Origin of the sequence: Arthrobacter sp. CAN_A214, assembly GCF_015751955.1 — a bacterium.
Taxonomy (GTDB): Bacteria; Actinomycetota; Actinomycetes; order Actinomycetales; family Micrococcaceae; genus Arthrobacter_D.
In genome coordinates, this window is record NZ_JADOUU010000013.1 from 1 (window position 1) to 102267 (window position 102267).

At 66.4% G+C, this 102267-nt stretch carries 93 protein-coding genes, 1 tRNA gene and 1 pseudogene; 35 read left to right on the forward strand and 60 right to left on the reverse strand.

Going from position 1 to position 102267, the window contains the following annotated elements; all coding sequences use genetic code 11:
• The first annotated feature begins 415 nt into the window (after positions 1–415).
• Positions 416–1060: a peptide deformylase gene (locus IWX65_RS11700; protein ID WP_196883042.1), complete on the forward strand. Its 645-nt coding sequence runs from the start codon at positions 416–418 to the stop codon at positions 1058–1060.
• Positions 1061–1083: 23 nt separating this feature from the next.
• On the opposite strand, the gene IWX65_RS11705 is transcribed toward IWX65_RS11700, so the two are convergent.
• Positions 1084–3216, reverse strand: coding sequence for a S9 family peptidase (locus IWX65_RS11705; RefSeq protein ID WP_196883044.1), 2133 nt, complete (start codon positions 3214–3216; stop codon positions 1084–1086).
• Positions 3217–3306: 90 nt separating this feature from the next.
• Here IWX65_RS11705 and IWX65_RS11710 point away from each other — a divergent pair, with 90 nt between their 5' ends.
• Positions 3307–4143, forward strand: coding sequence for a putative RNA methyltransferase (locus tag IWX65_RS11710; protein WP_196883046.1), 837 nt, complete (start codon positions 3307–3309; stop codon positions 4141–4143).
• A gap of 227 nt (positions 4144–4370) precedes the next feature.
• Positions 4371–4718, forward strand: coding sequence for an RNA polymerase-binding protein RbpA (locus tag IWX65_RS11715; protein ID WP_026533428.1), 348 nt, complete (start codon positions 4371–4373; stop codon positions 4716–4718).
• Between the two features lie 108 nt (positions 4719–4826).
• Here IWX65_RS11715 and IWX65_RS11720 read toward each other — a convergent pair whose 3' ends face one another.
• From IWX65_RS11720 to IWX65_RS11805, 18 genes are all read right to left on the reverse strand, one after another.
• Positions 4827–5558 carry a polyprenol monophosphomannose synthase gene (locus IWX65_RS11720; protein WP_196883047.1) on the reverse strand — a complete coding sequence of 244 codons (732 nt, stop codon included), beginning with the start codon at positions 5556–5558 and terminating at the stop codon, positions 4827–4829.
• A gap of 474 nt (positions 5559–6032) precedes the next feature.
• Complete coding sequence (locus IWX65_RS11725) at positions 6033–7664, reverse strand: amidohydrolase (protein ID WP_196883048.1); 1632 nt, start codon at positions 7662–7664, stop codon at positions 6033–6035.
• Positions 7665–7724: 60 nt separating this feature from the next.
• A complete protein-coding gene (locus IWX65_RS11730; RefSeq protein ID WP_196883049.1) occupies positions 7725–10544 on the reverse strand; it encodes a DEAD/DEAH box helicase in 2820 nt (939 codons plus the stop codon).
• 52 nt (positions 10545–10596) lie between these two features.
• On the reverse strand, positions 10597–11382 hold the full coding sequence (tatC, locus tag IWX65_RS11735; protein WP_196883050.1) for a twin-arginine translocase subunit TatC: 786 nt from the start codon (positions 11380–11382) through the stop codon (positions 10597–10599).
• Positions 11383–11429: 47 nt separating this feature from the next.
• The gene (tatA, locus tag IWX65_RS11740; protein ID WP_196883051.1) at positions 11430–11732 is read right to left on the reverse strand and encodes a Sec-independent protein translocase subunit TatA; all 303 of its coding nucleotides are present in this window, start codon (positions 11730–11732) and stop codon (positions 11430–11432) included.
• Positions 11733–11769: 37 nt separating this feature from the next.
• On the reverse strand, positions 11770–12132 hold the full coding sequence (locus IWX65_RS11745; RefSeq protein WP_196883053.1) for a hypothetical protein: 363 nt from the start codon (positions 12130–12132) through the stop codon (positions 11770–11772).
• A gap of 14 nt (positions 12133–12146) precedes the next feature.
• Positions 12147–14168, reverse strand: coding sequence for a helix-turn-helix transcriptional regulator (locus tag IWX65_RS11750; RefSeq protein ID WP_196883055.1), 2022 nt, complete (start codon positions 14166–14168; stop codon positions 12147–12149).
• A gap of 10 nt (positions 14169–14178) precedes the next feature.
• Positions 14179–14574 (reverse strand): FKBP-type peptidyl-prolyl cis-trans isomerase, encoded by a 396-nt coding sequence (locus IWX65_RS11755; RefSeq protein ID WP_196883057.1) that lies wholly within the window; start codon positions 14572–14574, stop codon positions 14179–14181.
• Between the two features lie 32 nt (positions 14575–14606).
• Complete coding sequence (locus IWX65_RS11760; RefSeq protein ID WP_196883059.1) at positions 14607–15548, reverse strand: FKBP-type peptidyl-prolyl cis-trans isomerase; 942 nt, start codon at positions 15546–15548, stop codon at positions 14607–14609.
• Positions 15549–15665: 117 nt separating this feature from the next.
• Positions 15666–17027: a Pup--protein ligase gene (gene pafA / locus IWX65_RS11765; protein ID WP_196883060.1), complete on the reverse strand. Its 1362-nt coding sequence runs from the start codon at positions 17025–17027 to the stop codon at positions 15666–15668.
• Positions 17027–17752, reverse strand: coding sequence for a proteasome subunit alpha (gene prcA, locus IWX65_RS11770; RefSeq protein WP_196883061.1), 726 nt, complete (start codon positions 17750–17752; stop codon positions 17027–17029). Before prcA ends, pafA begins: the two co-directional genes overlap by 1 nt.
• Before the next feature lie 2 nt (positions 17753–17754).
• Positions 17755–18582, reverse strand: coding sequence for a proteasome subunit beta (gene prcB / locus IWX65_RS11775; RefSeq protein WP_442858988.1), 828 nt, complete (start codon positions 18580–18582; stop codon positions 17755–17757).
• Between the two features lie 6 nt (positions 18583–18588).
• Positions 18589–18792, reverse strand: coding sequence for a ubiquitin-like protein Pup (locus IWX65_RS11780; RefSeq protein ID WP_196822774.1), 204 nt, complete (start codon positions 18790–18792; stop codon positions 18589–18591).
• Between the two features lie 35 nt (positions 18793–18827).
• On the reverse strand, positions 18828–20387 hold the full coding sequence (dop, locus tag IWX65_RS11785; RefSeq protein WP_334683833.1) for a depupylase/deamidase Dop: 1560 nt from the start codon (positions 20385–20387) through the stop codon (positions 18828–18830).
• Positions 20388–20446: 59 nt separating this feature from the next.
• Entirely contained in the window at positions 20447–22132 is a 1686-nt protein-coding gene (gene arc / locus IWX65_RS11790) for a proteasome ATPase (RefSeq protein WP_442859193.1), read from the reverse strand.
• A gap of 177 nt (positions 22133–22309) precedes the next feature.
• Positions 22310–23407: a tRNA (adenine-N1)-methyltransferase gene (locus IWX65_RS11795; RefSeq protein ID WP_196883063.1), complete on the reverse strand. Its 1098-nt coding sequence runs from the start codon at positions 23405–23407 to the stop codon at positions 22310–22312.
• Between the two features lie 92 nt (positions 23408–23499).
• Positions 23500–24669, reverse strand: a complete 1170-nt coding sequence (locus IWX65_RS11800; protein ID WP_196883064.1) for a site-2 protease family protein — start codon at positions 24667–24669, stop codon at positions 23500–23502.
• Positions 24666–25421, reverse strand: coding sequence for an HAD family hydrolase (locus IWX65_RS11805; protein ID WP_196883065.1), 756 nt, complete (start codon positions 25419–25421; stop codon positions 24666–24668). The genes IWX65_RS11800 and IWX65_RS11805 overlap by 4 nt, the downstream gene beginning before the upstream one ends.
• Before the next feature lie 131 nt (positions 25422–25552).
• On the opposite strand from IWX65_RS11805, the gene IWX65_RS11810 reads away from it, so the two are divergent.
• Positions 25553–26440 carry a PAC2 family protein gene (locus IWX65_RS11810; protein ID WP_334683828.1) on the forward strand — a complete coding sequence of 296 codons (888 nt, stop codon included), beginning with the start codon at positions 25553–25555 and terminating at the stop codon, positions 26438–26440.
• Between the two features lie 16 nt (positions 26441–26456).
• Here the strand turns inward: IWX65_RS11810 and mshC are convergent, their stop codons facing one another.
• The gene (mshC, locus tag IWX65_RS11815; RefSeq protein ID WP_196883067.1) at positions 26457–27746 is read right to left on the reverse strand and encodes a cysteine--1-D-myo-inosityl 2-amino-2-deoxy-alpha-D-glucopyranoside ligase; all 1290 of its coding nucleotides are present in this window, start codon (positions 27744–27746) and stop codon (positions 26457–26459) included.
• A gap of 22 nt (positions 27747–27768) precedes the next feature.
• Positions 27769–28593, reverse strand: coding sequence for an undecaprenyl-diphosphate phosphatase (locus tag IWX65_RS11820; protein ID WP_196883068.1), 825 nt, complete (start codon positions 28591–28593; stop codon positions 27769–27771).
• 49 nt (positions 28594–28642) lie between these two features.
• On the opposite strand from IWX65_RS11820, the gene IWX65_RS11825 reads away from it, so the two are divergent.
• The gene (locus tag IWX65_RS11825; protein ID WP_196883069.1) at positions 28643–29578 is read left to right on the forward strand and encodes an aldo/keto reductase; all 936 of its coding nucleotides are present in this window, start codon (positions 28643–28645) and stop codon (positions 29576–29578) included.
• Here the strand turns inward: IWX65_RS11825 and IWX65_RS11830 are convergent.
• Complete coding sequence (locus tag IWX65_RS11830; protein WP_196883070.1) at positions 29568–29873, reverse strand: hypothetical protein; 306 nt, start codon at positions 29871–29873, stop codon at positions 29568–29570. The two genes, IWX65_RS11825 and IWX65_RS11830, sit on opposite strands and share 11 nt — an antisense overlap.
• Before the next feature lie 41 nt (positions 29874–29914).
• On the opposite strand from IWX65_RS11830, the gene IWX65_RS11835 reads away from it, so the two are divergent.
• On the forward strand, positions 29915–30157 hold the full coding sequence (locus IWX65_RS11835) for a DUF5703 family protein (RefSeq protein ID WP_196883071.1): 243 nt from the start codon (positions 29915–29917) through the stop codon (positions 30155–30157).
• Positions 30158–30161: 4 nt separating this feature from the next.
• On the opposite strand, the gene IWX65_RS11840 is transcribed toward IWX65_RS11835, so the two are convergent.
• Positions 30162–31463 (reverse strand): M20/M25/M40 family metallo-hydrolase, encoded by a 1302-nt coding sequence (locus IWX65_RS11840; protein ID WP_196883072.1) that lies wholly within the window; start codon positions 31461–31463, stop codon positions 30162–30164.
• A 186-nt stretch (positions 31464–31649) separates the two neighbouring features.
• Here IWX65_RS11840 and IWX65_RS11845 point away from each other — a divergent pair.
• Both IWX65_RS11845 and IWX65_RS11850 read left to right on the forward strand, forming a co-directional pair.
• A tRNA-Leu gene (locus IWX65_RS11845) sits at positions 31650–31732 on the forward strand.
• 61 nt (positions 31733–31793) lie between these two features.
• On the forward strand, positions 31794–32363 hold the full coding sequence (locus IWX65_RS11850) for a hypothetical protein (protein WP_196883073.1): 570 nt from the start codon (positions 31794–31796) through the stop codon (positions 32361–32363).
• 274 nt (positions 32364–32637) lie between these two features.
• On the opposite strand, the gene IWX65_RS11855 is transcribed toward IWX65_RS11850, so the two are convergent.
• Complete coding sequence (locus IWX65_RS11855; RefSeq protein WP_196883074.1) at positions 32638–33327, reverse strand: hypothetical protein; 690 nt, start codon at positions 33325–33327, stop codon at positions 32638–32640.
• Positions 33328–33545: 218 nt separating this feature from the next.
• On the opposite strand from IWX65_RS11855, the gene IWX65_RS11860 reads away from it, so the two are divergent.
• Together IWX65_RS11860 and IWX65_RS11865 are read left to right on the forward strand one after the other, a co-directional pair.
• Positions 33546–35306 carry an alkaline phosphatase D family protein gene (locus IWX65_RS11860; protein WP_196883076.1) on the forward strand — a complete coding sequence of 587 codons (1761 nt, stop codon included), beginning with the start codon at positions 33546–33548 and terminating at the stop codon, positions 35304–35306.
• Between the two features lie 5 nt (positions 35307–35311).
• The gene (locus tag IWX65_RS11865) at positions 35312–36439 is read left to right on the forward strand and encodes an ATP-dependent DNA ligase (RefSeq protein ID WP_196883078.1); all 1128 of its coding nucleotides are present in this window, start codon (positions 35312–35314) and stop codon (positions 36437–36439) included.
• Here the strand turns inward: IWX65_RS11865 and IWX65_RS11870 are convergent.
• The 6 genes from IWX65_RS11870 to IWX65_RS11895 are packed head-to-tail and all read right to left on the reverse strand — an operon-like array spanning position 36412 to position 42085.
• The gene (locus IWX65_RS11870) at positions 36412–36747 is read right to left on the reverse strand and encodes a M50 family metallopeptidase (RefSeq protein WP_334683829.1); all 336 of its coding nucleotides are present in this window, start codon (positions 36745–36747) and stop codon (positions 36412–36414) included. The two genes, IWX65_RS11865 and IWX65_RS11870, sit on opposite strands and share 28 nt — an antisense overlap.
• 35 nt (positions 36748–36782) lie before the next feature.
• The gene (locus IWX65_RS11875) at positions 36783–37154 is read right to left on the reverse strand and encodes a M50 family metallopeptidase (protein ID WP_196883079.1); all 372 of its coding nucleotides are present in this window, start codon (positions 37152–37154) and stop codon (positions 36783–36785) included.
• Between the two features lie 31 nt (positions 37155–37185).
• Complete coding sequence (locus IWX65_RS11880) at positions 37186–38409, reverse strand: kynureninase (protein WP_196883081.1); 1224 nt, start codon at positions 38407–38409, stop codon at positions 37186–37188.
• Positions 38410–38418: 9 nt separating this feature from the next.
• Positions 38419–39438, reverse strand: a complete 1020-nt coding sequence (locus IWX65_RS11885; RefSeq protein ID WP_196883083.1) for a MaoC family dehydratase — start codon at positions 39436–39438, stop codon at positions 38419–38421.
• Positions 39411–40772 carry a 3-oxoacyl-ACP reductase gene (locus tag IWX65_RS11890; protein ID WP_196883085.1) on the reverse strand — a complete coding sequence of 454 codons (1362 nt, stop codon included), beginning with the start codon at positions 40770–40772 and terminating at the stop codon, positions 39411–39413. The genes IWX65_RS11885 and IWX65_RS11890 overlap by 28 nt, the downstream gene beginning before the upstream one ends.
• Before the next feature lie 2 nt (positions 40773–40774).
• Positions 40775–42085, reverse strand: coding sequence for an acetyl-CoA C-acetyltransferase (locus IWX65_RS11895; RefSeq protein ID WP_196883087.1), 1311 nt, complete (start codon positions 42083–42085; stop codon positions 40775–40777).
• A 75-nt stretch (positions 42086–42160) separates the two neighbouring features.
• On the opposite strand from IWX65_RS11895, the gene IWX65_RS11900 reads away from it, so the two are divergent.
• On the forward strand, positions 42161–42922 hold the full coding sequence (locus IWX65_RS11900) for a TetR family transcriptional regulator (protein WP_196883089.1): 762 nt from the start codon (positions 42161–42163) through the stop codon (positions 42920–42922).
• Positions 42919–45030, forward strand: coding sequence for an acyl-CoA dehydrogenase family protein (locus tag IWX65_RS11905; protein ID WP_196883091.1), 2112 nt, complete (start codon positions 42919–42921; stop codon positions 45028–45030). Before IWX65_RS11900 ends, IWX65_RS11905 begins: the two co-directional genes overlap by 4 nt.
• Position 45031: 1 nt before the next feature.
• On the opposite strand, the gene glgA is transcribed toward IWX65_RS11905, so the two are convergent.
• On the reverse strand, positions 45032–46225 hold the full coding sequence (gene glgA, locus IWX65_RS11910) for a glycogen synthase (RefSeq protein ID WP_196883093.1): 1194 nt from the start codon (positions 46223–46225) through the stop codon (positions 45032–45034).
• A 112-nt stretch (positions 46226–46337) separates the two neighbouring features.
• Between glgA and glgC the strand changes: the two genes are divergently transcribed.
• A complete protein-coding gene (gene glgC, locus IWX65_RS11915; RefSeq protein WP_196883095.1) occupies positions 46338–47582 on the forward strand; it encodes a glucose-1-phosphate adenylyltransferase in 1245 nt (414 codons plus the stop codon).
• Between the two features lie 74 nt (positions 47583–47656).
• On the opposite strand, the gene IWX65_RS11920 is transcribed toward glgC, so the two are convergent.
• The gene (locus IWX65_RS11920; protein WP_196883096.1) at positions 47657–48454 is read right to left on the reverse strand and encodes a SurA N-terminal domain-containing protein; all 798 of its coding nucleotides are present in this window, start codon (positions 48452–48454) and stop codon (positions 47657–47659) included.
• Positions 48455–48637: 183 nt separating this feature from the next.
• Here IWX65_RS11920 and pepN point away from each other — a divergent pair, with 183 nt between their 5' ends.
• On the forward strand, positions 48638–51235 hold the full coding sequence (gene pepN, locus IWX65_RS11925; protein WP_196883097.1) for an aminopeptidase N: 2598 nt from the start codon (positions 48638–48640) through the stop codon (positions 51233–51235).
• A gap of 80 nt (positions 51236–51315) precedes the next feature.
• On the opposite strand, the gene IWX65_RS11930 is transcribed toward pepN, so the two are convergent.
• From IWX65_RS11930 to IWX65_RS11940, 3 genes are all read right to left on the reverse strand, one after another.
• Complete coding sequence (locus IWX65_RS11930; protein WP_196822801.1) at positions 51316–51573, reverse strand: type B 50S ribosomal protein L31; 258 nt, start codon at positions 51571–51573, stop codon at positions 51316–51318.
• A 140-nt stretch (positions 51574–51713) separates the two neighbouring features.
• Complete coding sequence (locus IWX65_RS11935) at positions 51714–52529, reverse strand: TrmH family RNA methyltransferase (RefSeq protein ID WP_196883098.1); 816 nt, start codon at positions 52527–52529, stop codon at positions 51714–51716.
• 26 nt (positions 52530–52555) lie between these two features.
• A complete protein-coding gene (locus IWX65_RS11940; protein WP_196883099.1) occupies positions 52556–53347 on the reverse strand; it encodes an ABC transporter ATP-binding protein in 792 nt (263 codons plus the stop codon).
• A 92-nt stretch (positions 53348–53439) separates the two neighbouring features.
• Here IWX65_RS11940 and serB point away from each other — a divergent pair, with 92 nt between their 5' ends.
• Entirely contained in the window at positions 53440–54417 is a 978-nt protein-coding gene (gene serB / locus IWX65_RS11945) for a phosphoserine phosphatase SerB (RefSeq protein WP_196883100.1), read from the forward strand.
• Between the two features lie 16 nt (positions 54418–54433).
• Here serB and IWX65_RS11950 read toward each other — a convergent pair whose 3' ends face one another.
• Both IWX65_RS11950 and fabG read right to left on the reverse strand, forming a co-directional pair.
• On the reverse strand, positions 54434–55183 hold the full coding sequence (locus tag IWX65_RS11950) for an SDR family oxidoreductase (RefSeq protein WP_196883101.1): 750 nt from the start codon (positions 55181–55183) through the stop codon (positions 54434–54436).
• Between the two features lie 74 nt (positions 55184–55257).
• The gene (gene fabG / locus IWX65_RS11955) at positions 55258–55995 is read right to left on the reverse strand and encodes a 3-oxoacyl-ACP reductase FabG (protein WP_334683834.1); all 738 of its coding nucleotides are present in this window, start codon (positions 55993–55995) and stop codon (positions 55258–55260) included.
• A gap of 136 nt (positions 55996–56131) precedes the next feature.
• On the opposite strand from fabG, the gene IWX65_RS11960 reads away from it, so the two are divergent.
• From IWX65_RS11960 to IWX65_RS11970, 3 genes are read left to right on the forward strand one after another with little or no spacing between them, the layout of a single operon-like run.
• The gene (locus tag IWX65_RS11960) at positions 56132–56518 is read left to right on the forward strand and encodes a DUF3099 domain-containing protein (RefSeq protein WP_196883102.1); all 387 of its coding nucleotides are present in this window, start codon (positions 56132–56134) and stop codon (positions 56516–56518) included.
• Positions 56511–56807 (forward strand): hypothetical protein, encoded by a 297-nt coding sequence (locus IWX65_RS11965; RefSeq protein ID WP_334683830.1) that lies wholly within the window; start codon positions 56511–56513, stop codon positions 56805–56807. The genes IWX65_RS11960 and IWX65_RS11965 overlap by 8 nt, the downstream gene beginning before the upstream one ends.
• Positions 56808–57704: an SURF1 family cytochrome oxidase biogenesis protein gene (locus IWX65_RS11970; protein WP_196883104.1), complete on the forward strand. Its 897-nt coding sequence runs from the start codon at positions 56808–56810 to the stop codon at positions 57702–57704.
• A gap of 36 nt (positions 57705–57740) precedes the next feature.
• On the opposite strand, the gene IWX65_RS11975 is transcribed toward IWX65_RS11970, so the two are convergent.
• On the reverse strand, positions 57741–59339 hold the full coding sequence (locus tag IWX65_RS11975; protein ID WP_196883174.1) for an ABC-F family ATP-binding cassette domain-containing protein: 1599 nt from the start codon (positions 59337–59339) through the stop codon (positions 57741–57743).
• A gap of 158 nt (positions 59340–59497) precedes the next feature.
• Here IWX65_RS11975 and IWX65_RS11980 point away from each other — a divergent pair, with 158 nt between their 5' ends.
• From IWX65_RS11980 to IWX65_RS11995, 4 genes and pseudogenes are all read left to right on the forward strand, one after another.
• Positions 59498–60145, forward strand: a complete 648-nt coding sequence (locus IWX65_RS11980; protein ID WP_196883106.1) for a biotin transporter BioY — start codon at positions 59498–59500, stop codon at positions 60143–60145.
• A 162-nt stretch (positions 60146–60307) separates the two neighbouring features.
• Positions 60308–60946: pseudogene (locus IWX65_RS11985) on the forward strand (energy-coupling factor ABC transporter ATP-binding protein); the annotation flags it as partial.
• Positions 60943–61608: an energy-coupling factor transporter transmembrane component T family protein gene (locus IWX65_RS11990; protein ID WP_196883110.1), complete on the forward strand. Its 666-nt coding sequence runs from the start codon at positions 60943–60945 to the stop codon at positions 61606–61608. The pseudogene IWX65_RS11985 and the gene IWX65_RS11990, both read left to right, overlap by 4 nt.
• Complete coding sequence (locus tag IWX65_RS11995; RefSeq protein ID WP_196883111.1) at positions 61608–61955, forward strand: hypothetical protein; 348 nt, start codon at positions 61608–61610, stop codon at positions 61953–61955. Before IWX65_RS11990 ends, IWX65_RS11995 begins: the two co-directional genes overlap by 1 nt.
• A 194-nt stretch (positions 61956–62149) precedes the next feature.
• On the opposite strand, the gene IWX65_RS12000 is transcribed toward IWX65_RS11995, so the two are convergent.
• From IWX65_RS12000 to IWX65_RS12030, 7 genes are all read right to left on the reverse strand, one after another.
• The gene (locus IWX65_RS12000) at positions 62150–63643 is read right to left on the reverse strand and encodes a glyceraldehyde-3-phosphate dehydrogenase (protein WP_334683831.1); all 1494 of its coding nucleotides are present in this window, start codon (positions 63641–63643) and stop codon (positions 62150–62152) included.
• Between the two features lie 207 nt (positions 63644–63850).
• Positions 63851–64180, reverse strand: a complete 330-nt coding sequence (locus IWX65_RS12005) for a metal-sulfur cluster assembly factor (RefSeq protein ID WP_196822814.1) — start codon at positions 64178–64180, stop codon at positions 63851–63853.
• Positions 64181–64209: 29 nt separating this feature from the next.
• The gene (gene sufC, locus IWX65_RS12010) at positions 64210–64983 is read right to left on the reverse strand and encodes a Fe-S cluster assembly ATPase SufC (protein WP_196883115.1); all 774 of its coding nucleotides are present in this window, start codon (positions 64981–64983) and stop codon (positions 64210–64212) included.
• Positions 64984–65044: 61 nt separating this feature from the next.
• Positions 65045–65446: a non-heme iron oxygenase ferredoxin subunit gene (locus IWX65_RS12015; protein ID WP_196883117.1), complete on the reverse strand. Its 402-nt coding sequence runs from the start codon at positions 65444–65446 to the stop codon at positions 65045–65047.
• On the reverse strand, positions 65446–66708 hold the full coding sequence (sufD, locus tag IWX65_RS12020; protein WP_196883119.1) for a Fe-S cluster assembly protein SufD: 1263 nt from the start codon (positions 66706–66708) through the stop codon (positions 65446–65448). The genes IWX65_RS12015 and sufD overlap by 1 nt, the downstream gene beginning before the upstream one ends.
• A gap of 2 nt (positions 66709–66710) precedes the next feature.
• A complete protein-coding gene (sufB, locus tag IWX65_RS12025) occupies positions 66711–68186 on the reverse strand; it encodes a Fe-S cluster assembly protein SufB (RefSeq protein ID WP_334683832.1) in 1476 nt (491 codons plus the stop codon).
• Positions 68186–69016, reverse strand: a complete 831-nt coding sequence (locus IWX65_RS12030; protein WP_196883121.1) for a helix-turn-helix transcriptional regulator — start codon at positions 69014–69016, stop codon at positions 68186–68188. Before IWX65_RS12030 ends, sufB begins: the two co-directional genes overlap by 1 nt.
• A 229-nt stretch (positions 69017–69245) precedes the next feature.
• Here IWX65_RS12030 and IWX65_RS12035 point away from each other — a divergent pair, with 229 nt between their 5' ends.
• The 3 genes from IWX65_RS12035 to IWX65_RS12045 are packed head-to-tail and all read left to right on the forward strand — an operon-like array spanning position 69246 to position 71837.
• Positions 69246–70118, forward strand: a complete 873-nt coding sequence (locus IWX65_RS12035; RefSeq protein WP_196883176.1) for an ABC transporter ATP-binding protein — start codon at positions 69246–69248, stop codon at positions 70116–70118.
• Complete coding sequence (locus tag IWX65_RS12040) at positions 70115–70858, forward strand: ABC transporter permease (protein WP_196883123.1); 744 nt, start codon at positions 70115–70117, stop codon at positions 70856–70858. The genes IWX65_RS12035 and IWX65_RS12040 overlap by 4 nt, the downstream gene beginning before the upstream one ends.
• Before the next feature lie 4 nt (positions 70859–70862).
• On the forward strand, positions 70863–71837 hold the full coding sequence (locus tag IWX65_RS12045) for a COX15/CtaA family protein (RefSeq protein ID WP_196883125.1): 975 nt from the start codon (positions 70863–70865) through the stop codon (positions 71835–71837).
• A 39-nt stretch (positions 71838–71876) separates the two neighbouring features.
• On the opposite strand, the gene IWX65_RS12050 is transcribed toward IWX65_RS12045, so the two are convergent.
• Together IWX65_RS12050 and IWX65_RS12055 are read right to left on the reverse strand one after the other, a co-directional pair.
• A complete protein-coding gene (locus tag IWX65_RS12050; RefSeq protein WP_196883127.1) occupies positions 71877–72773 on the reverse strand; it encodes a dihydrodipicolinate synthase family protein in 897 nt (298 codons plus the stop codon).
• 53 nt (positions 72774–72826) lie between these two features.
• Positions 72827–73768 (reverse strand): heme o synthase, encoded by a 942-nt coding sequence (locus IWX65_RS12055; protein WP_196883129.1) that lies wholly within the window; start codon positions 73766–73768, stop codon positions 72827–72829.
• Positions 73769–74010: 242 nt separating this feature from the next.
• On the opposite strand from IWX65_RS12055, the gene tkt reads away from it, so the two are divergent.
• The 6 genes from tkt to pgl all read left to right on the forward strand — a co-directional run bounded on the left by tkt (position 74011) and on the right by pgl (position 82458).
• Positions 74011–76311, forward strand: a complete 2301-nt coding sequence (gene tkt, locus IWX65_RS12060) for a transketolase (RefSeq protein WP_196883131.1) — start codon at positions 74011–74013, stop codon at positions 76309–76311.
• A gap of 66 nt (positions 76312–76377) precedes the next feature.
• Positions 76378–77490 carry a transaldolase gene (gene tal, locus IWX65_RS12065; protein ID WP_196883132.1) on the forward strand — a complete coding sequence of 371 codons (1113 nt, stop codon included), beginning with the start codon at positions 76378–76380 and terminating at the stop codon, positions 77488–77490.
• 7 nt (positions 77491–77497) lie between these two features.
• Positions 77498–79168 (forward strand): glucose-6-phosphate isomerase, encoded by a 1671-nt coding sequence (locus IWX65_RS12070; RefSeq protein WP_196883133.1) that lies wholly within the window; start codon positions 77498–77500, stop codon positions 79166–79168.
• A gap of 2 nt (positions 79169–79170) precedes the next feature.
• A complete protein-coding gene (zwf, locus tag IWX65_RS12075) occupies positions 79171–80715 on the forward strand; it encodes a glucose-6-phosphate dehydrogenase (protein WP_196883134.1) in 1545 nt (514 codons plus the stop codon).
• The gene (locus IWX65_RS12080) at positions 80712–81653 is read left to right on the forward strand and encodes a glucose-6-phosphate dehydrogenase assembly protein OpcA (protein ID WP_196883135.1); all 942 of its coding nucleotides are present in this window, start codon (positions 80712–80714) and stop codon (positions 81651–81653) included. Before zwf ends, IWX65_RS12080 begins: the two co-directional genes overlap by 4 nt.
• The gene (gene pgl / locus IWX65_RS12085) at positions 81643–82458 is read left to right on the forward strand and encodes a 6-phosphogluconolactonase (protein WP_196883136.1); all 816 of its coding nucleotides are present in this window, start codon (positions 81643–81645) and stop codon (positions 82456–82458) included. The genes IWX65_RS12080 and pgl overlap by 11 nt, the downstream gene beginning before the upstream one ends.
• A 131-nt stretch (positions 82459–82589) precedes the next feature.
• Here the strand turns inward: pgl and secG are convergent, their stop codons facing one another.
• The 12 genes from secG to IWX65_RS12145 all read right to left on the reverse strand — a co-directional run bounded on the left by secG (position 82590) and on the right by IWX65_RS12145 (position 96092).
• Positions 82590–82838, reverse strand: coding sequence for a preprotein translocase subunit SecG (secG, locus tag IWX65_RS12090; RefSeq protein WP_196883137.1), 249 nt, complete (start codon positions 82836–82838; stop codon positions 82590–82592).
• A gap of 48 nt (positions 82839–82886) precedes the next feature.
• Positions 82887–83702: a triose-phosphate isomerase gene (tpiA, locus tag IWX65_RS12095; protein ID WP_196883138.1), complete on the reverse strand. Its 816-nt coding sequence runs from the start codon at positions 83700–83702 to the stop codon at positions 82887–82889.
• Between the two features lie 114 nt (positions 83703–83816).
• Positions 83817–85067 (reverse strand): phosphoglycerate kinase, encoded by a 1251-nt coding sequence (locus IWX65_RS12100; RefSeq protein WP_196883139.1) that lies wholly within the window; start codon positions 85065–85067, stop codon positions 83817–83819.
• A gap of 11 nt (positions 85068–85078) precedes the next feature.
• Positions 85079–86089: a type I glyceraldehyde-3-phosphate dehydrogenase gene (gap, locus tag IWX65_RS12105; protein WP_196883141.1), complete on the reverse strand. Its 1011-nt coding sequence runs from the start codon at positions 86087–86089 to the stop codon at positions 85079–85081.
• A 118-nt stretch (positions 86090–86207) separates the two neighbouring features.
• Positions 86208–86837: a superoxide dismutase gene (locus tag IWX65_RS12110; protein WP_196883143.1), complete on the reverse strand. Its 630-nt coding sequence runs from the start codon at positions 86835–86837 to the stop codon at positions 86208–86210.
• Between the two features lie 55 nt (positions 86838–86892).
• Positions 86893–87873, reverse strand: coding sequence for a DNA-binding protein WhiA (gene whiA, locus IWX65_RS12115; protein ID WP_196883145.1), 981 nt, complete (start codon positions 87871–87873; stop codon positions 86893–86895).
• A gap of 4 nt (positions 87874–87877) precedes the next feature.
• Complete coding sequence (locus tag IWX65_RS12120) at positions 87878–88909, reverse strand: gluconeogenesis factor YvcK family protein (RefSeq protein ID WP_196883146.1); 1032 nt, start codon at positions 88907–88909, stop codon at positions 87878–87880.
• Positions 88909–89808: an RNase adapter RapZ gene (gene rapZ, locus IWX65_RS12125; RefSeq protein ID WP_196883147.1), complete on the reverse strand. Its 900-nt coding sequence runs from the start codon at positions 89806–89808 to the stop codon at positions 88909–88911. The genes IWX65_RS12120 and rapZ overlap by 1 nt, the downstream gene beginning before the upstream one ends.
• An 88-nt stretch (positions 89809–89896) precedes the next feature.
• On the reverse strand, positions 89897–91972 hold the full coding sequence (gene uvrC, locus IWX65_RS12130) for an excinuclease ABC subunit UvrC (protein WP_196883148.1): 2076 nt from the start codon (positions 91970–91972) through the stop codon (positions 89897–89899).
• 3 nt (positions 91973–91975) lie between these two features.
• On the reverse strand, positions 91976–92710 hold the full coding sequence (locus tag IWX65_RS12135) for an HAD hydrolase-like protein (protein ID WP_196883149.1): 735 nt from the start codon (positions 92708–92710) through the stop codon (positions 91976–91978).
• Positions 92711–92720: 10 nt separating this feature from the next.
• Positions 92721–95630 carry an excinuclease ABC subunit UvrA gene (gene uvrA / locus IWX65_RS12140; protein ID WP_196883150.1) on the reverse strand — a complete coding sequence of 970 codons (2910 nt, stop codon included), beginning with the start codon at positions 95628–95630 and terminating at the stop codon, positions 92721–92723.
• Positions 95631–95714: 84 nt separating this feature from the next.
• Positions 95715–96092: a GntR family transcriptional regulator gene (locus tag IWX65_RS12145; protein WP_196883151.1), complete on the reverse strand. Its 378-nt coding sequence runs from the start codon at positions 96090–96092 to the stop codon at positions 95715–95717.
• Between the two features lie 82 nt (positions 96093–96174).
• Here IWX65_RS12145 and IWX65_RS12150 point away from each other — a divergent pair, with 82 nt between their 5' ends.
• The gene (locus IWX65_RS12150) at positions 96175–96813 is read left to right on the forward strand and encodes an MBL fold metallo-hydrolase (protein ID WP_196883153.1); all 639 of its coding nucleotides are present in this window, start codon (positions 96175–96177) and stop codon (positions 96811–96813) included.
• Between the two features lie 6 nt (positions 96814–96819).
• Here the strand turns inward: IWX65_RS12150 and IWX65_RS12155 are convergent, their stop codons facing one another.
• Positions 96820–97602, reverse strand: a complete 783-nt coding sequence (locus IWX65_RS12155; protein WP_196883155.1) for a trans-aconitate 2-methyltransferase — start codon at positions 97600–97602, stop codon at positions 96820–96822.
• A gap of 39 nt (positions 97603–97641) precedes the next feature.
• On the opposite strand from IWX65_RS12155, the gene IWX65_RS12160 reads away from it, so the two are divergent.
• Genes IWX65_RS12160 through IWX65_RS12170 form a run of 3 tightly spaced genes read left to right on the forward strand, consistent with a single transcriptional unit; the run spans position 97642 to position 102029 of the window.
• Entirely contained in the window at positions 97642–100173 is a 2532-nt protein-coding gene (locus IWX65_RS12160; RefSeq protein ID WP_196883157.1) for a DEAD/DEAH box helicase, read from the forward strand.
• A 60-nt stretch (positions 100174–100233) separates the two neighbouring features.
• Positions 100234–100719: a GNAT family N-acetyltransferase gene (locus IWX65_RS12165; RefSeq protein WP_196883159.1), complete on the forward strand. Its 486-nt coding sequence runs from the start codon at positions 100234–100236 to the stop codon at positions 100717–100719.
• Positions 100716–102029 carry an alpha/beta fold hydrolase gene (locus IWX65_RS12170; RefSeq protein WP_196883162.1) on the forward strand — a complete coding sequence of 438 codons (1314 nt, stop codon included), beginning with the start codon at positions 100716–100718 and terminating at the stop codon, positions 102027–102029. The genes IWX65_RS12165 and IWX65_RS12170 overlap by 4 nt, the downstream gene beginning before the upstream one ends.
• Positions 102030–102267: the final 238 nt, after the last annotated feature.

Genomic DNA, 102267 nt, shown 5'->3' on the forward strand with positions numbered 1-102267 from the left:
CCCGCCACGACGCGGAACTCAATGCTCAAGCACTAGGCCGAGGGGGAGTCGTATCACTGAGTCCCATTCAGCAGATTCTGCAATAGGATCACTTCAAGTTGACATAATGTAGATTATCGGCGACTCAAGAGGATCGGGAAGTGGCCCCGGTAGAACAACCGTTCCTGCTCACTCACCTCGTGCCTATTGCACGAAATCTGTTCCTGCATCGAACCATCGACCGACTTGTCGGATCAGCCGACTCCATGCATTATCGACATCGGCAGAAACCACCCCGAGCCGTGCACCGCAGGACGCGGATCGGGTGGCGAGCAAGTATCTTTGATCATCGGCGGCCTCGATCGGAGCCCGCCCCGCCGACGTACCTGACATAACTATTACCAGCACAGATGATCCTTCTGCCTACCATGTGGATATGCCTCAATCTTTCTCTTCACGAGCTCATCAGGTCGACCTCCGGCACATCGTCGACAGCGTTCTGTCCTCCGAGCTGCCACCGATCGTCCGCGCGGGACATCCGGTCCTTCGAACGCCGACCCTACCGTTTGACGGACAGTTCGACGACGCCGTCCTTCAGCTGCTCCTCGACACCATGCGCCGCGTCATGCATGCCGCACCGGGCGTCGGCCTGGCAGCGCCCCAGATCGGCATTCCGCTCCGCATTGCGGTGCTGGAGGACAAGGGCGTTGAGGACGACGACGTCGCAGCTCTCCGCCTGCGCACTCCCCTGCCGTTCCTGGCCATCATCAATCCGAGCTATGCCGCCGCTGGCGCCGACACCGCGGCTTTCTACGAGGGTTGCCTTTCCGTGCCCGGCTACCAGGCTGTGGTCGAGCGGCACCGCGACATCGACCTCACCTACACGTCACCGGACGGCCGCCCGGTGACGGAGCGGTTCTCGGGCTGGCCGGCACGCATCGCCCAGCACGAGACCGACCATCTCGACGGCACGCTCTACCTCGACAAGGCACTGCTGAGGTCCCTCACGGCCAACAGCGAACATGCACGGCGATGGTCCCAACCGGGCATCGACGGCGCCCGGGCGGCACTGCACTTCTAGGGCGTACCTCCCCTCGGAGGAGGCTACTGGCGCTCCGGCGCTGCGCTTGCGGAGGCGGCGTCGGCGTGTGGGGATGGCTTGTTGACCCTGCTGGGGAGCCAGGCGGCCCACCATCGCAGGATGTGCTCGAAACGCTGCCGTCGGTGCCAGGGCGAACCTGAGCGTGAGAGTTCATGGGTTTCCCCGGGAAACACCAACAGCTCGGTCGGTACTCCCTGCTTCTTCAGCGCCGTGTAGTAACGCTGTGCCTGCTCGATGGGACACCGGAGGTCCTCCTCCGAGTGGATCACCAGGGTGGGCGTCTGTACCGCGGCTATCTGCGCGAAGGGATTCTGCGCCGCGACGCGCTCGGGATCGCTGCCCGTGTATTCCTCGGAGAAGAACCAGCCGATGTCGGAGGAGCCCACGAACGACGGCGGATCCAGGTACCCGCGTTCGACGATGGCTGCGGTAAACCGGTGGTCGTGGGCGATCGCCCACGCCGTCAGGTAGCCGCCGTAGGAGCCGCCCTGAATGCCGAGGCGCTCCTTGTCCATCGAGGAGTACTTCTCGAGCGCGCCGTCCAGGAAGGCCTGCACATCCTGGAGGTCCACCGTCCCCATGGCCTCCTTGACCGCGCGGCCGTGGGCCTGTCCGTAGCCGGCGGATCCGCGCGGATTGCAGAGGAGCACGGCGTAGCCGGCCCTCGCATAGACCTGCGCTTCATCGAAGTAGCCCCAGCCGTACTGCGCGAACGGTCCCCCATGGATGGTCAGGAGGACCGGATGGGGTCCTTCTCCTTCCGGAAGTACGACCCAGCCGTGGACAGCGGTACCGTCCGGCGCGGGGAAACTTTCCTCCAGCGGAGCGAACACCGGAGCCGAATCGCGGAGCGGCGCCGAGAAATCAGTCAGCGTGACAAGCGCCTGGTGGTGCACGAGCCCGACATCGCCCATGGTCACCGCATCGGTATAGGAAGCGACGGCGGTGCCCGCAGCGGAGGCGACACCCGTGACGACGAGCGGACCGTCCGCCAGAAGGTTGTGACGGCCGTCCGGGAACATCTCCAGGAGTTCAACGGTGCCCCGAGTCTGGTTGAGGACCAGGACGGAGGAGTCGGAATGCGCGACGACGCCGGACTCCGTCGCCGACAGGTCGGTGCCCTCCGGATCGGTGAGACGCCGGACGTCGGTCAGGTCTGCTGCCGGCGCGACGTAGAGTGCCGTGTTGCGTGCCACGAAGTCGAGTCCCGAGGACGATACGTCGGTTCCGAGGTAGTAGAGCCAGGCACCGTCCAGGCTTTCCCCTGCCGCTCCGCAGCTGAGCCGGGATTCGCCGAGGTTGGAGAGTTTCTGCCGGTCCGTGCCGTCCAGTGCAATGGAGTACACGTCGGTCACGAGGGTGGTGTCGGCGTCATCAGCCAGTGCCGCTGTGAAGAGCACCCGTCCGCCGTCCGCCGTGAACCGGGGCATCGAGTGGTCGGCATCAGCAGATGTCAGTTGGCGTGAGGCGGGCACCGCTGTGTTCGGTCCACCGGAGCCGGCAGGGTCGGGGCCGACGGCATTGCCAGGCCCTGCAGCGCGCCCTGTATCCGCCTTTGCCTGGTCCCGCGCAACCTTGGCGCGGCCCACCGGCTCGACGAATGGCTCACAGTCGAGATCCGGCACCTCGACGAGGAAGAGCTGCAGTCGTTTGTCTGCGGTGTACCCGAGCCCGTTCATCCGGTATTTGTTGGTCGTCACGAGCCGGGGATCCTCGAGGCCGCCGGACACGCCGTCAATGGTTCCATAACGTCCCTCCTCAGGGACGCGGGCTTCGAACACCACCCGTCGCGAATCCGGGGAGAAAGCGAAACTACCGACACCGAGTGGTTGGTCGGTAAGGGCGATGGGCTCTCCGCCGGCGCTGGCCATGACCTGGAGCTGCGGCTTGCCATCGGGCACCGCGCGGAGAAATGCGATCATGGTGCCGTCGGGCGAGTACTGGGGCGCTGTATCCCGAAAACCGCGCGTGATCCTGCGGCGCCGCGAATCGGCGAGCCGGATCTCCCACAACTGGCCGACATAACTGTCGGCGTCGAAATCCGGTCGGGTCACAGCGACAACGGCTGTCGATCCTTCGGGGTGAAGGGTCGGGGTACTTACGGAAGACAGGAGATTCAACTGATCGGGATTCACCCTTCGAGACTAGACTGCGGCTCCGCCTGCGGCAACGCTTCAGGAGGCTCCGGCGGATGGCAACGCCAGCAGCACGAATAGGATGGAAGCATGCCCCTTTCCACCCGGGAGATTCTCCTGTGCCCTGTGTGCGGAGCCGCCGTGGATGTACACCCCGCCTTGCTGGCGTGTTCCAGCGGTCACCGTTTCGATGCCGCTCGGCAAGGCTATTTCAATCTCCTTACCGGACGTGGCACCCGGTTCGAAGCGGACAGCGCGGGGATGGTCGAGGCGCGGGAGGGCTTCCTGTCCGCCGGGCACTACGAACCCCTGCGGAATGCACTCGCAGGGGCAGCGGCCAGGCTCGCGCCCCGGAGCAGCACCGTCGTCGACGCCGGGGCCGGTACGGGTTATTACCTCCGCGCTGTCGCCGACCGGTTCCCGGGCGCCTTTCCCGTAGCCCTCGACATCTCGAAATTCGCGCTGAGGCGGGCGGCCCGGCGGCTTCCCGACGGCGTGAGCCTGGTCTGGGATGTCTGGAAGCAGTTGCCCCTGCAGAGCCGGTCGGTGGACCTGCTGCTCAATGTCTTCGCTCCGAGGAATCCTGCCGAATTCTCTCGGGTGCTGAGCCCGAAGGGGGTTCTGCTGGTGGTCACCCCCCAACCCGGCCATCTCGCCGAGCTGAGGGAACGGGCGTTGCTGCTGCAGGTTCCCGACGGCAAGGCCGGTGACGTGGTGGATTCATTGGCTGGTTCCCTGAAAGAGATTGAACGGAACAGTCTCGAGTACGGTATGGACCTCTCCCCCGCTGCCGTGAAGTCCGCAATTCTGATGGGCCCCGCCGCGCGGCATTACGAACACGGGCAGCTTGACGCGGCAGTGGAACGTCTTGAGGGTCACCAGCGTGTGAGCGCAGCCTTCACGGTGCAGGCCTTCGTACATGCTTGAACAGGTTCATGTCCCGGGCAGGGCACACACCGAACACAGCGGCGCCGATCGGGTATAGTTGTGTGTTTGCCGGGATCGAACTACCCGGTGGGAACATTGCCGCTGACTGCGGTGTTGTAAAGAGTGCAGCTTCAGCCGGAGTGCATCGCCGCGAGGCGGGTCTTTCCGCAGGGGTCAGCACGGCGGTGCCGGCCCGGCCGTACGCCCCTCACTGAGTAGGAGAAAATATGAGCGATCGCAGCCTTCGCGGTATGCGCCTTGGTGCGCAGAGCATGGAAACAGAATCCGGTGTCGAGCCGGCTCCCCGGCAGCGCGTCGAGTACCGCTGCGAAGATGGCGAGCGTGTTTTCGTCACGTTCTCCTCCGAAGCAGAGATTCCGCCGGTATGGGTATCGAAGACGGGCAAGGAAGCTCTCCTCGTCGACGGTGAGAAGCCGGACACCTCGAATGACAAGCCGGTGCGAACGCACTGGGACATGCTCCTTGAGCGTAGGTCGGTCGAGGAGCTCGAGCAGATCCTCCAGGACCGCCTGACGATTCTGCGGGAACGCCGGGGCGAAAAGCAGTCAGTCTAGGATCATCGCCCGGTTAACCGGGCGAAAGAGCCGGCATCCGCCCGAGAGGGTGGGTACCGGCTCTTTTTTCGCCGCCGTCCGGAAGCGCCGCCGTTCAGGAGCTTCCGCTCAGCTGCGGAAGCGCCCCGCCAGCTTCGCCCAGCGCGCAGAGAGCCCCCACTTCGTGACGTTCCCGATGGCTTCGAAGACGATGTTCCCGCTCATCTTGGAGGCGCCGAGTTCGCGCTCCACGAAGGTGATCGGAACTTCTGTGATAGTTTTTCCGAGACGTGCCACCCGGAAGGTCATATCCACCTGGAACCCGTAGCCCACCGACTCGACCGAGGCGAGGTCGAGGGATTCGAGTGTCTCCCTGCGGAACGCCCGGAAGCCGGCCGTGATGTCGCGCACCGGCAATCCCAGCATCGCGCGCGAGTAGGTGCTGCCGCAGCGCGAGAGCAGTTTCCGGTGGACCGGCCAGTTGACGACGCTTCCGCCGGGGACCCAGCGTGATCCGATAACCAGATCGGCGCCGTCAACCGCTGCGAGTAGCGAGGGAAGCTCCTCCGGGCGATGCGAGCCATCCGCGTCCATCTCCACGAGGACGTCATAGTCCCGGTCGAGCCCCCAGCGGAACCCCGCGATGTAGGCGGCCCCCAGCCCTGCCTTGCCCGTTCGGTGAAGGACGAAAACCTGTGGGTCGGATGCAGCGGCGTTGTCCGCGAAATCCCCGGTCCCGTCGGGACTGTTGTCGTCGACGATGAGGACATCCGACTCGGGAACCGCCTTCCGCAGCCGCGCAAGGGTGAGCGGCAGGGATTCGATCTCATTGAAGGTAGGAATGATGGTGACAACACGCACGCGTTCGGAGCCTTTCCAGCGAAATGCGCGGGAGCGCACGGATGAGCTCCGTTTTCAGAGCCAAACCGCAAGTATATGGGACGGCTCCGTTCAGGGGCTTGTCGCGCCGGTGCCGGGTCGCCCGCCTGGCCGCACCAGCGGGGTGAACAGGTTCGCGCGCCTTCGTACCGGAACCGGATATTCCCGGCTCTGTTTTCTACTGACGCGCAAACCTGTTCCCGTAGGTGCCGGCTGCCACCCGCCAGCACGGTTCAGGCGCTGGTGTTGCAGCGCCTGAACCGGTCGAGTGGTAGCCGGCCGGGCCTCCTGTTCCAGGAGATCCTCCAACCCGTAGGTCAAAAGCTTACGTGCTTCAAAGGGCGTGTCAATGGGGCCCTGACGTGGGGAAACGTCTTTTCTCGCAGGTCAGCGCGTGGTGGGCTTCGAAGAACTATTTCCGGACCGATGCCCGATGAGACCGGTCATAACAGCAAGCTAGGACAGGTCGGAGGAGCTGAACAGCGCCACTCCGTCGTGGACCGTTTCGATGCACCTCGGCGGATTCTCGGTGTCGAGGGCCGGCAGGAGTGGCGTTCCTGCACGGGGGTCCGTACTCCAGGACTGGACGCGGTTGTCAGCCGTCTGAACCATCAATTCGTCGACCTCCCAGATGGCATAGGACGCCGGGACACCGGGGGCAAGCTGTCCGCGCATCGGGTTCTGGAACCCGGCCAGGCGCCACCCGGCACGGGTATGGGCAATGAAGGCTGCACGGGCCGAGATCCTTTCGGCCGGGGTGTTGTGGGAGATGCATGCCCGCACGGAAGCCCAGGGATCGAGCGGCGTCACGGGGCTGTCCGAACCCAGAGCGAGTGGAACTCCCGCCGACAGGAGTGATGCAAACCGGTTCATCCCCGAGCTGCGCTCCTCGCCGAGCCGCTGGGCATACAGCTCACCGGTGCCACCCCACGCGGCGTCGAAGGCCGGCTGGGCACTGACCGAAACCCCGAAGCGCACCAGCGCTGCAATGGCTTCATCGTCGAGAAGTTCCACGTGCTCCAACCGGTGACCGGACCGCCGCACCGCCTCGACTCCCAGCGCCGTGGCCGCAACTTCGAGACCGCGAAGCACGCTGTCGAGCCCGGCGTCACCAATGACGTGGAAACCCGCCTGGATGGCACCGGAAGTAGCCGCCGTCAGGTGCGCCGCCACCGCGTCGTCTGCCAGGAAGGTATGCCCGCAGTTCCCCGGATCATCCGCGTAGGGTGCCCTGAGGGCAGCCGTTCGTGACCCGATGGAGCCGTCCACGTTCAGGTCACCGGCGAGTCCTGCGAGCCGTCCACCGAACATCGCCATCACCTGTCGGGCATCCTCAACCGATTCCACCTGCTGGGCCCAGTAGGGAATCACGACAGGTAGCGGGACTTCCTGCGAGGTCCCGTCGATGAGCAGCAGGCCCTCGAGGTCTTCCTGCGGAGCGATGTGCGGCGCGGCCATCTCGGTGATGGCGACGTAGCCTTTGGAGGCGGCGAAGCCCAGGGCAGCTCGTTGGTAGATGCTGCGCTGTTCCGGCGTGAGGCTGCGGGAGGCCGAGCGTGCTGCCACATGCGCACTCCGCACCACGAAACCATCGTCCCAACCATCGAGCGCCGAAAGGTTGAGTGCCACGGCCAGGGCGCCGGACACGACCGCGGAATGCACGTCAGCCCGCACCAGGTACACCAGCCGGCCGCCGGTGGCGTTGTCCAGTTCGGCCGCAGTGGGTACACGCTTCTCGGGCCACCGCGATTCATCCCAGCCGAAGCCGAGCAGGGTCCCCTCCCGGTCCGCGGCCGCTGCGGAGAGTCTTCGCAGCAGATCCGCGAGGGAGGGACACCCGGACAGGTCGAGGGAACCGAGGGCGATTCCCGTTTCGGTGGTGTGGACGTGTGCATCGACGAAGCCCGGCGTGATCAGCGCGCCGTTGAGGTCGACGGTGCGGACGCCCTCCCCCGTCAGGTTCTGGGCAGCGTGTTCGGAACCGACCCAGGCTACCGTGTCGCCGTCCACGAGCATCGCCGTCGCAAATGGATCTGCGGGGCTGTAGACGGAGCCGTTGCGGTACAGGATCGGGAGGGGTTTTGTCATGGGTGTCGGGGATGCTCTCTTGGCTCGGCTTCGTGCGGCAGTGTCTTGTGCGCCGGTGTCTTACTCACTGATATTCGAGTATGCCACCACGCCGCGGCGAACCAGGCGAATGGCCCTCACACAGGTTGCGTGCATTCCTTCCGGAAGGTCGCGGATCTTCGCGAGCTGATCCAGCAGGTCGATCACCTGTTTGGACCAGCGGACGAAGTCACCGGCGGCCAGCTCGGTGCCGCTCAACGCCGCCTGGAGGGAGCGACCCTGAGCCCACTTGTACATCGGCCAGACGAGGGAGAGTTCGGGCTCACCGGTGACCGGCAGTCGGTGCTGTTCCTCCAGGTCCGTCAGTTGCGACCACTGGCGGATGATGGTCTCGACCGACCCCTCGAGTGCCACACTCGGCAGGACCGGGCGGACACCCCGCTCTTCGCGTTTCGCCTGGTACACCAGCACCGAGGCCACGGCGGCCATCTCCGCTGCGTCGAGGTCGCTGAACGCGCCGTGCTCGACGGAGAGTGCGATCAGCAGGTCCTTCTCACCGTAGATCCGCCGGAGTTTCTGTCCCGCCGCGCTGATCCGAAGGCCTTCGGGATCCTCCTGGAGGTACCCGTAGTGCGCCAGCACCTCCGACACGCGGTCGAACGTCTTGGCAATGGTATTCGTCCTGCCGCGGATCTGTCCGGCGATGCGGTCGGTTTCCTTGCGGAGTTTCCACCACCGCTCCGCCCAGCGCGCATGCTGCTCACGGTCACTGCAGCCATGGCAGGGATGGGCCCGCAGGCGGCGCCGCAGTTCGGAGATGGCGCGTTCCTCCGCAGCGGCCGAGGCCGACGGTAAGCCGTCGGTACGTCCCGCGCCTCGGCGTGGCGGACGCTTCTCGGCGAGGGCGTTCCTGAGTGACGAGGTGAGATCCCTGCGGTCCTTCGGGCTGCGTGCGCTGAAGTGCTTGGGGATCTTGATGCGCGAGAGGATCTCGACCGGCCCGTCGAGGTTCTGGGCGCCGATACGGCGGATCTGGGTTTCCAGGGTCAGCACCGTGGGCCGGGGTTCTCGCGAGGAATCGCTGTCGAGGACCACAGCGTATCCCTGGCTCTGCCCGCCCGGCACGTTGATGACGTCTCCGGGACGAAGCGCCTCCAGGGAAGCCTCGGCAGCGGACCGGAGCGACTTCGACCTGTCGCGGGAGGCGTGGGACTCAAGGTCGGTCAGCTCGCGGCGCAGGCCGGAGTACTCCCGGAAGTCCCCGAGGTGGCAGGTCATCGACTTCTCATACCCTTGGAGCGATTCCTCCCTGCTGCGCACCTGCTTGGCCAGGCCCACCACGGAGCGGTCCGCCTGGAACTGCGCGAAGGAGGTCTCGAGGATCTCGCGCGAGCGTCCCTGGCCGAACTGCGCCATCAGATTGATGCTCATGTTGTAGGTAGGGCGAAAGCTCGAATTCAGGGGGTAGGTACGACGGGAGGCAAGGCCGGCCACCGCACCCGGATCCGTGCCCGGCTGCCACAACACCACAGCATGGCCCTCGACGTCGATACCGCGTCGGCCGGCACGCCCGGTCAGCTGGGTGTACTCGCCCGCGGTCACGTTCACGTGGGCTTCACCGTTGAACTTGTCGAGCTTTTCGAGAACCACCGACCTCGCCGGCATGTTGACTCCGAGCGCGAGAGTCTCGGTCGCGAACACTGCCTTGACCAGTCCGGCGGCGAAGAGTTTCTCGACCACTTCCTTGAACGTCGGGAGCATCCCCGCGTGGTGGGCGGAGAAACCGCGCAACAGTCCCTCGCGCCAGGTCCAGAACCCCAGGATCTCGAGATCGTCACGCGGAATATCGAGGGTGGCGGCATCGATCGCCTCACTGATCACTGCGCGCTCCTGCTCCGTGGTCAGCCACAGCCCGGCGTGCAGGCACTGGCCTACCGCCGCCTCGCAGCCGTTGCGGGAGAAGATGAAGGTGATGGCGGGCAGCAGGTCGGCACGATCGAGCGCGGTGATGACCTGGGGGCGGCTTGCCCTGCGGACCAGGGACTCCTGCGGTCCGCGACGGCCCTGGTTACGGCCGCGCCGGCCGCTGCCCGATCCCCAGTTGGCGCGCTGGTTCAGCCGGACTTCACTGCTGGCGAGTTCCAGCAGTTCGGGGTTGACGTCGTAACGCTTGTCCGCGCCCGGCTCCGGCCCGGCGGGAGCCGCCTCGTCGAACGCGATGTCCCCGGCGAAGAGGTCAAGCATGTCCTGGCCCACCATGACGTGCTGCCACAGGGGCACGGGCCGGTGTTCGGACACCACGACGTCGGTGTCGCCGCGCACGGTGTCCAGCCACGCTCCGAATTCCTCTGCATTGGACACCGTGGCACTCAGGGACACGACCTTCACCTCGGTGGGAAGGTGGATGATGACTTCCTCCCACACCGCCCCGCGGAAGCGGTCCGCCAGGTAGTGGACCTCGTCCATCACCACATAGCCGAGGTCATCGAGGGTGTCCGAATTGGCGTACAGCATATTGCGGAGCACCTCGGTGGTCATCACGACGACGTCGGCGTCGGCATTGATGCTGGTATCACCGGTCAGGAGGCCCACGCGGTCCGCGCCGTGGGTTGCAGCGAGTTCGGAGTATTTCTGATTGCTGAGCGCCTTGATCGGCGTCGTATAGAAGGCTTTGAGACCGCGCTGCAAGGCAAGGTAGACGGCGAACTCGCCGACGACGGTCTTGCCTGCACCCGTCGGCGCAGCCACGAGCACCCCTTTACCCGCCTCCAGGAACTCACACGCTTCCCGCTGGAAAGGATCGAGCTCGAACCGAAGGGTTCTCTCGAAGCGGTAGAGGTCCGTCCGCGAATGGGAGGCGCGCGCCTTGGCAGCCTGGTAGCGCTCTGCTGGGGTACTCATTCTTCCACCCTAGACGTTCGGGGTTCCCGCCTACACCAGATTCGTGGGGCGCTCAGAGTCCATCGAGCGAGGAAGCCTTGTCGGCGTTTGCTGCGATTTCGGCTTCCCGGATGGCGGTGCGCCGGGCGCGGCGCTTGTCATTGAGGAGGCATAGGCCGATCGCGATGAAGAACAGGAGGAGCATGGGAACTGCGAGGTAGAACATGCTCATTGCGTCGGCGCCTGGTGCGGCCATGGCGGCGAAGAGGCAGACGAGGAACACGGTGATCCGCCAGGCCTTGAGGATCTGCCGGCCGGAGACCAGTCCCACCATGTTCAGTCCGAACAGGACTACCGGCAGGAGGAAGGCGATGCCGAAGGCCAGCATCAGGCGCAGCACGAAGGTGATGAAGACCGACACGGTGATGATGTTGGAGAAGCCGCTGGGGGTGAAGTCCGTCAGGACGCGCACGGCGTTGGGCAGGATCAGCCAGGCCAGGAAGATCCCGGCAAGGAAGAGCGGGACGGCGACTCCGATGAAGGACAGCGAGATCCGGCGTTCCTTGGTCTTCAGACCGGGGGTGATGAACGCCCATAGCTGGTACAGCCAGATGGGGCTTGAGAGGATCAGGCCGAGGAAGACGGAGATCTGGACCATCAGGTCGAAGGGAGAGCCTGCGGTGTCGAAGTTCAGCGCGGCGCTGCGCCCCTCGCGTTCGTTGATGTCGACTACCGGAGCCGACAGTGCCTCAAGGACCGGTTCGTAGATCAGGAATCCGAGAACGGTGCAGATCACGACGGCGATCGCGGACTTGAAGAGCCGGTTCCGTGCTTCCTTCAGGTGTTCCTTGAGGGCCATCCGCCCTTCAGGATTGGCTTTTCGACCTTTCGCACTGGCCACCTGCGTTACTGGGTGTGCGTCGGGGAGTTGCCCTGGTTCGGCGGGGCCGGGGATCCGGTGGCATTCGACGCGTTATACGGCTGGTTCGGTGCCGTTCCGGGAGAGGGCGTGTGGTCTACGATCCTGCCCTCGACGGTCGGCTCGGCGCCGTCGTCGGACTTGTTCTCATCCTTCATCTGCTTCACCTCGGACTTGAAGATCCGCAGCGACTGGCCGACGCTTCGGGCCAGGCCCGGAAGCTTCGGTGCACCGAACAACAGGATTGCGATGACGATGACGACGACGATTGTCCAGCCTTCAGGCCTCATGATCAGGTTCCTCTCGTTGATCTCCTCTTAGTTTAGGTCAAAGATGCGGCATGTCACGCAGGAGCTGCGGCTGGTTACGCTCGGCCCGGAGCCGGACACGGGTGGCCCTTCGCCGGCCCAACCGCCCCGTCCTAGCGAGCGCATTGGCCGTCCGGACCGCCTCGGGCGTGGAGAAGACTGCAGGAGAAAAGGCGGATTCACCGGCGTCGCCATGACCATCGTTATCGTCGTTGTCGGTCATGGTTCGCCCACTGTTCACTTGAAGGCGATCCGCGGCGCCTTCGAACTCATGAAGTGTCGACATGGCACCGCGGAAGACGCGGAATCCCAGAAAAAGGATAAACAGTGCGGTGAGTGCCAGCAGGGCAACCCAGATTACGATCCACGACCACCAAGGCATCTGCCCAGTCTAGGTCACGCCCGAACCGCCAGGGCCTCCTCCACCCAGCGCAGCGCGCTTTCGCGCACCTCGCGGGGATGGATGACGACGGCGTTGCCGCCGAGGCTAGCCACCAGACCGGGCAGCCAGGACACCGAACTGAGCCGGACTTCGGCTGCAAGCGCGCCGCCGGGTAGTTCACCCGTCCGCACAGCACTGTATTGCTCCGCCACCCATCGTGCGGGTGGCTGGAGCACCAGGGTGACGAGGCGGTCGCTCGGCGACGGCTTGTAGACCTCCGGCGACGACCGGGTCATCCCGTTCGTCATCCCGCCGGTCGGTCCCCCGGTCATCCCCTCCGGGGCTTGCTCGAAGCGTCGGTTCTCGACCGGCACCGTGGTCGGCCGGACAACCTGGACACGGTCGAGCCGGAAGTTCCGCAGGCCTTCCGAATGCACGCACCACGCCTCCAGGTACCACACGTCCTGATGCGAAAACACGCGGACCGGTTCAAGGAGCCGCTGGGAGATCTCATCACGCGCAGGAACCAGGTAGGTGATTTCCACCCGGACGCCGGAAGCCAAGGCGTCCTGCAGTGCCTCGAGGGCGGGATCGATGTCCTCTTCAGTGAGCTTCGTGGCGACGGCGCTGCCGATCCGGGCAGCGTCCCCGGCCGCCGCCGCCAGCTTGGTCTGGGCGCTGAGCAGTGCCTCGGTAGTCCTCGTGCCGGAGAGATCGCGCAGGGCCTGCAGTCCGACGATCAGCGCACACGCTTCATCCATGCTCAGCTTCACCGGCTCCGCGAGGTTCTGGGCATTCGTCAGGTAGATCCGGTTGTCCTCGATATTGACGTCGATCAGTCCGTCCGGATAGTGTCGCGGACCACTGACGAAGAGCAGGTCGAGGTCCCGCGTCAGTTGGTCCGCCGTCACATTGAAGCGGCGGGCGGTCGGCGCCAGCTCCGCGCCTGGGTGGGCAAGGAGGTACGGCACCAGATCGAGGAGTCGCAGGAGGTGATCCTGCGCCGAGGACTGCCGCCGTGGGGCGGACACCGGAGTGTCGGAGAGCACGACGTCGTCGGGCGCCTCGAGCAATGCCTCGAGCGCCCCCCGCAGGAGTGCGTTGACTTCGGCGGCGAGTTCGGAGGGCTGCTCCACCCGCGCGTTCGGCCCGAAGACCGCAACCTCCCGGGCGAGGACCTGCGCACTCGAGTACTTCACCCCGAGCTGGTCCCACTCCTCCCCCGCGGAGAGGATGACCGTGCCCTTCCGCACCCGGAGCGCGTGGGAGGACCCGGGGCGAACGGCGATCCGTGCTGTATTGTCCGGCTCACTTCGCCGGAGCGAGCCGAGTGCCCTGTTCATGTCGAAGGACTCGGGAACAGCGAAACCGGTCTCGAGGAGCCGGGGTGCGGAGGTGATGCGGGACAGCCGGAAGAATCGTTCAGCCTGACGGGAGGTGTCATAGCCCACGACGTACCAGTGCCCGAACCGGGCCCCCATCCCCCACGGCTGAAGCGTTCGCTCTTCCTCCCGGCCGGTGCTCGCAGCCCGGTAGGTGAACCGCAGCAGCCTCCGTTTGGACATCGCACGCCACACCTCGTCCCAGTAGGGATCGTTGGTGGGGATGCGCGGCTGCACGGGAAGGCGTGACGGCACTTCGACACCGCCACTCCTGGTGCTGAGCTTGCGCATCGCACGGGATGCGGCGGAGTCGAGCGCTCCCTGATCCCAGAGGCTCGCTGCCAGGCTGAGGACGGCGTATTCCTCAGGAGTGAAATTCACGCCCGCCAGGCGGTAGTCCTCAGCATTGATCCGATAGCGCTGTACGGTGTTGTCGTTCTCGAACAACGGATCCTCGCTGAACGCCTCGAGCGGGATACCCTGTTCGCGCAGCATTGCCTTGTCCCGGTCGAACAGCTTCTCCCGTGCAGCGCCGGTTGCCGCTTCACCGTACAGCTCAATTTCCTCGAACAGTTCCTCCTTGGTGAATCCCCTCCTGCTCGAAAGCAGCAGGATCACCAGCGTGAGGAGCCGTTCGGTACGTTTTGCTGACACGGGGGCCGGACTATCGAACTGCCAGGAGGTCCACCACGAAGATCAGTGATTCATTCGGCGCGATGGCCGATCCTGCGCCGCTCGCTCCGTAGGCGAGCTCGGACGGGATTTCCAGCCGGCGTCGCCCTCCGACCTTCATCCCGAGCAGGCCCTGGTCCCAGCCCTGGATTACCTGTCCCACTCCCACGCGGAAGTCGAGGGGCGCACCGCGGTTCCAGGACGCGTCGAATTCCTCGCCCGTCGAGAAGGCGACGCCCACGTAGTGGGCAGACACGGTGTTCCCTGTCTTCACCTCCTGGCCGTTGCCCTCGATGAGGTCGTCGATCATCAACTCGGTGGGTGCCGCGTGGTCGGGGAAATCTACCTCGGGTTTCTGGCGATCGAACTCGCACTGTCCGAATGACATGGTTCTCCTTGTGTTCGTGGAAGGGGTGCAGGCTACTGGGCTGCGGTTTTGCCGGTGATTTCAACGTAAAACACCAGTGCGCCGGCCGGGGCGCCCTGCTGCGCTGGGTCTCCGTAGGCCCAGGCTGCGGGGATCTCGAGCATGACCTTGGAGCCCACCTTCTGTCCTGACAGTCCTTCGGTCCAGCCACGGATCACGCCCGTCAGCGGGAACTCGGTGGGCTCGCCGCGGGAGTAGCTCGAGTCGAAGTTCTCGCCGTCTTCCCAGCGCCATCCGCTGTAGTTCGCCGTGATGGTGTCGGCCTCGGTCACCACTTCGCCGGCGCCCTCTTCGAGTACCTGCACGACGAGGTCTTCGGACGGTTCGTTGTCCGGAATGGCGATCTGCGGGGCGCCGTCCTCGCCGAAGGTGAAGGTGGGAAGCTTGCCCTCATCCTCGAGCGTCTGGACTTCCTCGGGAGCGAGTACTTCCGGCTCCGGGGGGAGATCCTCGGCGGACAGTACCTTCAGCACGATGAGCTGCTGGTCCGCAGTTCCCTCGGGCTGTCCTTCGACAGTCTCCATGGGCCGGGTGTATGCAACCTGGGCGCCGACCTTCGTGCCAACCAGGACGTCGTGCAGTTCTGCATCCTGCTCCTTGAGCAGGTCGTCGACGGCGAGGGGCTGCGGTTCGCCTCCGGAGTAGGTGTCACCGACCACGGCGCCGTCCTCGGTGTTCAGGAACACCGCGTGGAAAGTGATCTGCTGGTTCGCCTCGATCTCCTCGCCGTCCCCTTCGATCACGGTCTTCACAGCTGTTCCCGTGACGTCGAGAGGAGTATCGAACTCGACGGTCGGAGCTTCCTCTTCGCTGCCTCCGCTGACCTCGACCGAATCGAGGACCGCGGAATCACCGGCGGTCCGGCCCGATGTCGTTCCGCCGCAGGCGGTCAGCACCAGCAGCAACAGGAGGAGGGTTGCAAGTACTTTTCGCACAGAACTTCTTTCAAAGATGGTTTTGGTCGGCCGGGCGGAGGCACAAGTAGTCCGGCATCATCAAGCCTAACGGGTGTCCGCTGCCACTTTCTCCCTGTAGGCGAATTTGCCGCTCCATTACAGCTGGCGCAGGAGCGCCTCCACCCGATCATCGACAGCTGCGAAAGGATCCTTGCAGAGGATTGTCTGCTGCGCGCGGTCGTTGAGCTTCAGATGGACCCAATCCACGGTGTAGTCCCGGTTCGCTTCCTTCGCCCGACGCACGAACTCGCCGCGAAGACGCGCCCTCGTGGTCTGGGGCGGGATGTCGACGGCTTCCTTCACCGCCGTGTCATCGACTACGCGGGCGGCCTCCCCCCGAGCCTGCAGGAGGAAGAAGAGTCCCCGGGCGCGGGAGATGTCGTGATAGGTCAGGTCGATCTGAGCGGCACGCGCCGAGTCCAGTCCAAGGCCCGAGCGGTTGAGGTAACGGTCCAGCAGCTTCTTCTTGATGGCCCAGTCGATCTCGGTGTCGATTCGCGAGGTGTCCTGCTGTTCGACGGCGTCGAGCGTGCGTTCCCACAGGTCGAGGACCAGCGGCACGTGGGCGTGGTGCGCCCCGTTGTCGTCGACGAATCTCCGCGCCCGGTCGAGGTACTCGCGCTGCATGTCCAGGGCGGAGACCTGCCGGCCGTTGGCGAGCTTCAGAAGCTGTGAGCCGGTGAGGTCATGGGAGATCTCACGGATGTTGCGGATCGGATTCTCGAGCCGGAAGTCGCGCATGATGACGCCGGCCTCGACCATGCGGAGGATCAGGTCCACCGACCCGACCTTGAGCAGGGTGGTGGTCTCGGACATGTTGGAATCGCCCGCGATGACGTGGAGCCGGCGGTAGTGCTCGGCGTCGGCATGCGGTTCGTCGCGGGTGTTGATGATGGGCCGTGAACGCGTGGTGGCGGAAGAGATGCCCTCCCACAGGTGGTCCGCGCGCTGGGAGAACGCGTAGATCGATCCGGTCTGGGTCTTGAGGACCTTTCCTGCACCGACCAGGAGTTGCCGCGTCACGAGGAACGGGATGAGGATGTCCGCGAGCCGGGCGAATTCGAGTTTTCGGGGGATCAGGTAGTTCTCGTGGCTGCCGTAGGAGTTGCCGGCCGAGTCGGTGTTGTTCTTGAAGAGATAGATGCTGCCGTTGTAACCTTCCTGCGCCAGCTTGCGCTGTGCCTCCGCCACCAGATCCTCGAGGATCAGTTCGCCGGCGCGATCGTGCGTGATCAGCTGCGCCAGGTCGTCGCACTCGGCCGTTGCGTACTCCGGGTGGGAGCCGACGTCGAGGTACAGCCGTGAACCGTTGGTGAGGAAGACGTTGGAGGAACGTCCCCAGCTGACCACCTTGCGGAAGAGGTAACGGGCCACCTCCTCCGGGGAAAGCGGCCGGGAGTTCGGTCCGGAGTAGGAGATGCCGAACTCGGTTTCGATGCCGAAGATGCGCCGGTCCATCAGGTGCCCCCACCGTTCGTCAGGATGCCTTCGAGCTCGGCGGCGGCGAGACGGCGGAACGCGCGGCGGCTTCCTCGTGTTGTCCCGGGTTCCCGGTCGAGCACCGCAACCTCGAGCACGCCCGAGGTGAGCCGGTGCGGAGGCTGGCCGGCGGCGCCGTCGTTCTGGAGCGAGGCGACACCTGCCCGGATCGCTTCGGGGAAGGTGAGGTCCTTCGACCAGCTGTCCCGCAGTGCATCGACCACGGCGTCGGCTGCGCCGCCGATGACCACCAGGCCGGTTTCGTCGGCGATCGAGCCGTCGAAGGTGAGCCGGTAGAGATGGTCCCCGGCGGGTGTCTCCCCCACTTCCGCGACCACGAGTTCAACCTCGAAGGGCTTGCTCTCGGCAGTGAAGACGGCCCCGAGGCTCTGGGCGTACACGCTTGCCAGTCCCCGCGCTGTGACGTCCTCGCGTGCATAGGAGTAGCCCCGTACATCGGCGTACCGCACTCCCGCCTGGCGCAAGCTCTCGAACTCGTTGTACTTTCCCACCGCGGCGAACGCGATGCGGTCGTAGATCTCGCCCAGCTTGTGCAGCGACGGTGACGGATTTTCGGCTACGAGCGCTATTCCGTCGCGGCAGGCCATGACGATTACCGAGCGTCCCCTGCCGATTCCCTTCCGGGCGAAATCGGCACGGTCCTTCATCAACTGCTCAGGCGAGACGTAGAACTGCTGCGTCATGGCTACGCTTCCCTTCCTGCGACCGACCTGCGGCCGATGATCCCCAGCGCCGCCTCTTCGAGCTCGCGCTCCGGCACCCTGCGCGCTCCCGCGCTGTTGACGGTGTAGATCACGGGCCAGAGCTGCCGGACGACGTCGGGGCCGCCGGTCGCCGAGTCGTCGTCGGCCGCGTCATACAGCGATTCGACGGCCACCTGAACGGCAGTCGTCTCATCCAGGTTGGGTTTCCACAGCTTCTTCAGGGCGCCCCGAGCAAAAACCGAGCCCGAACCGACGCTGTGGTGTTCCTGTTCCTCGTACCGCCCGCCGGTCACGTCGAAGGAGAAAAGCCTTCCTTCCCTGCGTTCGGTATCGAACCCGGCAAGGAGGGGCACGACGGCGAGGCCCTGCAGCGCCATGGGAAGGTTCTGCCGCACCATCGCTGCCAGCCGGTTCGCCTTGCCGTCGAGGCTCATCCGCGTGCCCTCGATCTTCTCGTAGTGCTCCAGCTCGACCTGGAACAGCCGGGTGAGATCAAGCCCGATTCCGGCACTTCCGGCAATACCCAGTACTGAGAAGAGGTCGCCGGGGAAAACCTTCTCGATATGCCGGCTCGCGATGATGTTGCCCATGGTCGCACGGCGGTCCCCGGCCATCAGGACACCGCCGGAGAAGGTCATGGAGACGATCGTGGTGGCGTGCGGGGCGAGCCCGGCGGCGGTGCCGGCCGCCGGCGCGATGGTTCCGACGCTGCGGTTGGAGGGCAGCAGCTCGGGATGGTCGCGTCCAAGGTGGTCGGCGAACGACGTCGAGGCGGCGCGGGAAACTATTGCTGCTGCGTCTTCCGGGATCATCCGTTACTGGCCGCCCTTTTGCACGAAACCCCGTACGAACTCCTCCGCATTGGACTCGAGTACTCCGTCGATCTCGTCCAGCAGGTCATCGACGCCCTGGGTGTCGGCGCTCTCCTGCGCGCCGGCGGGAGCAGGCAGCGGCTCCGGCTGGGCATCTTCCTGTTCCTCCGGCCGCGCGCCGGTGCTTCTGTGGTCCTGTGTCGCCATGATGGTGTCCTTCGCCGGAGTGATTGTGCTGACTCCTATGGTGCCACGCGTGGTTCCGGGCCGCTCAACAATCGGGCCAGGAAATCCTCGGCGTCGGCCGCCTGTTCGAAGAGCTGTTCGGTGAGCGCCGCGGTCCCCCGCAGTGGTTCCCGTGTCTGGACCCGCTGGAGCCTCTCCTGGGAAGGGAGTTCGAAGATGATCGAGTCCCAGCTCGCCCCCACCACCTGCGCCGGAAACGTGGAGATACACTTCCCGCGGAAGTACGCGCGGGTATCCCGGGGAGGCTCGACGGCGGCCCTCTCCACCTCGGCCTGCCCCACCAGCAGCTCCACATCCCCGCGTCGGGCCAGGCGGTGATAGATACCCTTGTCCGGCCGCAGGTCGGCATACTGCAGGTCGATCAGTCCAAGCCTCGCATCCCCCCACTCGAGCGAATCGCGGTCGCGGTATGCCTGCAGCACCTTGAGCTTCGCCACCCAGTCGACCTGCCCGGCGGCGGCCATGGGATCGGTCCTCAGAACACCGAGAAGCCCTTCCCACCGCCGCAGCACATCGGCGGTCTGGGGGTCGGCGTCGGCGGCTTTCGCGGCAGCTGAGAAGTAGACCTCCTGCAGGTCGAGGCCGGTGATCCACCGGCCGTCGGCAAGCTCCACGGTTGCGGTGAGGGTGGGGTCGTGGCTGATGACCTGGAGCGCACGCACCGGATCGGCAAGTTCGGGCAAGGGGGCCAGGCCGTGTTCGATGAGGGAAAGGACCAGCGCCGTCGTCCCCACCTTCAGGTAGTTGGACACTTCGTTGAGGTTCGCGTCTCCGATGATCACGTGGAGCCTGCGGTACTTCTCGGCGACCGCATGCGGTTCATCGCGGGTGTTGATGATGGGGCGTCGTACGGTGGTCTCCAGGCCGATCTCGTTCTCGAAGAAGTCGGCCCGCTGGGAGATCTGGTAGCCGGGTGCCTGGTTCAGCGCCCCGATACCCACACGCCCGGAACCGCACAGCACCTGCCGGGAAACGAAGAAGGGAATGAGGGACGCCGCGAGCTGGCCGAACGGCACCTTCCGCGGCACGAGATAGTTTTCATGCGAACCGTAGGAGACACTCTTGTTGTCGGTGTTGTTCTTGTAGAGGTGGACCGGCGAGAAACCGGGGGTGGAGGCGATCCGCCGCATGGCGGTGAGGGCGACGTGGTCGCCCGCCCGGTCCCACAGCACGGCGTCGTGCGGGTTGGTGACCTCGGGCGAGGAGTACTCCGGATGCGCATGGTCGACGTAGAGCCGGGCACCGTTGTTGAGGACGAGGTTCATCAGGACGGCGCTGTCGGCGGGTTCGTCGCGTTCAAGTGCTATCTGCTCGGCGGTCAGTACCGGCGCTTCGTCCGTGAGCTGGGTGGGGTGCGCCGCCGACCGGTCGAGCCGCCAGCCCCTCGCGTCGGCGAGGGGCGCCTCATCGGTGTAGTCCCACCGTGTTCCGGCCAGGTTGCCGAGGCCCTCCCGGAGCGTCGCGGCGTACGCGTTGACCACCTGTGAGGACAGGAGTGTGGGATTCGCCGAGGGCAGGCCGGGGGCGATGATGCCGTACTCGGTTTCGGTGCCCATGACCCGGTGCACGGTCACTCCGTCCGGGCCTGTCGGGAACGATCCAGGAGTGCCGACCCTCACAGATACTGACCGGTGTTCGCCGTCGTCTCGAGTGACTTGCCGGGCTCCTGGCCCGCCTTGCCCTGCACAATGGTCCGTATATAGGTGATGCGCTCCCCCTTCTTGCCCGAGATCCGGGCCCAATCGTCGGGATTCGTAGTGTTTGGCATGTCCTCGTGCTCGCGGAATTCGTCGACGACCGCGCGCATCAGGTGCTCGATCCGGAGCCCCTTGCTGCCCTCGAGCAACAGGTCCTTGATGGCGTATTTCTTCGCCCGGTCCACCACGTTCTGGATGACTGCCCCGGAGTTGAAATCCTTGAAGTAGAGCATTTCCGTGTCACCGTTCGCGTACGTGACTTCGAGGTACTCGTTGGATTTGTCCGTCGAGTACATCTTCTCGACGGTGCGCCGGATCATTTCCTCGATGGTGACCCGGGCGTCGCCGCCATGCTCCGCGAGATCATCGGCGTGGAGCGGCAGGCCGTCGGTGATGTACTTCGCGAAGATTTCCGCCGCCCCTTCGGCGTCGGGTCGTTGGATCTTGATCTTGACGTCGAGCCTGCCTGGCCGCAGGATGGCAGGGTCGATCATGTCCTCGCGGTTCGACGCGCCGATCACGATGACGTTCTCGAGCTTCTCGACGCCGTCGATCTCGCTGAGGAGCTGCGGAACAATGGTGGTCTCGACGTCGGAGGAGACTCCGGTCCCGCGGGTGCGGAACAGCGATTCCATCTCGTCGAAGAACACCACCACCGGGCTGCCGTCAGACGCCTTCTCCCTGGCCCGCGCGAAGATGAGCCGGATGTGCCGCTCGGTCTCCCCCACGTACTTGTCGAGCAGCTCCGGGCCCTTGATGTTGAGGAAGTAGCTGCGGACCTGCTCGGACCCCGACCGTTCCGCCGCACGCGCGGCGAGGGAATTGGCGACGGCCTTGGCGATCAGTGTCTTTCCGCAGCCGGGAGGACCGTAGAGCAGGATGCCCTTCGGGGGCTTGAGCCCGTGTTCGCGGTACAGGTCGGGGTGGAGGAAGGGGAGCTCGACGGCGTCGCGGATCTGCTCGATCTGCGGGCCCAGTCCCCCGATGTCCTCGTACGCGATGTCCGGTACCTCCTCGAGGACGAGGTTCTCCACCTCGCTGCGGGGCACCTTCTCGAGGGCGAATCCGGACTTCGTGTCCACGGCCAGGGCATCGCCGACCCGGATCCGCTCCCCCTGCAGGTGCCCATTTAGCCGAACGAGGCGCTCGTCATCCATCCGCCCCACCACGAGCGCGCGGTCGGTCCCGAGGAGCTCCTTGACGGTGACCAGTTCCCCGGCCCGCTCGTAGCCGAGCGCGGCCACGATGGTCAGCGACTCGTTCAGCAGCACTTCCTGGCCCGGCGCGAGCTGGCGCACGTTGATCAGGGGGCTCACCGTGACCCGGAGCTTCCGTCCAGACTGGAGGATATCCGCGGTGTCCTGCACCGTTGCCTGCGTCGTGGTTCCCGGCTCGGCTGCCTGTTGCAGGTTGATCTGTATGACGGTGGCGAAACTGAAAGGTGCGGCACCTTCTTTCTCCAGGGCCGCCTTCAGCCGCACGATCTCGGTGCGGGCAGCTTCCAGGGCCGCCACCAGGCGGGAGTTGTTCGAAGTGGCCGAGGCGAGCTGGCGGTCGATGTGGCGCAGCTTGTCGCGGAGGACGTTGAGCTGGCGCTGGGCCATGGCGTTGTCACCGTTATACACTGCCGGCTCCTGCGACTGCCCCCCGGAAGGGGAAACGTGCTCTTCGGATTCCGCCATCGCGTATCGCCACCTTCGGTTCGGCACTGGGCTGTGTTTCGACCATAGCGCAGACCCGCCGTCCTACGCTTGCCCGGACCGAGGGGAACGGGCTGTCGGCTACCCCTGGTCTCCGTCGTTCGGAGCGCTGTTGTCCGGGATTCCCTCGAGCAGCGCATCCCTCCGCGCCTGGGCCTCCTCGGCGGGGAGCGATCCCCGCTGGATGGTGGATGAGGCGTCCCTCGCAACCCTACGGAGGCGCTTGTCCGACACATCCCGCTCACCGACGGCCTGCGGAGTCCAGGCATTCAGGTCCTCTTCGCTGAAGCCCGTCTTCGACGGCCGCCGCTTCGGAGTGAAGCCGACCGCACCGGGCGCAAGGCGCCGGGTGGTCAGGAGGAAGCCCGTGTGGGCCACCATGCGGTGGTCGGGACGGACGGCGAGGCCCTCGAGATGCCAGCCGCGGACCATGGACTCCCAAGCTTCCGGTTCGGTGAAACGGCCGTCGGCACGTATTGCCTCGGCAGTGCGCGACAGCTGCGTCACCGTTGCCACATAGCTCACCCACACTCCTCCGGCGGTGAGCACCGTTGCCACTGCATCAAGGCACTCCCAGGGCGCCAGCATGTCCAGCACCACCCGGTCGACGGTTCCCGGACCCTCCTCCTGGAGGACCTGCTCCTGGAAGTCCCCGAGGGAGATCCTCCAGGCAGGGTGCGGACCGCCGAAGATCGTTTCGACGTTGCCCTTGGCGATCTCCGCGAACTCCGGGCGCCGCTCGAACGAGTGGAGGGAACCGGTGTCCCCCACAGCACGCAGCAGGGAAATCGACAGCGCCCCGGAGCCGACGCCGGCCTCCACCACCCGGGCACCCGGGAAGATGTCGCCCATCGTCACGATCTGCCCGGCGTCCTTGGGGTAGACCACTGCAGCACCGCGGGGCATGGAGAGGACGAAGTCGGAAAGCAACGGCCGCAGGGCCTGGTAGAGCTGGCCCGTGGTGTTGGGAAGGATGGTGCCCTCGGGTTCGCCGATCAGGGTGTCGTGGAGAAGGAATCCCTTGTGCGTGTGGAACGCCCCTCCCGGGGTGAGGGTCACTGTATTCATGCGCCCTTTTTCGTCAGTCAACTGGGCACGTTCTCCAGCGCGGAACGGGCCGCGCCTGCTTGCTGCACCGTGCGCCTGGCCCGGGGGGCGGTGGTTCGCGGGTGTACTCATGGTGGAATTCCTTCGGGGGTTTCGGTGTGGCTGCGGAAGCGGTGGCGCGGGCCTGCGGCGCCGTCGTCGCGCCTCGGGGCTGGAAGTCGGGGCTAGGGCCTGGTGCCGGGAGCCGATTTGCCGGTGATGGCCTGGATCACGGTTTTCTGGTGGAGGAGGCCGGTCACCGAGCCGCGGCTGTCGATCACCGCATACTCGTTTCCCTCGAGCCGCGCGAGGAACTGGACGAGTTCCTGTCCTTCCGCCCACTCGGGTACGTAGGCACCCGCAGGAAGGGCACGCGCCGTTGCACTGACCGGCGTCGTGTCCGCTGCGGAATCGGGAACGGACTCGAGGGCACCGGCGTCCACGACGGCCTCGGGCTGGCCGCTGGCTCCCGTCAGGACGATGGCCGACGCCGGCGTGTCACGAAGAATCCGCCGCACCCGCGCCACGGGGGTTCCGGCTGGCAGTCCTATTGCTGCCTGTTTCAGACGGTTGGCACTGATATCAGGCAGCCGAAGCCGCATTTTGGCGTTGTCGATCGAGGCACTGGCTCCCATCCACAGGAAAGCGCCCATGACCACGGCAAGGAAGATGAGCGTGAGGTCGGGTTGCCGGCCCTGCAGCAGGGGAATTCCGACGACGACGCCGAGCAGCACCACCACGAGCAGGCGGCCGGCCCAGCCGGCCGCCACGGTGCCCTTGTCCTGGCTCCCCGTTGCTTTCCACACGGCGGACTCGACCATCCGTCCGCCATCGAGGGGAAGCCCGGGCAGCACATTGAAGATGGCGACGAGCAGGTTGGCCCAGACGAGGATCTCGGTGAGGAGGAACCACACGGTGCGCGGTTCCAGGACGCCGAGGATCACCCATCCCAGGAGGGCAAGGATGAAGTTCGCGGCGGGGCCTGCCAGCGCCACGACCACCGACCGGCCCGGTGAGCCGGAGAAGTGTTCGAACTGGGTGTGGCCGCCCCACAGGTTGAGGACGATCCGCGCGGTGGGCCAGCCGAAGGCACGCGCTGACAGTGCGTGAGCGAGTTCGTGGATCAGGACCGAGCCGGCGAGGAGCAGCGCGTAGCCGAGTGCTACTGCGTAAGCCCCGGAACCGATCCCGGGGAACGTATCCTCGACCCTGGGTCCGAACAGGATCACGATGACAGCCGTGATGGCGAACCATGACCAGGCGAGGATCACCGGGATGCCGACGATCCTTCCGAGGGAGACTCCGGGACTCCTGTCGGCCTTGGCCGTCCCCTTCCGGGTTGGATCGCCGTTCACCGGGACGCCTTTGCGGCGAAGGGCGCGGCTCGGAGCAGGGACTCGAGATCCTGGACGGTCCTGCCCTGAAGTGTCGACCACTCGATGGAATGGGGGTTGGGCGGCAGCGGAACGAAATGCGGCACGGCGACTGTCACCACTCCTGCTGCGAGGGCCGATGTGACTCCCGGCAGGGAGTCCTCGATCGCCACGACGCGCGACTTCTCGAGGCCGGGAATGCGGTGGTCCAGGAAGCTGTAGGCCTGCTGGTACGCTTCGGGATCCGGCTTCCCGCGGCCCACCATGTCGCCGGTGACCAGTTCGACGAACGTGCCGTCAGGAAGGTGGGAGGCCACCTCGGTGGCCAGCAGGCGTTCGGACATCGTCACCAGAACACAGGGCACGCCCATGGAGCGGAGCTCTTCGAGCAACTCACGCGCGCCGGGCCGCCAGGGAACCTCGGACTTGACCTGTTCGGCGACCTCCCCGATGAGGTGGTCGATGATCTCCCGCACCGTCAGGTCGACGCCGGCGGCCTGCAGCATGCCCGCCGAGAATTCGAGGGCCTGGCCGACCAGCTGCTCGGCCTGTTCGGTGCTCCAGGTCCCGGAATGGCGTTGAACGAGATCCAATTCCGCTGCGATCCAGTACGGCTCGGTGTCCACGATGGTTCCATCCATGTCCCACAGGACGGCCTGGAGAAGACCGCCGCCCTGCGGCGTCGGTGCTGGGGAAATTCCCGCGGCTGTGCTGGACGGAACAGGTGTAGGCATGCTTCCAAGTCTACGGTGGCTGTCCTGTGCGTTCCGCATCGGTCCTTCGTCCCGGCCCCGTCACATCAGCTTTCGGCGAAGCGGCAGGGTAGCGACTGACAGCGGCGCGGACCGAGGTTTAGGGTGAACACGTGGACACCTTCGACGACAACACCCCAAGCGGCGTACGGGACCTCTTTCAGGATGCCGCCGAGCCGGACAGGCGTATCACCATCATGCTCGCCGCCTTCGAGGGCTGGAACGACGCCGGCGAGGCCGCCAGCGACGCGCTCAAGTACATGGGACGCTTCTGGGGAAGCGAAAAGATCTCGACCATCGACGCAGACGAATTCTACGATTTCCAGTTCACCCGGCCCGTCATCAAACGCAACGGATCGGGGCAGCGGCGCATCAAATGGCCCAATACGAAGATCAGCAAGGCGTCCGTGCCGAACTCCAATCTGGACATCATCCTTGTCCACGGTGTCGAGCCCTCCTATAAGTGGCGCGCCTATACAGCGGAACTCGTGGCCTCGGCGAAAGAACTTAACGTCGACTGCATCGTCCTGGTGGGTGCGCTGCTGGCCGATGTCCCGCACACGCGGCCGATTCCCGTCACGGTGACCTCCGATGACGACCTCGTGAGGGAAAGTCTCGAGGTGGAACCGTCCACTTATGAGGGCCCTATCGGGATTGTCGGAGTGCTCGCGGAGATGGGGCTGCTCGCCGACATCCCGACCATGTCCCTTTGGGCCGCAGTGCCCCACTACGTCGGTCAGTCGCCTTCGCCCAAGGCCCAGTTGGCGCTGCTCAGCAAGCTCGAGGAAGTCCTCCAGGTGGGCGTGGAGACGCAGGCGCTGAACGAGGAATCGGAAGCCTGGGAACGCGGTGTGGATGAGCTGGCTACCGAGGATCCCGAGGTGGCGGCATATGTCCGGCAGCTCGAGGAGGCCAAGGACACCGTCGACCTCCCGGAAGCCAGCGGGGAGTCGATCGCACGGGAGTTCGAGCGTTACCTCAAGAAGCGGCGCCGCGAGTAACAGCTGTAGGTAACAGTTAGAGCCGCACACCGAGCAGGGCGTCCAGGGCAGCGACCAGCTGGCCCTGTGCCTCCGGGTCGGCTGCTTCCTCGTCCTCGACATGTTCGCCCGCACGTGCAGCCCACGCATCCACGGCGGCGAGTGCACCAGGGGCGTCGAGGTCGGACGCCATCGCACTGCGGATGTCCATGACCACTTCCTTCACGTCCGTCGGCGTCACGGCTGCCAGTGCCGAGCGCCAGCGGCCCAGCCGCTCGACGGCCTGCTGCAGGACGGCGTCGGTCCAGGACCAGTCCGTCCGGTAGTGGAAGTTCAGGATCGCCAGCCGTATGGCGGCAGGATCCACGCCGTCGCGACGCAGAGCGGAGACGAGCACCAGGTTGCCCCGTGACTTGCTCATCTTGCCGCCGTCGTACCCCACCATTCCAGCATGCGCGTAGTGGCGTGCGAGCGGCTTGTCACTGCTCGCCCATGCGTGGCCGGCACTCATCTCGTGATGGGGGAAGACCAGGTCGGACCCACCACCCTGCACGGTGAACGGCGAGGGAAGAAACCGTTGGGCGATCACCGCGCACTCGATGTGCCAGCCCGGCCGTCCGCTGCCGAGCAGCCCTCCATACCAGGCGGGTTCGCCCTGCCGGGCCTGGCGCCAGAGCAGCGGATCGAGCCGGTTGCGCTTGCCGGGGCGGTCGGGGTCGCCGCCCCGCTCCGCCGAGAGCGGAAGCATCTGCTCCTCGGAAAGGTGGGACACCTGGCCCAGGAACCAGCGGTCGGCATCCTCCGGGGAAAGCGCGGCGGCCGCGTCGAGGGAGAAGTAGATGTCGCCGTCGGGCTCTGTCGCGTTGCCATCGACAGCGTAGGCGAGGCCGCGGTGCACGAGGGATTCGACCACGGGGACGATCCAGTCGATGGACTCGACGGCACCGATATAGGAATCAGGGGGCAGGACGTTCAGCGCAGCCATGTCCGTCCGGAAGAGCTCGATCTGCTGCTCGGCCAGTTCCCGCCAGTCCACCCCGGTGGCCGTAGCACGCTCGAGCAGGGGATCATCCACGTCGGTGACGTTCTGGACGTAGCTCACCGTGGAGCCGCTGTCCCGCCAGGTGCGGTTGAGGAGGTCGAAGGCGACATAGGTGGACGCGTGGCCCAGATGCGTCGCATCGTACGGGGTGATTCCGCAGACGTAGAGGCTCGCCGCCGGTTCAGCGGGAAGTTCCACTATTTCTCCCTGGGCGGTGTCGAACAGTTCGATCCTCGACTGGCTACCGGCAACATCAGGGACAGGGCTCAGGTTCCACGCAATCACTTCCCTAGCTTACGTCGGCCCGTCAGGCGTTGATGACGTTGAAGCCCAGCAGGGCGTAGAGAGCGAGCCCGAGGAGAACGCGGTACCAGACGAACACGCTGTAGCTGCGGGTAGAAACGAAGCGCAGGAACCAGCCGATGATGGCGAATCCCACCACGAAGGCGATTCCCGTAGCGAGCGCAGTCTCCCCCAGGCCAAAGGGCCCTGGCGTGCCCACGCTCTTGGCGAGCTGGTAGAAGCCGCTGGCGAACACTGCGGGGATGGCCAGCAGGAACGAATAACGCGCTGCCGCCTCCCTCGTATAGCCCATCAGGAGTCCGGCGGTGATCGTCCCGCCGGAGCGTGACACACCGGGAATGAGGGCAAGCGCCTGCGCGAAGCCGTAGAGGATGCCGTGCCGGTAGGTCAGCTGACCGAGGTCCCTTGTCTGCTTTCCTACCGCATCCGCGACTGCCAGGATCAGACCGAAGACGATCAGGGTGGTCGCCACGATCCAGAGGCTGCGAAACGCCCCTTCGATCTGGTTCTGGAACAGCAACCCGAGCACGCCGATAGGGATGCTGCCGAGGATCACAAGCCACCCCATGCGCACGTCCGGATCGTTCCGGGGCACCGAGCCCCTCAGGGAACCGAACCATGCCCTGAGGATCCGGACGATGTCCCGCCAGAAGAACACGACGACCGCGGCCTCGGTCCCCAGTTGGGTGATCGCGGTGAAGGCGGCTCCGGGATCCTGGGCATTGGGAAGGAGCTCACCCACGATGCGGAGGTGGGCACTCGAGGAGATGGGCAGGAATTCAGTAAGCCCCTGGACAAATCCGAGGACGACAGCTTCGATCCAATTCACTCTTACGACCTTAGAGCAACCTTTTCCGCCCAGGCTTTAGGCTTGCACTATGCAACGGCGAAACGTGGGATCGAGCGGCCTGTCCGTGTCGGCGCTCGGACTCGGCACCATGAACTGGGGCCGTGAGGTGGAGGAAGAGGCCGCGCGGGAGCAGCTGAGGCTCTTCACCGAAGCCGGGGGCACCCTGATCGAATCGGCGGCCGGGTACGGCGAGGGTCAGGCGGAAGCGATGCTGGGCAGTTTCATCGGCGACACGGTGGCCCGTTCGGAAATAGTGCTGACCATCCAGGGCGGCTCACCGCGAAGTGGAACCGGAAGCGTCGATACCTCCCGCCGGGGCCTGCTGGATTCACTCGACGCCTCGTTGACGCTGCTCGGCACCGATTCCGTCGACCTGTGGCTCGCCCCCGCCTGCGACGCCTCCGTGCCGCTGCACGAAACACTGAGCGCCCTTGAACATGCCTATACCTCCGGGCGTGCCCGTTATGTCGGGGCCTCCAACCATTCGGGCTGGGAGTTCGCGCGCCTTGCTGCGACGGCGGGCTTCCCTCTAGTTGCCAACGAGGTCGAGTATTCGCTCGTGAACCGCCGGGTGGAATCCGAGGCCGTTCCAGCCGCCGCCGCCTTCGATGCGGGGATCCTCGCCTGGGCGCCGCTGGGGCGGGGAGTCCTCACCGGAAAATACCGGGGCCGTCTGCCATCGGATTCACGCGGCGCATCCGAGGTCTGGGCGCCCTATGTCGATTCCTACCTGACCGGTCGGCCGCAGCGGATCATCGAAGCCCTCTGCACCGCGTCGAAGGGTTTGGACCTGCAGCCCCATGAACTGGCACTGCGGTGGCTGCTTCATCGACCGGGCGTCTCTTCGGTGATCCTGGGCGCAAGGACTCCCCACCAGCTGAAGGAGCTCCTGCAGACGAACCTCAAGGCCATTCCGCAGCCTATTGCGGATGTCCTCGACGAAGTATCGGTTCCTACGGCGTAGCCCGCTCACCTGGGGTGATGCGCTCGTCGTCGGACTCGTCGGACTCGTCGGACTCGTCGCTCTCGTCGCTCTCGTCGTCCGATTCGTCGTCGGACTCCTCATAGATCTCCAGCGGGGTCACTTCGCCGTACGCGTCGTAGAGGACTTCCTCATAGACTTCGAACGCATCGGCGATCGCCAGGTACGCGGCCTCAACGGCCGGATCGTCCTCCCGCCGCCGTGATGCCGACGCCGCGAGGTGCTCTTCGAGTGCTGTGACGAGGGCCTGGAGCGCGACACGCGGATCTATGCTCATGCACTAGACGTTATAGGTAAAGTGATCAGAATTGGAGGGATATGAAAGAACAATTTCTGAATTCCACTACGGTCCGCCAGCGCGATTTCAGCCGCCAGTACGAGTACCTGGTCGTGACGATCAATCCCGGCGAACCGTTGCCGGCCACGCGCAAACTGATCACCGAACACGCCGAGTACGGTAAGTGGGAACTCGAGCGCAGCTGCATCTACACCAGCGGGAGCAGGCGCTTCTGGTTGAGGCGTAAAGTCCTCCGGGTCGAACGCACCCCGGATTCCCAGTAGCGCGTCAGTAGGTGGTCAACAGGCGCGTAAGCACCTTCGCGCCGAAACGCAACGAGTCTACGGGCACGCGTTCGTCGACGCCGTGGAACATGCCAGTGAAGTCCAACTCGTCGGGCAGTTGCAGCGGTGCAAAACCGTAGCCGGTGATGCCGAGACGGCTCAGCGACTTGTTGTCGGTACCGCCTGACAGCGTATATGGGAGCACCTTCGCCCCCGGATCCTGGCTGTGCAGGGCATCGATCATCGAGTCCACCAGATTGCCGGAGAAGGGCACCTCGAGGGAGACATCCTTGTGCGCGTAGGAGACGTCCACTCCTTCCCCTGCCAGTGCGCGCACGATCTCGAGGACCTGGTCCTGCTGCCCGGGAAGGGTCCGGACGTCCACCACGGCCTCGGCCGTGCCCGGAATCACATTGTGCTTGTAGCCGCTCTTGAGCATCGTGGGGTTCGACGTGTTCTGGAGGGTTGCGCCGACGAAGCGCGCTACCGTGCCGAGTTCGGCAAGCAGGACCTCTGGGTGGTCAGGGTCGAACTCGACGCCGGTGAGTTCGGTGACGCCGTCGAGGAACTGGCGCGTGGTGGGAGTCAGCTCGATGGGCCAGGAGTAGTCGCCGATTTTCGAGACCGCCCGGGCAAGGCGAGTCACGGCATTGTCGGTATTGATCTGGGAGCCGTGTCCTGCCCGGCCGTGCGCCACCAGCCGAAGCCAGGAAATCCCTTTCTCCGCCGTCTGCAGGAGATAGGTGCGCTGGCCTCCAATGGTGGAGGAGAAGCCGCCCACCTCCGAGATTGCTTCGGTGGCTCCTTCGAAGAGCTCCGGCTTGTTGTCCACGAGCCAGGACGCGCCATAGTTGCCTCCGGCCTCCTCATCGGCGAAGAAGCCGAAAATGAGGTCCCGTTTGGGCTTGATGCCGTTCCGCTTCATGTGTCGGAGGACCGAAAGAATCATGGCGTCCATGTCCTTCATGTCCACGGCACCGCGACCCCAGATAAGACCGTCCTTTTCCTCACCGCCGAAGGGGTCGACGGACCAGTCCTCCTTCTGGGCGGGAACGACGTCCAGATGTCCGTGCACCACCAGTGCAGGCAGCGATGAGTCGCTGCCCTCCATGCGGGCCAGGACGGATGCCCGCCCGGGAGCAGCCTCGAAGGTCTGTGTCGCGAGGCCCACCTCCTCGATGAGCGCCGCGGTGTACTCGGCTGCGACCCGTTCCCCCGGCCCCGCGTTGTCGCCGAAGTTCGAGGTATCGATGCGGATCAGTTCCTGGCAGATTCGTACAACTTCGTCTTCGGGCATGATGCTCATACTGCGTCCTCCTGGCTTGTAGGGTGCCCGTCCAGCCTACCGAGTCGCCGTCACGCGGATGGGCTTTTGCGGGCGCGTCCCCTGCTCCGGTTGCCGGTGGAACTCCTCGATTCAAACCACAGGGCTAACTCGTGTTAGAGTTTTTCTCGTTGCTTTCGACGGTTTCTGACCGCGAAACCACCACCTGCGCGGGTGGCGGAATGGCAGACGCGCTAGCTTGAGGTGCTAGTCCTTTAACGAGGGTGGGGGTTCAAGTCCCCCTCCGCGCACAATGAAAACCCCGGTTCGCCGGGGTTTTTTTGTGCCTCCGACCACGCATAGGCTGGCACGATGATTCCGCTCACCTCGGCTCCCCCGCCGGATCCGGTTGTGGTCGACGTCGTTTCGGACGGCACCCCGTGGTGGGAAGTGGTGGGAGCCCTCGGACCGTTCGCCATCCTCCTCACGGCGATCATCACCGGTTATTTCGCCTGGCAGAACATCAAGGACCGCCGGAAAGCCGACCAGCGATCCCAATGGTGGACACGGGCGGAATGGGCGCTGGACGCGTCGATGTCTGACGATTTCCACCGCCAGGAACTCGGGCTGGGTGTACTGGAGCTGCTCGCCGAAAGTGAGCTCGCCGGCCCTGAGGAGCTGTCGGTCCTCGAAGTGGCGTGGGCGGAACCGCTGCATCCGCTGGGAAGCGTGGACGGCATTGACGAGGTGCGGGACAATGGAACGACGACGACGAAGGAGGTTGACGATGAACGCGACGTCACCGATGAGCCAGAAGAACGAAACAGCTGGCCAGCACGCATCCGCCGCAGCATCGCAATCCGGTTCACAGGAGCGGGTCCGGATCAGGGCAGCCCGCCTTCGGATGACGACCGATCGGAAGCTCGGGAAGCCGACACCTGATTGGGTTCGACTACTGGCCAAAAAGCCGCTCTAGAAATTTCCGAACGGCGCGAGCTCTCGTCTCCCGGCCCGGACGATCGCATTCCGCGACGGTGATCCGATCAACGTCCCTGCTTTGTCGGCGATGCTTCGGCAAATCATCGCGAACAACCGTGCCGGCGGGTGGCGCCGGCTGAAAGTGCGAAGGGTGCCCACGCCGGCCGCCACGGCCGAACGTCCGCCCCACTACGCCCACCCTGCGGCTACACGGCGCGACGACACGGGCATCCGGGCCCTAGAAGGCGGCGACGACCTCGACCAGGCCGGATCTCCTGCTTGCTTCGGTGAACGGAACGGCCGAGGTCAGAATGCTGTAGGTCCCCGGCGTCGCAGTGGCCGGGACGTCCAGCCAGGTGGTGTAGTGGCCGTCTGCGTCAACGGTGACGAAGGTGTCCTCCATCGGTGAACTGTCAGTCTGGGACGGGGCGAAGGAGATCCGCAGCTGCTCTCCAGGAACATACCCGGATCCCGTGACCTTCCAGGATCGTCCTGCAATCCAGATGGACCATTCGGGCGTCACCGGGGCACTGAACGCGACGGACGGCGAGCTGCCCGGGTACGGGGACGTGTCGGACGGCAGCTGGGGATCGACAGGTGACGGCGGAATCGGTACGGCGGCCGGTGGCTCCTGTACTTCCACAGGCTCCGGCGAAGGTTCACTCGACTCGACCGATGGTTCGACCGGGAGCGGTGTGGGCTCAGCCGACGGCGTGACCGGTGGCATGACCGACGGCGTGACCGACGGCGTGACCGACGGCGTGACCGGTGGCGCGGAAGAAGGTGCGGCAGAAGACTCCGACGGTGTGGTGCTCGCCTCGCCGGTCGTGCCGGCCGTGGCGGTTCTGTCTCCGGCGTTCTCTGCGGATGCACACCCGCCAAGAAGCAGTGCGCTGACGGAGAGTGCCATGAGGAGTCGCTTGTTCAATGGATCAACCTGTTCTGCTTTGGGGCTGAAGTGAGTACTGAGCCTGATGAGACGCACTCTACAACCAGAACGGTCAGGAGGAGGCCTTTTCCGATCACGGTCTCACAACGCAATTCGGAATCGCCCGTGCCCTCGGAGCAGCCGTTTTTCGGAGGCGGAATCCTTCGGGGTAGCACGATCGGTTAGCCGTCCCGGCCTTCGAGGGGTAGAACATACTCATGACCACAACACCCCTGGTGCTCGGGCCCATGCTGCGGTACGTCGACGAAACGTCGGCGAGCATCTGGGTGGAGACCGGAGAAGCCGCGTCCGTCGTCGTCCGGACCGGCCAGGGGTCCTGGACGGCGCGAACGTTCGCCGTCCACGGCCACCACTACGCGCTCGTCGAAGTGACCGGGCTCCAACCGGGTAGCGGAACCGCCTACACCGTCGAGATCAATGGTCGCCAGGTCTGGCCGGACCTGTCCCAGGGCCCTGAACTGAAGTTTCCCGCGTCGGTCATTGCCACGCGCACCGTGGGCGAGCCCCTGCGGCTGGCCTTCGGGTCATGTCGCACCAGCATCCCCCACACCAAGGAGGGCAACCGGACCCACGGCGTCGATGCGATGCGCGCCTACGCGCTTTCCATGGCGGACGACGCCGCGTTCCCGAGGCCGGATCTGATCCTGTTTCTCGGCGACCAGGTCTATGCCGATTCCACCAGCGAGGAGATGCAGCAGTTCATCGCGGCACGCCGGGACATCCGGGAAGATCCGGGGGCCGAGCTCAAGGACTACGAGGAGTACGCCCACCTGTACAGCCTTGCCTGGTCCGACGATGCGAACCGCTGGCTGCTGTCCACCCTCCCCAGCGCCATGATCTTCGATGACCATGACATCCGCGATGACTGGAATGCCTCCATGAGCTGGAAGCAGGAAATGGAGGCCACCTCCTGGTGGCAGGACCGGATCGTCGCGGGTCTGGCGTCCTACTGGGTGTACCAGCACCTCGGCAACCTGTCACCGGAGCGGCGCGCCGAGGATAGGATCTGGCAGCGGATCATCAACCACCACGGCGACGACGAGCTGGATCTGAGCGCGGAGCTCGACGCTTTCGCGGACCGCGCCGACAAGGACCCCGCGAGCTATCGGTGGAGCTATGTCCGGGACTTCGATGACACCCGCCTGATCGTGGTGGACTCCCGCGTAGCCCGCGTGCTCACCCCTGATGCACGTGCCCTGCTGAACGAGGAGGAGACGGCCTGGCTCGACAGCAAGATGGTGGGTGGCTTCCGCCATCTGCTGGTCGGCACCTCACTGCCGTTCCTGCTGCCCCTCGGGCTGCACCATATCGAGTCCTGGGACGAGGCACTCGCGCAGGGTGCCTGGGGAAAGGCGGGCGCACTGCTGGGAGAGAAGCTGCGGCAGGGCATGGATCTCGAGCACTGGGCCGCCTTCCAGAACAGTTTCCGGGACGTGGCGCTGATGGCTACGGAGGTGGCGGACGGCAAGCGTGGCCCGGCACCCGAGACGGTGACCTTCCTCTCGGGAGACGTGCACTTCTCCTACGTCTCCGAGGTGGATCGGCCTTCCGGCAGCCGCATCCTCCAGGCGGTCTGCTCCCCTATCCGTAACCCGCTTCCCCGGCTCCTGCGCTCGTCCACCGCGATCCTCTCCTATGGGTTCGCCGCACCGGTCGGAGCGCTCGTGGCGCGCTCCGTCAAGGTCCCCGACCCGCCGTTCCGCTGGCGGAACATCCGGGGACCGTGGTTCGACAACAACCTGGCCGGGCTCGAGGGCGGGCCGGAGGGGCTCCGGCTGTGGTGGCAGACGGGAACCGTGGACGACGGCGACCACCTCCACCCCCGGCTTGAAGAAGTGGCGGCGATGACTGTGCCGCCGCGTCGCACGAGGAAGGATGCGCCGGGAGGGGAAGTGGCGCCGGAGGCGGCCCTCCAGGATCGCAGGACTGCATGGGCGCGGCGAGGAAGGCGACAATAGGAACCATGCGCCTTCCCGTGATGCCGCCCGTTGCCCCGATGCTCGCGAAATCCGTGCCCCGAATTCCCGAAGGTCCACTCAGCTATGAGCCGAAATGGGACGGGTTCCGGGCCATCGTCTTCCGAGACGGCGTCGAGCTGGAGATCAGTTCCCGGAACGGAAAGGCTCTGACGCGCTACTTCCCCGAGCTCGTCGCTGCACTCAAGGACAACCTGCCCGATCGTTGTGTCCTCGACGGTGAGGTTGTGCTCGCGGTAGGTGGACGGCTCGAGTTCGAGGTGCTTCAACAGCGGATCCACCCGGCAGCCAGCCGGATCGCACTCCTGGCGGAACAGACCCCGGCGAGCTTCGTCGCGTTCGACATCCTCGCCCGAGGTGGAGAGGACCACAGCCGATCGCCGTTCGTCGAGCGCCGCCGACTTCTCGAGGAAACGCTGGCCGTCGCGCGGCCGCCCATCCACCTCACGCCCGCTACGAGGGATCCGGTCGTGGCCGGGCAATGGTTCGCACAGTTCGAAGGTGCCGGCCTGGACGGGATCGTCGCGAAGCCGCTCGAGGGCGCCTACCAACCCAATAAACGGGCTATGTTCAAGATCAAGCACGAGAGGACGGCCGACTGCGTGGTCGCCGGCTACCGCACGCACAAGGCCGACGCCGAAAGCATCGGTTCCCTCCTGCTCGGGCTGTACACGGATGACGGAGATCTGGCAGCCGTGGGAGTGGTCAGCGCATTTCCTGCAGCCCGTCGGAAGGAACTGTTCACCGAGTTGCAACCATTGATCACTCTTCCCGAAGGCCATCCATGGTCTTCCGCCAGGGAACAGGACGGAACCCGCACGCCACGCAATGCCGAGGGCAGCCGCTGGTCCGGGGGCAAGGACCTCACTTTCACCCCGCTGCGGCCGGAGCGGGTCATCGAGGTCCGGTACGACCACCTGGAAGGTGAGCGTTTCCGCCACACCACCCAGTTCAACCGCTGGAGGCCCGACCGCGAGCCCGCCTCCTGCACCTACGCGCAGCTCGAGGAGGCACCCGCCTTCGACCTCACAGAGTTCCTGACGACCCCGTCCCCGCGCTCCGCGCCGGACACCCGAAGCGGAAACGTTCAGGACGAGCGGAACGCCGCTCCGTAGAGGAGACCCGCCGTCCCGAGGATGCACCCGCCGATGATGCACGCGAAAATTCCCAGCCAGACGACGGCGGGAACACCGCTGCGCTGGGCGAGGAGGTATGCGTCAGAAGACGCCAGTGCCGAGCGCCTGCCGGTATGCACCCCCGTCACCTTGAACCAGTCCTTGACGGCACCGACGAGGAGTGCGACGCCCGTCGACAGCGTCGCGTAACCGGTCAGGAGCGGGCTGGCATACCAGACGAGCGCCGTCGACAGGCCCACGAGCAGCCCGGCGACCACGAACCCCTGCACATTGCGGATGAGGAACACCAGGGCAAGAAGAATGAGCGCACTGAGGGACAGTGCTATCGACGCAGCTCCGAAACCGCGGCACCCACCAGACCGGTCCCGACAAGAGCCGGCACCGGATAGCCCCAGAAGGCCGTCCAGACCGCGCGCCAGCCACCCCTTCCCCGGGTTCTGGTGACGCCCGAGTGGTCGAACCGCAGCTCGATTCCGCTCACCCGCTGCAGCGACACCAGAGCGGCAACCGCGTGTCCGAGTTCATGCACGGTGGTCACGAACAAGCCGAAATAGCGCCACGTGACCGCAGGCAGGGACAGCACGACGGCGGCACCCAGGATCCCGGCAAGGTGGAGCTCTTCGATGGCGGGCGCCGGAACCATCGAGAAACCTGCGACGACAAGGCCCCACCAGACGGAGGCGAACTCGCTCATCGACGCTGCGGGATCGGAGAATGCATGGAAGCTATTGCTGCCGCATCCTCTCGGCGATGCTGGTCACACCGTGCAGGGTCTCCTCGAAGGAGGTGGACAACGGCGAGAGTCCCAGACGGATTCCTGAGGGGTTCCGGTAATCCGGAATCACTCCGGCAGCCCACAGCTCAGGCACCATGGCCGCAAAGCCCGGGTGGTCGATGGTGATGTGGCCGCCACGCTGGCCGGCGGACCGGGGAGACGCCACCACCACGCCGTCGTTCCCGAGCAGTTCATCCACGGCCCGCACGGCGAAATCGGTCAGCGCCATCGACTTCGCCCGGACCTGCGCCATCCCCGCGTCGGCAATCACCTCCAGCATGTCCTGCAGGGCGAGCATGCCCATGATCGGCGGTGTTCCCGAGACGATCCTCCGGATCCCCCGCGCAGGCTCATAGGAGCCGCCCATGGCGAAGGGATCGGCACTGCCCAGCCAGCCCTGAATGGGCTGGGAGAAGTCCGGGAGGTGGCGGAATGCCACGTAGGCCCAGGCGGGAGCACCCGGGCCGCCATTGAGGTACTTGTAGCTGCAGCCCGTCGCGTAGTCGACGCCCCAGGCGTCGAGCTCCGCCGGCACCGAACCCACCGAATGGCTGAGGTCCCACAGGGCCAGCGCGCCGGCGTCGTGGATCACGTCCGTGATGCCGGGCACGTCGGCGCAGTGCCCCGACCGGTACGCCACGTGGCTCAGCACCACGAGTGCCGTGTCCGGCCCGACGGCGGCGGCGACTTCGGGAACGGTCGCCCCGGCGTCGTACCGGGTGTCGAGCCACCGGATGGTGAGGCCGCACTCCCGGGCGATTCCCTCCATGATGAAGCGGTCAGTGGGAAAGTTATCGCGGTCGATCACGATTTCGGACCGGCCCGGACGGGCAGCGATGGCGGCGCGGGCCAGTTTGTAGAGAAGTACGCTCGTCGAATCCGCCACGATGCACTGCCCGGGGGCGGCCCCGAGGGCCACTTCCCCCAAACGGTCGCCGATCCGCTCCGGAAGCGCCAGCCAGCCCTCGTCCCAGCCGCGGATCAAGCGCCCGGCCCACTGCGAGCGCACGAACGCAGTCAGCGTATCGGGCGTCGCAGCCAAGGGCCTGCCGAGTGAATTGCCGTCGAGATAGGCGACGACGTCGTTCTCCTCCGCGGTCAGGAAACGGGTGCGGTAGGAGGCCAGCGGGTCCCGGGCGTCGAGCTCCCGGGCCTGGAGCAGCAGGTCGTTCATCCGCCCATTCTAGGCGGAGCGTTCCACCCACCCGGTGAAGTGCGGCCGGTTGCGTTCCCGGGACCAGCCGACGACGTCGGTGCGGAGGGATTGAATCGGCGCGAGGCCGTCCTGCGGGTAATCGGCTCGCCTTTCGGCGTGTGCGCCATTCTGCTTCCCCGGCCTGTCGCCCTGCGGCATGCCGGCCGGCGCTTCCGTGAAGGCGACAGCGACGCTGCCCGGCAAAAGCACCGGTGTGGCGAAGTCGATGCTCCAGCGCAGTTCATCGACCGGGGCGGGGCAGGCCTGGCCCACCATGCGGGCCGCGAGGTACATCCCGTGCGCGATGGACCGCTTCATCCCGAGTGCTTTCGCTGAGACGGAGCTCAGGTGGATGGGGTTCCAGTCCCCCGAGACCGCCGCATAGCGCCGCCCGGTCCCACCGTCGAGTTCCCAGATCCCGGTGGGTGCGGGCGGAACGAACGACGGGGCCGGGTGCCGGCCGGAGGAGTCCTTCCGTGACGCGTTGGCTGCATCGGGCAGCCGCACTCCCCGCGCCAGGTACACCGAGCGCCCCCTCCACACGGCGGAACCCTCTCCTGACACTTCGGTGACGACATCCACCTGCGTACCCGCACGGTGCGGGCGAAGGTCTTCGGCGTAGGCAACGACATCCAGCTGCTCCGTCAGGGAGATACTCCGGAACTGCTCCACGGTACTGCCCAGGTGCACCATGCCGAGCAGCGGCAACGGGAAATCGGGCCGCGCCAGGACGCTCATGGCGATCGGGAAAGCGACGGTATGAACGTAGGCGGAGGGCAGGGCGTCCCGTGCGGGTTCGCCCAGCAGGTGCTGGAATGCGGTCAGTTCCCCCGGGTCCACGCGGATGCGCTCCGCCCGGTGGCGGACGGAGGGCACCTCGAGCCGGACAGCCGAACCGCGAAAACGCCGCCGGGCCGCACGGAGCACCGCGCCCCGGTACAGCGCGGGCAGGGACGGGACCTGCCCGAGGACCACCTCGTTCATGCCCCCACCAGGTTCTGTCCGCACACCCGCACCACCTGGCCGTTGATTCCCGCGGCGGAACCGGAGGCGAGGAACGCGATGGTCTCGGCGACGTCGACGGGAAGCCCGCCCTGCTGGAGGCTGCTGAGGCGCCGTGCCACCTGCCGTGTCAGGGGTGGAATTCTGGCCGTCATCTCGGTCTCGATGAAACCGGGTGCCACGGCATTGATGGTGCGCGCGCTGTTCTCGAACCGGGCAGAGGTGGCGCGCACCATGCCGATCACACCGGCTTTGGATGCGGCATAGTTGCTCTGCCCGCGGTTGCCGGCGATGCCGCTGGTCGAGGCGAGGCTCACGATCCTCCCGTCAGCCGCGAAGACCTCGGAGGCGAGAACCGCCTCGTTGATGCGCAGTTGGGAGATGATGTTGACGTCCATCACCGAGTCCCACCGTGCTGCGTCCATGTTCGCGAGCAGCTTGTCCCGCGTGATGCCGGCGTTGTGCACCAGGATGTCAAGGGTGCCGTAGCGGCTGGCGACATGCGCGAGCATGCGCGCTCCGGCGTCGGGCGCCGTGATGTCGAGCTGCAGCGCGGTCCCGGCCACCCGGTTCGCCACCCGGGCCAGCTGCTCGCCCGCGGCCGGGATATCCACGACGACGACGTTCGCTCCGTCGCGTTGCAGCACCACGGCGATCTCCGCACCGATACCCCTTGCGGCACCCGTCACGAGCGCGGTCCTGCCCGCGAGGGGTCGGTCGAGGTCTGCGGCTCCGCGGCTGTCCGCCGGTGAAGCGATCGGCCCTGCCGGGCCGACGGCGAGGAACTGGCCGTCGACATAGGCACTCTTCCCCGAGAGGAGGAACCGCAGGGTGGCCAGCACGCCGGAATCCTCCACGCTCACGGAGCGCTCGAGGACGATGCCGTTGGCGGTGGCGCCGCGGCGCAGCTCGCGGGCCAGGGACCGGATAGCTCCGTCGATGCCCTGCCGCGCTGCCGCCTCTGCCGGGTCCGTCGATTCCCGCGGCGCGCGGAACAGTCCGACGATCCGGCCGCCCGCAGCCAGGAGCCGGACTGCCTGCCCGAGCTCGAGCAGGGGCGCGGCGAGGTCGCCGGGCGACGACACGTCGTCGAGGACGACGATCGCCGCGCTCAGCGTCTCGCCCGGACGTGCATGACGGCGGATCTCGAGATCCCAGGACAGCAATTCGCCGGCCAGTGCATCGGCACCGGCACCGGAGCCGACGACGAGAACGGGGTGGTCCGCGAGCGCCGCGCCCGGCGCGTGGCGCCGGAGTTCGGCGGGCCGTGGGAGACCGAGCGACCTGGCGATCTTCGAGGGAAGCGGATTTTTGATGAGCTCAAGGTACTTGTCGGCCATTGTCAGCGCGCCTCGAGAATGGCGACGACACCCTGGCCGCCGGCGGCACACACGGAAATCAGTCCACGCCCCGAGCCCTTCTCGGACAGTGCCTTCGCAAGCGAGGCGACAATGCGTCCGCCTGTCGCTGCGAAAGGGTGGCCTGCTGCAAGTGATGATCCGTTGACGTTGAGTTTGGCGCGGTCGATGGTTCCCAGCGGCCCGTCGAGTCCCAACTGATTGCGGCAGAAGTCCTCGTCCTGCCAGGCGGCGAGCGAGCTGAGGACCGTGCCGGCGAAGGCCTCGTGGATCTCGAAGAAGTCGAAGTCCGCGAAGGTGAGGGAGTTGCGCCTGAGCAGCCGTGGCAGGGCGTAGACCGGGGCCATGAGGAGCCCTTCCTTGCCGTTCACGAAGTCCACGGCAGCGGCCTCGGCGTCGACCACATTCGCCAGCATGGGCAGGTTGTGCTCCCGCGCATAATCCTCGGAGCCCAGCAGCACCACGGATGCGCCGTCGGTGAGCGGTGTGGAATTGCCCGCCGTCATGGTGGCCGGTGTGGGCAGCGCCTTCCCGAACACGGGCTTGAGTGTCGCGAGCTTCTCGCGGGAGGTGTCGGGGCGCAGGTTCGCATCCCTGGTGAGACCCCGGTACGGCGTCACCAGATCGGTGAAGAAACCCCGCTCATAGGCGGCGGCGAGGTTGGAGTGGCTCAAGTAAGCCAGTTCGTCCTGCGCTTCCCGACTGATTTCCCAGGCCGCCGTCGTAAGGGCCTGGTGCTCGCCCATGGACAGCCCGGTGCGTGGTTCACCGGTGGTGGGTGCGTTCGGGGCCAGGTCCCTGGGGCGCAGCTTGCCCAGCGTTCGAATCTTCTGCTGGGTCGTCTTCGCGCGCGCAAGATCCAGCAGGATGCGGCGAAGCCCTTCGCTGACCGCGATGGGGGCATCCGAAGCGGAATCGACGCCACCGGCGATCCCGGACTCGATCTGCCCCAGTTTGATCTTGTTGGCGAGTCCCACCACGGTTTCAAGTCCCGTTGCGCAGGCCTGCTGGAGGTCATAGGCGGGCGTCGTGGGCGACAGGGCGGATCCGAGCACTGCTTCTCGCGTGAGGTTGAAGTCACGGGAGTGCTTGAGCACCGCCCCTGCCGCAACCTCCCCGATTCGCTCCCCCTGCAGCCCGAACCGCGCCACCAGGCCGTCCAGCGCCGCAATGAGCATGTCCTGGTTGGAGGAGTAGGCGTACGGGCCGCCCGAGCGGGCGAAGGGGATGCGGTTCCCCCCGATCACCACTGCCTTCCGGACGGGGACACTGGCGGAAATGGCCGATTCTGGCATGGAGGATCTCCTGGGGGCGACTGGCGGGATGCGCGGAAGTTATCGATACCAATCGTACCTGATACGCTGGGTATCATGAACTCAGCCGCACTGCTTCCCGACACTTCCGCGCGCGCTTCGGCGTCCGGGGCGGCTTCCGCCGCACGGGACACGCCGCCCGGGGACGGCCGTTCCAGCAGGTGGCAGGATCACCGCACGGCACGTCGTCGTGCCCTGATCAAGACCGCGCGCCGTGCCGTCGACGCGCTGGGGCCCGGAGCGTCCATGGAAGACATCGCCGCTGCGGCCGATACCTCCAAGTCCGTCTACTACCGGTATTTCGGAGACAAGACGGGGCTGCAGCGAGCGGTGGCAGAGGTAGTCCTCAACCAGATGCAGCAGAAGGTCCTCGACGCCGCCCGGCAGGCCGCGAGCCCGCGCGAAGGGCTGAGGTCAATGGTGTTCGCCTACCTGCAGATGGCCCGGACCTCCCCCAACGTCTACGCGTTCGTCACCCGCGCGGAGGCACCGGACTCCGCAGGGGGTGCAGGCGAGGACCGCGCCCCGGGTACCCTCGCCTCCTTCCTCGAGGCGACGACGGACATGATCGCCGAGCCGATGCGCTCCTACCTCCTTGCGGCGCCCCGGCCGGACGGCTCCCGGGACGCCGTCGCCGAGTACTGGCCGCGCGCCGCCATCGGCATGGTGAGGGCGGCCGGGGAACTGTGGCTGTCGACCGAAGACGTGCCGGGCAAGCCCACGGAGGAGCAGTTGACGGAGCAGCTCACCGCCTGGCTCTTCGACGGCATCAGCTACGCCGCACCCGCCACCCAGCAACGAGTAAAGGACACGCCATGACGCAGACAGCCGTCCGCCAGCTTCAGGTTCCCGCCACCGCCGACATCCAGGACAACGACGACGCCGTCGTGGACACCGCGGTCCTCGGTGAACTGCTTCTCGGAAGATGGGCGCACGTCCGCCGGACCGCGCGTGAACTCGCCGGCCGCCCCGAGGTCCAGAAGATCGAGGGCCTCTCCTCGACCGAGCACCGGCAACGCTGCCTCGACCAGCTGCACTACCTCGTCCAGCAGCAAGCCGTCCACCGTGCGTTCCCCAGCTCCCTGGGCGGGGCCGATGATCATGGCGGAAACGTTGCGGGCTTCGAGGAACTGGTCGTCGCCGATCCATCGCTGCAGATCAAGGCCGGCGTCCAATGGGGGCTCTTCGGCTCGGCCGTGATGCACCTGGGCACCAGGGAGCACCACGAGGCATGGTTGCCGGGCATTATGAACATGGAGATCCCGGGGTGCTTCGCGATGACGGAAACGGGGCACGGCTCGGATGTGGCGAGCATCGCGACTACCGCCACCTACGATCCCGATGCCGAGGAATTCGTGATCAACACCCCCTTCCGTGCGGCCTGGAAGGACTACATCGGCAACGCGGCCACCGACGGGCGCGCAGCGGTCGTCTTCGCCCAGCTCGTAACGCAGGGCGTCAACCGGGGCGTGCACGGCTTCTATGTCGAACTCCGCACTCCTGAAGGCAATTTCCTGCCCGGCGTGGGCGGTGAGGACGACGGCCTGAAGGGCGGGCTCAACGGAATCGACAACGGCCGCCTCCATTTCACGGACGTCCGCGTGCCCCGGGCCTACCTGCTCAACCGCTACGGCGACGTCGCCCCGAACGGGGACTACACCTCGCCGATCGCCTCCCCCGGACGCCGCTTCTTCACGATGCTCGGAACGCTCGTCCAGGGGCGGGTCTCACTCGATGGCGCAGCGGTGGCAGCGAGCAAGCTGGCTCTGACGGCCGCCATCACCTATTCGACCCAGCGCCGCCAGTTCAACGCCTCGTCCGAGCTCACGGAGGAGGTGCTGATGGACTACCAGCGCCACCAGCGACGCCTGCTCCCGCGTCTTGCCGCCACGTATGCCGCCTCCTTCGCGCACGAGGAGCTGCTGGAAAAGCTCGACGGCGTCTTCTCCGGCTCGCACGACACCGACGAGGACCGCCAGGACCTCGAAACCCTCGCCGCGGCCTACAAGCCCCTGTCCACCTGGCTTGCACTGGACACCCTGCAGGAATGCCGCGAAGCCACCGGAGGTGCAGGGTTCCTCACCGAGAACCGATTCACCTCGCTGCGCGCCGACCTCGACGTCTACGCCACGTTCGAGGGTGACAACAACGTCCTCCTGCAACTCGTGGCCAAGCGCCTGCTCGGCGATTATGCAAGGGAGTTCAAGGACATGGACTTCGGCGTGCTCGCCCGGTATGCCGTCACGCAGGCAGCCGGCCGCACGCTTCACCGTTCCGGGCTACGCCGCGTCGCACAGACCGTCGCGGATTCGGGATCGGAAAAGAAGTCGGCGATCGCGCTGCGCGACGAGCACACCCAGCATGAGCTGCTCTCGGACCGGGTCTCGACCATGGTGGCGGAACTGGCGGGCGAGCTGCGCGGGGTGAAGGGCATGTCGAAGGAGAGGGCCGCCGCGCTGTTCAACGATCACCAGAACGACCTCATCGAGGCAGCCCGCGCACACGCCGAACTGCTGCAGTGGGAAGCATTCACCCGGGGGCTCAAGGAACTGAAGGATCCCGGCACCCGGCAGGTGATGACGTGGGTCCGCGACCTCTTCGGCCTCTGCCTCATCGAGAAGAATCTTGCCTGGTATCTCCTGAACGGGCGCCTCTCAACGCAGCGCGCACGAACCCTCAACGCGTACATCAACCGCCTGCTGGCGAAGATCCGCCCGCACTCCCTCGACCTCGTCGAGGCCTTCGGATACGGCCCGGAGCACGTCCGCGCGGCCCTCGCGACCGGGGCGGAGCGGGAGCGCCAGGATGAGGCCGCCGCTCATGCGCGGCGCATGCGGGCAAGCGGGAAGACGGGAATCGACGAGAAGACCCTTCTCGCACGTCAGGCCGGGAACCGGAAGAAGAAGACGGCAGCGGGAAGGAACTGAGCTAGAGCACTCCCGTATAGACGTCGAGGGTCGACTTCGCGATCGATCCCCAATCGAAGTGCTTCTCCGCACGACGCCGACCCTCGACTCCCATGCGGCGGGCACGCTCCGGATCGGACACCAGCTCGGTCAGCGCCGCCGCGAACTCCGAAACGAACTTCTCCGGATCGAGCGGCGTCCCGGTGCCGTCGGAAACCTGCTCGAGGTCCACGAGGGTTCCGGTCACACCGTCCTGCACGACCTCGGGAATGCCGCCGGTAGCGCTTGCCACCACAGCCGCCCCGCAGGCCATCGCCTCGAGGTTGACGATCCCGAGCGGCTCATAGATGGACGGGCAGGCGAAGACCGTCGCATGGCTCAGCACCTGGATCAGTTCCCTCCGGGGCAGCATCCGCTCGATCAGGATCACCGATCCGCGCTCTTTCCGCAGCGTATCGATCAGGACCTCGGTCACAGCAGCCAACTCCTTGGTGTCGGCGGCCCCCAGGCAGAGCACCAGCTGGACTCCTGCCGGCAGCTGGGCAGCCGCCCGGAGCAGGTAGGGAACACCCTTCTGACGCGTGTTGCGTCCAACGAAGACCACGCTGGGTCGGGTCGGGTCGATCCCGAGGGCAGTGACGGCGTCGTCGTCCTCGTCCCGGTTCCACTCGCCGACGTCGATCCCGTTATGCACCACGTGCACCTTCGCGGGGTCGACGTCGGGATAGCTGCGCAGGATATCGGCCCGCATGCCGGCTGATACCGCGATTACCGCTGCGGCGGCCTCGTAGGACGTTTTCTCGACCCACGATGACAGCGCATACCCGCCGCCGAGCTGCTCCGCCTTCCACGGCCGTAGGGGCTCGAGGCTGTGGGCGCTCAGAACATGCGGAATTCCATGCAGGAGCGATGCCAGGTGTCCGGCCATGTTCGCATACCAGGTATGCGAATGGACCAGGGAGGCTCCGGCGATGTTACCCAGCATCTCGATGTCGGTGCCCAGGGTCTGCACCGCTGCGTTGGCGTCCGCCAGGCCGGCGGGAACCCCATAGGTCCATACCTTCGCCCCGGAGTAGTCCGGCGGGCGCGGAGCCCCGAAGCAATGGACGTTCAGGTCGACCTGCGGGGCCAGCACACGGCTCAGCTCGGCGACATGCACCCCCGCGCCGCCGTAGATCTCCGGCGGGAATTCCTTTGACACAATATCTACTCGCACTCCTCCAACGTAGTGCAGTGCGTCCCAGTCCTCTAGTGTGAAGTGAAACCGCTCCACCGAGGGCGGAGGGAACAGCAGAAACGCATACTCAAGGAAGAGCAGGGGGTCATTCGTGGCACTGAAAAAAGTACTCGCGGTGGTACTGGCAGGCGGTGAAGGGAAGAGGCTCATGCCTCTGACCGCGGACCGGGCAAAGCCCGCCGTGCCCTTCGCCGGCAGCTACCGGCTCATCGACTTCGCGCTCTCGAACCTCGTGAACTCCGGCTACTTGCAGATCGTGGTCCTCACGCAGTACAAGTCCCACAGCCTCGACCGGCACGTCTCGGAGACCTGGCGAATGTCGACGCAGCTCCAGCAGTACATTGCATCGGTGCCGGCACAGCAGCGCCGCGGGAAGAGCTGGTTCCTGGGAAGTGCCAACGCCATCTATCAGTCCCTCAACCTCATCTACGACGCCCAGCCGGACATCGTGGTGGTCATCGGTGCCGACCACGTGTACCGCATGGACTTCGAGCAGATGGTCAACGCCCACGTGGAAAGCGGCGCATCGGTGAGTGTCGCCGCCGTCCGGCAGCCCATGAACCTCGTGGACCAGTTCGGCGTGATCGAGGTCGATGAGAACAACCCCGGACGGATTGCGGCATTCGTCGAAAAGCCCAAGACGACTCCGGGCCTGCCCGACGATCCGAACAGTTTCCTCGCGTCGATGGGCAATTACGTGTTCACTGCCGACGCCCTGGTCAAGGCCCTCGAGGAGGATGCGGCCCGCCTGAACACCAAACACGACATGGGTGGGGACATCATTCCGTACTTCGTGGAGCGCGGCGATGCCGCCGTCTACGACTTCACCACCAACATCATTCCCGGTTCCACCGAGCGGGACCGCCAGTACTGGCGCGACGTCGGGACGATGGACTCCTATTACGAGGCGAACATGGACCTCATCTCCCCGCTTCCGCTGTTCAACCTGTACAACCTGCAATGGCCCATCTACACGCGCCAGAGCGTCTCTCCTCCAGCGAAGTTCGTGCGCAGCGCAAGCGGGCAGTCGGGCGAGGCCCACGACTCCATCGTCTCGGCCGGCGTCGTGATTTCCGGTGGAACAGTTCGCGGTTCCATCCTGGCCACTGACGTGTTCATCGACCAGGGGGCCGAAGTCACCGGGTCCGTGCTCCTTGACAAGGTAACGCTGGGCGCCGGCGCCGTGGTGCGGAAGGCGATCATCGACAAGAACGTGCGCATTCCTGCCGGTGCTTCAGTGGGGGTGGACCGCGAACTGGACCTCAGCCGCGGCTTCGCCGTCACCGATTCCGGGCTGACGATCGTGCGGAAGGGCCAGGCAGTGCCTATCGCGTGACCCGCAGTCGCACCGCAGAAAGAAGCAGCCTGCCCCGGCTTTCCGGGGCAGGCTGCTTCGGTTCCGGATGTCGGTCAGATGTGGACGACGACATCCGCTTCTGCGCGCAGGGCTGACACCAGCGCCTCCGCCGCGTCGGCTTCCTTCTGACCCCGCACCTGCTCCTCGAGAGCCGGCCGTGCCTCCTCGAAGGCTGGGAACTCGGTTTCCTGGCCCTCCTGCCCGCCGGCCTCGGCCTGCTGGGCCTTCACCTGGTCATACAACGCCTGGAGCTCGGCTTCGGTGGCCGCGGTATCGCCGGTTTCCTCGGCAATGAGCTTGTCGACTCCGACCTGGGCCTCCACCTGGGACGTCACTTCTGCTTCGTCGATGCCCTGCTCGGCGATGGCAGCGATCACCTCTTCCTTCGACCCGAGCTGGCTCGACTCCACCAGATCAGCCCACGATGCGTCGATCTCCTCAGTGGATGCCTCGATGCCGCGCTTCTTCACCTCCTGGACCAGCAGTTCGCTGCCGATCAGGGTGTCGGCCGTCTGGGTCTTCAATTGGTCCTGGTCGACTTCCTGACCGCTCAGCTGCGACTGCATGGCCAGCTGCTGGAACTGGCCCTCATAGGATGTCGTGAATTTTTCCTTCAGGATCTGCTCCCCGTTGACTTCCGCTACCACCTCGGGAATGCCCTCCAGATCAGGCGTGGGCAGCTCTTCCTGAGGAGCGGCTCCGCTGTCATCCGCGGCTTCACCGCTACCCTCGGCTGGAGTTTCCTGCTGTGTGTCGGATCCTGCTGCGGGGTCCTCGCTCGGCGCGCCGCAGCCTGCCACCGATACCGACCCAGCGAGGACCAGACCCATCAACCATTGCTTCTTCAACATAATTCTCCTAACCGTCAAACTCGGATTCCAGTTCCGGGGCCAGAGACTCCTGGCAAGAGACCGCGCGATAGTCACGGCTTGTCCCAATGGAACCCATCGAGCCTAGTTCCTCCACCTTGGAGAACTCTGGCAAGCAACGCCATCGCCGTCATACGGCATTTCGGGCCGTGGTTGAATGGCCGGATGGACAACGAGAATCTCACGCGGGACGAAGCGGCAGCGCGCTCACAGCTCCTCCGGATTGATGCCTATGACGTCGCACTTGACCTGCGCAACGCCGAGGATCCGCAGGAAACCGGCTTTCGGTCCCGGTGTGCCGTCACCTTCACCTGCACCGCCCCCGGTTCCTCGACCTTTCTCGACTTCATCTCCAAAAGCGTCGAGTCAGTGACTCTGAACGGCATGGAACTGGACCTCGGCTCGGCCGTCACGGGTGCGCGGATCCGGCTCGACGGACTCAGCGAACGCAACACCGTGATCGTGGACGGCACGGCACTGTACAGCCGCAGCGGCGAGGGGATGCACCGGTTCGTCGACCCGGCTGACAACTCCACCTACCTGTACACCCAGTACGAGCCCGCCGATGCCCGCCGAGTGTTCGCCAATTTCGAGCAGCCCGACCTCAAAGCCGCCTTCACCTTCTCGGTGCAGGCGCCGTCGTCGTGGACCGTCGCGTCGAACGCGGTCGTGGACCGCCGTGAGGATGGGGGCCAGGACGCCGGTACCTGGCGCTTCGCGCCGACCCAGCGGATTTCCACCTACATCACCTCGGTACTGGCAGGTCCGTACCACCGGGTATCCGGCTCCTGGCAACCGATGAATGCCGCTGCTCCCGGCATCGAACTGGGACTGTACTGCCGGAAATCACTCACCGCGTCCTTCGACTCCGAGGAGATCCTCGACGTCACCCGGCGGGGACTGACCTTCTTCTCCGACCTGTTCGACTACCCCTACCCGTTCGGGAAGTACGACCAGGCTTTCGTGCCGGAGTACAACCTGGGAGCCATGGAGAACCCGGGCCTGGTCACCTTCACCGAGGGTTACGTCTTCCGGTCCGCAGCGACCGCCGCGCAGTACGAAGCACGGGCCAACACGATCCTGCACGAGATGGCGCACATGTGGTTCGGCGACCTGGTGACCATGGTGTGGTGGGACGATCTCTGGCTCAAGGAGTCCTTCGCCGACTACATGGGCGCCCTCGCCGTCGCGGAAGCCACCCGGTGGGATACCTCATGGGTGAGCTTCGCGAACAAGCGCAAAGCCTGGGCGTACGTGCAGGACCAGCTCCCGACCACGCATCCCATCGTCGCCGACATTCCGGACCTCGAAGCCGCCAAGCAGAACTTCGACGGCATCACCTATGCGAAGGGTGCCGCGGTGCTGAAGCAGCTCGTGGCCTTCTCCGGGTTCGAGGCATTCATCGCCGCATCGCGCAGCTACTTCCGTAGGCATGCCTACGGCAACACCACGCTCACCGACCTCCTCGACGCGCTCGCCGACGCGACCGGTGAGGATCTGAGCACCTGGGCCCGCCAGTGGCTCCAGACCTCGGGGGTCCCCACCCTGGGCGCCGAGATCACGCTCGACGACGCCGGCGCCTACGCATCCGTCACGGTACGGCAGGAAGCCACGGATCCCGTCACCGGCAAGGAGCAGCCGCGCCCGCACACGGTTCGGCTCGGACTGTACTCCTACGATGCCGCCGGAGACCTCGTCCGGACCGCATCGGAGCAGGTCACCGTCTCGGGCGATCGAACCGGGGTTCCAGGGCTGATCGGCGTCCGGCAGGCGGACCTGCTCATCCCGAACGACGACGATCTGACGTACGCAAAACTGCGGTTCGACGAGCGGTCGCAGGCAACTCTGCTCACGGCGGTGGACAGGGTGCGGGATCCCCTGGCCAGGGCCACCTGCCTGGCCGCTCTCTGGTCCACTACGCGGAACGCCGACCTCAGCCCCGAAGAATACCTCACCGCCGTGGAACATGCCGCGCCGAGGGAAACCGGCGTCGGCGTCCTGCAGGTCATTCTGGCGAACGCGGGGACCGCCGTCGAACGCTTCTCCCCTCCTGCAGCGAGGCCGGCCCTCCGCCGACGCTACGGAACACTCCTGAAGAAGGGCCTGATGGCATCCGGTCAGGGCTCCGACCTGCAGCTCGCCTGGGCGCGCGCCCTTGCCGGCGCGGCACGCACCGCCGGCGAGCCCACCGGGCTGCTTCGGGCACTGCTCGACGGCGACGCCGTCGTTCCCGGCCTGGAGATCGACGCCGAGCTGCGGTGGATGTTCCTGCAGGCGCTGGCGGCGCACGGGCTCACCACCAGCGGTGAACTCGAGGCGGAGCTCGCCGCAGACAACACCGCGTCCGGCAAGGTGGGGTACACCCTGGCGTCCGCGGCCTTCCCGGACCCTGCGATCAAGCGGGCGGCCTGGCAGGAAGCAGTGCACGGCGATCAGCTCTCCAACGATCTGCTCAGCGCCACGATCGAAGGCTTCACGCTGGGCGGCATCGAGCTGACACGGCCCTTCGACGCCCGCTACTTCGACGCCATCGGCGAAGTGTGGCAGCGCCGGGGCATCGAAATGGCGAGCCGGGTGGTCCGGGGGCTCTATCCGGGCCACTCCGACTCCGACGGCGGCCCCGACCCCTCCACCCATCCCGCGGTGCAGGCGACCGACCGCTGGCTGGCTGGAAACAGTGGCGCCCCGCGGGCGCTGCGCCGCATCGTGATCGAGGAACGGGACCACCTCCTCCGTGCGTTACGCGCCCAGCAGGCAGGTTAACGAAGAAAGAGCCGCGCCGTCAGGCGTGGCTCTTTCTTCGTCAGCTATGACCGGGCGGAGCCGGCTCGGCCCGGGAAAACCTACTTCTTGGCGCCGAAGCCCTTGAAGCGGGCGTTGAAGCGCTCCACGCGGCCGGCGGAGTCCATGATCCGCTGCTTGCCGGTGTAGAAGGGGTGGGATTCCGAAGAGATTTCCACCTCGATGAGCGGGTAGGTGTTTCCATCTTCCCATTCGATGGTCTTGCTCGAGCCGACCGTCGACTTCGTCAGGAATGACTTGTCGGAGGCTAGGTCGCGGAAAACAACCGCCTGGTACTTGGGGTGGATATCAGACTTCACAGGAATACCTTCTCTGGCTGCCTGGATTTTGCCAGGCACTGGTGATTGAAAGTTGGGATTGGACGCTGAGGACCAACCAGTAACACTACCGTATGCCGCTTCCGTCCGCGAAAGCCGACTAGCTGGGCGTCGCTCGGGTATCACCCGGCTGTCCTTTCCCTGCACTCCCAGAAGGCGACGGCGGCGGCCGCAGCCACGTTCAACGAATCGACTCCCCCGTACATGGGAATTCGAACTGCGGTGTCGGCCGAGGCGAGCGCGACGTCGGACAAGCCGTTTCCCTCGGTGCCGAGCAGCAGCGCGAGCCGCGCATGGCGTTCCGCAGCGAACTCCTCGATACCCACGGCGTCCGGGGTGAGGGCGAGTGCGCCGATCGCGAAGCCGAATTCCCGCAGCAGTCCAAGATCGAGCGGCCCCTCCGGGAGTCGCGCCCACGGCACCTGGAAGACACCCCCCATGCTGACCCGGATTGCCCTGCGGTACAGCGGATCCGCGCACCCCGGGCTGAGGAGTACGGCGTCGATTCCCAGTGCGGCTGCGGAGCGGAACACTGCTCCGAGATTGGTGTGGTCGCCGATGTCCTCGAGCACCGCCACCCGCCTGGCCTCCTTCAGGACCACGTCGAGGCGGGCCGGCACCGGACGGTTCATCGCTGCGAGCGCTCCGCGGTGCAGATGGAAGCCGGTGATTCCCTCCAGGACTGCCGCGTCCCCGATGAACGCCGGCACGTCGGGAAAATGCTGGAGGACGTCCTCCAGCCCGGGCAGCCATTTCTCGGTAAGGAGGAACGACCGCGGCGTATGTCCGGCTGCAACGGCCCGTCGTAACACCTTAGAACCTTCGGCGATGTAGAGGCCCCCAGCGGGTTCGGTCCGGCGGCGCAACTGGGTATCGGTGAGGCCACGGTAGTCGGACAGGAGGGAGTCCGCCGGGCCGTCGAGCCGGATCCGAGGCATCAGTTGGGATTCGGAATGGAGTGCCGTCAGGCGGCGGACCGGGCGACGGCGCTGAATCTGCCGTTCGTCCGGCTGACGCTGAGCGGGAAATCGAATGCTGCGCTGAGGTTCTCCTCGGTCAGAACGCCCTCGATCGGCCCGGACGAGACGATCCCGCCTTCACGGAGCAGCATCGCGTGGGTGAATCCGGGAGGCACCTCTTCGAGGTGATGGGTTACCAGTACCATGGCCGGTGCATCCTCATCCCGGGCAAGGGCGGTGAGCCTCATGATCAGGTCCTCACGGCCTGCGAGGTCAAGGCCCGCAGCGGGTTCGTCGAGGAGCAGCAGCTCGGGATCTGCCATGAGTGCGCGCGCGATCTGGACGCGCTTCCGCTCGCCCTCGCTCAGGGAAGCGAACGGCCGGTTCAGGAAGGTGGACATGCCCCAGGTGTCGAGCAGGCGGAAGGCCCGCCGTTCGTCGAGCCGCTCATACTGTTCGCGCCAGCGCCCGGTCACGCCGTAGGAGGCGGTCACCACGACATTCAGCACGGTCTCATGGTCGGGAATTTGAGTTGCCAGCGATGCCGAAGCCAGTCCGATCCGGGGGCGTAGTTCGAAGACGTCGACAGCACCCATCACTTCGTCGAGGATTCCGGCAACGCCGCTCGTGGGGTGGAGCCGTGCACCGGCTACCTGCAGGAGCGTGGTCTTCCCGGCACCATTGGGGCCCATCACCACCCATCGCTCGCCGTCCCGCACCTGCCAGTCGATGCTGTTCAACAGGGTCTTGCCGCCCCTGACGATGCTCACTCCCGCCAGTTCCAGAACGTCACTCATGGAACTAGACACTAGGCTAATAGGCGGGCTCTTGGCGAAACCGCGGGCCGGGCTTGCATGCCCATCCTGATCGAGCAGCTTCCGGAGGAAGAATGGACCGTGACTACCGGGTAGTCAGTTATGGCAGCCCCCTTCCCGGGAGCCGGCTCTCGCTGGTGCGCTCTGCCGTCACCGCGGCCGGCGGTGTCATCACAGGGGTCGGCGACGCCTCGGGGAACGGATATGCCGGTCAGGCGCTTTCCGTCGCCTACGGCGGCACGGTGGATCAGCTGCGCGTAGCAATTCGGGAGGCGAGCCGGCGACCGGTGGACAGCGGCGACGATTCCCGGAATACCGCCACCGGTCGGCTCGGGGTCCCTACCGGGAACGGAGGAGACCAGAGCGGCGGGGACCAGAGCGGCGTCGGCACCGCCGTCGTGCCTGCCCCGGTTTTCGGGCCGGGTCGGAAACTGCTGATCATGGACGTGGATTCGACACTGATCAAGCAGGAGGTCATCGAACTCCTGGCCGCCTATGCGGGGCGGGAAGCCGAGGTGGCGGAAGTGACGGAGAGGGCCATGCGCGGTGAACTCGACTTCACGCAGAGCCTCCACGCGAGAGTTGCGGTCCTGGCGGGGCTGCCCGTGTCGGTGATCGACGCAGTGGGCAGGAGTATCGAACTCAGCGAGGGTGCCGAGGTGCTCGTTGATGCTTTCCTGAGCGCCGGACACTCCGTCGCAGCTGTCTCGGGTGGCTTCACCCAGCTGCTCCAGCCGCTGGCGCAGCGCCTGGAGCTCACCTCGGCGCGGGCCAACCTGCTGGAGATCGACGGCGGGACGCTCACCGGCCGGGTGACGGGTCCGGTGGTGGACCGAGCCGAGAAAGAGCGCACCCTCCGGCAGTGGGCCGGTGCCGCAGGCATTCCGCTAGCGCGGACCATCGCCGTGGGCGACGGCGCCAACGATATCGACATGGTGGCGGCCGCGGGGTTCGGCGTCGCGTTCAACGCGAAACCTGCGCTTCGCGACGTGGCGGACGCCGTCGTCGATCTGCCCTTCCTCGACGTCGTCCGCCATTTTGCGGGTGTGTGAGCCTGCTCCTCAGGCGTCAGCTCTTGGCCAGGAAGTCCTGCGCTCCCCCGACGTACTCGGTGTGGCCGGTGGGGACGTCAGCGGTCACCATCCGGACGATCTCCGCGGCGAACTCGGACACCGAGTAGAGGCGGCCCGCCTCCACACGGCGCGCTTCGATGGCACCGGGGGTGGCGCGGTCGAGGAGCGTGGCCGTGACCGTTCCCTCGATCATGTCCCCCGATACCACTACCAGCGAAATGCCCTTGCCCTCCAGCTCGGAAATGAGGTTCCGCAGCGCGTCCTCGCCCGCACGTTTGCTCCGGGCCACCGGCTCGTACGCTTCCATCGTCTCGACGGTGTCGATGAAGTGCGCCTGGTGGCTGGTGACGAACACGATGCGTGACCCGGCCGGCATGACGTCCGCCGCGGCCTCCACCATGTCGACCTGCGCGTCACGGTTGAGCTTCAGCGCGTAGTCCTCCCCCATGGTGGTTTCCATGCCTCCGGACGCGTTGAGGATCAGCAGGTTCAGCACCCCGAAATTCTCCTGGGCCGCGGTGATCAACGCGGCTGCGCCCTCAGGAGCCGTGAGATCTGCTCCGACCGCCACGGCTTTCCCGCCGGCGGCCTCGATCGCCGCCACCACCTTGTTGGCCCGCGGTGCCTTCTGGCGGTAGTTCACCACCACCGAGGCGCCCTCGGCTGCGAGGAGCTGGGCGACGTCGGCCCCGATTCCCCGTGATGACCCTGTGACGATTGCTCCTGTGCCGTTCAACGTACCCATGTGTTTTTTCCTTCTCCGGATTGCTGCAAAGTGTTTGGAAGTTTCCTGCGGTCGTCGTGCCCGGCGGGCACGCCCTAGTGGCCCATGCCGAGGCCGCCGTCGACCGGGATCACGGCGCCCGAGATGTAGGCGGCGTCCGTGCCCGCGACCCAGGTGACAACCTTCGCCACCTCTTCGGGGGAGGCGAACCGGCCGGCGGGAATGGTGGAGAGGTAGCTCTTCCGCATGTCCTCGGGGAGCGCCGCCGTCATGTCCGTATCGATGAAGCCGGGCGCCACCACGTTGGCGGTGATACCGCGGGAGCCGAGCTCCCGGGTCAGCGACCGTGCAATGCCGACGAGCCCCGCTTTCGAGGCCGAATAGTTGATCTGGCCGGGCGCTCCATACAGCGCGGTCACCGACGAAATCAGCACGACGCGTCCCCTGCGCAGACGCATCATGCCCTTGGATGCCCGCTGGACCACCCGGAACGCGCCCGTGAGGTTGGTGTCGATCACGTCGGTGAAGTCCGCTTCGCTCATGCGCAGCAGCAGCGTGTCCCGCGTGATGCCTGCGTTGGCGACGAGTACCTCGACGGGGCCCTGGGCTGCCTCGACCTCGGTGAACGCAGCGTCGATCTGCTCCATGCTGGTGACGTCGGCGCGGACGCCGAGCATCCCCTCGGGCACCTCCCCGCTCCGGTAGGTGATCGCGACCTTGTCGCCGCCGGCGAGGAATGCCTGCGCGATCGCGAGACCGATTCCCCGGTTCCCGCCCGTCACCAGGACGCTCCGTCCTCCCTGCGTATCCGTGTTCCGGTTCTCCGCCTGCACCAGGCCCTCCGCTTCTTCGGACACATTGTGCCCACCTAGACGTTGTCAAAGTATCCCGTCGATCCTAGCGGCGAGCCTCCCAACTTTAACAAAGGGCGCCGCGGTGAGACAATAGATACAGTCCCTATGGAGTGTGATGAGTAAGCAATCAAGGCAGCGTAAGCACGAGTCGGATGTCCACAGCATCTCGGATGCACGCGAGTCCCACACCGACGAGATGCGCTCGCGGATGATCAAGTATTCGGTTTCGATGGGCATTCGACTCGTCTGTTTCGTGCTGGTGTTCGTGGTCGAGGGCTGGCTCCAGTGGGTCATGATCGCCGGAGCGGTCTTCCTGCCCTACTTCGCCGTGATTTTCGCCAACGGCGGCAGCGATACAAGTGATATCCGCCACAGCGACGCGCTCCTCGACCGTGCACCGGTACGCGAGATCGAAGCCAGGGTGAGCGACGCCGCACCCGACCCGACGGACGACGTCCTGTCCGGTGAGATCGTCGACGAGGAACAATCACGGCATGCCTGAGCAGCCGGCCTTCAACGTCCTCGACTCCCTGCAGGGTAGCCACTCTCCAAGTCCTGCTTCCGGGAACGCCGTCTGTTCCCGGAAAGGCTGCCGCGCCGATGCCGGCTGGCAGCTGCTCTGGAACAACCCGCGCATCCACACTCCCGAGCGGCGCAAGATCTGGGCGTCCTGCAGCGAGCATGTCGGATGGTTCGAGGACTATCTGCAGACACGCGGGCTGTGGAAAGAGACAGTGCCGCTTGGTGCGCATACGCCGCCGGACACTGCCGCAGCACCGGAAGGCGCGTAGGTGTACCGCTTCCTCCTGTCCCCGCGCTGGCTGGGGTGGCTCGCACTCGTCGTCGTCCTCGCTGCCGGCTGCGTGGGCCTCGGCAATTGGCAGATGGAGCGCAGGGACCTCGCCGTGGCCGAGATCCAGCGCATCGAGGCGAACTATGGGAGTGTACCGGTACCCTACGACGCGGGCGACAGTACCTTCGACTCCTATACGACCGACCGTGAGTGGACGCCGGTGGTTCTTCGGGGGGTCTACGACACCGACCATCAGGTCATCGTTCGGAATCGTCCCCTGAACGGCCAGCCGGGCTATGAGGTGCTGACGCCGCTTCGGCTCGACGACGGCACTGCCGTCATCATCGATCGCGGCTGGCTGCCGATCGGCAATGAGGAAGCCGGCAGGCCCGACGCCGTCCCCGCGCCTCCTGACGGCGACGTGACGGTGATCGCGCGTGTCCGACCGGGCGAGCCTGCGGTCGACCGCGGTGCTCCGGACGGCCAGATCGCCTCGATCGATCTTCCCGGGTACGCCGAGCGCCTCGACTATCCTGTGCAGACGGGCGCCTACGGTCTGATGGCCTCGGAAAACCCGGCGGCTGCTGTGGCGCCCCTCCAGTTCCCCAAACCTTCAGTGGACGAGGGCCCCCACCTCTCCTACTCGATGCAGTGGTTCGCGTTCGGCGTGCTCCTCTTCGTCGGCCTCGGCTATGCCGCGCGCCAGCAGCATCTCCTCGATTCCGAGGACAACACCAGCAAGGACAACACCGGCGAGGACAACGACGCTGGACCAGGCGATGCCGGAGCTCGGGGAACCCCCCGGGCGGCACGGAACACCCGCCGAGCGGCCCGGCGCAGGCCCACCTCCGAGGAGGAGGAAGACGCCATCCTCGACGCGCAGGGCATCTCCTAGGCTCTTCGCCGCCCGCTCCCGATCGGGATCACCCGGCTATGCGAGTGTGACCAGCTCCAGGTAGTCCTCGTTCCAGAGGTCCTCCACACCGTCCGGCAGCAGGACCACGCGCTCGGGATTGAGCGCGTCCACTGCCCCTTCGTCGTGGCTGACCATGACCACCGCACCGGAGTAGTTCCGGAGCGCGCCGAGGATCTCCGCGCGGCTCGCCGGGTCCAGGTTGTTGGTGGGCTCATCAAGCAGCAGGACATTGGCCGACGATGCCACGATCGTCGCGAGCGCCAGGCGGGTCTTCTCGCCGCCGGACAGCACGCCGGCCGGCTTGTCGACGTCGTCACCCGAGAACAGGAACGAGCCGAGAATGCCGCGCACTTCGGCGTCCTGCATGTCTGGCGCGGATGACTTCATGTTCTGAAGGACCGTGCGTTCGGTATCGAGCGTCTCATGCTCCTGCGCGTAGTACCCGACCTTGAGCCCGTGCCCGGGGATGACCCGGCCGGTGTCCGGTGCGTCCACTCCTGCGAGCATCCTCAGCAGGGTCGTCTTGCCGGCACCGTTGAGACCCAGGATGACGACCTTCGATCCGCGGTCGATCGCGAGGTCGACGTCGGTGAAGATCTCGAGCGAGCCGTAGGACTTGCTCAGTCCTTCGGCCGTCATCGGTGTCTTGCCGCACGGCGAAGGATCAGGGAACCGCAATGCCGCCACGCGGTCGTTCGCACGTACTGCGTCGAGGCCTCCGAGCAGTCGCTCCGCGCGCTTGGCCATGTTCTGTGCCGCTACGGCCTTCGTGGCCTTCGCCCGCATCTTGTTCGCCTGGTCCATCAGGACCTGGGCCTTCTTCTCCGCGTTGGCCCGCTCACGCTTCCGGGCACGTTCGTCGGTTTCGCGCTGCTGCTGGTAGCGCTTCCAGCCCATGTTGTAGATGTCGATCGTGGCACGGTTGGCATCGAGCTGGAACACCTTGTTCACCGTTGCCTCGAGCAGCTCGACGTCGTGGCTGATCACGATCAGGCCGCCCTGGTGGTTTTTCAGGAACTCCCGCAGCCAGGTGATGGAATCGGCGTCCAGGTGGTTGGTGGGCTCATCGAGCAGCATCGTCTCCGCCCCCGAATAGAGGATCCTCGCGAGCTCCACGCGCCGCCGCTGACCGCCCGAGAGCGTCTTGAGCGGCTGGTTCAGGATGCGCTCGGGCAGTGCCAGGTTCGAGGAGATCGCCGCAGCCTCGGCTTCGGCCGCATAGCCACCGCCGGCCAGGAAAGCCGCTTCGATGCGGTCGTAACGGGACATGGCCTTATCGCGGACGGATGCGACATCGCTGGCCATGTCCTCCTGCGCCTGCCGGAGCTCGGTCACCACGGTGTCGAGGTTGCGCGCCGACAGGATGCGGTCGCGGGCAAGCTGGTCCATATCGGGCGTCCGGGGGTCCTGGGGAAGATAGCCGATCTCTCCGGACCGCGTCACCGTCCCTCCGGCGGGGAGTGACTCCCCCGCGAGAACGCGTGTCATGGTGGTCTTGCCGGCGCCGTTGCGCCCCACAAGCCCGATCTTGTCGCCGCGGTCAACCCGGAAGGACACCGACTCCATAAGCAGCCGGGCTCCGGCACGCAGCTCCAAGTTCGATACGTTGATCAAATCCATGACCTTTCGGTGTTGCCGCACAGGGCAAAGGTTGTGGGAACCCTACAAAGGATTCCGGGAAATCCGACGCTATCGTCGGACGAAGACGGGATCTATTGGAGATGCCCTACAGTCCCTCGGCGGTTCGCCGGTATTCCTAAGGAAGATTCACCATGCACCCCACCCGACAAACGGTCATCGGGCCGGCTGGGAAGTCCAGCTGGCGTTCACGAAAACGGTGGACCTCCACCGATCTGTCACTGATCGCAGTCTTCGCTGCACTCATTGCCGCCTTGGCAATCCTACCCGGTATACCGATCGGTGTCCTCGGGGTGCCCATCACGCTCCAGACTCTGGGGGTCATGCTCGCCGGGCTCGTCCTCGGACCGACCCGCGGTTTCGCGGCGGTCGGGCTGTATCTGGTCGCCGGGCTCGCCGGACTGCCGGTGTTCAGCGGGTTCCGCAGCGGCTTCGGGGTACTCGCCGGACCATCTGCGGGCTACCTCATCGCCTTCCCCTTCGCCGCGCTCCTCGCGGGATTCCTTGCTGTTCTGATCCTCCGCCGGGCCCGGTTCCGGTGGTTCGGCCTGTTCCTCGCCGGCCTGACGGCGAGCCTTCTCACAGTCCATCCGCTCGGTATTGCAGGCCTTGTCATCAACGGCGGGCTCGATATGAAGGCCGCTGTGCTGGCGGATGCGATCTTCCTCCCCGGCGACATCGTCAAGAACATCCTGGCAGCGGGTATCGCACTGTCGGTCCACCGGGCGTTCCCCAGGCTGCTGGGAGCGGCGCGCCCTCCTGCGGCCGTCGCGTCCTCCTGAATCGGCATGACGAAGTCCGAAGCATGGCGGAGCTCGCACCATGACCGGTGCAACCCATGACCGGATCCCTCCCACGATCGAGGTTTACGCATGATCGACTTCGACCGGGTGGCTGTTCGCGTCGCCGCTGACGACGGTGCCATCAGTGGCACCGACGGGCAACGCACCCTCCTGCAGGACCTCACCCTGTCGTTGGCCGAACGGCGGATCGCCATTATCGGCGCCAACGGCTCCGGGAAATCGACACTGCTCAAGCTGATCAACGGGCTCGTCCTGCCGTCGTCGGGCTCGGTGACCAGTGCGGGGCTGGACACCCGGCATCGCGGCCGCGACGTGCGGCGCCGGGTCGGTTTCATCTTCACCGATCCGTTGTCCCAGCTCGTCATGCCCACCGGCCGCGAGGATGTGGAGCTGTCCCTGCGAAGCCGCATCAAGCGTCCGGAGGAACGGAGGTCCGCGGCGCAGGAGGTCTTGGAACGGTTCGGGATAGCCGACCTCGCGGACCGCAGCATCTACGACCTCTCCGGCGGTGAACGGCAACTGCTCGCCATCGCCGTCGTCGCTGCCGTGGAACCCCTGATCCTCGTAGCGGACGAACCCACCACATTGCTGGATCTCCGCAATGAGAACCGGATCCGCGACACCCTGCGGGACGTGGCCGCCCAACTCATCTTCACCACGCACAACCTCGCTTTCGCCCTCGACAGCGACCGGTGCCTGGTGATCGACAGTGGACGCATCAGATTCGACGGCCCACCAGTCGACGCCGTCGCCTTCTACCGGAGCCTGTGCGCCGCATGAGAGGGCACGGAAACCTCCTCGGGCTCTACGTTCCCGGCCGCTCGGTCCTGCACAGCACTCCCCTGTGGCTCAAAGTCCTTCTGTCCCTCGCCCTGAGCGGAGTGGTGCTCGCCGCCGGGGTGCCTGGGGTAACGGCTGCCGGGCTCGCCGTGTCGGTCCTGGGGCTCACGGTGGGAGCGCGTACCTCGGCCGTGCAGTTGTTCCGGACCGTGCTGCCGCTCTCGCCTGTTCTCGGCGTTCTGATGACTTACCACGGCTTCGCCAACGGCCTTGTTCCCGCGTTCGTGACAACGGGGAACATCCTCGTCTGCGTGCTAGCAGCACGTATGCTGACGCTCACCACACCGGGCCAGGAACTGCTCGACGGCGTGGTGTTCGTGGCCCGCCCGGTGAAGGCGGTGGGAGGAGACCCGGAGCGGTTCGGACTGGCGCTGGCCATTCTGATGCGCAGCATCCCGTATCTGGCCGGTTCGCTGCTCGATGTTCGGGACGCGGCACGCGCCCGCGGACTGGAGCGCAGCGTGCGGGCCTCGGTGGTCCCCGTGGTGATATCCGCTGTGGCGTATGCGCACCGTACGGGAGAAGCCCTCGCCGCCCGCGGGCTCGGTGAGCACGACAACCCCTCGGCGTCGGACTCGCCGGTTCACCCTGCGCGGAAGTAGTGGGCCCCCTCCTGGGCCGGAACGCCGGCGACAACGACAAGCCCGTCTTCTGGAACCAGCTGATGCACTACAGCACTGCAGCATTCCTCGGCGCCCTGCGAGGGGTATGGGCCGTCACCGGTATCCGCGGGACCTACTCCAACCTGTGGCACACGGCGGTCCGGCTGGCTTTCGACCAGACCATCGAGAATGCCACCGGGGTCGGCGCGCCACCACACTCGTGGCCGACGATCGAGAAGGTCGTGGATGTGACCCACAAGACCGTGTTCTCCGTGACGACGGGAATCCTGGCCGACCGAGTGGTACCGCCGGTGCTCGTTTCCACCCGCGGGCGCGAGAGCCACTGATTCCCCATCGGCATAAGCGGTCCAGCGGGAGCCGGGGGTCCTTTCCTGGCGCGCTGGCACTTCCTCGCCGGGCCGACATCGTGGAGGACATTCCGAAACCGGCCACGCGGTAGTCGTGCGGCGAGGAACGGCCGGCAGGGGGCGGAGTGTCCCGGCACGCAGGCCGGGACGCTCCCAGGACCCAAAAGCCGGATCTAGAGCCCGGCAGCGGCCGGCACGGCAGCGGCCGGCACGGCGGCTTCCCTGACCGGGAAAGCCGGTGGGTGGACGCCGGCCATCTCCTCCATGACCCGCACCACCTGGCAGCTGTAGCCGAACTCGTTGTCGTACCAGACATAGAGCACGAGGAACGTTCCATCCGCGATCGTCGCCAGACCGTCCACGATCCCGGCGCGGCGCGAGCCGACGAAGTCCGTCGATACGACTTCCGGCGAGTCGATGTAGTCGATCTGCTTGCGCAGGTCCGAATGGAGCGACATTCCGCGCAGGTAGGCGTTGACCTCCTCCTTCGTCGTTCCCTCGCTCAGCGTGAGGTTCAGGATCGCGATGGAAACATCCGGCGTCGGGACGCGGATGGAACTTCCGGTCAGCTTGCCCTCGAGTTCGGGCAGTGCCTTCGCGACCGCCTTCGCCGCTCCCGTCTCGGTCAGCACCATATTGAGTGCGGCCGAGCGGCCGCGGCGGTCCCCGCGGTGGAAATTGTCGATGAGGTTCTGGTCGTTGGTGAACGAATGCACCGTCTCCACGTGTCCATGCACTACGCCGAAGCGGTCGTTGAGGGCCTTCAGCACGGGTGTGATGGCGTTCGTCGTGCAGGACGCCGCGGTGACGATGGTATCCGCCTCGGTGATCGTGCCGTGGTTGATCCCGTGGACGATGTTCTTCAGCGCGCCCTTGCCCGGCGCCGTCAGCAGGACCTTCGCCACGCCCTTGCTGCGAAGGTGCTGGGACAGGCCCTCGGCGTCGCGCCAGCGGCCCGTGTTGTCCACCACGAGGGCATCGGAGATCCCGTAGGAGGTGTAGTCGATGGTGGCGGGATCATCCGAGTAGATGAACTGGATGCGGACGCCGTTCGCGGTGATGGTCTCCGCCTGCTCGTCCACCTGGATGGTCCCCTCGAAGGAGCCGTGGACCGAGTCCCTGCGGAGGAGGCTCGCACGTTTTGCGAGGTCGTTGTCGGAGCCTCGCCGGACCACCACCGCCCGGAGCCGCAGCCCGTGTCCCCCGCCGGCCTTCTCGATCAGCAGCCGGGCGAGGAGGCGCCCGATCCGGCCGAACCCGTAAAGGACGACGTCGGTGCTCGTCCTTTCGTCGCGCCCTCCCTTCCCCACGATCTCGGCAAGTTCCTCACGGACGAATTCCTCGAGGGTGCGGCCCCCGCCTTCGAGGTCGAACTTCAGGCGCAGCCGGGCAATATCGATCGCAGCGGCACCCAGGTCGAGACCGGTGAGGATCTTGAGCAGGGGCGCGGTGTCTTCCAGCCGCAGTTCCTCCGTGCTGAGGCGCCGGGCGAAGCGGTGCGCCTTCAGGATGTTCATCGTCGACTTGTTGATCAGGCTGCGACCGTGGATGCTGGTCACCACGTTGTTGTTCCGGTACAGGTGGCCGATCAGCGGAATCATGGCCTCGGCCAGTGCCTCGCGGCTCATCCAGGTTTCGAGACTCTTGCTCGGATTATGCTGCGTCAACTGCATCCCTCACTGCGCCGGGTTCTCCGGTGCTGATTCCTCCAACCCGATGGGCGCCGGAATAGCGCCAGGCATCGTCGGCTGGTCGTTTACTCAAGCCTATCCCGAACCTGCACCCCGACGCGTCCGAAAGCCCCGTGGCGGCTTCCGAAGAAGCCGCCACGGGGGACGAGCAGGCATCCTGGAACGGAGCCTCTGCTGTCGGATCTAGATATTGAACCCGAGCGCGCGCATCTGGTCGCGACCATCCTCGGTGATCTTCTCAGGACCCCAAGGGGGCATCCACACCCAGTTCAGCCGCCAATCGTCGACGACGCCGTCGAGCGCCTGGCCCACCTGCTCCTCGAGGACATCCGTGAGGGGGCACGCTGCGGTGGTGAGCGTCATGTCGATCAGGAGGGCGCCGTCGTCGGCATACTTCAGGCCGTACAGCAGGCCCAGGTCGACGATGTTGACGCCGAGCTCGGGGTCGATGACGTCGCGGAGTGCCTCTTCGACGTCATCCAGCGCGGTCTGCGCCGCTTGCACATCAGTCATGGTGTTCCTTTCGTCGAAGCAGGGCTGACTCAGGCCTGGACTGCGGCCGTCTCGGAGGGCATGAAACGATCGTAACCCTCTTCCTCGAGCCGGTCAGCAAGTTCCGCGCCGCCCTGCTCGGCGATCCGGCCGTCCACGAAGACGTGGACGTGGTCGGGCTTGATGTAGCGAAGGATCCGGGTGTAGTGGGTGATGAGCAGCGTGCCCATCGCGCCCTTGGAGTGCTCGCGGTTGACGCCCTCGGACACGACCTTGAGCGCGTCGACGTCGAGGCCGGAGTCGGTCTCGTCGAGGATGGCGAACTTCGGGTGGAAGAGTTCGAGCTGCAGGATCTCGACGCGCTTCTTCTCGCCGCCGGAGAAACCCTCGTTGACATTGCGCTGCGCGAAGTCCGCGTCGATGCGCAGCTGCCCCATGGCCGCCTTGACGTCCTTGGTCCAGTGGCGGAGGCTCGGGGCCTCGCCGTCGAGCGCGGTCTTGGCGGTGCGAAGGAAATTGGTCATCGTGACCCCGGGGACCTCCACGGGGTACTGCATGGCGAGGAAGAGTCCGGCGCGAGCCCGCTCGTCGACGCTCATGGTGAGGACGTCCTCACCGTCGAGCGTGATCGAACCGCTGTTCACGGTGTAGCGGGGGTGGCCCGCGATGGTGGAGGCCAGCGTGGACTTGCCGGAACCGTTGGGCCCCATGATGGCATGGATCTCGCCGGTGTTGATGGTCAGGCTGACGCCTTTGAGGATGGGTTTGCTGCCCTGCTCGGTGTCGATGCTGACATGCAGGTCCTTGATTTCAAGGGTGGACATTGTGTATCTCCTTTGCCCTGGTATTCAGGGCGTCGTCTGGGGGTGGTGCCGCGGCGGGCGGCTAGCCAAGCTGGGGTACGGGCGCTCCGTTGGTGACTGTGCTGACGTCCACGTAGACGTTGCCTTCGTGGATCGCCAGGGCGAAAACGGGCACCGGGTCGTAGGCCGGGAGTTGCAGGGGCGCTCCGCTGCGGAGGTCGAACTGCGATCCGTGCCCCCAGCATTCGATGGCACAGCCTTCGACGTCCCCCTCGGCCAGCGAGATGTCGGCGTGCGAGCAGGTGTCGCCCAGGGCGTGAATCTCACCGTCGGAATCGCGGACGACGACGACGGGGTAGTCGTCGATCAGCACGCGCAGCGCCTGTTTCACCCCGATGTCGTCGACGCTGCAGATCAATTCACCCGCAGGTTCAGGCAGTGCAGGTTCGACCAAGGCAGGTTCAGCCGATACGGGCTCGTTCATCACAGGTTTCCTGCTGCGAGTTCCTGCTCGACGGCCTCGGAAAGGCGTTCCTCGAGTGTGGGGACCCCGATCTGCTGGATGACCTCGTTCAGGAAACCGCGGACGACGAGTCGGCGCGCGGTCCGTTCGGGGATGCCGCGGGCCATCAGGTAGAACAGGTGCTCGTCGTCGAACCGGCCGGTGGCGCTGGCATGGCCTGCGCCCTCGATGAGCCCGGTTTCGATCTCGAGGTTGGGGACGGAATCGGACCGCGCGCCGTCGGTCAGCAGCAGGTTGCGGTTCGTTTCGTAGGTGTCGGTGCCCTCGGCGGCCTTGCGGATCAGGACGTCGCCTACCCATACGGTGTGCGCGTCCTTGCCCTGTAGTGCTCCCTTGTAGGTGACACGTGACTTGCAGTTGGGCACGGCATGGTCCACCAGCAGGCGCTGCTCGAGGTGTTGGCCGGCGTCGGCGAAGTACAGGCCGTACATCTCCACCTCGGCGCCCGGACCGGTGAAGACCGACGACGGCGTGAGCCTCACGAGGTCCCCGCCCAGCGTGACCACCACGTGCTTGTACCGCGCATCGCGGCCGATCTTCGCCTGCTGCGACGAGACGTGGACGGCGTCGTCGTCCCACTGCTGGACGCTCACGACGGTGAGCTCGGCGCCGTCCTCGACGTTGATCTCCACATTCTGGGCGAGCGTGGCCTTGCCGTGGTGATCGAGCACCACGACGGCCTTCGAGAACCTGCCGGCATGGATGACGAGGTGCTGGGCTGCCGCGGTGCTGTCGCTTCCTGATACGTCGACCAGCACTTCGCTGTCGGCGATGGTTTCGGCGGGGACGGTGATCACGGTGGCAGTGGCGACGGCGGCCCAGGCCGCAGCGGCGACCCGGTCCTCGGGGATGGCTGCCGAGCCGATCCGGGAATCGGTGCGCTCCACGGTCTCGGTGCGCACGTTCGACGCTCCGGTGACCGTCACTGTCGGCGCGGTGCCGGTCAGAGGATCGGTGTGGAGGCCGCGGAGGCGCTTCAGGGGTGTGAAGCGCCAGTCCTCCTCCTGGCCGGTCAGCGGCGCGAAGTCGGCGAGGTCGTAGGACTTCAGCCGCTCGCCCCTCGAGGCCTCGGGGATCACCGGGGCGTTGCCGTGGCTGTGCTTCTTGAGGCCGAGCTGCTCGGTCCCGGTATTCAGCTCCGAAAGGCTTTCGCCCTCTTCGCTGAATCCTTCGATCGCCGTCGGGTTGAGCGTTATTTCGTCTACGTTGGTGGTTTCAGCCATTACTAGCCTACTGCCCCTTCCATCTGGAGTTCGATCAGCCGGTTGAGCTCGAGCGCGTATTCCATGGGCAGTTCGCGGGCGATGGGCTCGATGAACCCGCGCACGATCATCGCCATGGCCTCGTCTTCCGGCATTCCACGGGACATGAGGTAGAAGAGCTGTTCCTCGCTCACCCTCGAGACCGTGGCCTCATGCCCCATGGTGACGTCATCCTCGCGGATGTCGACGTAGGGGTAGGTGTCCGAGCGGGAGATTGTGTCCACGAGGAGAGCATCACAGCGCACTGTGTTGGCCGAGTGGGTCGCTCCCTCCCGGACCTGGACGAGTCCACGATAGGCAGCCCGTCCGCCGCCGCGTGCTACGGACTTGGAGATGATGGATGACTTCGTGTTCGGCGCGATGTGGACCATCTTCGAACCGGTGTCCTGGTGCTGGCCTTCACCGGCGAATGCGATGGACAGCGTCTCGCCCTTCGCGTGCTCGCCGACCAGGTAGACGGCCGGGTACTTCATGGTGACCTTGGAACCGATGTTGCCGTCGATCCACTCCATGGTGGCGCCCTCGTGTGCGATCGCACGCTTCGTCACCAGGTTGTACACGTTGTTCGACCAGTTCTGGATGGTGGTGTAGCGGACGCGGGCGCCCTTCTTGACCACGATCTCGACGACGGCCGAGTGCAGCGAGTCCGAGGTATAGATCGGCGCGGTGCAGCCCTCGATGTAGTGGACGTAGGAGTCCTCGTCCGCGATGATCAGCGTGCGCTCGAACTGGCCCATGTTCTCCGTGTTGATGCGGAAGTAGGCCTGCAGCGGGATCTCGACGTGAACGCCCTTGGGTACGTACACGAAGGAGCCGCCCGACCACACGGCGGTGTTCAGCGACGCGAACTTGTTGTCGCCGACCGGGATGATGGTGCCGAAGTACTCCTGGAAGATCTCCGGGTGCTCACGCAGTGCTGTATCGGTGTCGAGGAACAGGACACCCTGGCGCTCGAGGTCCTCGCGGAGCTGGTGGTACACCACCTCCGACTCGTACTGGGCCGCCACACCGGAGACGAGGCGGGCACGCTCCGCCTCGGGGATGCCGAGCTTCTCGTACGTGTTCCGGATGTCCTCGGGAAGGTCCTCCCAGGTGTTCGCCTGCTTCTCCGTGGAGCGTACGAAGTACTTGATGTTGTCGAAGTCGATACCCGACAGGTCCGCGCCCCAGGAGGGCATGGGCTTGCGGTCGAAGTACTTGAGGCCCTTGAGGCGGAGGTCGAGCATCCACTGCGGCTCGTTCTTCTTCGCCGAGATGTCGCGGACCACCTCCTCGCTCAGCCCGCGCCGTGCGTTGGCGCTGACGTCGTTCTTGTCGGCCCAGCCGTACTGGTAGGTGCCGATGCCCTCGAGCTCCGGGTTCTTCTCGAGGATGTCGGAGATCACTGACTCCGGTACTGCTACCGGCGTCGTAAGCTTCTGGTCTACTTGATCCGTCATCACGGCCTTCCTTGCTGATGGATGGATAACGTTGCTTGTCCTGATGGAAAATCTGGCTCGGCTTCGGCGACCGCCGCGGGGCGCACCCTGCCGACCGGTATGTGGGTGGTGCAGACGTGCCCGCCGCGCGCGAGCGTCGAGAGCCGGCGCACGTCCACGCCGAGCAGCCGAGAGAACACTTCGGTTTCCTGATCGCAGAATGCGGGGAACTCGGCGGCAAGCTCCTGGATAGGGCAGTGGCCCTGGCACAGCTGCACGCTCAGCATCGAGGTCCGCCCGGCGCTGCCGCCGACCGTCTTGGTGGAACTGGCGAAACCATCGGCGCTGAGGGCGCCGGCAAGGGCCAGGGCGCGGTCTTCGAGGGATGGACCCGCGGCGTCGACCACCGGCGCGTACCGTTCCTCCATTCCGGCGAACCGGCTGCGCGCGAATTCCCGGACGGCGTCGGGGCCCGCAAGGGTGCCGAGTTGAGCGAGTGCGGCTTTCGCGATATCGAGGTAGTCGTTGCCGAGCTTGCTCTGCCCCCGCTGGCTGAGGACGTAGCGCCTCGCCGGGCGTCCCGCCCCGCTCGCCGAGGATTTTGCCCGCTTGACCTCGATCAGGCCGTGCTGGAAGAGCGCGTCGAGGTGCCTGCGCATGGCGGCCGGCGTGAAGCCGAGCGTGTCGCCGAGTTCGGCGGCGGACACGGGGCCATGCTCGAGGACGGCGGCGAGCACGCGGTCGCGGGTGCGCTCATCGGGCTCGGCACCTGCCTCGGGGGTGCCGGGCCGGGAACCGAAGACGCTATCCTCGCCGGTGCGGGGCCCGGAGGTGTGCGGCGCCACAGTCATGGGCAAATACCTCCTCCGGGCAGTTAATAGTCGACAAAATACACAACACAATCATGGCCTAATGTATTCCTGTTGTCGCGGGTGCCACCACTTAGGCGAGGCTACCCATCTGCGACAGACCGGCTCCTACTACCTGACGTAGAATCAGGGGGTGCCACACTCCGCCGCCTCGCTCTCCATCGAAGGCCTCGTCAAGGATTTCGGGCCGGTTTCCTCCCTCGACGGCCGGATGGTCCGGGTCCTCGACGGCGTCCGCCTTTCAGCGCAGCCAGGTCAGGTCACGGCACTGCTCGGCGCGAACGGCGCAGGCAAGACGACGACGCTCGAGTGTGCCCAGGGTCTGCAGCGTCCGGACGCAGGGAAGGTCCTGCTCCTCGGCGAGAACCCGTACCGGGCACGTCCCGACCTCCGGGCGCGCGTCGGGGTCATGCTGCAGGAGGGCGGGCTGCCGCCGTCGGTCAAGCCGATGGCCCTGTTGAAGCATGTGGCGTCCCTGTATTCGGCGCCCCTCGAAATCGATGGGCTCGCCGAACGCCTCGGCATCGCGGACTTCGGCGCGGGAAGCATCCGCGGACTCTCCGGAGGGCAGAAGCAGCGGCTCGCCCTCGCCTGCGCCCTGGTGGGCCAGCCCGAGGTCCTGTTCCTCGACGAGCCGAGCGCCGGGCTGGATCCGCAGTCCCGCACCATCGTCTTCGAGCTCATTCAGGAACTCCGGGCAGCGGGCCTGGCGATCATCCTCACCACCCACCTGCTCGACGACGCGCAGAAGCTCGCCGACTACGTCTACATCATCGAAGCCGGAAGAACCGTTGCGGAGGGCACCGTCGCTGAGCTGACGGCCGTCGAGGGCGCTGACGACCTGCGCGAACTCCGGTTCGAGACAGTGCCTGGCCTCAGCCTGCCTCCGGAGCAGATGGCGCATCTGTCCTGCGCCGAACTGGAGCCGGGCAGGTATGTCCTCAGCGGGCACATCGTTCCCGAGGACATCGCGCGGCTGGCGCAGTGGTGGTCGGCCAGCGGCGTGATGCCCACGACCATCTCCATGGCGCCGCGCTCGCTCGAAGAGGTCTTCCTCGATATCTCGGGCAGGAGCATCCGATGAGCACCGCCGCTCCCCTGGCATCCCGGGTCCTCCGACACGGCGGCTACGAAGCGGCAGCCATGCTGCGCAACGGTGAGCAACTGGTGCTTGCCATCGTGCTCCCGCTGCTCGCCCTCGCCGGGCTGGTCCTCACACCGTTGCTCGACGGCTACGCCGCCAGCCGCATCGACATCGCCGCGCCCGGAGTGCTGGCGCTCTGCACCATGTCCACGGCCTTCACGGGACAGGGCATCGCCACCGGCTTCGACCGCCGCTACGGGGTGCTGCGGTTCCTCTCCACGACTCCCCTCGGCAAATCGGGACTGATCTTCGGGAAGGCGTGCGCCGTCGTCGTGGTGCTGGCCGTCCAGTTGGTGGTCATCGGTGGAGCGGCGCTGCTGATGGGGTGGCGGCCCGATGCCGCCGGCCTGGTGCCGGCCGCCCTGCTGCTGGCCCTCGGGTCAGCGGCGTTCACTGCTCTGGGGCTCCTCGTAGCCGGCACGCTGCGTCCCGAGGCGACCCTCGCCGTCACCAACCTGGTCTGGATCCTGCTCGCCGCGGCGGGCGGGATCATTCTTCCGGCGTCCCAGCTTCCCGCGGTCGCCGCGCCGATCGTGGGCCTGCTGCCATCCGCCGCCCTCGGCGATGGGCTCCGCAGTGCCCTGGTCGAGGGACAGTTCAACCTGCTGTCCTGCGTTCTCCTCCTCGCCTGGGCCGCCGTGGCGAGCCTAGCCGCTGTCCGATGGTTCAAATGGAGCTAGCTACATGACATACCCCGCTTTCCGGTCCCTTTCGTCGAGGCTTCCCCGTTCGACCACGCCGCTGGTCCGCCGGCTCGCCATCGCGTCGCTCGTGTCGCAGATCGTCATCGTCGTGACGGGCGGTGCGGTGCGCCTGACGGCGTCCGGCCTCGGCTGCCCCGAATGGCCGCGCTGCACGCCCGACTCGATCGTCAGCACCCCTGAAATGGGCATCCACGGAGTCATCGAGTTCGGCAACCGGCTGCTGACCTTCGTCCTGGTGCTGGTCGCCGTCGCCATGCTCGTGTCGCTCTGGAACCTGCGGAAGGAGCGCCGGGACCTGTTCCGCCTTGCTGTGGCGCTGTTCGCCGGCATTCCCGTGCAGGCCGTGATCGGGGGCATCACCGTTTGGACGGGGCTCAATCCGTGGATCGTCGGCTGGCACTTCCTGGTGTCGATGGCACTCGTCGTCCTGGCCACCGTACTGGTCAACCGCTCCCGGCTGACCACGGCGGACAGCGCGGTGCGGCTACCGCAGGCGGCGCCGCGGTCGATGCGGCGCCTGCTCCAGGCCATCGCCACCCTCACCGGTATCACCGTGGTGCTGGGCGTCATCGTCACCGGCTCGGGTCCCCATGCGGGCGACCACGGCGCGGCACGCAATAGCCTCGATCCTGAACTGATGACGAAGCTGCACGCCGCCCCCGTGTACCTGCTGGTGTTCGCCGTTGCGGTCGCCGTCGTCCTTGCCCTGCGGTGGGCCGTGGCGCCGCGACTCCGCCGGGCGCTCCTCCTGCTCGCGGTCGTGGTGCTGGCTCAGGGAGCCATCGGCTATGCTCAGCACTTCCTGAACCTGCCGGTGGCCCTCGTCGCCCTGCACATGCTGGGCGCCTCGCTGCTCACCGCCGCCGCCGCGCACGCCGTCTACGTGGGCGTCACGCGCCAGCCCGAGCTAGGGACGGCGCGAAGGAATCGGGAACCGGCACAGCAGCGCCGCTGATCAGGCACCGCACCGCCTGGGTCCCCGGGGTCCCCGTGCTTACGTCCCCAGCGTTGCCTCGACGACGTCGAGCAGCCTGCCCAACTCGCGCTGCTCGCTTCCGGGCGCAGGAAGCAGCGGACGCCTCGGGTCGCCCGCGTTGATGCCGCATACCTTGGCCAGCAGGTGGAGGCCGCTGATCTTGCGCAGGTCGACCACGTGCTGGATGAGCGGCAGCAGCACCTTGCGGCAGACTTTGGCCTGTTCGGTTTCTCCGGCCACGACGGCATTCCGCAGCATCGAGTAGTACATCGGCAGTAGCGCACCGGGGCCGGTGTGCCAGGCGTCCGCGGCAATCGAGCCGGAGACCATCAGGAGGTCCCCGCTCAATCCGTGGCTCACCGGCCGGGACGTCAGGGAGCGGAGCTTCGCGTAGCGCGCATTGAAGGTCTCGGCGTCGGGGGCGGTGTCCTTGAACGCCACCACGTTCTGCAGGTCGAGGAGCTCCGCCACGAGGTCGAGCCCGTAGTCGAACTGCGTGGTGCCCGGGTTGTTGTACAGGCAGATCGGCAGGCCGGTTTCAGCGCTGACAGCCTGTGTCTGGGCAAGGACCTCCTCGTTGGTGAGGGGAACATAGGACACCGGGGACAGCACCAGGCCTGCCGCGCCGGCCTGCGCTGCGTCGACGGCGGCGTCGAGCACTTCCCGCGTCCCCACCGAGCTGATACCCACCACCACGGGCACGGCGCCCCCGGCTGCCTCGATGGCGGTCCTTGCGACACGGGTGCGCTCAGCGGTGCTGAGGTAGGCGAAGCTTCCCGATGAACCGAGGACAGCGACGGCGTCGACGCCGGCGCGTGCGAGTCCTGTGACCATCCCGCCGAGTTCCGGGTAGTTGATTTCGCCGTCGGGAGTGAACGGGGTGATCGGATAGGCGATGAGGCCGGTGAAGTCCATAGGCCCATGCTAGGCCTTCCCTGTGGCGCATCCGGAGCCGGGCGGCCCAGGGACTAGAGGACGGGTCCGCCCACGAAGGGGTCGACGGCAAGCGCGAGGAAGAGGACGGTCAGGTAGCTGATCGAGCCGTGGAAGACCTTCATGGCGGCCTTGGTGCTCAACTCGCCTCGCTGAGCCTGCGAGTACAGGCGGTGGGATTCGCGGAGGAACCAGGCGCCGGCTCCGACGGCGGCGCAGGAGTAGACCCAGCCGGCACCCGCCGGAAGCAGGAGGAGGGAGCACGCCACCATGGCCCAAGCGTAGAGGACCACCTGGACCGAGACGGTACGTGCTCCGGCGATGGCCCCGAGCATGGGAACATTGGCGGCCCTGTAGTCGTCGCTGTATTTCATGGACAGCGGCCAGTAGTGCGGCGGCGTCCACAGGAAGATGATGAGGAACAGCACCACGGCCGGCCATTCGACGGCATTGGTGACGGCTGCCCAGGCGATCAGGACCGGCATGCAGCCGGCGGCACCTCCCCAGACGATGTTCTGGGCGGTGCGCCGCTTGAGCACCAGCGTGTAGACGACTACGTACAGGAAGATGGCGGCGACGCCCAGTGCACCCGCGAGGGGGTTGGCGCCGAACCAGAGGATGGCGATCGCCAGGACGCCCAGTGCCCAGGAGAAGATCAGCGCTTCACGGGGTGTTACTTCCCCGGTGACCAGCGGGCGGTTCTCCGTGCGGTGCATGATCTTGTCGATGTCGCGGTCGATGTAGCAGTTGAAGGCGCCTGCGCTACCCGCGGCGAAGGCCCCGCCCACCAGCGTCGCCAGGATCAGCCCGAGCGGCGGAAACCCGCCCTGGGCGAAGATCATGGTGGGAAGCGTGGTCACCAGGAGGAGCTCGATCACGCGCGGCTTGGTCAGCGCGAGATAAGCCCTGGCTTTGCGTCCGAAGCCCGGGCGGGCCCGCTGAGCACGTGCCGGTGCAGGAACCTGCTGGGTCTTCACGAGGCAACACTTTCGTTTCTTCCGGAGTAAAAGATCTGCCCATCATACCCTTTTACAGCCTGTAGAACTCGGCAGGGCCGGGCGGGTGGGGATGGTTCTCCGTCCCGAACGCCGGAAACAGGCAGCAGTTGTGATGAACAACATGTTACGGATCGGGCGCCGCATTGGATTGCGGAAAGGATAGGGTGGATCGCAAAGCCCGCTTGGCATCGCCGTACAGGATGCCGGGATGTGCTTGTAGCATGCAGAATTCGACGGCGAACGGCCAGCTGGCCAGGGTGCTTCTCGGCGCCCCCGGGCCAAAGTATTCGGCGCCCGAGGCGCTGGCCGTTCCGGACAGAGAGGGGCCCGGAAACGTGCCACAGACGCAAGAGCAGGAACTGAACTGGACGAAACTGGACGACCGCGCGGTGGACACGGTGCGAGTCCTTGCGGCAGATGCAGTGGAGAAGGTGGGAAACGGGCACCCTGGAACGGCGATGAGCCTCGCGCCCGCCGCGTATCTCCTGTTCCAGAAGCTGATGCGGCATGACCCGTCGGATCCCGAGTGGACGGGGCGCGATCGTTTCGTCCTCTCCCCCGGACACACGTCGCTCACCCTTTACATCCAGTTGTACCTGTCCGGCTACGGCCTCGAGCTCCCCGACCTGCAGGCACTGCGTACCTGGGGCTCGCTGACGCCCGGGCACCCCGAATACCGTCACACCAAGGGCGTGGAAATCACCACCGGTCCCCTGGGTCAGGGCCTGGCGACGTCGGTCGGGTTCGCCTACGGCCAGCGCCGCCAGCGAGGCATGTTCGACGCGGAGGCACCGGAGGGCACCAGCCCGTTCGATCACACCATCTGGGTCATCGCCTCCGACGGCGACCTCCAGGAGGGCGTCACCGCCGAAGCGTCCTCGCTTGCCGGCCACCAGGAACTCGGCAACCTCGTGGTCCTGTACGACGAGAACCACATCTCCATCGAGGACGACACTGACGTCTCCTTCAGCGAGGACGTCCTCAAGCGGTACGAAGCCTATGGCTGGCACGTGCAGCGCGTGGACTGGACGCGGACCGGCGAATATGTCGAGGACATCGCGGAGCTGTACGGCGCGCTGGTCGCAGCGAAGAACGAGACGTCGAAGCCCTCCATCGTCTCCCTCCGGACCATCATCGGCTGGCCCTCGCCCACCAAGCAGAACACCGGCAAGATCCACGGCTCCGCCCTCGGCAAGGACGAGGTCGCGGCGCTCAAGGAAACGCTCGGCTTCGACCCCGGAAAGCATTTCGACGTCGACCCGGAGGTGCTTGCCCACGCCCGCGGCGTCGTCGATCGGGGCGCGGCAGTGCACGACGAGTGGAATTCGACCTTCACGACCTGGAGCGAGGCGCACCCCGAGGAGACCGCACTGCTGGAGCGTATCCGGGCGCGGACCCTGCCGGACGGCTGGGAAGCAAGCCTTCCGGTGTTCGAGCCGGGCAAGGATCTGTCCACCCGTGCGGCTTCGGGCAAGGTCCTGACCGCCATCGGTCCGGTGCTTCCAGAGCTGTGGGGAGGATCCGCCGACCTCGCCGAGTCGAACAACACCACGATCGAGGGTTCGCCGTCCTTCATCCCCGAGAGCCGTCAGACCGATGCCTGGTCGGGCAACCCCTACGGCAGGGTGCTGCACTTCGGCATCCGCGAGCATGCGGCTGCCGCGATCGTCAACGGCATCGTGATGCACAGCAGCACGCGGGCCTTCTCCGGTACGTTCCTCATCTTCAGTGACTACCAGCGGCCCGCCGTGCGCCTCGGCGCACTGATGGGCGTTCCGGCCATCTACGTCTGGACGCACGATTCGATCGGTCTCGGCGAGGACGGACCGACCCACCAGCCGGTGGAGCAGCTGTCATCGCTGCGGACCATTCCGGGGCTCGACGTCGTCCGCCCTGGAGACGCCAATGAGGTGGCCGTCGCCTGGCGCACCATCCTCGAGAACACCGAGAACCCCGCCGGCATCGTGCTGACCCGGCAGAACATCCCCACCTACGAGCGTGGCACCGGCGCTGCCTCCGGTGATACCTTCGGGTCCGCCGACGGTGTGGCCCGCGGCGCCTACGTACTGGCCGAGGCGAAGAGCGGAACGCCCGACGTGATCCTGCTGGGCACGGGCTCCGAGGTCCAGCTCGCAGTTCAGGCACGCGAGGCCCTCGAAGCCGACGGAATCTCGGCGCGCGTGGTGTCGGTGCCGTGCCTCGAGTGGTTCAACGCGCAGGACCAGGACTACCGCGAAAGCGTCCTGCCCCGCTCGGTGCGGGCACGGGTTTCGGTGGAGGCAGGGGTGGCGCAGAGCTGGCACGGACTGGTCGGCGACGCCGGGCGGATCGTCTCCCTAGAGCATTTCGGGGCCTCCGCGGACTACAAGACGCTGTTCCGCGAATTCGGGATCACCGCAGAGGCAGTCGTCGCGGCTGCGAAGGAGTCCCTTCATGCCGCCTCCTCCGTTCCCCTCGCGCCTAACGGCACACCGGCCGTGGGATCGGGTGCCCAGTCCACCGAGACTGGCGACCAGCAGTAGCACCCCTTCTTAGACTCAACCCTTTCGGCACGTCTTTCCCGCGGAAGCGGAACAAAGGAGAACATCATGACTTCGACACCAACGGCTGACCTCTCGGCAGCCGGCGTCTCCATCTGGCTTGACGACCTGTCACGGGAGCGCATCAACTCGGGCGCCTTCAAGCGGCTCATCGAGGAACTCGACGTGGTGGGCGTGACCACCAACCCCAGCATCTTCGCTGCTGCGCTGAAGAAGGGCGAGTCCTACGCCACGCAGGTTGGCGCGCTCGCGGAAGCCGGCGCGTCCGTCGACCAGGCCGTCTTCGACATCACCACCCACGACGTAGCCCAGGCCTGCGATATCTTCGCGGAACAGGCGAAGAAGAGCGGCGGTGCTGACGGAAGGGTCTCCATCGAGGTGGACCCACGGCTCTCCCGCGACACCGAAGGCACCATAGCCGAGGCGAAACGGCTCCACGCGAAGGTCCAGCGCACCAATGTGCTCATCAAGATCCCGGCGACCGTCGAGGGCCTCGAAGCCATCGCCGCTACCCTCGCGGTGGGCATCAGCGTCAACGTGACCCTGATCTTCTCGCTCGAGCGCTACCGCGCCGTCATCAACGCCTTCCTGCTCGGCCTGGAGCAGGCCAAGGAGAACGGCCACGACCTCTCGAAGATCCAGTCCGTGGCATCCTTCTTCGTCTCGCGCGTCGACGCCGAGATCGACGCGCGTCTCGATGCCCTGGGCACCGAGGAGGCGACCGCGCTCAAGGGCAAGGCCGGCCTTGCGAATGCGCGACTAGCCTACCAGGTCTACGAGGAGCAGTTCGCGACCGAACGCTGGCAGGTCCTCGCCGCGGCCGGCGCGCAGCCGCAGCGCCCGCTGTGGGCGTCGACCGGTGTCAAGGATCCGAACCTTCCCGACACCCTGTACGTCACGGGCCTCGTTGCTGCCAACGTGGTGAACACCATGCCGGAAAAGACGCTCGAGGCGACGGCCGACCACGGCGTCATTGAGGGCGACACCGTTACCGGCACCTACCAGGAGTCCACCGACATCCTGAACCGGCTCGACGCGCTGGGCATCTCCTACACCGACGTCGTGGAGCTGCTCGAGACCGAGGGACTCGACAAGTTCGTGGCCAGCTGGTCGGAGCTCCTCGAAACCGTCCGGACCGCCCTCGACTCCGCGAAGGGCTGATCGGACGATGGGTTCCTTCGCTCTCGTCGCCTCCGGCGCCGCCCGGCAAGCCATCGACTCCGCCCTGCCCGCCCTGATCGAGGACCGGGTGGCATCACGGCTCATGGCGAAGGACCCCACGCTGTGGGGTCCGGACGCCGAAGCCGAGGCGTCGGTCCGCCTCGGCTGGATCGACCTGTTCGACGAGTCGCGCTCGTTGATTCCCGCCATCCTCGGGTTGCGGAAGGACCTAGCGGCCGAGGGGGTGGACCGCATCGTCCTGTGTGGGATGGGAGGCTCGTCACTTGCCCCGGAGGTCATCACCCGGGCCGCCGGCGTGGATCTCGTGGTGCTCGACTCGACGGACCCGGACCAGGTCCGCACCGCCGTGGAGGAGGGCCTCGACAGGACCGCGATCGTCGTGTCGTCGAAGTCCGGCTCCACCGTGGAGACGGACTCCCAGCGCCGGATCTTCGAGAAGGCCTTCACCGACGCGGGGATCGATGCGAAGTCGCGCATCATCATCGTGACCGACCCGGGCTCGCCCCTCGACGGGTCGGCGCGTGCTGCCGGATACCGGCAGGTGTTCAACGCCAACCCGCACGTCGGCGGCCGCTATTCGGCGCTCACTGCCTTCGGCCTGGTGCCGTCGGGCCTTGCCGGTGCCGATATCGAGGAACTGATCGACGACGCCGAGGAGATCTCGGAGTTCCTGTCGGAGGACGGGGACGACAACGTCGGCCTGCGCCTCGGTGCCGTCCTCGGCGGCACCACTCCCCTGCGCGACAAGATCGTGTTCGCCGACGCCGGCGCAGGCCTGCCGGGCTTCGGTGACTGGGCTGAGCAGCTCATCGCCGAATCCACCGGCAAGCTCGGTACGGGGCTGCTGCCTGTCGTGGCGTCGCTCGACGCACCCGAGATCACGGCGGTGGCCGACGACGTCGTCCCCGTGCTGCTCTCGGCCATCGATACCGCCCCGGGCGATGGGGTCGTCGACGCCACGCGCGCCGTCGTCAGCGGCACGCTCGGCAGCCAGCTCTTCGTCTGGGAGTACGCCGTCGCCGTCGCCGGCCGGTTGCTCGGGATCAATCCTTTCGACCAGCCCGACGTCGAGGCCGCGAAGAACGCGGCCCGGGGCCTCCTCGACGCGCAGCCCGAGCCCACGCCTGCCGCCTTCGTCGACGGCGCCATCGAGGTGCGGGGGGACGCGTCCCTGCTGGAGGATTCGAGCACTGTCGGTGACGCCGTGCAGTCGCTGCTCACCGAGCTCGGTGCGGACGGTTACCTCTCGGTTCAGGCCTACCTCGATCGGCACGCGCAGGCGTCCCTCGAGGAAGTGCGGACACCGCTGGCCACCCTCACGGGCAGGCCCGTCACGTTCGGGTGGGCACCGCGTTTCCTCCATTCGACGGGGCAGTTCCACAAGGGTGGACCGGCATCGGGCGTGTACCTGCAGATCACCGGAGCGGCGGCGTCGGACCTTGGAATCCCCGACCTGCCCTTCACGTTCGGACAGCTGATCGCAGCGCAGGCCGCGGGCGACGCCCAGGTCCTCGCCGACCACGGCCGGCCGGTCCTCCGCCTGCATCTGGCGGACCGTGCCGCGGGGCTGGTGCAGCTCTCCAGCGTCATCGACAGCCTCGCGGAGGTCGAAGCGGACGCCGGGATCAGCCGACCCGACACCTCCGGGAACGGGTAGTCATGCCCCTGGGTGCCACCGCGAAGCAGGCCAATCCCCTGCGCGATCCGCGTGACCGGCGGCTCAACAGGATCGCGGGTCCCTCCTCGCTCGTCCTGTTCGGAGTCACCGGCGACCTGGCGCGCAAGAAGCTGATGCCGGCAATCTACGACCTCGCTAACCGGGGACTACTTCCGCCGAGCTTTGCGCTGGTGGGTTTCGGCCGGCGCGACTGGAGCGACGAGCAATTCACCCAGGAGGTGAAAAGCGCGGTGTCGCAGTACGCGCGGACGCCGTTCAACGAGGCGGTCTGGGAGCAGCTCGCGGCGGGCGTGCGTTTCGTCCAGGGCAACTTCGACGACGACGACGCCTTCGGCAGGCTGAAGGAATGCATCGGGGAACTCGATGCGACGCGCGGCACCAGGGGCAACCACGCGTTCTACCTCTCCATTCCGCCGAACGCCTTCGAGGTGGTGTGCCAGAAGCTCTCCGAGCACGGGCTCGCCCAACCGGAGGAAGGCCAGTGGCGGCGCGTGGTCATCGAGAAGCCGTTCGGTCATGACCTGGAGTCGGCGCAGGAGCTCAACCGGATCGTCGAGCAGGTGTTCCCACCCGATGCCGTCTTTCGGATCGACCACTACCTCGGCAAGGAAACGGTCCAGAACATCCTCGCGCTGCGTTTCGCGAACCAGCTCTTCGAGCCGCTGTGGAACGCCAACTACGTCGATCATGTCCAGATCACCATGGCCGAGGACATCGGAATCGGTGGCAGGGCCGGATACTACGACGGCGTGGGCGCTGCCCGCGATGTCATCCAGAACCACCTGCTGCAGCTGCTCGCCCTGACTGCCATGGAGGAGCCGATCTCCTTTGCGGCGAAGGACCTGCGCAACGAGAAGGAGAAGGTCCTTGCGGCGGTGACACTGCCCGAGGACCTCTCGAGGCATTCCGCGCGCGGCCAGTACGCGGCCGGTTGGCAGGGCGGTGAGCAGGTCCGGGGCTTCCTTGAGGAGGATGGCATTCCGGAGCACTCCGCCACGGAGACCTTCGCCGCCCTCCGGCTCGACATCCATACTCGGCGGTGGAGCGGTGTGCCGTTCTACCTTCGCGCCGGGAAGCGCCTGGGCCGTCGCGTGACGGAAATCGCCGTGGTGTTCAAACACGCGCCGAATCTCCTGTTCCGGGACCACTCGGAGGAGGACTTCGGGCAGAACGCCGTGGTCATCCGGGTGCAGCCCGACGAGGGGGTCACCATCCGGTTCGGCTCGAAGGTTCCCGGAACCCAGACCGAGGTCCGCGACGTCACCATGGACTTCGGTTACGGGCACTCCTTCACTGAATCAAGCCCCGAGGCCTACGAAAGACTCATCCTCGACGTCCTGTTGGGCGAACCCCCCCTGTTCCCGCGGCAGGAAGAGGTCGAATTGTCCTGGCGGATCCTCGACCCATTCGAGAAGTACTGGGAATCGCTCGGCGGCCAGCCGGAAGCCTACGTTCCCGGCAGCTGGGGTCCGGCGTCCGCCGACGACCTCCTCGCGCGCGACGGACGCACCTGGAGAAGGCCATGATCGTCGATCTTCCGGGCACCACCACGTCGAAGGTGTCGAAGGAGCTGATGACCCTGCGGGACCGGGGCGGCGTCGTGGCGCTCGGCCGTGTCCTGACCCTTGTGGTCATCACCCGCTCGGGCTATGAGGAGGAAGCCATCCGGGCCGCGAACGAGGCGAGCAGGGAGCATCCCTGCCGCATCATCGTGCTCGCCGAGGGTTCCGCCGATGACGAGACCCGGCTCGACGGCCAGATCCGCGTCGGCGGCGACGCCGGGGCATCCGAGGTCATCGTGCTCCGCGGCCACGGTGAACTCGCCACCGAGAACGAGTCGCTCGTCTCGGCGCTGCTGCTGCCGGACGCGCCGATCGTGGCCTGGTGGCCGCACGGCGTTCCGGAAGCGGCATCACGGACCTCGATCGGCAGTATCGCGCACCGGAGGATCACCGACTCCGCGAACGAACCGGACCCGACGGCAGCCCTGTTCAACATCAGCAGGACCTATGAGGCCGGGGACACCGACCTCGCCTGGACACGGCTCACCAACTGGCGTATCCAGCTTGCCGCGGTCCTGGATCAGCTCGATTCCGCGCCGGTGACCGCGGTCACGGTGGAGGGCGCCTCCGATTCGCCCAGCATGGTGCTGCTTGCTGCATGGTTGACCCTGGCACTGGATGTACCCGTCACGATCGCCGCGGGACCTGCAGGTACGGGCCTGCGCCGCGTGCGCCTGTCGAGGAACGGCGGTGAGGTGGAACTCCACCGGCCACACGGCGACGTCGCAGAGCTCTACCAGCCCAACCAGCCGGTCCAGCGGATCTCGCTTCCCCGCCGTGGCCTGCAGGAATGCCTCGCCGAGGAACTGAGGCGCCTTGACCCCGACGAGGTCTTCGGAGAAGTTATCACCGAAGGCCTCGCCCGAACCAACCTGAGGAGTGTGCGAACCAGTGAGCGCTGATCCGAAAGTAAGCATTCACCCCGATCCGGCGTCCCTCGCGGCCGCCGTCGCCGCGCGCCTGATCACCCGGCTGGTCGATGTGCAGACCGAGCGTGGAACCGCCACGGTGGTGCTGACCGGCGGGTCGATCGGTACCGCGGCGCTCCAGGCCGTCGCCGAGTCCCCGGCCAGCGCGGCCGTCGACTGGGCCAACGTGCACTTCTGGTGGGGGGATGAACGCTTTCTCCGGGCCGCGGATGAGGAGCGGAACGCCGTCCAGGCGAGGGCTGCACTCCTGGATCGGCTTCAGGTCGACCCGGTCAAGGTCCATGAATTCGGTTCGAAGGACGAGTTCCCCGACCAGGATGCGGCTGCTGCCGGCTATGCCGAGGAGCTTCAGGCAGCGGCGGCGTCCGAGGGTGGGGACCTGTCGCCCGATCCCCGTCTCCCCCGCTTCGACGTCCTGCTCCTCGGGGTGGGGCCCGACGCCCATGTCGCTTCGCTCTTCCCGGAGATGGCTGGCATCCGGACGAAGGGGCAGACTGTCGTCGGCGTCGCGAATGCGCCGAAGTTCCCTCCCCTGCGAGCCTCTCTGACCCTTGAGGCGATCAACACGGCGCGTGAGGTCTGGCTCGCCGTCAGCGGCAAGGACAAAGCCGGGGCTGTGGGCCTTGCCCTCGCCGGAGCGGGTTCGGTCCAGGTTCCCGCCGCAGGAGCCCGTGGTCTCCGGAAGACACTGTGGCTGATCGACCAGGACGCCGCGGAGCAGTTGCCGGGACGGCTGATCGAGCACGAGGACGACTCCGACGAAGAAGTAGGACCGTAAGGGCCCTCCTCGCGTCGGGGCCCGTCGTGAAAAAGCGACGACCGCAGTGGATGGTTCTCCACCGCGGTCGTCGCTTCTTCGGTACGCCCGGGCCGATCGTTCCCGGCTCCGGGATGGCGTGCGTCAGTCCATCAGGAGGCGGCGAAGCGCTGGATGAGCCCGAGCGCCACGATGACCGTGCCCCAGGCAAGACCGAGGGCCACGGTGAAGCGGTTGAGGTTCCGCTCGGCCACGCCGGACGAACCCATGCTGGATGTCATGCCGCCGCCGAACATGTCGGACATTCCACCGCCGCGCCCCTTGTGAAGCAGGATCAGCAGGGTCAGCAGCAGGCTGGTGACCCCCAGGAGGACGAGCAGGATGATTCGAAGGATTTCCACAGTGCCCTTTCAAGGCTGGTGACCGCGGAGAAGCGGCGTGCGCACGAACTAGTCTGTGACCAGATGCTGTTCGAACCTGACAATACTAGCAAATTCGGCGACATCGAGGCTGGCCCCGCCGACGAGGACGCCGTCGACGTCGCGCTCCCGAAGGATCGAGGCGGCACTTGCCGCCTTGACCGATCCGCCGTAGAGCAGGCGCACCTTGGCTGCCGTCTCCGTGTCGAAGATGGTCCCGAGTTCGGCGCGGATGGCCGCACACATCTCCTGGGCATCACCCGGACCCGCCACCTCGCCGGTGCCGATCGCCCAGACCGGCTCATAGGCCACCACCAGATCGGCGGCCCGCGCCGACTCGAGCCCTGCGACGCCCCTGCGGAGTTGCTCCAGGGTGTGCTCGACGTGGCCTCCGGCCTGGCGCACCTCGAGCCCTTCGCCCACGCACAGGACCGGAACCAGGTTGTGGCGGTAGGCCGCGTGGACCTTCTCATTCAGTACCTCGTCGGTCTCCGAGTGGATCGTCCGCCGCTCGGAATGTCCCACCAGCACGTAGGTGCAGCCGAGCCGGTTGAGGAACTGTCCCGAGATGTCGCCGGTATAGGCGCCGGAATCCTTCGGTGAGAGGTCCTGCCCGCCGAAGACGACCTCGAGGTCGTCTCCCTTGACCAGGGTCTGCACCCCCCGGAGGTCGGTGAAAGGCGGGAAGACCGAGACCTCCACGCGGGAGTGGTCATGTCCGGCGTCATCGAGCGTCCATGCGAGCTTCTGCAGGAAGGTGATGCCCTGGACATGGTCCAGGTTCATCTTCCAGTTGCCGGCAATCAGCGGACGGCGATCAAACGTGCCGTTGGTCGAGGTGGTCATCTGCAGCTCCATTCGGGTGGGTGTCATGCCTGCGGGACCCGCCGGGAGGGCGGATCCCGCTGAGGTATCTGCTGGGGCCGCCGGCCACTCCGCAGGGAGCGGACCGGCGCAGCCCTAGGATCGTTCGAGTGCCGTCAGCCCCGGCAGTTCCTTGCCCTCGAGGTACTCGAGGCTCGCTCCGCCGCCCGTGGAGATGTGGCCGAACTGGCCGTCCTCGAAGCCGAGCCCGCGCACGGCCGCGGCGGAATCGCCGCCGCCCACCACGGTCAGGGCTCCGGACCTTCCGGCCGCCACGAGGGCTTCCGCGACGGTCCGCGTCCCTCCCGCGAAGGCATCGAACTCGAACACCCCCATGGGTCCGTTCCAGAACACCGTCTTCGCCTCGGAGATGTGTTCGGCGAAGTCGGTGCCCGTAGCGGGTCCGATATCCAGGCCGAGACCTCCGGAACCGTACTGGCTGGTCTCGATGGCGTCGGCCGCGACGACGCTGCTGCCTGCGTCGGCAGCGAATTTCTCCGCCACCACGATATCGGTGGGCAGGACGAACTCGCTTCCCGCCTCCGCGGCGCGGGACAGATATCCGCGGACGACGTCGAGCTGATCCTCTTCGAGGAGGCTGGCGCCCACCTTGTGGCCCTGTGCAGCGAGGAAGGTGAAGACCATGCCACCACCGATGAGGAGGCGGTCGGCCTTTCCGATGAGGTTGTCGATGACCGCGAGCTTGTCGGAGACCTTCGAACCGCCCAGCACCACGACGAAGGGCCGCTTCGGATCCTGGGTCAGTTCCTGCAGCACCTCGACCTCCGCCTTGACCAGGTCGCCCTGGTAGGACGGAAGCAGTTGGGCGATGTCGAAGACGCTTGCGTGCTTGCGGTGGACGGCCCCGAAAGCGTCGTCCACGTAGGCGCCGTCGGAACCGGCGAGCTCAGCGAGTTCCCGCGCGAAGGCTCCGCGTTCGGCGTCGTCCTTGCTGGTCTCGCGGGCGTCGAAACGCACGTTCTCCAGCACGAGCACTTCCCCGGGCCGCAGCGACGCGGCCGCGGCCCGGGCCGATTCCCCCGTGGTGTCGGAGGCGCGGCGTACCGGGAAATCGGCGAGGCCCTCGAGTGCGTCCACGGCCGGCTTCAGCGAATACCTGTCCTCGGGAGCACCCTTGGGCCTGCCCAGGTGCGCCAGGACAATCACGGCGGCTCCCGCCTCACTCAGCTTGCGCAGCACGGGGAGGGAGGCACGGACACGGCCGTCGTCAGTGACCCTCAACTGCGGGACCGCTCCGTCAAGGGGCACGTTGAGGTCGGAGCGCACAAGGATGCGGCGCCCGCGCACGCCTTCTGCCAGGAGGTCCGCCAGGGATGCGTAGCTCACCGCGCGGCCGCTCAGGAAAGCTTCGCGGCGACGATTTCGGTCAGGTCGACGAGGCGGTTCGAGTAGCCCCACTCGTTGTCGTACCAGCCGACCACCTTGACCTGGTTGCCGATGACCTTGGTCAGGCCGGAGTCGAAGATGCACGACGCGGGATCCGTCACGATGTCGGAGGAGACGATGGGCGCTTCCGTGTAGGAGAGGTAGCCCTTCAGGGAACCGTCCGCTGCCGCTGCCTCGTAGGCCGCGTTCACTTCGTCCACAGTGACCTCGCGCCCCAGGGTGACGGTGAGGTCGGTCGCTGATCCGGTGGGAACCGGTACGCGGATCGCGTAGCCGTCGAGCTTGCCCTTCAGCTCGGGAAGCACGAGGCCGATCGCCTTGGCGGCGCCCGTGGAGGTGGGCACCATGTTGATGGCTGCTGCGCGGGCGCGGCGGAGGTCCTTGTGCGGGCCGTCCTGGAGGTTCTGGTCGGCCGTGTAGGCGTGGATCGTGGTCATGAGGCCGCGCTCGATGCCGAAGGAGTCGTTGAGGACCTTGGCGAGCGGACCGAGGCAGTTGGTGGTGCAGGATGCGTTCGAGATGATGTGGTGGTTCTCGGGGTCGTAGTCGCCGTCGTTGACGCCCAGGACCACGGTGAAGTCCTCATCGGAGGCGGGAGCCGAGATCAGCACTTTCTTGGCACCGGCATCGATGTGCTTCTGCGCATCGGCTGCCTTCGTGAAGAAACCGGTGGATTCGACCACGATGTCCACGTTGAGGTCGGCCCAGGGCAGGTTCGCGGGGTCCCGCTCGGCGAGGACCTTGACGCGCTTGCCGCCGACCACGAGGTCGCCGTCCTGCACCTCGACCGTGGCGCCGAGGCGCCCGGTGACGGAGTCGTACTTCAGGAGGTGCGCAAGGGCCTCGGGGCTGGTGAGGTCGTTGACTGCGACGATCTCGAGGTCGGCGCCCTGCTCCAAAGCGGCCCGGAAGTAGTTGCGGCCGATGCGGCCGAATCCGTTGATTCCAATACGGGTAGTCACTGGTGTCCATCTCCTTGTTGGTGGTGCTGCCGGGGCACGCCATCGTGCGGAACTGCTGTGATCCGGGGGAAAGCCGGAAGGTGATCCTCCCGGCTTTCCCCGTGCGTCGGTGCGGCTGTCAGGTGCCTGGAGTGATCAGGCTGGAAGCGCCTGAGCGGGCGCCCTCGAAGCGTGCCTGTACGTCGGCCCAGTTCACGATGTTCCAGAAAGCCTTGACGTAGTCGGGCTTGACGTTGACGTAGTCGAGGTAGAAGGCGTGCTCCCACATGTCGAGCATGAGCAGCGGCACGGTTCCCACGGGAACATTGCCCTGCTGGTCGTAGAGCTGCTCGATGACGATGTTCTTGCCGAGCGGCTCGTAGGCGAGAACTGCCCAGCCGGAGCCCTGCAGGCTCGTGGCCGCCGCAGTGAAGTGGGCGCGGAAGGCATCGAAGGAGCCGAAGGCGTCGTCGAGCGCTGCTGCCAGCTCACCGGTGGGCTTGTCGCCTCCCTCGGGGGACAGATTCTTCCAGAAGATGGAGTGATTGAGGACGCCGCCCACATGGAAGGCGAGGTCCTTGGACAGCTTCGGGATAGTGGCAAACTCCCCCTTCTCGCGGGCTTCGGCGAGCTGTGCCAGCGCATCGTTCGCGCCCTTGACGTAGGTGGCCTGGTGCTTGCTGTGGTGCAGCTCCATGATGCGTGCTGAGATGTGCGGCTGAAGTGCCGCGTAGTCGTAGTCAAGATCGGGCAGTACGTATTCGCTCACGTATTCCTCCAGGGGTAGTTCCGTGCATCGGACTCGTTCCATCCTATGCAGGAATTCACTCGTCCAACATGTCGGGAGTCACATTTGCGTCGGTTCCCGGAATCCCGAGGTCCTGGGCGCGCTTGTCGGCCATGGCGAGGAGCCGGCGGATACGGCCGGCGATGGCGTCCTTGGTCATGACAGGGTCCGCCAGCCGCCCCAGTTCGTCGAGACTGGCCTGCTTGTGCCCCACGCGTAGTTCACCGGCATACCGGAGGTGTTCGGGAACGGTCTCCCCGAGGATCTCGAGGGCCCGCTCCACGCGTGCCCCTGCCGCCACGGCGGCCTGGGCCGAGCGGCGGAGGTTGGCGTCGTCGAAGTTGGCGAGCCGGTTCGCCGTCGCCCGGACTTCCTTGCGCATCCGCCGCTCCTCCCACCCCATCAGGGCGTCGTGGGCTCCCATGCGGGTCAGCAGGGCCGCGATGGTGTCACCGTCGCGGATCACCACCCGGTCCACTCCCCGCACTTCCCGTGCCTTGGCCTGGATGTCGAGCCGCCGCGCAGCCCCGACGAGCGCCAGGGCCGATTCCGGCCCCGGGCAGGTCACTTCGAGCGACGACGAACGGCCCGGCTCCGTCAGCGAACCGTGGGCGAGGAAGGCACCGCGCCATACCGCTTCGGCGTCCGCCGTCGAACCGTTGACGACGGCGGAGGGCAGGCCGCGCACCGGGCGGCCCCGCGCGTCGAGCAGGCCCGTCTGCCGCGCGAGGGACTCGCCGTCGCGTACGACGCGGACGACATAGCGGTTGCCCCGCCTCAGTCCTCCGCCGGAGACGACGGTGATGTCGCTGCTGTGGCCGTAGACCTCGGCGATGGCTGCCCGGAGGCGCCGCGCCGTGGAGGCGAGGTCCACTTCCGCCTCGATCACGATGCGGCCGGAAATGATGTGAAGCCCTCCGGCGAACCTCAGGAGGGCGGAAACCTCGGCTTTGCGAACCGAGGACTTCTTCACGTCGAGGTGCGAGAGCTCCTCTTTGACATCGGCGGTCAAGGCCACGGATTCACTCCTGATTCTCCCCAAAGATGTCGTTGTAGGCGGTTGCCAGGCGCAGCGGGTCGTGGACAGGCTTGCCGGTCGAGGCTCCCACTCTACCGAAGACCGCACGGCCTCCCATTCCCGCAACCGCTGCCTCGAACTCTGCGGTGTCTGCTACGACGGACGGATCAGCCAGGACGACATCGACGGTGAAGTCCGGTGCGTAGCGCCGGATCACGGCCAGATGGTCCACCGCGCTCATGCCCTGGGTTTCCTTGGTCTCGTTGGTCAGGTTCATGGTAAGGCAGCGTTTCGCGCTGGTCCGGCACAGCGCGTCGCGCAGCTCGGGCAGGAGCAGGTGCGGCAGGACCGAGGTGTACCAGGAGCCCGGGCCGAGGATCACCCAGTCGGCGAGCTCGATCGCCTCCAGCGCATCGGTACACGCCGGCGCACCGTCCGGAAGCAGCCGGACCTGACTCACGTTGCCGGCTTCGGCGGCCACGGCGAGCTGTGCCTGGCCCACGATGGTCCGGAGCCGGAGCGTGCCGTCCACCTCGGTCAGCACATCGCCCTGGATGGTGAGGGGCACGCGGGCCATCGGAAGCACCTTCCCCCGGGCACCGAGGAGCGCACCCGCCCACTGCAGCCCCGCGACCGGATCCCCCAGCAGTTCCCAGAGGGTGACGATCAGCAGGTTGCCCATGGCGTGCTGGTCGAGTGAACCCTCGACGCCGTCGCGTGAGCTGAAACGGTGCTGCATGACGTCGCGCCACGTGCGTCCCCAGTCGGTGTCATCGCAGAGGGCGGCCAGCGCCATGCGGAGATCCCCAGGGGGCAGGACCCCGAGCTCGCGGCGCAGGCGGCCGGAGGACCCGCCGTCATCGGCCACCGTGACGACGGCCGTCAGCTCCTGCGTCAGCAGCCGGAGCGCCGACAACGACGACGACAACCCGTGCCCGCCTCCCAGGGCGACCACGGAGGGCGCGGAGTCCTGCCCGTCAGCGTTTCGGCGGGCAGCCGGTGGGATGAGGGGAAGGGGTCCGGAGAACAGGGACATCACTCACGCCCAAGGTCGCGGTGGTGCGCGGCGACCTGCACACCCGGCAGTTGGGCGAGCCGTTGCGCGATCTCCTGCGTCACCGCGACGGACCGGTGCTTGCCTCCCGTGCAGCCGACGGCGATGGTGGCGTAGTGCTTGTTCTCCCGCCGGTAGCCGTCGAGGACGGGGATCAGGGCGTGCACGTAGCGGTCGATGAAGTCACCCGCTCCCGCCGCTGCCAGGACGTAGTCGCGCACCGGCTCGTCGAGCCCGGTCTGCGGGCGCAGCTGCGGCACCCAGTGCGGGTTGGGAATGAAACGGACGTCGGCCACGAAGTTCGAGTCGACGGGCAGTCCGTACTTGAAACCGAAACTCATCACGTTGAGGCGGAGCACGATCGGCCCGGACTCGGAGAAGAGTTCGGTGACGGCGGTGGCGAGAGCATGGACGTTCAGGTCCGTGGTGTCGACCACGATGTCGGAGGCGTGCTTGAGCTCGCTCAGGACCTCCCGCTCCTCGGCAATGCCGTCGAGGATCCGGCGGTCCGCCTGCAGCGGGTGCGGCCGGCGCCCCTGTTCGAAGCGCCGTACCAGGACGGCGTCGTCGGCGTCGAGGAACAGCACCCGATAGGTCACGCCGCTCGTGCGGAGTGCCTCCAGCGCTGACTTGATGTCAGTGAACAGTTCCTTGCTCCGTACATCGATCACCACGGCGAGCCGGGGAATCGATTGCGGCATACGGGCCACCAGATCCGTCAGCATTCCCAGCATCTGGGGCGGCAGGTTCTCCACCACATACCAGCCGTGGTCTTCAAGGGCGTTCGCCGCGGTACTCCGGCCGGCACCCGACATGCCCGTGACCACCAGCAGCTCGGATTCGGCAGGTTTGACCGGAGTCAGGCTTGTCGCCTCAGTCATTTATTTATCCGTTCCAGCTCTTGGGTTCATCCCGGCGAAATCTGTACTGCCCTGCCCCCGACGGCGGCCGGCCTTTTTCCCACCCTAGCTAAGATTCGAGAATCTCGCCCGTGGCCATGTTCACTGAGGGCGCTGCGGTGTTCCCGGGCCGCACGGCAAGTCCGCGACGAACCGTCTCGGCAAGGGCCGGCCCCACGCCGGGTACTTCGAGCAGTTCATCGAGCGACGCCGCCCGCAGCTTCTTCACCGAGCCGAAGTGCTTCAGGAGCGCTTTCCGCTTCGCTGGTCCCAGACCGGCGATGTCGTCGAGGACGGAAGCCGTCATCGACTTTCCGCGCTTCTGACGGTGGAAGGCGATCGCGAAGCGGTGGGCTTCGTCCCGGATCCGCTGCAGCAGGAACAGGCCTTCCGACGCCCGGGGGAGGATCACCGGGAAGTCGCTCTCCGGCAGCCAGACCTCCTCGAGCCGCTTGGCGAGTCCCACCACGAAGATGTCGTCGATCCCGAGGTCCGCCAGGGCACGCGCCGCCGCTGCGACCTGCGGGGGTCCGCCGTCCACCACCACGAGGTTCGGCGGATAGGCGAACCTGCTGCGCGGAGCCGGCGTCGTGGTGTCGGCCACCGGGACGACGCCTGAAACATCCCCGGGGACGCCCACAGCTGCGTCCACGAGCGCACCCTGGAGGTCGCCGGCGCCGGCGCTCCCGTCGTCGGGAGCTGTAGTTCCCGCAGCTGCCGGAGGGTCGGTGGCCTCCGGCGCTTTGCCGGCGAGGTAGTTCCGGAACCGGCGGGAAATGACGTCGTACATGGACGCGGTGTCATCGCGGGCGGCGTCACCGGTGATGGAGAACCGGCGGTACTCGGACTTCCGGGGCAGGCCGTCCTCCACGACCACCATGGACGCCACCACGTTGGTGCCCTGGACGTGCGAGATGTCGTAGCACTCGATCCGCATCAGGGGCTGCGGCAGGTCGAGCGCCTCCTGCAGTTCCTGCAGGGCGGCGGAGCGCGTGGTGATGTCTCCGGCCCGGCGGCTCTTGTGCAGGCGGAGTGCGTCCGCGGCGTTCTGCTCCACGGTTCCCAGAAGGGTCGCCTTATCGCCGCGCACCGGCACCCTCACCTCCACGCGCGCACCCCTCAGGCCCTTGAGCCATTCGAGGACCTGCTCCTCGTTGCTGGGCATCACGGGGACGAGCACCTCGCGCGGGATGCGCTCGTTGCTGCTGCTGGCCTCGCCGTAGACCTGCTGCAGCAAGTGCTCCACCAGGTCGCCGGCGTCCATGTCCTCCACCTTCTCGACGATCCAGCCGCGCTGACCGCGGATACGCCCTCCGCGGACGTGGAAGACCTGCACCGCGGCCTCGAGGTCGTCCTCCTTGATCGCGAAGATGTCGGCATCGGTGTCCTCCGCGAGGACCACGGTGTTCCGCTCGAAGACCTTCTTCAGGGCGGCGATGTCGTCGCGGATCCGCGCCGCCGACTCGTAGTCGAGTTCCGCGACGGCCGCCGCCATCTTCCGCTCGAGGTCGGTGACGAATCTCTTCGCCTCACCGGACATGAAGTCGCAGAACTCCCCGGCCAGTTGCTTGTGGTCCTCGGGGGAGATCCGGCCCACGCACGGCGCGGAGCACTTGTCGATGTAGCCGAGGAGGCACGGCCGCCCGGTGCTCTCTGCGCGCCGGAAGACACCGGTGCTGCACGTCCGTACCGGGAAGACCCGCAGCAGTGTGTCCACGGTTTCACGGATGGCCTTGGCCGGGTAGAACGGACCGAAATACCGGGTGTCCCGCTTCTTGTCGCCGCGCATCACCTGGACCCGGGGATACTTCTCGCCCATGGTGACCGCGAGGTAGGGATAGGACTTGTCATCCCGGAACATCACGTTGAAGCGGGGATTGAATTCCTTGATCCAGGTGTATTCGAGCTGGAGCGCTTCGAGTTCGCTGCCCACGACCGTCCACTCCACGCTCGCCGCGGTGAAGACCATCGCCCGGGTGCGCCGCATCAGCCCCGAGGGATTGGCGAAGTAGGAGTTCAGTCGGGACCGGAGGTTCTTCGCCTTTCCGACATAGACCACCCTGCCGTGTTCGTCCCGGAAGCGGTAGACGCCCGGGTTGAGTGGAATCTCGCCGGTCCTCGGGCGGTACGTCGTTGGATCGGCCACGGCTCAGGCCTTCGCCCGGCCGCGTGAGCCGGTTCCGCCCGGCCCGAGGGCGGAAGCCTCCACCGGGCGGGACCACACGGTCGCGAGGGCCTCCCCCAGTTCATCCGCATCGGTGACGACGGCGACGGCCTGCGCCGCCTCGAGCTCACCCGGTGCGGCGAACCCCCAGGTGACCCCGATGCAGTTCAGGCCGTTCGCTGCGGCACCTTCGACGTCGTGCCTGCGGTCCCCCACCATCACTGCTTCGTCGTACGCGCCGACGTGGCGGCGCAGGGCGGCCGCGACGATCGAGGCCTTGCCGTCCGGCAGTGCCGCCGTCTCGTCCCGGGGTGAACCGTGCACCGAGTCGAACAGCGGCAGCAGGCCCTGGACACCGAGCAGCTCCTCGGCGAGCCACTCCGGCTTCTGTGTTGCGACCGCCACCCGACAGCCCTGAGCCCGCAGGCCCTCGACGCATTCCGCGACGCCCGGATAGGGCCGGCTCTGGGCCATTCCGTGCGCCAGGTACCCTGCGCGGTACGTCGCCATGACCGGGCCGACGAGCGCCGGCGGTACCTGCGCGATGGAGGCCAGGGAGACGGCGAGGGAGGGACCGACCATCTCTCTCAGCCGTTCGGCGGTGGGCACGTCGAGGCCGTGTGCCAGCAGCGCCGAGGAAACGCCCCCGGTGATGGCACCGGCGGGATCGACGAGCGTTCCGTCGAGGTCGAAAAGGACGAGCTTCCGCGAATTCGTCACCGCTGGATCCCTACTTCGAGCCTTCGAGGATCTCCGCGAGGAAGGTCCCCGTGTAGCTTCGATCGCTCTTCGCCACCTGCTCGGGAGTTCCGGTGGCAATCACCTGTCCACCGCCGGAACCGCCGTCGGGCCCCAGGTCGATGACCCAGTCGGCGCTCTTGATCACGTCGAGGTTGTGTTCGATCGTGATCACGGTGTTGCCCTTGTCCACCAGACCCTGGAGCACCAGCAGCAGTTTGCGGATGTCCTCGAAGTGCAGCCCGGTGGTGGGCTCGTCGAGAACGTAGATGCTGCGTCCGTTGGACCGTTTCTGCAGCTCGCTGGCCAGCTTGACGCGTTGGGCCTCACCGCCGGAGAGGGTGGTGGCGGGCTGGCCCAGCCGAACGTAGCCGAGACCCACCTCGACGAGCGTGTTGAGGTGCCGGGCGATCGGACTGAACGCGGCGAAGAACTCGGCTCCCTCCTCGATCGGCATGTTGAGGACGTCGGCGATGGTCTTGCCCTTGTAGTGGACCTCGAGCGTTTCGCGGTTGTACCGGGCGCCATGGCAGACCTCGCAGGGCACGTAGACGTCCGGCAGGAAGTTCATCTCGATCTTCAGCGTTCCATCACCGGAGCACGCCTCGCAGCGGCCGCCCTTCACGTTGAAGGAGAACCGTCCGGGCAGGTAGCCGCGCACCTTGGCCTCCGTGGTCTCGGCGAAGAGCTTCCGGATGTTGTCGAACACCCCGGTGTAGGTGGCAGGGTTCGAGCGGGGGGTACGGCCGATCGGGCTCTGGTCGACGTGGACCACCTTGTCGAGGTGTTCGAGGCCGTCGATGCGCTTGTGCCGCCCGGCCACCTGCTTGGCGCCGTTGAGCTTGTTGGCGAGCACCTTGTACAGGATGTCGTTGACCAGCGTGGACTTGCCCGAGCCGCTGACACCGGTGACGGCCGTCATCACGCCGAGGGGGAAGGCGACGTCGAGCTTCTGCAGGTTGTGCTCGTGCGCGCCGACCACCTTGAGCTGCCGCGACCGGTCGATCTTCCGGCGCTTGGCCGGAATGGCGATCTTCCGTCGGCCGGAGAGGTAGTCGCCCGTGATCGAGCGCTCGTTGGTCAGGAGGTCCTCGAGGAGGCCCGAGTGCACCACCTCGCCACCGTGCTCGCCGGCGCCGGGTCCGATGTCGACGATCCAGTCCGCTTCGGCGATGGTGTCCTCGTCATGCTCCACGACGATCAGTGTGTTGCCGAGGTTGCGGAGCCGCGCGAGGGTTTCGATCAGGCGCCGGTTGTCCCGCTGGTGAAGGCCGATGGACGGCTCGTCGAGGACGTAGAGGACGCCCACCAGCCCTGAACCGATCTGGGTAGCGAGGCGGATACGCTGCGCTTCGCCTCCCGAGAGGGTGCCGGCGGCGCGCTCGAGGTTCAGGTACTCGAGCCCGACGTCGAGGAGGAAGGTCAGGCGGGCCTGGATCTCCTTGAGGACCTGGTTGGCGATCTGGGCTTCGCGGCCGGTCAGCACGAGGTTGTTGAGGAAGTCGCTGCAGTCGCGCATGGGCATCGCCGCGACCGCCGAGATGGACTTGCCGTTGATGAGGACGGACAGCGACGCCGGATTCAGCCGCGCGCCGCCGCATGCCGGGCACGGAATCTGGCGCATGTACTCTTCGTAGCGGTCGCGCGCGTGGTCGGACTCGGTCTCGAGGTGCTTGCGGTGGATGTACTGCACCGCCCCCTCGAAGCCGGTACTGTACTTGCGTTCGCGTCCGAACCGGTTCTTGTACTGCACGGTCACCTTGTGGTCCTTGCCGTACAGGGCGGCGTCCCGCGCCCGGTCCGGCAGCTTCCGCCACGGCGTGTTGATGTCGAAGCTCAGCTCATGGGCGAGGCCCTTGAGCAGCCTCGTCCAGTACTCGAGGGTCGCGGTGCCCAGCGACCAGGGGGCGATGGCGCCTTCGGCGAGGCTGAGGTCGGGATTGGGGACCACCAGTTCCTCGTCCACCTCGAGCTTGGTGCCGATGCCGGTGCAGGCCGGGCAGGCGCCGAACGGGTTGTTGAAGGAGAAGGAGCGGGGCTCGATCTCGTCGATGGCCAGCGGGTGCTCGTTGGGGCACGCCAGGTGTTCCGAGAAGGCGCGCAGGCGCTTGGCGTCGTCCTCGGGAAGGTCGACGAAGTCGGCGAGGACCCTGCCGTCGGCGAGCTTCAGGGCCGTCTCGACGGAGTCGGTAAGGCGCTGGCGGATGCCGTCCTTCGTGACGAGGCGGTCGACGATGACTTCGATGGTGTGCTTGTACTGCTTGCCGAGCTTCGGGGGGTCGCTCAGCTGGATGAGGTCGCCGTCGACGCGGGCCCGCGAGTAGCCCTTGGCGGTGAGCTCCTGGAACAGGTCGACGAACTCGCCCTTGCGACCCCGGACCACGGGCGCGAAAATCTGGAAACGGGTCCCCTCGTCGAGCTCGAGCAGCTGGTCGACGATCTGCTGCGGCGTCTGCTTGGCGACCGGCTCACCGCAGGTGGGGCAGTGGGGCCGTCCCACGCGCGCCCACAGGAGGCGCATGTAGTCATAAATTTCGGTGATGGTGCCGACGGTCGAGCGCGGGTTCTTGCTCGTGGACTTCTGGTCGATCGAGACCGCCGGGGACAGTCCCTCGATGAAGTCGACGTCGGGCTTGTCCACCTGCCCCAGGAACTGTCGGGCATAGGCCGACAGGGATTCCACGTACCGGCGCTGGCCCTCGGCGAAGATGGTGTCGAAGGCGAGCGATGACTTACCCGACCCGGAAAGGCCCGTGAAGACAATCATGGCGTCGCGAGGAAGGTCGAGGTCCACGTTCCGCAGGTTGTGTTCGCGGGCACCCTTGACGATCAGGCGCGAAAGGTCCTGGGGCTGCGGGTGTGGATTGTGGGCGTGCTGCTCAAGAGAATTAGCTATGGACACCAGATAACTCTAAGTGAAATTGTGCTCGAAGACATCTTCGAATAACGACTTTCCGCGGACTTCCGCGGGTTGGTCAGGAGCCGTTCACGCTCGGCGCAACGCGGCCCGCAGATAGGCGACGGCGTCGTCCTCTCCCAGCCCGGTCTGCCGCACGATCCTGGCATAGTCGGCGGCGGCCTCGGCGGTCCGTCGCCGGGCGTCGTCGCCTGCTGCCGCGATGACCGTGCCGGCACGCCCGTGAGTCTGGACGATCCGGGCCTGCTCCAGCTCGCGGTAGGCCCGCGCCACGGTGTTGGTCGCCACACCGAGGTGCGCGGCGAGCGCCCGCACGGGCGGCAGCCGGGTGCCCACGGGTGCCATGCCGTTGTTCGCTGCTTCGAGGATCCGTTGACGCAGCTGCTCGAAGGGCGGCACCGAGCTGGCCGGGTTGATCCTCAGCCAGGTAGGTATGTCCTGCTCCATTGCGTTTCCTTCCGGCGCCTTTCCTTTCCTGCACCCTACCGTTTCGGTGCATCTTCCCCGAGGCAGCCTCTAGACTGGCGCCATGTATGACCTCCAGGACATCACGATCCGCAGCATCTCCGTCTCCGAGATGGACAACAACGTCTATCTCCTGACCTCCAGGTCGAGTGGTGCGCAGGTGCTCATCGATGCCGCTGACGACGCCGAAGCCATCCTCGGGCTGGTCGCCGAGGGAGCGTCCGACACGACGGCGACGGCACATCTTGCCCTGCTCGTGACGACGCACTCCCACTGGGACCACGTGCGGGCCCTCGCCGACGTTGTCGGACGCACCGGGGTGCGGACCGCTGCCGGAGCCGACGACGCGGCGGACATCGATGTTCCCACGGACGTTCCCCTTCGACACGGCGACGTCGGTTCCTTCGACGGGTTCGAGCTCGAAGCGATCCACCTTCGGGGCCATACGCCCGGCTCCACCGCGCTGCTCTACCGCGATCCCGCCGGGCCGGCGCACCTCTTCACCGGCGACTCGCTCTTTCCCGGGGGCCTCGGCAATACCCAGGGCGACGCCGGCCGGTTCCGCTCGCTCTACGCCGACGTCGTCGAACGGATCTTCAACTACCTCCCCGACGACACCCTGGTGCACCCCGGCCACGGCAAGGGCACCACGCTCGTGGCGGAGCGGGGTTCACTCGAAGAGTGGGCCGGGCGCGGCTGGTAGGCGCCGTCACTCCCCCGGCCTGTGCCCCACCGCGAAGATCCGCCGGAACGGGAACACCGTACCGGCGTCCGAGCGGGGATAGGCCCGGCGCAGCAGCGCGGCGTAACCCTCCTCGAACTCGGCGGCCTTCCCGGGCGACAGTGCATCGAGGACCGGGCGGAGCCCCGTCCCGCGCACCCATTCGAGCACCGGGTCCTCGCCCTGCAGCACCTGCAGGTAAGTGGTTTCCCAGGCGTCGACGCTGAGTCCGGCCGCGTTGAGCAACTGCAGGTAGTCCTGCGGCTCCCCGACGGCGTCGTCGTGCTGCAGGACGCCGTCGAGCAGGGGCCTCCATGCCGGCGTGGCCGCGTGCTCGCGCATCAGGACGTGCGACGGCGCTCCGAAGTTCCCGGGCACCTGCAGCGCGAGCCATGACCCTGTGGGCATGGCCGTCGCCCATGCCGACAAACACTCTCGATGCTCCGGAACCCACTGCAGCGCCGCGTTGGTGACGACGACGTCGTCATCCAGCCCGGGCGTCCAGTCGCGCAGGTCGCCGGTCTCGAACCGGAGGTTTCCCGGCATGCCCGGGGCAACCCGGGCGGCTTCGATCATGGCGGTGCTCGAATCGATGCCCACGACCTCGGCGTCCGGCCATCGCACCGCGAGCGCCGCGGTGAGCTCCCCCGGGCCGCAGCCCAGATCGACCACCCGCCGCGGTGCCGGATGGTCGATCCTCGACACCAGATCGAAGAAGGGCCGCCCGCGGTGGTCGGCATACTGGGCGTATTTTGCTGGATTCCACGTCATCGAATCACCCTAACGCTCCACCGGTAGGCTGAAGGGACAATGAGAATCCAAGAGCACCTCCCCACGCCGGAAAGTGGCACTCTCCCTCCGGACGCCGTCTATGAGGCTTTCACCGGCTGGGCCGCCACGCGCGGAATCGAGCTGTACCCGGCGCAGGATGAAGCCGCCATGGAGCTTGTCTCGGGCAACAATGTGATCCTGGCAACGCCCACCGGGTCCGGGAAATCGCTCGTTGCGATCGCCGCGCACCTCAAGTCCTTCTCCGAGGGCCGTACCAGCTATTACACGGCACCCATCAAAGCGCTGGTGTCCGAGAAGTTCTTCGCCCTCTGCGACATCTTCGGCCCGGAGAACGTCGGCATGATCACCGGCGACTCGGGTGTGAACCAGAGCGCGCCCATCATCTGCTGTACGGCTGAGATCCTGGCCAACCTCGCCCTGCGCGAGGGATCGCAGGCCGAACTCGGCACCGTGGTGATGGATGAGTTCCATTTCTACTCCGATCCCCAGCGCGGCTGGGCCTGGCAGGTTCCGCTGCTCGAGCTGCCCCAGGCGCAGTTCCTCCTCATGTCGGCAACCCTCGGCGATGTCTCGCTCTTCGAGAAGGACCTCACCGAGCGCACCGGACGGACCACCGCGACAGTCACCTCCGTGGAACGGCCCATCCCTCTGCACTACTACTACGTGGAGACGCCGGTCCAGGAGTCCCTCGAGGAACTGTTGAGCACCAACCAGGCACCGGTCTACGTGGTGCACTTCAGCCAGGCCGAGGCGATCGAACGCGCGCAGAACCTGATGAGCGTGAACGTGTGCTCGCGGGAGGAGAAGGACCGCATCGCCGAGCTCATCGCGACGTTCCGCTTCTCCTCCGGCTTCGGCAAGACCCTCAACCGGCTCGTCCGCCACGGCATCGGGGTGCATCACGCCGGGATGCTGCCGAAATACCGGCGGCTTGTCGAGCAGCTTGCGCAGGCGGGCCTGCTCAAGGTGATCTGCGGCACCGACACGCTCGGGGTCGGCATCAACGTGCCCATCCGAACGGTGCTGCTGACGGCGCTGAGCAAATACGACGGCGTCCGCACCCGGGTGCTCAAGGCGCGCGAATTCCACCAGATCGCCGGACGCGCCGGCCGGGCCGGCTACGACACCGCCGGCACCGTCGTCGTTCAGGCGCCCGAACACGTCGTGGAGAACACCAAGGCCATGGCGAAGGCCGTCTCCAAGTTCGGGGATGACCAGAAGAAGCTTCGGCAGGTGGTCCGGAAGAAGCCGCCCGAGGGTTTCGTGTCCTGGGGCAAGCCCACCTATGAGCGCCTGGTCGGCAGCGTGCCGGAGCAGCTCACCTCGTCCTTCCACGTGAGCCACTCAATGCTCCTGAACCTCCTCGAGCGGCCCGGCAACCCCTTTCATGCTGCCCAGCGGCTGCTGAGCGAGAACCATGAAAGCCGGGCCTCCCAGCTTCAATTGATGCGCAAAGCCATCGGCATCTACCGGGAACTCGTCACGGCCGGGATCGTCGAGCGCCTGCCCGAGCCCGATGCCGACGGCCGGCAGATCCGCCTCAAGGTGCACCTCCAAGCCAACTTCGCGCTGAACCAGCCACTCTCCCCGTTCGCCCTGGCGAGCCTGGAACTCCTCGACCCCGAGGCTCCGGGCTACGCGCTCGACGTCGTCTCCGTCGTCGAGGCAACGCTCGAGAAGCCCCGCCAGGTGCTGTCCGCCCAGGAGAAGAAGGTGCGCGGCGAAGCCATCGCCGCGATGAAAGCCGACGGCATCGAGTACGACGCCCGCATGGCCCGGCTCGAGGAGATCACCTACCCCCAGCCCCTCGCGGAGCTGCTGCAGCAGGCATTCGACGTGTACCGCGGCTCCGCTCCCTGGCTCGGCGACTTCGAACTCGCCCCGAAGTCGGTGGTGCGGGACATGTACGAGCGCGCCATGAGTTTCGGTGAATACGTGGCGTTCTACTCACTCACGCGGTCCGAGGGAATCCTCCTGCGATACCTCGCGGACTGCTACAAGGCGCTGCGTCAGACGGTGCCTCTGGAGGCCCTCCGCGAAGACCTCAGCGACATCATCGAATGGCTGGGTGAGCTTATCCGGCAGGTCGACTCGAGCCTGCTCGACGAGTGGACCCGCCTCACCACGCTGGGCCCGGACGGCCCTCCCGACGTCGTCGAGCTCCCGGCGGAGCCGGCATCGGTCACGTCGAACGAGCGCGCTTTCCGAGTCATGGTGCGCAACGAGATGTTCCAGCGCGTTCGCCTTTTCGCCGACGAGCAGGACGAAGGACTCGGTGCCCTCGACGCCGAGTCGGGCTGGACCGCCGACCGGTGGGCCGAAGCGATGGACGGCTATTTCGGCGATTACGAGGACATCGACGACGGACCACAGGCCCGCGGACCGAATCTGCTCCTGATCGAGAAGCAGCCGGGCGCGTGGAAGGTCCGCCAGATCCTGAAGGACCCGGACGGCAACAACGACTGGGGAATCAACGCGGTGATCGATCTCGCCGCCTCCGACGATGCAGGCACGCCGGTGGTGCGGATCGTCGGGGTCGGGGCGCCGTAGCACGACTACACGGCACCGGCGTGCGCTCCTGCCGCCGTCGGGGTCGCTAGGGTGGATTTCATGAATCCCATTCGCGAGGCAACGCCCGACGACGTCCCCACCATCCTGCAGCTCATCCACGACCTCGCGGTGTACGAGAAGGAGCCCGAGGCCGTCCGCAACACCGTGGACCAGCTGACGGAGGCGCTGTTCGGCCCGAGCCCGAAGGTCTTTGCCCACGTTGCCGAGGCCGGCGGCCGCATCGAAGGTTTTGCGCTCTGGTTCCTCAACTACTCCACGTGGGAGGGCGTCAACGGAATCTATCTCGAGGACCTCTACGTGCGGCCCGAGGCGCGGGGTGCCGGGCACGGCAAGGCACTCCTGCAGAACCTCGCCCGGATTGCCGCCGAGCGGGGTTATGCGCGCGTCGAATGGTCGGTGCTGAAGTGGAACGAGCCCTCCATCCAGTTCTATGAGAGCCTCGGAGCGCGGGTGCAGGAAGAGTGGTCCACGTTCCGGTTGACCGGTGCTGCCCTCAGCGGATTCGCCGGTACCGCCAGCGCATGATCAGCAATACGACATCCTCCGGCTACCGCCGGGGCAACAGCTACGCCATGCGCTCCGTGCTCACCACCGATCACTTCTTCACCGTCCCACTCGATCACCGGGACGCAGACAGCGAGACCATCGACGTTTTCGCCCGAGAGTACACGTCATCGGATTTCAGCGGTAACGAGGTCTCGCAGCTTCCCTGGCTGCTCTTCCTGCAGGGTGGTCCGGGCGGGCGCGGCGTACGGACCACCCAGCTCAGCGGCTGGATGAAGGCAGCCGCCAAGCGATTCCGTATCCTGATGCTGGACCAGCGGGGCACGGGCCTGTCATCCCCCGCCGACGCCGCAACGCTCGCGGCGAGGGGCGGTCCCGAGGAACAGGCCGCCTACCTGACGCACTTCCGGGCGGACTCGATCGTTGCCGACGCCGAGATGGTCCGCAAGCAACTCTGCGGCGAGCCGTGGACCGTGTTCGGGCAGAGCTATGGCGGTTTCTGTGTGCTGACCTATCTGTCCTTCGCCCCGGAAGGACTTGAGCGTGCCCTCATCACGGGCGGACTGGCCCCGCTGACCGGTTCACCCGACCAGGTCTATGAAGCCACCTTCCGGCGTGTCGAGGAGCGCAACCGCGAATACTTCGACTGGTATCCCGGAGACCGCGCGATGGTCACGCGCATCGCCCGTCACCTCGACGCCGTTGTCGAGGACCTCCCGAGCGGTGAACGCCTCACTGCGCGCCGTTTCCAGATGGTCGGCTCGTTCCTCGGCGGCAACACCCGGGTGGACGCGCTTCATTTCCTGCTTGAGGACGCCTTCGTGGCAACGCCGGACGGGCCCCGGCTGTCGGCGTCGTTCCTCTGGCAGGTAGCTGCACTGGTGACGCGCGCTGCCAATCCGCTGTACGCGCTCATGCACGAATCCATCTACGGCCAGGGCGCAGCTTCGAACTGGTCCGCTGAGCGGATGCTGAAGGCATTTCCGCAGTTCCTTCCCGGTGCCGAGCAGCCGCTCCTGACCGGAGAAATGGTCTATCCCTGGTACTTCGAGGAGGACCCCGCGCTGGTTCCACTCCGCCGGACCGCCGACCTGCTGGCAGGGAAGGAGGACTGGGGTCCCCTGTACGACGTCGAGAGGCTGCGCCGGAACACGGTGCCTGCCGCAGCGGCCGTCTACCGCGACGACATCTATGTGGACCGCGAACTCTCCCTGGCGACCGCACGGGAGGTGAGCGGGCTCGCCGTGTGGGAGACGCCGGACTTTCACCATGACGGCATTGCCGACGACGGCGAGGCCATCTTCGAGCGGTTGATCGCCCTCACCGGATAGGCCTGAGTGGCGGATACGCCTGGATCAGGGCCCGCTTCGTACCGGGAGGCCCGCATCCGGCAGCGGTTGCGGAAGTATCCCGTTGGATGGGCGGCTAGTCGGTTCGGTTCGCCTCGTCGAGCAGCTGGGCCAGATGGATACCCCGGCGTTCGCTGAGGTCCTCCAGCTGGGTGCGGCACGAGTACCCGTCCGCAAGGACGACGGCGTCCTCTCCCGCTGCGCGCACCGCCGGGAGGAG

What these genes read in the sequence shown, in the direction of transcription:
- IWX65_RS11700 (WP_196883042.1), top strand. Translation starts at nt 416, where the DNA reads ATGCCTCAATCTTTCTCTTCACGAGCTCATCAGGTCGACCTCCGGCAC.
- IWX65_RS11710 (WP_196883046.1), top strand. Translation starts at nt 3,307, where the DNA reads ATGCCCCTTTCCACCCGGGAGATTCTCCTGTGCCCTGTGTGCGGAGCC.
- IWX65_RS11715 (WP_026533428.1), top strand. Translation starts at nt 4,371, where the DNA reads ATGAGCGATCGCAGCCTTCGCGGTATGCGCCTTGGTGCGCAGAGCATG.
- IWX65_RS11725 (WP_196883048.1), bottom strand. Translation starts at nt 7,664, where the DNA reads ATGACAAAACCCCTCCCGATCCTGTACCGCAACGGCTCCGTCTACAGC.
- IWX65_RS11730 (WP_196883049.1), bottom strand. Translation starts at nt 10,544, where the DNA reads ATGAGTACCCCAGCAGAGCGCTACCAGGCTGCCAAGGCGCGCGCCTCC.
- tatC (WP_196883050.1), bottom strand. Translation starts at nt 11,382, where the DNA reads ATGGCCCTCAAGGAACACCTGAAGGAAGCACGGAACCGGCTCTTCAAG.
- tatA (WP_196883051.1), bottom strand. Translation starts at nt 11,732, where the DNA reads ATGAGGCCTGAAGGCTGGACAATCGTCGTCGTCATCGTCATCGCAATC.
- IWX65_RS11745 (WP_196883053.1), bottom strand. Translation starts at nt 12,132, where the DNA reads ATGCCTTGGTGGTCGTGGATCGTAATCTGGGTTGCCCTGCTGGCACTC.
- IWX65_RS11755 (WP_196883057.1), bottom strand. Translation starts at nt 14,574, where the DNA reads ATGTCATTCGGACAGTGCGAGTTCGATCGCCAGAAACCCGAGGTAGAT.
- pafA (WP_196883060.1), bottom strand. Translation starts at nt 17,027, where the DNA reads ATGGACCGGCGCATCTTCGGCATCGAAACCGAGTTCGGCATCTCCTAC.
- prcA (WP_196883061.1), bottom strand. Translation starts at nt 17,752, where the DNA reads ATGACGCAGCAGTTCTACGTCTCGCCTGAGCAGTTGATGAAGGACCGT.
- IWX65_RS11780 (WP_196822774.1), bottom strand. Translation starts at nt 18,792, where the DNA reads ATGGCGACACAGGACCACAGAAGCACCGGCGCGCGGCCGGAGGAACAG.
- dop (WP_334683833.1), bottom strand. Translation starts at nt 20,387, where the DNA reads ATGGGCACCGAAACCGAGTACGGCATCATCGCCCCCGGCCTGCCCTCG.
- arc (WP_442859193.1), bottom strand. Translation starts at nt 22,132, where the DNA reads ATGGCCCAGCGCCAGCTCAACGTCCTCCGCGACAAGCTGCGCCACATC.
- IWX65_RS11795 (WP_196883063.1), bottom strand. Translation starts at nt 23,407, where the DNA reads ATGAGTACACCCGCGAACCACCGCCCCCCGGGCCAGGCGCACGGTGCA.
- IWX65_RS11805 (WP_196883065.1), bottom strand. Translation starts at nt 25,421, where the DNA reads ATGCCTACACCTGTTCCGTCCAGCACAGCCGCGGGAATTTCCCCAGCA.
- IWX65_RS11825 (WP_196883069.1), top strand. Translation starts at nt 28,643, where the DNA reads ATGCAACGGCGAAACGTGGGATCGAGCGGCCTGTCCGTGTCGGCGCTC.
- IWX65_RS11830 (WP_196883070.1), bottom strand. Translation starts at nt 29,873, where the DNA reads ATGAGCATAGATCCGCGTGTCGCGCTCCAGGCCCTCGTCACAGCACTC.
- IWX65_RS11835 (WP_196883071.1), top strand. Translation starts at nt 29,915, where the DNA reads ATGAAAGAACAATTTCTGAATTCCACTACGGTCCGCCAGCGCGATTTC.
- IWX65_RS11840 (WP_196883072.1), bottom strand. Translation starts at nt 31,463, where the DNA reads ATGAGCATCATGCCCGAAGACGAAGTTGTACGAATCTGCCAGGAACTG.
- IWX65_RS11850 (WP_196883073.1), top strand. Translation starts at nt 31,794, where the DNA reads ATGATTCCGCTCACCTCGGCTCCCCCGCCGGATCCGGTTGTGGTCGAC.
- IWX65_RS11860 (WP_196883076.1), top strand. Translation starts at nt 33,546, where the DNA reads ATGACCACAACACCCCTGGTGCTCGGGCCCATGCTGCGGTACGTCGAC.
- IWX65_RS11865 (WP_196883078.1), top strand. Translation starts at nt 35,312, where the DNA reads ATGCGCCTTCCCGTGATGCCGCCCGTTGCCCCGATGCTCGCGAAATCC.
- IWX65_RS11875 (WP_196883079.1), bottom strand. Translation starts at nt 37,154, where the DNA reads ATGAGCGAGTTCGCCTCCGTCTGGTGGGGCCTTGTCGTCGCAGGTTTC.
- IWX65_RS11880 (WP_196883081.1), bottom strand. Translation starts at nt 38,409, where the DNA reads ATGAACGACCTGCTGCTCCAGGCCCGGGAGCTCGACGCCCGGGACCCG.
- IWX65_RS11890 (WP_196883085.1), bottom strand. Translation starts at nt 40,772, where the DNA reads ATGGCCGACAAGTACCTTGAGCTCATCAAAAATCCGCTTCCCTCGAAG.
- IWX65_RS11895 (WP_196883087.1), bottom strand. Translation starts at nt 42,085, where the DNA reads ATGCCAGAATCGGCCATTTCCGCCAGTGTCCCCGTCCGGAAGGCAGTG.
- IWX65_RS11900 (WP_196883089.1), top strand. Translation starts at nt 42,161, where the DNA reads ATGAACTCAGCCGCACTGCTTCCCGACACTTCCGCGCGCGCTTCGGCG.
- IWX65_RS11905 (WP_196883091.1), top strand. Translation starts at nt 42,919, where the DNA reads ATGACGCAGACAGCCGTCCGCCAGCTTCAGGTTCCCGCCACCGCCGAC.
- IWX65_RS11920 (WP_196883096.1), bottom strand. Translation starts at nt 48,454, where the DNA reads ATGTTGAAGAAGCAATGGTTGATGGGTCTGGTCCTCGCTGGGTCGGTA.
- pepN (WP_196883097.1), top strand. Translation starts at nt 48,638, where the DNA reads ATGGACAACGAGAATCTCACGCGGGACGAAGCGGCAGCGCGCTCACAG.
- IWX65_RS11935 (WP_196883098.1), bottom strand. Translation starts at nt 52,529, where the DNA reads ATGCCTCGGATCCGGCTCGACGGCCCGGCGGACTCCCTCCTGTCCGAC.
- IWX65_RS11940 (WP_196883099.1), bottom strand. Translation starts at nt 53,347, where the DNA reads ATGAGTGACGTTCTGGAACTGGCGGGAGTGAGCATCGTCAGGGGCGGC.
- serB (WP_196883100.1), top strand. Translation starts at nt 53,440, where the DNA reads ATGGACCGTGACTACCGGGTAGTCAGTTATGGCAGCCCCCTTCCCGGG.
- IWX65_RS11950 (WP_196883101.1), bottom strand. Translation starts at nt 55,183, where the DNA reads ATGGGTACGTTGAACGGCACAGGAGCAATCGTCACAGGGTCATCACGG.
- IWX65_RS11960 (WP_196883102.1), top strand. Translation starts at nt 56,132, where the DNA reads ATGAGTAAGCAATCAAGGCAGCGTAAGCACGAGTCGGATGTCCACAGC.
- IWX65_RS11965 (WP_334683830.1), top strand. Translation starts at nt 56,511, where the DNA reads ATGCCTGAGCAGCCGGCCTTCAACGTCCTCGACTCCCTGCAGGGTAGC.
- IWX65_RS11980 (WP_196883106.1), top strand. Translation starts at nt 59,498, where the DNA reads ATGCACCCCACCCGACAAACGGTCATCGGGCCGGCTGGGAAGTCCAGC.
- IWX65_RS11990 (WP_196883110.1), top strand. Translation starts at nt 60,943, where the DNA reads ATGAGAGGGCACGGAAACCTCCTCGGGCTCTACGTTCCCGGCCGCTCG.
- IWX65_RS12005 (WP_196822814.1), bottom strand. Translation starts at nt 64,180, where the DNA reads ATGACTGATGTGCAAGCGGCGCAGACCGCGCTGGATGACGTCGAAGAG.
- sufC (WP_196883115.1), bottom strand. Translation starts at nt 64,983, where the DNA reads ATGTCCACCCTTGAAATCAAGGACCTGCATGTCAGCATCGACACCGAG.
- IWX65_RS12015 (WP_196883117.1), bottom strand. Translation starts at nt 65,446, where the DNA reads ATGAACGAGCCCGTATCGGCTGAACCTGCCTTGGTCGAACCTGCACTG.
- sufD (WP_196883119.1), bottom strand. Translation starts at nt 66,708, where the DNA reads ATGGCTGAAACCACCAACGTAGACGAAATAACGCTCAACCCGACGGCG.
- sufB (WP_334683832.1), bottom strand. Translation starts at nt 68,186, where the DNA reads ATGACGGATCAAGTAGACCAGAAGCTTACGACGCCGGTAGCAGTACCG.
- IWX65_RS12030 (WP_196883121.1), bottom strand. Translation starts at nt 69,016, where the DNA reads ATGACTGTGGCGCCGCACACCTCCGGGCCCCGCACCGGCGAGGATAGC.
- IWX65_RS12035 (WP_196883176.1), top strand. Translation starts at nt 69,246, where the DNA reads ATGGTCCGGGTCCTCGACGGCGTCCGCCTTTCAGCGCAGCCAGGTCAG.
- IWX65_RS12040 (WP_196883123.1), top strand. Translation starts at nt 70,115, where the DNA reads ATGAGCACCGCCGCTCCCCTGGCATCCCGGGTCCTCCGACACGGCGGC.
- IWX65_RS12045 (WP_196883125.1), top strand. Translation starts at nt 70,863, where the DNA reads ATGACATACCCCGCTTTCCGGTCCCTTTCGTCGAGGCTTCCCCGTTCG.
- IWX65_RS12050 (WP_196883127.1), bottom strand. Translation starts at nt 72,773, where the DNA reads ATGGACTTCACCGGCCTCATCGCCTATCCGATCACCCCGTTCACTCCC.
- tkt (WP_196883131.1), top strand. Translation starts at nt 74,011, where the DNA reads ATGCAGAATTCGACGGCGAACGGCCAGCTGGCCAGGGTGCTTCTCGGC.
- tal (WP_196883132.1), top strand. Translation starts at nt 76,378, where the DNA reads ATGACTTCGACACCAACGGCTGACCTCTCGGCAGCCGGCGTCTCCATC.
- IWX65_RS12070 (WP_196883133.1), top strand. Translation starts at nt 77,498, where the DNA reads ATGGGTTCCTTCGCTCTCGTCGCCTCCGGCGCCGCCCGGCAAGCCATC.
- zwf (WP_196883134.1), top strand. Translation starts at nt 79,171, where the DNA reads ATGCCCCTGGGTGCCACCGCGAAGCAGGCCAATCCCCTGCGCGATCCG.
- IWX65_RS12080 (WP_196883135.1), top strand. Translation starts at nt 80,712, where the DNA reads ATGATCGTCGATCTTCCGGGCACCACCACGTCGAAGGTGTCGAAGGAG.
- tpiA (WP_196883138.1), bottom strand. Translation starts at nt 83,702, where the DNA reads ATGACCACCTCGACCAACGGCACGTTTGATCGCCGTCCGCTGATTGCC.
- IWX65_RS12120 (WP_196883146.1), bottom strand. Translation starts at nt 88,909, where the DNA reads ATGTCCCTGTTCTCCGGACCCCTTCCCCTCATCCCACCGGCTGCCCGC.
- rapZ (WP_196883147.1), bottom strand. Translation starts at nt 89,808, where the DNA reads ATGACTGAGGCGACAAGCCTGACTCCGGTCAAACCTGCCGAATCCGAG.
- IWX65_RS12145 (WP_196883151.1), bottom strand. Translation starts at nt 96,092, where the DNA reads ATGGAGCAGGACATACCTACCTGGCTGAGGATCAACCCGGCCAGCTCG.
- IWX65_RS12150 (WP_196883153.1), top strand. Translation starts at nt 96,175, where the DNA reads ATGTATGACCTCCAGGACATCACGATCCGCAGCATCTCCGTCTCCGAG.
- IWX65_RS12155 (WP_196883155.1), bottom strand. Translation starts at nt 97,602, where the DNA reads ATGACGTGGAATCCAGCAAAATACGCCCAGTATGCCGACCACCGCGGG.
- IWX65_RS12160 (WP_196883157.1), top strand. Translation starts at nt 97,642, where the DNA reads ATGAGAATCCAAGAGCACCTCCCCACGCCGGAAAGTGGCACTCTCCCT.
- IWX65_RS12165 (WP_196883159.1), top strand. Translation starts at nt 100,234, where the DNA reads ATGAATCCCATTCGCGAGGCAACGCCCGACGACGTCCCCACCATCCTG.
- IWX65_RS12170 (WP_196883162.1), top strand. Translation starts at nt 100,716, where the DNA reads ATGATCAGCAATACGACATCCTCCGGCTACCGCCGGGGCAACAGCTAC.